Origin of the sequence: Bacillus sp. FSL M7-0003, from assembly GCF_038628485.1 — a bacterium.
GTDB classification, from domain to species: domain Bacteria; phylum Bacillota; class Bacilli; order Bacillales; family Bacillaceae; genus Bacillus; species Bacillus safensis.
This window is the reverse complement of the sequence record NZ_CP152024.1, coordinates 173015-288357: the sequence shown is the minus strand read 5'-3', so window position 1 is coordinate 288357 and position 115343 is coordinate 173015. Positions and strand designations below refer to the sequence as shown.

At 40.8% G+C, this 115343-nt stretch carries 109 protein-coding genes, 5 tRNA genes, 2 pseudogenes and 1 riboswitch (1 of these 117 cut by a window edge); of the genes and pseudogenes, 39 read left to right on the top strand and 77 right to left on the bottom strand.

Annotated elements, in window-relative coordinates; genetic code table 11:
• Together MHI23_RS01570 and MHI23_RS01565 are read right to left on the bottom strand one after the other, a co-directional pair.
• On the bottom strand, window positions 1-292 hold the 5' end (the start) of the coding sequence (locus MHI23_RS01570) for a response regulator (protein WP_025092765.1). The gene continues 647 nt to the left of window position 1, outside the view; 292 of the gene's 939 nt are visible here — the first part of the coding sequence; its start codon is at window positions 290-292; its stop codon lies beyond the left edge, outside the window.
• A 4-nt stretch (window positions 293-296) separates the two neighbouring features.
• A complete protein-coding gene (locus MHI23_RS01565; RefSeq protein ID WP_024427213.1) occupies window positions 297-1583 on the bottom strand; it encodes a sensor histidine kinase in 1287 nt (428 codons plus the stop codon).
• Window positions 1584-2100: 517 nt separating this feature from the next.
• Between MHI23_RS01565 and MHI23_RS01560 the strand changes: the two genes are divergently transcribed.
• The 3 genes from MHI23_RS01560 to MHI23_RS01550 all read left to right on the top strand — a co-directional run bounded on the left by MHI23_RS01560 (window position 2101) and on the right by MHI23_RS01550 (window position 5812).
• Entirely contained in the window at window positions 2101-3081 is a 981-nt protein-coding gene (locus MHI23_RS01560; protein WP_024427212.1) for a glutaminase, read from the top strand.
• Between the two features lie 33 nt (window positions 3082-3114).
• Window positions 3115-4542 carry an alanine/glycine:cation symporter family protein gene (locus tag MHI23_RS01555; RefSeq protein ID WP_024427211.1) on the top strand — a complete coding sequence of 476 codons (1428 nt, stop codon included), beginning with the start codon at window positions 3115-3117 and terminating at the stop codon, window positions 4540-4542.
• Window positions 4543-4661: 119 nt separating this feature from the next.
• Window positions 4662-5812 (top strand): IS3 family transposase gene (locus tag MHI23_RS01550; protein WP_098677243.1). Its coding sequence is split into 2 segments (ribosomal slippage): window positions 4662-4935 and window positions 4935-5812, totalling 1152 coding nucleotides; the frame shifts between segments, so codons are not numbered across the junction.
• 62 nt (window positions 5813-5874) lie between these two features.
• On the opposite strand, the gene MHI23_RS01545 is transcribed toward MHI23_RS01550, so the two are convergent.
• The 4 genes from MHI23_RS01545 to MHI23_RS01530 form a co-directional block, all read right to left on the bottom strand.
• Complete coding sequence (locus MHI23_RS01545) at window positions 5875-6735, bottom strand: alpha/beta hydrolase (protein ID WP_024427419.1); 861 nt, start codon at window positions 6733-6735, stop codon at window positions 5875-5877.
• Between the two features lie 309 nt (window positions 6736-7044).
• On the bottom strand, window positions 7045-7410 hold the full coding sequence (locus MHI23_RS01540) for a VOC family protein (protein WP_024424379.1): 366 nt from the start codon (window positions 7408-7410) through the stop codon (window positions 7045-7047).
• 100 nt (window positions 7411-7510) lie between these two features.
• Window positions 7511-8893 (bottom strand): amino acid permease, encoded by a 1383-nt coding sequence (locus MHI23_RS01535; protein WP_024424380.1) that lies wholly within the window; start codon window positions 8891-8893, stop codon window positions 7511-7513.
• Between the two features lie 66 nt (window positions 8894-8959).
• On the bottom strand, window positions 8960-10468 hold the full coding sequence (locus MHI23_RS01530; protein ID WP_025092524.1) for an AMP-binding protein: 1509 nt from the start codon (window positions 10466-10468) through the stop codon (window positions 8960-8962).
• 261 nt (window positions 10469-10729) lie between these two features.
• Here MHI23_RS01530 and MHI23_RS01525 point away from each other — a divergent pair, with 261 nt between their 5' ends.
• On the top strand, window positions 10730-11167 hold the full coding sequence (locus MHI23_RS01525; protein WP_012008812.1) for a MarR family transcriptional regulator: 438 nt from the start codon (window positions 10730-10732) through the stop codon (window positions 11165-11167).
• 22 nt (window positions 11168-11189) lie between these two features.
• Here the strand turns inward: MHI23_RS01525 and MHI23_RS01520 are convergent, their stop codons facing one another.
• The 4 genes from MHI23_RS01520 to MHI23_RS01505 all read right to left on the bottom strand — a co-directional run bounded on the left by MHI23_RS01520 (window position 11190) and on the right by MHI23_RS01505 (window position 15675).
• Window positions 11190-12323, bottom strand: coding sequence for a zinc-dependent alcohol dehydrogenase (locus MHI23_RS01520; protein WP_024424382.1), 1134 nt, complete (start codon window positions 12321-12323; stop codon window positions 11190-11192).
• 158 nt (window positions 12324-12481) lie between these two features.
• Window positions 12482-13504, bottom strand: coding sequence for a quercetin 2,3-dioxygenase (locus MHI23_RS01515; RefSeq protein WP_342492219.1), 1023 nt, complete (start codon window positions 13502-13504; stop codon window positions 12482-12484).
• 80 nt (window positions 13505-13584) lie between these two features.
• Window positions 13585-14157, bottom strand: a complete 573-nt coding sequence (locus tag MHI23_RS01510; protein WP_024424384.1) for a TetR/AcrR family transcriptional regulator — start codon at window positions 14155-14157, stop codon at window positions 13585-13587.
• Window positions 14158-14193: 36 nt separating this feature from the next.
• The gene (locus MHI23_RS01505) at window positions 14194-15675 is read right to left on the bottom strand and encodes an amidase (protein WP_342492218.1); all 1482 of its coding nucleotides are present in this window, start codon (window positions 15673-15675) and stop codon (window positions 14194-14196) included.
• A 187-nt stretch (window positions 15676-15862) separates the two neighbouring features.
• Between MHI23_RS01505 and MHI23_RS01500 the strand changes: the two genes are divergently transcribed.
• A complete protein-coding gene (locus MHI23_RS01500; protein WP_342492217.1) occupies window positions 15863-17476 on the top strand; it encodes a S8 family serine peptidase in 1614 nt (537 codons plus the stop codon).
• Between the two features lie 38 nt (window positions 17477-17514).
• Here the strand turns inward: MHI23_RS01500 and MHI23_RS01495 are convergent, their stop codons facing one another.
• Window positions 17515-18054: a DUF402 domain-containing protein gene (locus tag MHI23_RS01495; protein WP_169510864.1), complete on the bottom strand. Its 540-nt coding sequence runs from the start codon at window positions 18052-18054 to the stop codon at window positions 17515-17517.
• 111 nt (window positions 18055-18165) lie between these two features.
• Between MHI23_RS01495 and MHI23_RS01490 the strand changes: the two genes are divergently transcribed.
• Window positions 18166-18369 (top strand): hypothetical protein, encoded by a 204-nt coding sequence (locus MHI23_RS01490; protein WP_125587555.1) that lies wholly within the window; start codon window positions 18166-18168, stop codon window positions 18367-18369.
• Between the two features lie 58 nt (window positions 18370-18427).
• Here the strand turns inward: MHI23_RS01490 and MHI23_RS01485 are convergent, their stop codons facing one another.
• The gene (locus MHI23_RS01485) at window positions 18428-18964 is read right to left on the bottom strand and encodes a GNAT family N-acetyltransferase (RefSeq protein ID WP_342492216.1); all 537 of its coding nucleotides are present in this window, start codon (window positions 18962-18964) and stop codon (window positions 18428-18430) included.
• A gap of 213 nt (window positions 18965-19177) precedes the next feature.
• On the opposite strand from MHI23_RS01485, the gene MHI23_RS01480 reads away from it, so the two are divergent.
• Window positions 19178-20395: a multidrug effflux MFS transporter gene (locus MHI23_RS01480; protein WP_076840654.1), complete on the top strand. Its 1218-nt coding sequence runs from the start codon at window positions 19178-19180 to the stop codon at window positions 20393-20395.
• A gap of 17 nt (window positions 20396-20412) precedes the next feature.
• On the opposite strand, the gene MHI23_RS01475 is transcribed toward MHI23_RS01480, so the two are convergent.
• The 4 genes from MHI23_RS01475 to MHI23_RS01460 form a co-directional block, all read right to left on the bottom strand.
• Window positions 20413-20583 carry a hypothetical protein gene (locus MHI23_RS01475; protein ID WP_164512186.1) on the bottom strand — a complete coding sequence of 57 codons (171 nt, stop codon included), beginning with the start codon at window positions 20581-20583 and terminating at the stop codon, window positions 20413-20415.
• The gene (locus MHI23_RS01470; protein ID WP_041106184.1) at window positions 20580-21167 is read right to left on the bottom strand and encodes a DUF1700 domain-containing protein; all 588 of its coding nucleotides are present in this window, start codon (window positions 21165-21167) and stop codon (window positions 20580-20582) included. The genes MHI23_RS01475 and MHI23_RS01470 overlap by 4 nt, the downstream gene beginning before the upstream one ends.
• A complete protein-coding gene (locus MHI23_RS01465) occupies window positions 21160-21477 on the bottom strand; it encodes a PadR family transcriptional regulator (RefSeq protein WP_024424392.1) in 318 nt (105 codons plus the stop codon). Before MHI23_RS01465 ends, MHI23_RS01470 begins: the two co-directional genes overlap by 8 nt.
• Window positions 21478-21593: 116 nt before the next feature.
• Window positions 21594-22424 (bottom strand): YitT family protein, encoded by an 831-nt coding sequence (locus MHI23_RS01460; protein WP_024424393.1) that lies wholly within the window; start codon window positions 22422-22424, stop codon window positions 21594-21596.
• A gap of 336 nt (window positions 22425-22760) precedes the next feature.
• On the opposite strand from MHI23_RS01460, the gene mmuM reads away from it, so the two are divergent.
• The 3 genes from mmuM (at window position 22761) to MHI23_RS01445 (ending at window position 25881) form a co-directional block, all read left to right on the top strand.
• Window positions 22761-23699, top strand: a complete 939-nt coding sequence (mmuM, locus tag MHI23_RS01455) for a homocysteine S-methyltransferase (protein WP_342492215.1) — start codon at window positions 22761-22763, stop codon at window positions 23697-23699.
• Window positions 23700-23745: 46 nt separating this feature from the next.
• The gene (gene mmuP / locus MHI23_RS01450) at window positions 23746-25149 is read left to right on the top strand and encodes an S-methylmethionine permease (protein ID WP_024427433.1); all 1404 of its coding nucleotides are present in this window, start codon (window positions 23746-23748) and stop codon (window positions 25147-25149) included.
• A gap of 111 nt (window positions 25150-25260) precedes the next feature.
• Window positions 25261-25881, top strand: a complete 621-nt coding sequence (locus MHI23_RS01445) for a hypothetical protein (RefSeq protein ID WP_056764940.1) — start codon at window positions 25261-25263, stop codon at window positions 25879-25881.
• Window positions 25882-26349: 468 nt separating this feature from the next.
• On the opposite strand, the gene MHI23_RS01440 is transcribed toward MHI23_RS01445, so the two are convergent.
• Together MHI23_RS01440 and MHI23_RS01435 are read right to left on the bottom strand one after the other, a co-directional pair.
• A complete protein-coding gene (locus MHI23_RS01440; RefSeq protein ID WP_041106180.1) occupies window positions 26350-26832 on the bottom strand; it encodes an Ig-like domain-containing protein in 483 nt (160 codons plus the stop codon).
• 108 nt (window positions 26833-26940) lie between these two features.
• Window positions 26941-29607 carry a S8 family serine peptidase gene (locus MHI23_RS01435; protein ID WP_342492214.1) on the bottom strand — a complete coding sequence of 889 codons (2667 nt, stop codon included), beginning with the start codon at window positions 29605-29607 and terminating at the stop codon, window positions 26941-26943.
• A gap of 242 nt (window positions 29608-29849) precedes the next feature.
• Between MHI23_RS01435 and MHI23_RS01430 the strand changes: the two genes are divergently transcribed.
• The 6 genes from MHI23_RS01430 to MHI23_RS01405 are packed head-to-tail and all read left to right on the top strand — an operon-like array spanning window position 29850 to window position 37337.
• The gene (locus tag MHI23_RS01430) at window positions 29850-30308 is read left to right on the top strand and encodes a PTS sugar transporter subunit IIA (RefSeq protein ID WP_039176166.1); all 459 of its coding nucleotides are present in this window, start codon (window positions 29850-29852) and stop codon (window positions 30306-30308) included.
• Window positions 30305-30634 carry a fructose PTS transporter subunit IIB gene (locus MHI23_RS01425; protein WP_024424400.1) on the top strand — a complete coding sequence of 110 codons (330 nt, stop codon included), beginning with the start codon at window positions 30305-30307 and terminating at the stop codon, window positions 30632-30634. The genes MHI23_RS01430 and MHI23_RS01425 overlap by 4 nt, the downstream gene beginning before the upstream one ends.
• Window positions 30635-30669: 35 nt before the next feature.
• Window positions 30670-31788 (top strand): PTS fructose transporter subunit IIC, encoded by a 1119-nt coding sequence (locus MHI23_RS01420; RefSeq protein WP_024424401.1) that lies wholly within the window; start codon window positions 30670-30672, stop codon window positions 31786-31788.
• A 28-nt stretch (window positions 31789-31816) separates the two neighbouring features.
• Window positions 31817-34480 carry a mannosylglycerate hydrolase gene (gene mngB / locus MHI23_RS01415; protein ID WP_342492213.1) on the top strand — a complete coding sequence of 888 codons (2664 nt, stop codon included), beginning with the start codon at window positions 31817-31819 and terminating at the stop codon, window positions 34478-34480.
• A 56-nt stretch (window positions 34481-34536) separates the two neighbouring features.
• The gene (locus MHI23_RS01410) at window positions 34537-35421 is read left to right on the top strand and encodes an ROK family protein (RefSeq protein ID WP_075612298.1); all 885 of its coding nucleotides are present in this window, start codon (window positions 34537-34539) and stop codon (window positions 35419-35421) included.
• Window positions 35418-37337, top strand: a complete 1920-nt coding sequence (locus MHI23_RS01405; protein ID WP_342492212.1) for a BglG family transcription antiterminator — start codon at window positions 35418-35420, stop codon at window positions 37335-37337. The genes MHI23_RS01410 and MHI23_RS01405 overlap by 4 nt, the downstream gene beginning before the upstream one ends.
• 57 nt (window positions 37338-37394) lie before the next feature.
• Here MHI23_RS01405 and arr read toward each other — a convergent pair whose 3' ends face one another.
• The 5 genes from arr to MHI23_RS01380 all read right to left on the bottom strand — a co-directional run bounded on the left by arr (window position 37395) and on the right by MHI23_RS01380 (window position 42661).
• Entirely contained in the window at window positions 37395-37811 is a 417-nt protein-coding gene (gene arr, locus MHI23_RS01400; protein ID WP_024424404.1) for an NAD(+)--rifampin ADP-ribosyltransferase, read from the bottom strand.
• Window positions 37812-37922: 111 nt separating this feature from the next.
• Window positions 37923-38135 (bottom strand): hypothetical protein, encoded by a 213-nt coding sequence (locus MHI23_RS01395; RefSeq protein ID WP_342492211.1) that lies wholly within the window; start codon window positions 38133-38135, stop codon window positions 37923-37925.
• 153 nt (window positions 38136-38288) lie between these two features.
• Window positions 38289-39710 (bottom strand): glycoside hydrolase family 1 protein, encoded by a 1422-nt coding sequence (locus MHI23_RS01390; RefSeq protein ID WP_342492210.1) that lies wholly within the window; start codon window positions 39708-39710, stop codon window positions 38289-38291.
• 19 nt (window positions 39711-39729) lie between these two features.
• Entirely contained in the window at window positions 39730-41589 is a 1860-nt protein-coding gene (locus MHI23_RS01385) for a beta-glucoside-specific PTS transporter subunit IIABC (protein ID WP_135033012.1), read from the bottom strand.
• Window positions 41590-41824: 235 nt separating this feature from the next.
• Entirely contained in the window at window positions 41825-42661 is an 837-nt protein-coding gene (locus MHI23_RS01380) for a PRD domain-containing protein (protein ID WP_024424409.1), read from the bottom strand.
• Window positions 42662-42846: 185 nt separating this feature from the next.
• Between MHI23_RS01380 and MHI23_RS01375 the strand changes: the two genes are divergently transcribed.
• On the top strand, window positions 42847-43047 hold the full coding sequence (locus tag MHI23_RS01375) for a hypothetical protein (protein WP_342492209.1): 201 nt from the start codon (window positions 42847-42849) through the stop codon (window positions 43045-43047).
• 35 nt (window positions 43048-43082) lie between these two features.
• Here the strand turns inward: MHI23_RS01375 and MHI23_RS01370 are convergent, their stop codons facing one another.
• The 7 genes from MHI23_RS01370 to MHI23_RS01340 form a co-directional block, all read right to left on the bottom strand.
• Window positions 43083-44702, bottom strand: a complete 1620-nt coding sequence (locus MHI23_RS01370; protein ID WP_342492208.1) for an APC family permease — start codon at window positions 44700-44702, stop codon at window positions 43083-43085.
• A 342-nt stretch (window positions 44703-45044) separates the two neighbouring features.
• Window positions 45045-46013, bottom strand: a complete 969-nt coding sequence (locus tag MHI23_RS01365; protein WP_024424412.1) for a rhodanese-related sulfurtransferase — start codon at window positions 46011-46013, stop codon at window positions 45045-45047.
• Between the two features lie 248 nt (window positions 46014-46261).
• Window positions 46262-47089, bottom strand: coding sequence for an aldo/keto reductase (locus MHI23_RS01360; protein WP_034283114.1), 828 nt, complete (start codon window positions 47087-47089; stop codon window positions 46262-46264).
• Between the two features lie 81 nt (window positions 47090-47170).
• Window positions 47171-47587, bottom strand: a complete 417-nt coding sequence (locus MHI23_RS01355; RefSeq protein ID WP_342492207.1) for a DUF5301 domain-containing protein — start codon at window positions 47585-47587, stop codon at window positions 47171-47173.
• A 29-nt stretch (window positions 47588-47616) separates the two neighbouring features.
• On the bottom strand, window positions 47617-48078 hold the full coding sequence (locus tag MHI23_RS01350; RefSeq protein ID WP_317222255.1) for a DUF523 domain-containing protein: 462 nt from the start codon (window positions 48076-48078) through the stop codon (window positions 47617-47619).
• Window positions 48075-48305, bottom strand: a complete 231-nt coding sequence (locus MHI23_RS01345; protein WP_029706600.1) for a hypothetical protein — start codon at window positions 48303-48305, stop codon at window positions 48075-48077. The genes MHI23_RS01350 and MHI23_RS01345 overlap by 4 nt, the downstream gene beginning before the upstream one ends.
• Window positions 48306-48417: 112 nt before the next feature.
• Window positions 48418-48876, bottom strand: coding sequence for a MarR family transcriptional regulator (locus MHI23_RS01340; RefSeq protein ID WP_024424416.1), 459 nt, complete (start codon window positions 48874-48876; stop codon window positions 48418-48420).
• A 201-nt stretch (window positions 48877-49077) separates the two neighbouring features.
• Between MHI23_RS01340 and MHI23_RS01335 the strand changes: the two genes are divergently transcribed.
• Window positions 49078-49845: a GNAT family N-acetyltransferase gene (locus MHI23_RS01335; RefSeq protein ID WP_125587566.1), complete on the top strand. Its 768-nt coding sequence runs from the start codon at window positions 49078-49080 to the stop codon at window positions 49843-49845.
• Between the two features lie 96 nt (window positions 49846-49941).
• Here the strand turns inward: MHI23_RS01335 and MHI23_RS01330 are convergent, their stop codons facing one another.
• Entirely contained in the window at window positions 49942-51129 is a 1188-nt protein-coding gene (locus MHI23_RS01330; RefSeq protein ID WP_335374704.1) for an MFS transporter, read from the bottom strand.
• 77 nt (window positions 51130-51206) lie between these two features.
• A riboswitch (purine riboswitch) is annotated at window positions 51207-51306 on the bottom strand.
• A 387-nt stretch (window positions 51307-51693) separates the two neighbouring features.
• Here MHI23_RS01330 and proS point away from each other — a divergent pair.
• A complete protein-coding gene (gene proS / locus MHI23_RS01325; protein WP_268437399.1) occupies window positions 51694-53127 on the top strand; it encodes a proline--tRNA ligase in 1434 nt (477 codons plus the stop codon).
• 144 nt (window positions 53128-53271) lie between these two features.
• A complete protein-coding gene (locus MHI23_RS01320; protein WP_162860209.1) occupies window positions 53272-53448 on the top strand; it encodes a hypothetical protein in 177 nt (58 codons plus the stop codon).
• 35 nt (window positions 53449-53483) lie between these two features.
• Here the strand turns inward: MHI23_RS01320 and MHI23_RS01315 are convergent, their stop codons facing one another.
• The 7 genes from MHI23_RS01315 to MHI23_RS01285 all read right to left on the bottom strand — a co-directional run bounded on the left by MHI23_RS01315 (window position 53484) and on the right by MHI23_RS01285 (window position 57558).
• Window positions 53484-54260, bottom strand: coding sequence for a sulfite exporter TauE/SafE family protein (locus MHI23_RS01315; protein ID WP_046313651.1), 777 nt, complete (start codon window positions 54258-54260; stop codon window positions 53484-53486).
• A gap of 58 nt (window positions 54261-54318) precedes the next feature.
• Entirely contained in the window at window positions 54319-54549 is a 231-nt protein-coding gene (locus MHI23_RS01310; RefSeq protein ID WP_342492206.1) for a sulfurtransferase TusA family protein, read from the bottom strand.
• 33 nt (window positions 54550-54582) lie between these two features.
• On the bottom strand, window positions 54583-55710 hold the full coding sequence (locus MHI23_RS01305) for an MBL fold metallo-hydrolase (protein WP_342492205.1): 1128 nt from the start codon (window positions 55708-55710) through the stop codon (window positions 54583-54585).
• Window positions 55711-55724: 14 nt separating this feature from the next.
• Complete coding sequence (locus tag MHI23_RS01300; protein WP_208946068.1) at window positions 55725-56279, bottom strand: sulfurtransferase TusA family protein; 555 nt, start codon at window positions 56277-56279, stop codon at window positions 55725-55727.
• Between the two features lie 47 nt (window positions 56280-56326).
• Window positions 56327-56680: a rhodanese-like domain-containing protein gene (locus MHI23_RS01295; protein WP_025092501.1), complete on the bottom strand. Its 354-nt coding sequence runs from the start codon at window positions 56678-56680 to the stop codon at window positions 56327-56329.
• Window positions 56681-56692: 12 nt separating this feature from the next.
• Window positions 56693-57175: a DsrE/DsrF/DrsH-like family protein gene (locus tag MHI23_RS01290; RefSeq protein ID WP_339240713.1), complete on the bottom strand. Its 483-nt coding sequence runs from the start codon at window positions 57173-57175 to the stop codon at window positions 56693-56695.
• A gap of 122 nt (window positions 57176-57297) precedes the next feature.
• Entirely contained in the window at window positions 57298-57558 is a 261-nt protein-coding gene (locus MHI23_RS01285; RefSeq protein ID WP_003217059.1) for a metal-sensitive transcriptional regulator, read from the bottom strand.
• A 183-nt stretch (window positions 57559-57741) separates the two neighbouring features.
• On the opposite strand from MHI23_RS01285, the gene MHI23_RS01280 reads away from it, so the two are divergent.
• Window positions 57742-58248, top strand: coding sequence for a hypothetical protein (locus MHI23_RS01280; protein ID WP_024427457.1), 507 nt, complete (start codon window positions 57742-57744; stop codon window positions 58246-58248).
• A 154-nt stretch (window positions 58249-58402) separates the two neighbouring features.
• Here the strand turns inward: MHI23_RS01280 and MHI23_RS01275 are convergent, their stop codons facing one another.
• From MHI23_RS01275 to MHI23_RS01230, 10 genes are all read right to left on the bottom strand, one after another.
• Window positions 58403-59623 carry an MFS transporter gene (locus MHI23_RS01275; RefSeq protein ID WP_164512184.1) on the bottom strand — a complete coding sequence of 407 codons (1221 nt, stop codon included), beginning with the start codon at window positions 59621-59623 and terminating at the stop codon, window positions 58403-58405.
• A 16-nt stretch (window positions 59624-59639) separates the two neighbouring features.
• Window positions 59640-60944, bottom strand: a complete 1305-nt coding sequence (locus MHI23_RS01270) for an AMP-binding protein (protein WP_087978238.1) — start codon at window positions 60942-60944, stop codon at window positions 59640-59642.
• A 16-nt stretch (window positions 60945-60960) separates the two neighbouring features.
• Window positions 60961-62022, bottom strand: a complete 1062-nt coding sequence (locus tag MHI23_RS01265; protein ID WP_125587489.1) for an Ldh family oxidoreductase — start codon at window positions 62020-62022, stop codon at window positions 60961-60963.
• A 248-nt stretch (window positions 62023-62270) separates the two neighbouring features.
• Entirely contained in the window at window positions 62271-63086 is an 816-nt protein-coding gene (locus MHI23_RS01260; protein ID WP_087978240.1) for a sulfotransferase, read from the bottom strand.
• Complete coding sequence (locus MHI23_RS01255; RefSeq protein WP_024427462.1) at window positions 63067-63906, bottom strand: sugar phosphate isomerase/epimerase family protein; 840 nt, start codon at window positions 63904-63906, stop codon at window positions 63067-63069. Before MHI23_RS01255 ends, MHI23_RS01260 begins: the two co-directional genes overlap by 20 nt.
• 17 nt (window positions 63907-63923) lie before the next feature.
• Window positions 63924-64652, bottom strand: a complete 729-nt coding sequence (locus MHI23_RS01250) for a hypothetical protein (RefSeq protein WP_087978241.1) — start codon at window positions 64650-64652, stop codon at window positions 63924-63926.
• Window positions 64649-65581 (bottom strand): Gfo/Idh/MocA family oxidoreductase, encoded by a 933-nt coding sequence (locus MHI23_RS01245; RefSeq protein ID WP_087978242.1) that lies wholly within the window; start codon window positions 65579-65581, stop codon window positions 64649-64651. Before MHI23_RS01245 ends, MHI23_RS01250 begins: the two co-directional genes overlap by 4 nt.
• A gap of 14 nt (window positions 65582-65595) precedes the next feature.
• Window positions 65596-66402, bottom strand: a complete 807-nt coding sequence (locus tag MHI23_RS01240) for a glycosyltransferase (RefSeq protein ID WP_080652956.1) — start codon at window positions 66400-66402, stop codon at window positions 65596-65598.
• Entirely contained in the window at window positions 66378-67109 is a 732-nt protein-coding gene (locus tag MHI23_RS01235; protein WP_024427466.1) for a polysaccharide deacetylase family protein, read from the bottom strand. Before MHI23_RS01235 ends, MHI23_RS01240 begins: the two co-directional genes overlap by 25 nt.
• Window positions 67110-67131: 22 nt before the next feature.
• Window positions 67132-67617 carry an ATP-binding cassette domain-containing protein gene (locus MHI23_RS01230; protein WP_024427467.1) on the bottom strand — a complete coding sequence of 162 codons (486 nt, stop codon included), beginning with the start codon at window positions 67615-67617 and terminating at the stop codon, window positions 67132-67134.
• Window positions 67618-67757: 140 nt separating this feature from the next.
• Between MHI23_RS01230 and MHI23_RS01225 the strand changes: the two genes are divergently transcribed.
• Window positions 67758-68117, top strand: coding sequence for a VOC family protein (locus MHI23_RS01225; RefSeq protein ID WP_024427468.1), 360 nt, complete (start codon window positions 67758-67760; stop codon window positions 68115-68117).
• 28 nt (window positions 68118-68145) lie between these two features.
• Here MHI23_RS01225 and MHI23_RS01220 read toward each other — a convergent pair whose 3' ends face one another.
• Entirely contained in the window at window positions 68146-69492 is a 1347-nt protein-coding gene (locus MHI23_RS01220; RefSeq protein ID WP_342492204.1) for a nucleotide sugar dehydrogenase, read from the bottom strand.
• 1367 nt (window positions 69493-70859) lie between these two features.
• On the opposite strand from MHI23_RS01220, the pseudogene MHI23_RS01215 reads away from it, so the two are divergent.
• A pseudogene (locus MHI23_RS01215) lies at window positions 70860-71463 on the top strand (transglutaminase family protein).
• A gap of 138 nt (window positions 71464-71601) precedes the next feature.
• Here the strand turns inward: MHI23_RS01215 and MHI23_RS01210 are convergent.
• A complete protein-coding gene (locus tag MHI23_RS01210) occupies window positions 71602-72438 on the bottom strand; it encodes a helix-turn-helix transcriptional regulator (RefSeq protein ID WP_111927596.1) in 837 nt (278 codons plus the stop codon).
• A 103-nt stretch (window positions 72439-72541) separates the two neighbouring features.
• On the opposite strand from MHI23_RS01210, the gene fabF reads away from it, so the two are divergent.
• A complete protein-coding gene (fabF, locus tag MHI23_RS01205; RefSeq protein ID WP_342492203.1) occupies window positions 72542-73774 on the top strand; it encodes a beta-ketoacyl-ACP synthase II in 1233 nt (410 codons plus the stop codon).
• Window positions 73775-73913: 139 nt separating this feature from the next.
• Window positions 73914-74135, top strand: coding sequence for a DUF255 domain-containing protein (locus tag MHI23_RS01200; protein ID WP_342492202.1), 222 nt, complete (start codon window positions 73914-73916; stop codon window positions 74133-74135).
• On the opposite strand, the gene MHI23_RS01195 is transcribed toward MHI23_RS01200, so the two are convergent.
• The gene (locus MHI23_RS01195) at window positions 74106-75554 is read right to left on the bottom strand and encodes a PLP-dependent aminotransferase family protein (RefSeq protein WP_342492201.1); all 1449 of its coding nucleotides are present in this window, start codon (window positions 75552-75554) and stop codon (window positions 74106-74108) included. The genes MHI23_RS01200 and MHI23_RS01195 overlap by 30 nt on opposite strands.
• A 135-nt stretch (window positions 75555-75689) precedes the next feature.
• Here MHI23_RS01195 and MHI23_RS01190 point away from each other — a divergent pair, with 135 nt between their 5' ends.
• From MHI23_RS01190 to MHI23_RS01165, 6 genes are all read left to right on the top strand, one after another.
• Window positions 75690-76601, top strand: coding sequence for an EamA family transporter (locus tag MHI23_RS01190; RefSeq protein ID WP_342492200.1), 912 nt, complete (start codon window positions 75690-75692; stop codon window positions 76599-76601).
• A gap of 145 nt (window positions 76602-76746) precedes the next feature.
• Window positions 76747-76908 carry a DUF255 domain-containing protein gene (locus MHI23_RS01185; RefSeq protein ID WP_111927599.1) on the top strand — a complete coding sequence of 54 codons (162 nt, stop codon included), beginning with the start codon at window positions 76747-76749 and terminating at the stop codon, window positions 76906-76908.
• Window positions 76909-76937: 29 nt separating this feature from the next.
• A complete protein-coding gene (locus MHI23_RS01180) occupies window positions 76938-78821 on the top strand; it encodes a thioredoxin domain-containing protein (protein ID WP_342492199.1) in 1884 nt (627 codons plus the stop codon).
• A gap of 152 nt (window positions 78822-78973) precedes the next feature.
• Window positions 78974-79744 carry a SurA N-terminal domain-containing protein gene (locus MHI23_RS01175; RefSeq protein ID WP_056768484.1) on the top strand — a complete coding sequence of 257 codons (771 nt, stop codon included), beginning with the start codon at window positions 78974-78976 and terminating at the stop codon, window positions 79742-79744.
• 238 nt (window positions 79745-79982) lie between these two features.
• Window positions 79983-81317 carry a glycerol-3-phosphate transporter gene (gene glpT, locus MHI23_RS01170; RefSeq protein ID WP_061110460.1) on the top strand — a complete coding sequence of 445 codons (1335 nt, stop codon included), beginning with the start codon at window positions 79983-79985 and terminating at the stop codon, window positions 81315-81317.
• A gap of 92 nt (window positions 81318-81409) precedes the next feature.
• Complete coding sequence (locus tag MHI23_RS01165) at window positions 81410-82291, top strand: glycerophosphodiester phosphodiesterase (protein ID WP_342492198.1); 882 nt, start codon at window positions 81410-81412, stop codon at window positions 82289-82291.
• A gap of 39 nt (window positions 82292-82330) precedes the next feature.
• Here the strand turns inward: MHI23_RS01165 and MHI23_RS01160 are convergent, their stop codons facing one another.
• The 4 genes from MHI23_RS01160 to MHI23_RS01145 form a co-directional block, all read right to left on the bottom strand.
• Window positions 82331-83719, bottom strand: coding sequence for an amino acid permease (locus MHI23_RS01160; RefSeq protein ID WP_034621697.1), 1389 nt, complete (start codon window positions 83717-83719; stop codon window positions 82331-82333).
• Window positions 83720-84005: 286 nt separating this feature from the next.
• Window positions 84006-84611 carry an ABC-2 transporter permease gene (locus MHI23_RS01155; RefSeq protein WP_098677709.1) on the bottom strand — a complete coding sequence of 202 codons (606 nt, stop codon included), beginning with the start codon at window positions 84609-84611 and terminating at the stop codon, window positions 84006-84008.
• Window positions 84595-85470, bottom strand: coding sequence for an ABC transporter ATP-binding protein (locus MHI23_RS01150; RefSeq protein WP_342492197.1), 876 nt, complete (start codon window positions 85468-85470; stop codon window positions 84595-84597). Before MHI23_RS01150 ends, MHI23_RS01155 begins: the two co-directional genes overlap by 17 nt.
• Before the next feature lie 5 nt (window positions 85471-85475).
• Window positions 85476-85847 carry a GntR family transcriptional regulator gene (locus MHI23_RS01145; protein ID WP_056768488.1) on the bottom strand — a complete coding sequence of 124 codons (372 nt, stop codon included), beginning with the start codon at window positions 85845-85847 and terminating at the stop codon, window positions 85476-85478.
• A 510-nt stretch (window positions 85848-86357) separates the two neighbouring features.
• Between MHI23_RS01145 and MHI23_RS01140 the strand changes: the two are divergent.
• A pseudogene (locus tag MHI23_RS01140) lies at window positions 86358-86517 on the top strand (recombinase family protein); the annotation flags it as partial.
• Window positions 86518-86785: 268 nt separating this feature from the next.
• A complete protein-coding gene (locus tag MHI23_RS01135; RefSeq protein WP_024427478.1) occupies window positions 86786-87835 on the top strand; it encodes a TauD/TfdA family dioxygenase in 1050 nt (349 codons plus the stop codon).
• 56 nt (window positions 87836-87891) lie between these two features.
• On the opposite strand, the gene MHI23_RS01130 is transcribed toward MHI23_RS01135, so the two are convergent.
• From MHI23_RS01130 to MHI23_RS01035, 20 genes are all read right to left on the bottom strand, one after another.
• Window positions 87892-89142 (bottom strand): MFS transporter, encoded by a 1251-nt coding sequence (locus tag MHI23_RS01130; RefSeq protein ID WP_122631569.1) that lies wholly within the window; start codon window positions 89140-89142, stop codon window positions 87892-87894.
• Between the two features lie 364 nt (window positions 89143-89506).
• Complete coding sequence (locus MHI23_RS01125) at window positions 89507-90634, bottom strand: DUF418 domain-containing protein (RefSeq protein ID WP_342492196.1); 1128 nt, start codon at window positions 90632-90634, stop codon at window positions 89507-89509.
• A gap of 140 nt (window positions 90635-90774) precedes the next feature.
• Complete coding sequence (locus MHI23_RS01120; RefSeq protein ID WP_024427480.1) at window positions 90775-90975, bottom strand: hypothetical protein; 201 nt, start codon at window positions 90973-90975, stop codon at window positions 90775-90777.
• A gap of 18 nt (window positions 90976-90993) precedes the next feature.
• Window positions 90994-91419, bottom strand: coding sequence for a TlpA disulfide reductase family protein (locus MHI23_RS01115; protein ID WP_327823426.1), 426 nt, complete (start codon window positions 91417-91419; stop codon window positions 90994-90996).
• The gene (locus MHI23_RS01110; protein ID WP_342492195.1) at window positions 91419-91934 is read right to left on the bottom strand and encodes a HEAT repeat domain-containing protein; all 516 of its coding nucleotides are present in this window, start codon (window positions 91932-91934) and stop codon (window positions 91419-91421) included. Before MHI23_RS01110 ends, MHI23_RS01115 begins: the two co-directional genes overlap by 1 nt.
• A 19-nt stretch (window positions 91935-91953) precedes the next feature.
• Window positions 91954-93372, bottom strand: a complete 1419-nt coding sequence (gene skfF / locus MHI23_RS01105) for a sporulation killing factor system integral membrane protein (RefSeq protein ID WP_125587500.1) — start codon at window positions 93370-93372, stop codon at window positions 91954-91956.
• A complete protein-coding gene (locus tag MHI23_RS01100; protein ID WP_125587501.1) occupies window positions 93365-94087 on the bottom strand; it encodes an ABC transporter ATP-binding protein in 723 nt (240 codons plus the stop codon). Before MHI23_RS01100 ends, skfF begins: the two co-directional genes overlap by 8 nt.
• A gap of 627 nt (window positions 94088-94714) precedes the next feature.
• A complete protein-coding gene (locus MHI23_RS01095; RefSeq protein ID WP_024427484.1) occupies window positions 94715-95254 on the bottom strand; it encodes an HNH endonuclease in 540 nt (179 codons plus the stop codon).
• 447 nt (window positions 95255-95701) lie between these two features.
• Window positions 95702-97504, bottom strand: a complete 1803-nt coding sequence (gene glmS / locus MHI23_RS01090; RefSeq protein ID WP_144472626.1) for a glutamine--fructose-6-phosphate transaminase (isomerizing) — start codon at window positions 97502-97504, stop codon at window positions 95702-95704.
• 574 nt (window positions 97505-98078) lie between these two features.
• Entirely contained in the window at window positions 98079-99425 is a 1347-nt protein-coding gene (gene glmM, locus MHI23_RS01085) for a phosphoglucosamine mutase (protein ID WP_135033039.1), read from the bottom strand.
• A gap of 25 nt (window positions 99426-99450) precedes the next feature.
• Window positions 99451-100878 carry a YbbR-like domain-containing protein gene (locus MHI23_RS01080; RefSeq protein ID WP_135033040.1) on the bottom strand — a complete coding sequence of 476 codons (1428 nt, stop codon included), beginning with the start codon at window positions 100876-100878 and terminating at the stop codon, window positions 99451-99453.
• Complete coding sequence (gene cdaA / locus MHI23_RS01075; protein ID WP_008344027.1) at window positions 100871-101692, bottom strand: diadenylate cyclase CdaA; 822 nt, start codon at window positions 101690-101692, stop codon at window positions 100871-100873. The genes MHI23_RS01080 and cdaA overlap by 8 nt, the downstream gene beginning before the upstream one ends.
• Before the next feature lie 218 nt (window positions 101693-101910).
• A complete protein-coding gene (gene rsiW / locus MHI23_RS01070; protein ID WP_024424448.1) occupies window positions 101911-102537 on the bottom strand; it encodes an anti-sigma-W factor RsiW in 627 nt (208 codons plus the stop codon).
• 14 nt (window positions 102538-102551) lie between these two features.
• Entirely contained in the window at window positions 102552-103115 is a 564-nt protein-coding gene (sigW, locus tag MHI23_RS01065) for an RNA polymerase sigma factor SigW (protein ID WP_024424449.1), read from the bottom strand.
• Window positions 103116-103299: 184 nt separating this feature from the next.
• A complete protein-coding gene (rocF, locus tag MHI23_RS01060; protein ID WP_024424450.1) occupies window positions 103300-104211 on the bottom strand; it encodes an arginase in 912 nt (303 codons plus the stop codon).
• 137 nt (window positions 104212-104348) lie between these two features.
• Window positions 104349-104420: transfer RNA gene (locus tag MHI23_RS01055), tRNA-Gln, on the bottom strand.
• Between the two features lie 4 nt (window positions 104421-104424).
• Window positions 104425-104509: transfer RNA gene (locus tag MHI23_RS01050), tRNA-Tyr, on the bottom strand.
• A 28-nt stretch (window positions 104510-104537) separates the two neighbouring features.
• Window positions 104538-104610 (bottom strand) — tRNA-Thr (locus tag MHI23_RS01045).
• Window positions 104611-104613: 3 nt separating this feature from the next.
• Window positions 104614-104689 (bottom strand) — tRNA-Val (locus tag MHI23_RS01040).
• Between the two features lie 6 nt (window positions 104690-104695).
• A tRNA-Glu gene (locus MHI23_RS01035) sits at window positions 104696-104770 on the bottom strand.
• A gap of 220 nt (window positions 104771-104990) precedes the next feature.
• Between MHI23_RS01035 and murQ the strand changes: the two genes are divergently transcribed.
• The 6 genes from murQ to MHI23_RS01005 are packed head-to-tail and all read left to right on the top strand — an operon-like array spanning window position 104991 to window position 112720.
• Complete coding sequence (gene murQ / locus MHI23_RS01030; RefSeq protein ID WP_024424451.1) at window positions 104991-105902, top strand: N-acetylmuramic acid 6-phosphate etherase; 912 nt, start codon at window positions 104991-104993, stop codon at window positions 105900-105902.
• Window positions 105903-105916: 14 nt separating this feature from the next.
• Window positions 105917-106786: a MurR/RpiR family transcriptional regulator gene (locus tag MHI23_RS01025; protein WP_024427487.1), complete on the top strand. Its 870-nt coding sequence runs from the start codon at window positions 105917-105919 to the stop codon at window positions 106784-106786.
• Window positions 106783-108162 carry a PTS transporter subunit EIIC gene (locus tag MHI23_RS01020; protein ID WP_025093531.1) on the top strand — a complete coding sequence of 460 codons (1380 nt, stop codon included), beginning with the start codon at window positions 106783-106785 and terminating at the stop codon, window positions 108160-108162. The genes MHI23_RS01025 and MHI23_RS01020 overlap by 4 nt, the downstream gene beginning before the upstream one ends.
• A 13-nt stretch (window positions 108163-108175) precedes the next feature.
• Entirely contained in the window at window positions 108176-109531 is a 1356-nt protein-coding gene (gene pbp4b, locus MHI23_RS01015; RefSeq protein ID WP_339240675.1) for a penicillin binding protein PBP4B, read from the top strand.
• A 13-nt stretch (window positions 109532-109544) separates the two neighbouring features.
• Window positions 109545-111464: a glycoside hydrolase family 3 protein gene (locus tag MHI23_RS01010; RefSeq protein ID WP_339240673.1), complete on the top strand. Its 1920-nt coding sequence runs from the start codon at window positions 109545-109547 to the stop codon at window positions 111462-111464.
• An 11-nt stretch (window positions 111465-111475) separates the two neighbouring features.
• Window positions 111476-112720: a DUF1343 domain-containing protein gene (locus tag MHI23_RS01005; protein WP_172881180.1), complete on the top strand. Its 1245-nt coding sequence runs from the start codon at window positions 111476-111478 to the stop codon at window positions 112718-112720.
• Between the two features lie 43 nt (window positions 112721-112763).
• On the opposite strand, the gene MHI23_RS01000 is transcribed toward MHI23_RS01005, so the two are convergent.
• Both MHI23_RS01000 and MHI23_RS00995 read right to left on the bottom strand, forming a co-directional pair.
• Window positions 112764-113729: a bile acid:sodium symporter family protein gene (locus tag MHI23_RS01000; RefSeq protein WP_024424456.1), complete on the bottom strand. Its 966-nt coding sequence runs from the start codon at window positions 113727-113729 to the stop codon at window positions 112764-112766.
• Between the two features lie 62 nt (window positions 113730-113791).
• The gene (locus tag MHI23_RS00995; RefSeq protein ID WP_342492194.1) at window positions 113792-115231 is read right to left on the bottom strand and encodes a SulP family inorganic anion transporter; all 1440 of its coding nucleotides are present in this window, start codon (window positions 115229-115231) and stop codon (window positions 113792-113794) included.
• Window positions 115232-115343 lie beyond the last annotated feature (112 nt).

The following is a 115343-nucleotide window of genomic DNA, read 5'->3' as shown; positions in this document are numbered from 1 at the left end:
CAATCCCTAGTTCATAGGCTTCTGCCATCATCTCTTTCGCCTCTACTTGGGAAATCATAATGACCTTGCCTTTAAATTCAGGGTGGATATGGCGGATGGTTTGAATGCCATCTCTAGCAGGCATTAAAAGATCAATCAAAAGGATGTCTACTTTCTTGAGGTTCAGGGAATGTGCCTCTAATCCAACTCCGTCACCCGCTTCATCTACGACCTCTCCCAAATCCTCATCCTCTATGATTTGACCTAAAATCGAGCGTATTGCACGATCATCATCTGCAATGAAGAATCGCATACACTCACCCTCTCTGTATTAAATTTTGTATAGGAAGGACAAGCAGAAAAGCTGTACCTTTTGTTTCTTTTGGTTCGATTTGAATCTGACCGCCAAGCTCTTGAACCAGCTCTCTCACATAGGATAAGCCAATTCCTGTAGACGGTGTTCCAAATGCATCAAATTTGGAGGTATACCCTGGATCAAACACAATCTCTCTCATTTTTATAGGAATCCCTGGTCCGTCATCTTCAATCCGAATCTCTATTTTATCATGACTTCCTTTCAATTCGAGTGAGATCATCCCGGTATCTTTTATTGCTTCGACTGCATTGGCCATTAAATTATTAATCAGCGATAAGAAAATAAACACATGATAATCATGCAGATGAATGCCCCTTATATCAGATGTAAAGGAGATGTTTTTCCCAAGAGATAAAGCATACTTCTCTTGAATGCGGATCACAATTTGAACAAGCTCCTCCGCCTTCATATAGTCTTGCATATTTTCCTTCGAAATCAGCTTTGAAAGCCCAGCATAAATACGCTGATTGTCCTTTTTCACTTCATGAATTTCTCCTGCGAGCTTTAACAGCTCCTGACTCACTTTTTTCCCTGCTTCGTGTTCATGCAGCAGACGATAAAGCCGGTATGATTCCTGTGTAATATGCTCTGTATGTTTTAACGTTTTCTTTAAATGCACCGTTTCTTCATATAAATTCGAAATGACCATCATCATATGCTCATTTTGTTTCATGATCTGCTTTTCTCTTGATTGAGCCTCATACAGCTTCATCATATTAAAAAAACTGATCACCACAAAGCTATGAGCAAACGCAATGAGGAACATATCGCTCAGCTTTGATAAGGTCATCGTTGTATCAAACACTAGAAATTGTACAAACAGCTCGACAAAATCAGCAACTAATTCGATCATCAGACCGATGATCCCAATGAAAATAGAGCGCTGTTTAAAGCGTCCCGTACGGACGGCAAAAAACAGGAAAGCATAAGTGAAATAGAAAAAGAAGCTTGGGAATTGCTGATAAAATGATGAAGCCAGATCAGCATTCTGCTGAATCAAATCTAAACCTACCCGAAAAAGCACAATGGCTGCGCCTGTTAAAAATCCCGGCAATAGCGGTCTAGATTTTCTTAAGAGTAATAAGCAAAAGAAAAACGCAGGTGCGCCAAAGCTGATGCGAAACGTCTCATTCACAGGATAAAACTTCAGCTCTCCTGCAAGCGGCACAATGACTATCATAAAAATTAAAATGAATGCGTCCTTTTTGACAAGCTGATTTAAACTCAAATGACTGACATCCCTTCCCCTGTTTGCATAGCCACAGTATACAAGGAGACTCTTTTCTCCACAATGTACAAAAAAATAATTTTCACTGCTCCTTTTATCCTCAAAATCCGTTTTTATGACTATTCTCCGGGACAGCAAGGTGACCTTTCAGCTATTCACTGTTTTGATCATTGACGACAATAATAGGAATTGTTTAGACAATCATCGACAGACTGATTTTTATTTGTAAGTTTTTCTGTAGATTTACGTCAGATTGTGTAGTTTCCAAGATAAATTGAATGAATAATTTTAGTGAAACTATATGTAAGCGTTTTCTTAATTTTCACTAAAAACCCTTTTTGTTTTTCCGCCGACAATGCCTTCATTTGTACATATATTTAGGTGTAAAGGAGTGGTGCAAGCAGCGCATGACAAGTTCTTTGAAGATGTGTAACATGTTTTCGTGCCTATTTGATCGCATTTTTTGTCATCCGCCAATTCAATAGGGTACTTTTTGATTTTTGATTGGAGGAATCGTATGAAAACAGCAATTTCTAAAAATACACAACACGCATGCCAGTCTTCTGTTGATCAATGGGCAGAAGAAATACGTCCGTATTACACAAACGGGCAGAATGCTGGCTACATTCCAGCACTTGGAAAAGTGAATTCCTCTCAACTTGGTATCAGCGTGATAGGCCCAGATGGATCATCTGTACGATATGGTGATTGGGACGTTCCCTTTACCCTGCAAAGTATCTCAAAAGTCATCAGCTTTATAGCTGCCTGTTTAGGAAGAGGCGTACCTTACGTCTTGGATCGGGTAGATGTAGAGCCAACTGGTGATGCTTTTAATTCCATCTACCGTCTTGAGATGCATAAACCAGGGAAGCCCTTTAATCCAATGATTAATGCTGGAGCTATTACCGTATCCTCCATCCTTCCCGGAAAGACTTCTACAGAAAAGCTAGCATATATTTTCGATTTAATCGAAAACTTAATAGGTAAGCGTCCTTCTGTTAATGAAGAGGTTTATCAATCAGAATGGGCAACTGCGCACCGAAATCGGGCACTTGCTTATTATTTAAAGGAAACCAATTATTTAGAATCGGATGTCGAGGACACGTTAGAAGTGTATTTAAAGCAATGTTCCATTGAGGTCACAACAGAGGACATCGCCTTGATTGGACTGATTATATCAAGTGATGGCTACCATCCCTTTAAACAAGTCCAAGTCATCCCAAAGGATATCGCCAGACTAACAAAAGCATTGATGCTGACATGCGGCATGTATAATGCGTCTGGGAATTTTGCTGCTTTTGTAGGCGTTCCAGCCAAAAGTGGTGTTTCTGGAGGAATTATGGCTTGCGTTCCGCCAAGCGCAAGAAGAGAGTTCCCGTTTCAGACAGGCTGTGGAATTGGCATTTACGGTCCTGCCATTGACGATTGCGGAAATAGTATTACCGGTGTCATGATGCTGAAAAAGCTCGCCAAAGAGTGGGATCTCAGTATTTTTTAAAAAGAACAGTGATGAATTCGAAGAGGTGATGTTATGAACGAAAAAGCTTTGCTATCTTATTTAACACATACAAATGATTTTATTTGGACTTATATTGTGATTGCTCTGTTACTTGGTGTTGGGGTGTACTTCACATATAGAACACGCTTCCTGCAAGTGAGAATGATCAAAGAAATGCTGCGTGTCCTGAAGGAAGGAAGAAAAGAAAAAGAGGGAATATCACCGTTCCAAGCATTTGCCATCAGTATGGCAGCACGTGTAGGGACAGGGAATATCACAGGGATTGCTATCGCTATTGCCATTGGCGGCCCTGGTGCCATCTTTTGGATGTGGATCGTAGCCATTATCGGATCTGCTTCAAGTTTCGTTGAAAGTACACTAGCTCAAGTATATAAAGTAAAAGACAAAACAGGTTTCCGCGGTGGACCTGCTTATTACATGGAAAAAGGGTTAAACAAGCGCTGGATGGGGATTTTATTTGCGATCCTGATTACGATTTCTTTTGGAATCGTCTTTAATGCGGTTCAATCAAATACGATCACTGTCGCTTTTAAAAACTCCTTCGGTTTAGACCGTTTAACCGTCGGTATTGTGATGGCTGTCATTTTTGCAGCGATCATTTTCAAAGGAATCCAAGCGATCGCAAAGGCTTCTGAATACATTGTCGTTGTGCTTGCGGTTGCTTACATCGGAATTGCGTTCTTTGTTATTGTCACAAATATCACGGAACTTCCTGGTGTCATCAGCACGATTGTGAAACACGCCTTCGGGTTTGAACAGTTTGCTGGCGGTACGCTAGGCGGTGCCTTATTACAAGGGATTAAACGCGGTCTCTTCTCAAATGAAGCCGGTATGGGTAGTGCACCTAACGCAGCAGCAACGGCTGTCACAAGCCACCCTGTTAAACAAGGATTAATCCAAGCATTCGGCGTGTTAACAGATACGTTAATTATTTGTACAAGCACAGCCTTCCTTGTTCTGTTTTCTGATGCGTATAAAACAACAAACCTGCAAGGGATTGAATTAACACAGGCTTCTCTTAGTCAGCATATTGGACCATGGGCCTCTGGCTTCCTTGCCATCATGATTTTCCTATTCGCGTTTAGTACATTGATCGGTAACTATTACTATGGGGAAACGAACATTGAATTCCTTGGAGCGAACAAAATTTGGCTTAACATCTATCGAATTGCCGTTATTGGAATGGTTCTGTTCGGTGCGGTTGCCACTGTTCCTCTCGTTTGGGGTCTAGCCGATCTCTTCATGGGACTCATGGTCATCGTCAACCTCATCGCCATTACCATGCTGTCTAAGGTCGCCTTCGCAGCACTGAAGGACTACACGAGACAGAAAAAAGAAGGCAAAGATCCTGTTTTCTATAAAAATGCCGTTCCAAACAATGAGAAAATTGAATGCTGGGACGACGAACCTGCTGCATTGAAAAAGAATCAAATCGGATAAATCAAAAAAGCTCTGGTCAACGGGGGGACTGACCCCATAAGATGAGACAAATAAAAAACACCTTCAAGTTTGAAAACGGATCGTTGTAATCCGAAATAAAACATGGAGGTGTTTTTTCTATGGGGACAAGAGTGAGTTATCCGGTTGAAGTCAAACAGAAGGCTGTAGAAATGAGATTGGCAGGCGTATCAATGAAAGAGATTTTGCGGGAATTGAATATCAAAAATAAAACGCAGGTTCAGACATGGGTGAGGTGGCATAAGGCTGGGGATACACACCGGTTCGAACAGCCTGTTGGAAAACAATATACCCATAGAAAGGGTCCCGAGTACTCTTCCGAATTAGAGAGACTGCAGGCAGAAAATCGCTATCTGAGTCAACAGAATGAAGTTTTAAAAAAGTACAACGAATTGGAAAGGAAGTTGATAAGGAAACGTCAATCAAACTGGTAGAAGAATTGTGCAAAACAATGACAGTACAGGACATCTGTGTCCATTTAGGCGTCTCACGCGCTTCGTACTATAGATGGAAAAAAGATCTGACTCAGAATCATTCTAAAAAACAACTAGAGGAACAAATCGGCACGTTGTGCCGAGAGCACAAGTATCGATATGGATATCGAAAAATCACAGCCATACTAAAAATGAGGATGCATATTAACCATAAAACTGTTCAACGTATCATGCAGAAAAACCAGTGGCAGTGCCGGGTTAAAATGAAAAAGCGTAAGAAGAATGGGCAGCCCTATGCCGTGGCCGGTAATATACTGGATCGGAACTTTCAATCTGATCGCCCTCTTGAAAAACTAGTAACGGACATCACGTATTTGCCTTATGGACAGAAACAATTGTACCTTTCCAGTATATTGGATTTATATAATGGAGAAGTAATTGCGTTTACGATTGGTGATAAGCAGGACACAGACTTTATTTTAAACACACTTGATCAGCTCCCAGCACTGCCTGAAAACTGTGTGTTACATAGCGACCAAGGTTCTGTGTATACATCTTACGAGTATCAGAAAGCTGTTCATATAAAAGGCATTACCATGAGCATGTCCCGTAAAGGGACGCCCGCTGATAATGCCTCCATCGAATCGTTTCATTCCTCGCTAAAGTCTGAAACGTTCTATCTTAACAGCATTGATCGAACTACAACCAACATTGTAGAACGCACTGTCAAAGAATACATTTATTATTATAACAACATTCGTATTCAAACAAAACTAAACAACCAATCACCGATCAACTATCGGCAATTGGCTGTATAAAGGTGTTTTGATCCCTGTCTCAAAAACGGGGGTCAGTCCCCAACTGATCAGAGCTTTTTTCTTTATGTCAAAAATTCAAGTATGAGTTTGTTGACAACCTCTGGTTTCTCATGATTGATCCAATGAGAGGCATCATCGACAAAGATCAGCTGGCCATTTGGACAGATCTTTATCGTTTCCTTCGCCAGCTTTCTGCTTAAAAATTTGTCCTCCATCCCCCAGATCATGCGAACAGGAACGAGAATTCGTTTGGAAATTGGCTTTTCAAAGCCGCCTTTTTTGATGGCTCGATACCAATTCAGCATTGAGGTCAAGGCGCCTGGCTGCGTCCAAGCGAGCTTGTAGCTTGAGACATCTTCCTTCGTGAACAAATGCGGTCTTGCCGTCAGCCCAATGGCTTCATCCAGCTTTTGAAAATGATTTTCTTGAAGTGCTGCCTCTGGAGCATTCGGAAGCTGAAAAAAAGCGATATAGGAGCTTTTCTTCCACTGCGGCGGATAAAAAGGAAGAACCTTCATCATCACCCGCGGATGCGGCATATTGACAATGATTAATTTCTCGACATATTGAGAACGGGTTGAAGCCAAATGCCAAGCAACAGCTCCGCCCCAGTCATGTCCGCCGACAATCGCCTTTTGGTTCGGGCTCAGCGTCTTGATCAAACCCACAATATCATCTCTCAGTTTATCTAATACGTAGGATTCGACTCCTTCTGGCTTGTCACTTAGATGGTAGCCTCTTTGATCAGGAACAACAACACGATAGCCTGCCTCAGCCAAGGGGATGATTTGATTTTTCCAGCCGTACCAAAACTCAGGAAACCCGTGGAGCAGCACAAGCAGCGGGCCATTTTCTGGTCCAGCCATTGCTGTATGAAGTGTTACACCATTTGTTTGGATTGATTGAAACTCAATTTGTTCCATTCCTTTGCCACCCTTCTCCTTGTCCTTTTATTCTTCCAACATAGCATATTTTCCATTTTTCAGAAAATAAAAACACTCACAAAAAAACCTTCACACTCGTGAAGGTACAGATTGTTGACAAAGGGCTAAAATGATCTTGATTTTAGCCTTTTGTCTTCTTTTCAGCGTGATAGAAAACCTTTGAAGTCTAGGAAGGACGAGCATCGGAGCGGAGCGAATTTGACATTCGTGAGCACCGGAGCGCAGACCTGACACCGAATGCGAGGGTTTGTCTACACGCTGAAACTTCACACTCGTGAAGGTCTTCGTCTATTTCATATAATTCAGAACCCAGATCAACCCATTTTTCCGGTCCTGTACTTGTCCGTGAAGTGCGCCAAAGAAGGTATCCTGTAATTCGACCAGTACATCTCCATCAGCTTCCAGCGCTTCATAGACAGCCTTTAGTTCTTCTTCATTGTCAAACTGCATGATCAATCTGAGATTCTCTGGCTTTGGCGTGCGTCCAAATGTATCTGAAAAATGAAGCAGTGATTCCCCAAGATGCAATTCAGCATGCAGGACACGGTCTTGATGTTCATTTAAGATATGAATATCCCCACCAAAAATCCCTTGATAATATTGAAGAGATTCTTTCACATCTTCTACAACAATATAAGGACTAACACTAATCATATCCCTCATCCTCCTCTTGTTCCGTTCATCATCTCTTTTATAGCTTATCCCAAATCGTATGAAAAAAGGCACAAATCGTCAACGGATTTGCACCTTTTTCTCATGAAGATTTCGCTAATTCACTATGTTTGTTTGAATACGCTGCATACATGACGACACCGATTAACAGCCAAACCCCAAAGTAAAGCCATGTCCGGCCTGGTAAGTTGAGCATAAGGAACAAGCAGCAGCCCATTGATATAATCGGCAAAACCGGCACAAAAGGAACCCTGAAGCCCCTCTCAAGCTGCTGATGTGTTTTTCTCAAAATAAGCACAGATAAACTGACCATGGCAAACGTTAATAACGCACCGATATTCGCTAAGTTGGACAGATCCTTCAAATCAATAAAGCCTGAAATAACAGCTGTCATTCCGCCAATCATCCATATGCTAGCAACAGGCGTATCGCTTTTGTTTGTTTTTGAAAACACTTTAGGCAAAAGTCCGTCTCGGCCCATCGCATAGGCAATTCGAGTTGCTGCATAATTATTGGCGAAAATCACAGCCATCAATCCAATGACCGCACCAACAGAAATAATACCAGCCACACTATTTTGATGTACACTTTGCAGGACATAGGACATAGCCTCTGTGACATTCAGCTGTGTATAGTGCACCATGCCTGTCATGACCAAACAAACGACAATGTAAATGATCGTACAAATAAGTAATGAACCTATGATCCCAATTGGCAGGTTCCGCTGCGGATTTTTCACCTCTTCTGCTGAAGCAGAAATTGCATCAAACCCTAAAAAGGCAAAAAATACAGCAGCAGCACCGGCAATGACACCTTCTGCGCCAAACGGCATAAACGGCTGCCAATTGGATGGCTGTACATAAAAGCCGCCTACTACAATGAAAAGAACAATAATACCGAGTTTCACAAACACCATGATATTATTAAATTTTTTACTTTCCTTCGTTCCTCTAGATAAGATCCACGCAATCAGTAAAGCAATGATAATCGCCGGCAGATTCATATATCCGCCTTGCTCCGGCCCCGCTAAAAATTGATGCGGAATCGAAATTCCAAATCCCTCAAGCAGGCTGTTGAAATAACTCGACCAGCCGCTGGCGACAGCTGAAGCAGTCAGCATATAAACAGACAATAAGGTCCAGCCCATCAAATGGCCTACAAGCTCGCCCATGGTCGTATATGAATAAATGTACGCACTGCCGAATACAGGAAGCGCTGAAGCCATTTCTGCATAACAAAGTGCTGCCAAACTGCACACAATAGCTGCAATCGCAAAGGAGAAAATAACAGCCGGTCCTGCATCCTTAGCCGCTGTTATACCAGTTAACACCATAACCCCTGTGCCAATCACTGCCCCTATACCAAGAAGCGTGAGATCGAGCCCGCCCAGTGTTTTCTTTACCTTTTGCTGTCTGCTCTGTTCCAACAAATCGTGAACGTGTTTCTTACGAAGAATATGTCGCAAACCCTTTCCCTCCAAAACGTTAGAAAAACAAAAAATCATTCAAATTTCATTATAGCAGAATAGGTACTAAGCATTCACAACCAATTCACGTAAATCTTTCTTCATAATTTTACCAAGTTTGTTTTTTGGCAGATCACTGATGAAATGAATGGATGGCACTTTGTAATCTGCCAAACGTTCCTGACAATAGTTCACCACATCTTCTTCGCAGAAATCGGCGGATTCGTCTTTTACGATATACGCACTTGGCACTTCACCATATAATTCGTCCGGCACCCCGATGACAGCTGATTCAATCACACCTGGAATTTGTTCAATGACTTCTTCTACTTGATCAGGATAGATATTATCTCCACCGTATAAAATCACATCTTTGTATCTGCCTGTGATAAATAGAAACCCGTCTTCATCTAGATAGCCTGCATCTCCCATATGGAACCAGCCGTCTTTGAGCACCTTCGCCGTAGCGTCAGGCTGGTGATAATAGCCTAAGAAATAAAATGGGCTTCTCATGACGACTTCGCCAATTTCTCCAGCTGGCAGTGTTTCCTCAGTCTCAGGATGAACGATTTTCACTTCTACATCTGGATCCACTTTACCAGCAGAGCCCATTTTATCCTCGCCCATCGCAGGATGCCAAGCACTGACAACCCATGCTTCCGTGCTTCCGTAGCCATGCATCATCTGAATGCCTGCTTCTTTGTAGTCCTTAATCAAACGGACCGGCACCTTCGTACCGCCAGAAATCGCAATTTCAAAAGATGAAAGATCATACGAACCGCGTTTCATTTCTTCCAGCATGTACGTATAAGCTGATGGGAAAGCCATCATGAACGTAATTCTTTCTTTTTCAATTGTTTCTAAAATGCGCTTCGGTGTTGCATCATGTAAGAAAACAAGCGTATACCCTTCAATCGCAGCGGCGATCAGGTGATTAATTGAACTCATATGATACAGAGGGTGACTCGCCAAGTACCGTTTCCCTTTCAAATCAAATCCTCGATTCCCGCGTCTTGTTAAAAATTGATAGATTCGTCCATGTCCGACCATACAGCCTTTTGGATTCCCCGTTGTCCCAGAGGTAAATAAGATCATCGCTAGATCCTCTTCTGATACCTCTTCCGCAAGATCACTGCCATCGTTTGAAGCCAATATGTCTTCAAACAGCTGCGTTGTTTTCGCATTCACACCAGATTCCACCATGAGGCAGTTGTCTAAAGACACATTCACCGCAGCAATCACATCACGGAATTCTCGGTCAAAAAATAAAGCCTTTGGCTCTGCTTTTTTCAAAATACCTTCCAGCTCAAAAGAAGTAAGCTGCCAGCTAAGCGGAACTGCGACTGCACCTGCTTTAATGGCTGCCAGCATAATCGTTGAAAAGTGATGATGGTTTTGACAAATAAAGCAAACGCGGTCACCTTTTCGAATTCCTTTTTGATTTAAGTAATGAGCAAGCTGGTCGATGCGTTTTGCATATTCTTCAAATGTATAAGACACCCCTCCGCCAGTTACCGCCTCAATTTGTGAAGAGCGTTCCATTCTGTCGTTTAGTAATGCCTGTAAAGTATTCAATATCTTCATCTCCAAACGTTTGATTTCCAATAGCCAATTTCCAGCGAATTGGGTTGGCAGATTTTATCTCATTCACATTCTAAAATAAAAACAGCTGAAAGTAAAATCATTTCATTTTGGAATTGTTCTTTATATTAATTGATAATATAGGTAATTTTATAGCCGTCTTCCATTTTGGTTTAAATCATGTTGATTATTATGATAAGATAGACCTAGTAATTGATCGGAAATGCGAATGCAATAGGAAAAGAGGTATGGAGAATGCAACATTTCGAGCTAGAGGCAAGTTTGTTAGACCATGCACTGACAAAGTATTTAAAGGCGACGAAACAAATAGATGAAGAAAATATTCCGAAAAACGTCACGAATGTTAAAGGGTTTATTTTACGTATCATCTACCGCCATCAATCATGTACTGTGAAAAATATTCTGCAGGAAGTTTCATTATCTCCCTCTGCAACAACAACCGCTCTCAATCACTTAGAAGACGAAGGGCTGATCATCCGCTCTCGAAATAATAATGACCGCCGTACTGTGTGGATCGAACTCTCTGAATCGGGTGAACAAATTGCTAAACAAATGATCGACAATCGCCAGCTGCTTGTGAATCAATTGTTCAACCACCTTTCAGAGGAAGATAAAAAAACATTTTTTGAATTAATCGAAAAAATGATGGACGAGCACACATTAAAGGCTTAGGAATACTCCTAAGCCTTCTTTTTTATGGCTTTAAAACGACCTTTATACAATCATCCTGTTTGTCATTGAAGATGTGGTACGCATGAGCTGCTTCATCTAATGGTAATTTGTGAGTGATAATGGCTCTGGGATCAATTTCACCGCTTGTCACTTTTTGATAGAGCTTTGACATGTATCCTCTCGCCGGGGCTTGGCCCATTTTCAGGGTGACGTTTCTTGCGAAAAAAGCGCCTAATGGAAACATGTTGTACAGGCCGCCGTACACACCCGTCATCTGCACTGTTCCACATTTGCGAACGGCTTTTGTGGCAATTTGAATGGGTCCAATCGTTCCGCCTTGGAGTTTGAGCTTTTGCTCAATTTTTTCAAGCGGCGACTTCTTCCCGTCCATTCCCACACAATCAATCACAACATCGGCCCCGCCCTTGGTAAGCTCCTTTAACGTTTCTCCCATGTCGGGATCTTCTGTAAAGTCAAAGACCTCAACGCCGCTCATTCGTTTTGCATGCCGCAGGCGGTAATCAATGTAATCGACGGCAATCACACGTTCTGCTCCTTTTTGCCAAGCAAATTGCTGCGCCATTAACCCAACAGGTCCGCAGCCTAGCACAATGACCGTATCGCCTTTTTTCACACCTGCGTGCTCTACACTCCAATAGGCGGTTGGCAGGACATCTGATAAGAACAGCAATTGTTCATCCTCCAGCTCACAATCCTCTGGAATCTTAAACGGTGTATAGTTGCCAAAAGGTACGCGTAAATACTCTGCCTGTCCTCCGGGGTAATTCCCATATTTCTCACTATAGCCAAAAAGTCCACCCGAATCGTAGTGCGGGTTTGAGTTGTCACATTGGCTTTCTAAGTGATGATCGCAATATTGGCATTTACCACATGCAACTGTAAATGGAATGACGACACGGTCTCCCTTTTTTACGGCTGTGACATCCGGGCCAACTTCCTCCACAATCCCCATTGGTTCATGCCCAATCACATAGCCGATTGGAAGGGGGAAATTCCCCTGATACAAATGTAAATCTGATCCACAAATTGCTGTTGATGTAATACGTATGATCACATCTTCCCGATCTTGAATCGACGGTGCATCTACTTTCTTCACTGCAATGCTATTTTTCCCTTGATAAGTAACAGCTCTCACATGGATTTCCTCCTTTAGCTCAAGTCATCTTTACATAGCTTCACCTTGAATGAATGGTTCATTCATCAAATGAGAAATTTATGTGGAGGAGGCAAAAAACAAAAAAAGCCTGTCGATTGTTTCGACAGACTCATGATGTCGTGTAACGCGTTACACACTTATTCCTTTTCGACAAAAAACAAATCATATTGAGTTGAAGTCTCCCGATTGAACATGAAATTCCCTTCTTGAATAAAATAGGGGCATATACTTGGGCTTGGAGATTCTTCAAACTGCTCATACACCTGCTCAATTTCTCCTGGAAGCAGCAAAACCAACATTTTATTTGAATGAGACACAAATTCATAAGAGTGGATCGTATCCGGCGGGATATAGGCAAAGTCACCAGGCATCAAGCAAATATCCTCTCCATTCAATTGAAGGTTCATCTTCCCTTCAACACAATAGATTGCTTCTGTATGAACTTGATGATAATGCGGCGGGAAATATTTCTCCTTCGCTCCTTCAACCACAAAATGACTGAATCCGCCTCCTGTTGTTTCTACTGTGGCAATCAGCTCATGAATCTGACCATCAATGATGTATTGCTTCCCTTCACCAGCCTCTAATACATAAGGCTGTACCTCGTGAGGGAGCTGACTATGAAATAAAACGGAGGGCCTCGTTGTATTAGACAGTTCTCTGATTCCATGCATCAGGATGATATCGCTTTCTTTTTCAGCCTGCTGAAAACTGGCTGCATCGAAAGCATGATGAATCATAGACCATTCATTCTGAAAAAGCCTTTTCCCAATTTGCTGATAGACATCTGTCATTTTTCCGCCCAGCGTATATGAAATAAATCTTGTTTTATGACTATGCATTCTGTAGCCATGAATCGTTTTGGGCGGGATATGAATATAATCAAAGGCTGTGACCATGTATTTTTTACCGTCCAGCATCACTTCAAGCTTTCCTTCCAGCACAAAAATGGTTTCAAATAAGTGCTCATGACAGTGCAGCGGGAAATATGCTCCTTTCCCACCTGTGATTAAGGCAAGCTCAAACAGCTGATTCGTTTGATTTGCTTCTGCCAGCATATGAACAAGCTGATTCTCCAGCCCATACAGCTTTCCGGAACCAGACACGGTATAAAAAGAGGTACCTTCGGATTGCTTCATCGATTGCGGTTGCTCCGACATCCCATCACTCCTCATGACAAATTGACTATCTATATTATATAGACCAATTGATATAATAGATAGACAATATGCGAGAGATTTTACTCTTCTCGCATAAATAAGTGTCTAAGGTAACTTTTTACGTGTTCTAAAGGGGTCGTTTGTTTGAGTGCAGTGGTCATCGATAACCCCCCGATGACCATTGAGTGAAGGAGAGAAGCCAGCTCATCCGCTTTGTTTTCTTCATACCCGCTGTTCATTAGCTTTTCTTTTACAAGCTCCTGCCAGCGGATCATTTCTTGTTTGCATGCAGCATGAAGCTGCGCGTTTTCAGGCTTGGACTCTGCCGCAAGCAAGACAATTGGAATTCCTCTTTCACTTTCTTTCTCCATAAATCCTCGAATGATCTTTGTCATAAAACGATCGATGGCGATATATGGGTCATCCGAATAGGCAAAGCCTTCTTCAATTTGATTGATGACCTTTTGACTAATGTATTCAACAGATGCAATGGCCAGCTCTTCTTTTCCATTTGGAAAGTAATAATAAAGAGAGCCTTTAGGTGTGCCGCTCTCTCTGATAATTTGATTCAATCCTGTCGCATGGTATCCCTGTTTACGTAAAAGAAGTGCTGCCGTTTGAATGATTTTGTCCTTCGTACTCACGTGTGACACTCTTTTCCCCCCATAGACCAAAGTCGCTTTTCATGGTTATCGATTTAATTGACTAGTTCCTTTCCAAATCGAGGATGTCTCCATTTCCGCCGCAAGCCTGAGCAGCCAGTCCTCTTTTCCTTTAGGCGCTGTTACCTGTACCCCTAAAGGCATGCCCGCGCTAGTGAGATGAACAGGAACACTCATTGATGGCTGACCTGTTAAGTTGGCAAGCTGTGTAAATGGGGTGTAGGTCAAGCTCTTGAGGAACATGTCATAAATGAGATCCTGCTGTGCTTGCATGGAAAGAGATGACACACGTAAAAGTGCGGCTGTTTCCTGATCTGAATGCATAAGCTCACCAACCTTTGGAGCTGAATAGGCAGTAGCTGGTGTCACATAGAGATCGTAGGTTTGATGAAATGATGCCATTTGTGCAGCAGCCCGATCCCACGCATCAAGACTTTCTGTATAAGCAGCAGCGGTCACATTCTTGCCAGCCTCCGCCAGCACCCATGCCACGATGTCCGTTTCCTCCGGCTTTACTGGACGCCCTAACGAACGAGCCAAGGAGGTGAATAACGCAGACATTTCTCCGCTGTTCATCACGTAATATTGCTGCATGAGATGAATCCCATCAATTTCCGGCTTGGCTTCCTCTACTTGATGACCTTGCTCACTCAGCCATTTCACTGTTTGCTGAACCGCCTGCTTCGCCTCCTCACTGACCTTCGTGCCAACTGGAGATTCTACGCTGTAAGCAATTCGCATAGAAGATGTACGTTTCACCAGATCCTCTTGGTAACTGCCATCGTATAATGGGGTTTGGAAAGCAGCTTCAGGCTGAATGACTTGAAGAAGATCAAGAAGGGCTGCACTGTCCCGCACTGTTTTTGTGAGTGTAAAGTCAATGGAAGCCCCTTGCCACTGCCTTCCTGCGCCTGGGCCTACTGGCGTTCTTCCCCGCGTAGGCTTAAGGCCGAACAAACCGGTAAAGGATGCTGGAATCCGGATGGAACCACCGCCATCACTTGCTCCGCCAGCAGGTACAATGCCGCTTGCAACAGCTGCTGCTGTCCCGCCGCTTGAGCCGCCTGGAGAATAGTCCGTATTCCAAGAATTTCTCGTTGGCCCATGTAACGCAGGCTCCGTCACATTTCTTAAACCGAATTCCGGTGTATTTGTATGTCCGATCATGAGAAAACCAGCCTGCTTCAACCGATCAACAAAGTGCGAATCCGAATTTGCTTTTACATCCTTTAACAGCAAAGCTCCTGCTGTCAGCGGTTCATTTTGAATCCCTTGCGATATATTTTTCAGCACAAACGGAACGCCCGCAAATGGCTGATACTCATGTAACACCTTGATGTCTTTTAAAACTTGTTCTTGTCTTGTCCGTATCACAGCGTTTAGTTCTGGATTGACCTCATTCAATCTATCAAATGCCGCCTGCATAAGCTCCTCGGGCGTTACCTGCTTATTCCGCACAAGTGCTGCCAAGCCAGTCGCATCATACGTCATATACTCTTTTACGTTCATCAGCATGTCCTTCTTTCTCTTATCATGATGTCTCTATTGTCTACTAGAATTCTATGAATTTCAATTTCAGGTTACTTGTAAAAATAACTTTCTGAACAAGACGACAATTCTACTATCCCATCCCTCTGCTTTCTCCGATATAATAGAGAAAAAAAGACCGAGGTCATCGGATGAGAGGAGCCACGCATTGAAAAAGAAATTACTTATCGTCATTGCGTTTCTTCTTGCGTTGACAACTGCTTTGCCCTTCCATTCGCAGGCAGCTGCACCGCCAAAAGAAACAGATGTCATCATCGTCTATAAAAATCAAAAAGGAAAACAAACAGCTATTAAGGAAAGTGAGAAAGTGAACGCACAGTACATACATCTTCCCGCTGTCGCTGTGACAGCAGATGAACAAGCGGTCACCTCACTCAAAAAAGACCCAAACATCGCTTACGTCTCAAAAAACGTAAAGGTTAAACTCGCGGCTTCTACTATGAAGAAAACAGCCGCTGCTACTAATCAAGATGCATTGGTACAAAAATCTTACAATCTGCAAAAACTAAATATAAAGCAAGCAATAAAAGAAGGCGTCACTGGTAAAAATGTAAAAGTAGCCGTTTTAGATACTGGTATTTTCCCACACGAGGATTTAAAGGTATCCGGCGGTAAATCATTCGTGAGCTACACATCCTCTTATAAAGATGATGAAGGACATGGCACACATGTCGCCGGCACGATTGGTGCGCTTAATAACGATTATGGAACAGTCGGCGTGGCTTCCGGTGTGAAGCTGTATGCTGTGAAAGTGTTAGATAAAAAGGGAGAAGGCGACCTGTATAGTCTGCTTCGAGGCATCGATTGGGCGATTACCAACAAGATGGACATTATTAATTTAAGTTTAGGCTTTGAAGACAATATCCCCATCTTGCGTTCAGCAGTAGATGAAGCCTATAAAAAAGGGCTGCTTGTAGTCGCTGCAAGCGGAAATGATGGGAAAAAGAATTATATTAGCTACCCTGCCGCTTACAATAGTGTCATTGCCGTTTCTGCAACAACTTCCAAAGACAAACTCGCGTCTATCTCGAATACAGGAAAAGGGATTGAATTTTCTGCCCCTGGCGAGAACGTCATCAGCACTTATTTAAAAAATGAATATTGGTATGCAACGGGGACATCACAAGCCACGCCGCATGTCACAGGAATGCTGGCACTGTTAAAGCAGCTTCATCCGAAGAAAACAAATGCACAGCTTCGCACTTTATTGCGCAGCTATACAGTGGATCTTGGTGCAAAAGGGAAGGATCCGCAATTCGGCTATGGCCGCGTGCAATATGTGCCGCAATCCACCTTTTTAAAGGCTGCGGCCAGTGCTGTCAAAACAGCCGAAACATCTAAAAAGCAGGCAGATGTCAATCAAGCCAAAACAAGAATTGGCCGGCTCACTGCAAGCAAGCAAAAAACAGCACTCACAGAACGGGTGAAGAAAGTCCAAGCAGCCATTGATATCCGCTCGGCACGTGCAAAGGTCAAAACAGCCGAAAAGAACAAAACACAGGGCGCTATTAAAAGTGCTCAAACGGCCATCAAAAAACTAAATAAAGGCAAAGAAAAAACAAGCCTGCAAAACCGGCTTGACAAAGTCAAAAAACAAGTCGCTTATCAAAAGAAAGTGACGGACGCTAAACAAAAGGTCAAAAAAGCGGAAGCCAAACGAACAAAGAAAACAAAAGCAGCGGCTCAAAGCGCTGTCAAACAGCTAAAAGCCTCCAAAACAAAAACCAATTTACAAAAACGATTAAACCGTATTAAGGTCTAACAGAAAAAACGATTCCTTTCAGCGAGGAATCGTTTTTTCTATCTCAACATCGGCTCAAACAAGCTGTGATGATATTTCCCTTCGGCATCTGCCCTCACTTGATCGAGAATTTTTTCTATCGAAGACGTCACGCCTTCTAATGCCCGGCGTACTGCGCCGTTCTCAAAATCCGCTAAACTCTCCGGCAATTCATCTTCATCCAGTACATAGACTTCACCAGTCGGAAGAACGAGAAGATCAATAATGAGGTCTTCAAACATGACCAGCTGGGCGTTGAACTGTGTATCTCCCACAATATTAAAATAAGATCCTAGTTCCTTCCCTTGATCATCTCTCCAGAAATATATGTTATATGGACGATCCTTCCAATAATAAGCGGTCGTATAGCTCCCTTTTGGAATGGTTAGAAAACCAGCACCTGCCCTCATCGTAAACGGGTCTTCAATCTTATGAAACAGCACAGCCTGCTGTCCCTGTGCATCTAACAGCTGACAGGTATGTTCCACAACTTTCTGATCGTATTTGATTTTTCTCTCGATGACTTCATCCCAACGATCCACATGCAGCGAAAACAACATGTCACAACTCCCTCTAAACATCTCTTTTCTTTCCAGTATACACCGATTTTTTCTGAAGAAATAAAGGATTGCCTCATTTACTTATGGAAGCCCTATGATGAGGTGAAAGAAATGAACGGAATCACGATTCTTGAAAACTTTACACAGCTTGGACAAATCATCCTCATGATTTGCGGCTATGTCCTTTATTGGCGGCTGGTGAAAACGAAGAAAGAACGAAAGCTGTCTCCTTATGAACGCATGTTAAAACTCTTTGTCATGTTCGGTTTCATCTCGTGGGTGGTATCCTATTGGGCGCTGGCACTGTGGGCGTAAATTGAAAAAAGGAAGAGCTTGTCATGGAGGTAAGCTCTTCCTTTTGCTGCACGTTATACTATGAACCTGCCGGCTGTTCTTTCTTGATCACATATTGATAGCTCTTGACATGTGTCCCATTTTGGTTCACAAATTCTTTATCAAGCGCACGCTCAAAGCCCATTCTTTCATATAGGCGAATGGCGGCCTGCATTTTATCAGATGTATGAAGATACAGGACATTTTCGCCCCATGATTGCGTCAGTTCAATACTTTTACGCAGCAATGATTCTGCAATGCCTTTTCCCCTCACATCGGGATCTACTCCTAAAAACCGGACGATGGCTGATGTAATGCCCATTTCGGGTTTGTCATACGCTTGCTCTGATGAACGGAACATTTGCAGCGTCCCCACGACCTTGCCTTCATGTTCCGCCACAAGCATCAGCTCCATGTTCGGATTATCTACAGCTGCTGCAAGCGCGGCAGAATAATTTTGCCAGCCTTCCTCTGTAAATTGCGGCTCATACTGTGCATAGGATTTGATCAGCACGCGTGTGATGGCCTCATGATCTTCTTTGACTGCTTGACGAATAATCAGCTCTTGCTGCTTCATGTCAGCACCTCCTGCTCTCTATTAGTGGGTATACGTATCATGCAATCACTGCATGCGATCACCTTACTCTTTTCTCTACTCATTCAATGTAAAGAGTCTCATTCGAAAGATCAATCATTTTGCACGGAATCATCTCTGAAAATTTTTCATTGAAAAGGAACGCTTGATTCATTATGCTGTGTTGAGGAAGTATACGAGGAGTGTTGTCATCATATGAGTTCTTTATCCTATCCCCAAGAATCGAAAAAAAATCGATTTCTCCTTGCCGCATTGCTCGGATCTTTAACAGCCCTTGCTCCGCTGGCAATGGATATGTATTTACCTGCTTTACCTAATATCGCCCGTGACTTTGAAGCAAGCACGGCGCTGTCTCAGTTAAGTCTCATGGCTTGTTTGATTGGACTTGCTCTTGGACAGCTGATTGCAGGTCCAATCAGTGATACAGTCGGCAGAAGAAAGCCGCTCATGATTGGGTTGATCATCTTTATTGCGGCATCCCTTCTTTGTACAGTGGTCACATCGATTTGGACGTTCATTCTTCTTAGATTGATTCAAGGACTTGCTGGTTCAGCTGGCATTGTCATTGCACGAGCCATTGTCCGAGATCATTATGAAGGATCAGAAATGACGAAATTCTTTGCACTGCTGATGTTAGTCAACGGGGTTGCTCCGGCAGCCGCGCCTATCGTGGGCGGACAAATGTTACGGTTCACGACGTGGCAGGGTGTGTTTGTTCTTCTAGGAATCCTCGGAGCGCTAATGCTCCTAAGATCAATGTTTTCATTGAAAGAAAGCTTACCTGCAGAACGCAGACAGACTGGGGGCTTCAAACAGATCCTAGGTGCGATGAAAATTCTAGCGAGCGATCGTCTCTTTGTTGGATATGCCCTATCACAAGGTCTTGTCTTCGCAGCAATGTTTGCCTATATTTCTGGTTCACCGTTTGTGCTTCAGGAGATTTTTAACCTTTCTCCACAAGGATTTAGTGCGGCCTTTGCGGTAAATAGTCTTGGGATTATCACGGCTGGACAAGTATTTGCCCGAGTCGCTGCGAAAATCGGTGAAGAGAAAGTTCTTCGTATTGGATTGCTGACAGCTGCATTAGGGGGAGTCACTTTATTTTTCATGATCTCAATTGATGCAGGATTGTACGGTATTCTGATTCCGCTGTTCTTTGTTGTCTCAAGCGTTGGAATTGTCGGCACATCTGCGCCGTCTCTTGCGATGCAGCATCACGGAGCGCATGCAGGAAGTGCAGCTGCACTGATCGGTGTGGCACAAATGCTGCTAGGCGCTTGCATGACCCCTCTTGTCGGACTAGCCGGAAGCCAAACAGCCTTTCCAATGGGTCTAATCATTATGCTTTGTGATCTAGGCGCACTTTGCTGTTATTTCTTCTTTGTGGCCCGAGCGAAAAAAAGACCCGCATAAGCGGGTTTTTTCATTTATTATGGCTTGCTCCAATTGATGGTGCGGAACACGTTACTCTCGTCATTGTTGTGATATGCATCTAAATCAAAGCCTGATATTCCAAAACCAATTGCCATGACAATTCCTCCGGCAACGGTGAAGATGATCCCCCATTTGATGCATTGCTTTTTTAAATCATTCACGTTCATACTCTCACGACCTTCTTTTTAAACATTCCCATGAATGCCTTAGTGGTTTGAATAGTCATTTGCACAAATAGCTTTGTCAAATACGCTGTGGCTATGCCACTTAATAATCCGACACCTAATAGAAGAATACCAACGCCAACCTGCGTCACCACCACATGCAAACCGTCCTGAAAAATAAATGGAGAACCAATGATGCTCCAAAAACCGCCGAGCAGACCAGTAAGCGTCAATGCACCTGTCACGAGTGGAATGCACCAAATCACCATATACACAGAAAGAATCAGCAGGAAGACTGTTGCTAGAATACTGCCCCATAACGGAAAGCCTAAAATGAGAATGGAGAGTCTCGTCGCCTTTTCTCCAAACGTCGGCACCTGAACGGTTTTAATTCCTTGTTCCTTCATAATCCCTTCAGCGATCATAGCAGGCTGTCCTACTTGATGAACCGCTTCCTCTTCACTGTAGCCATCTTCCTGATAATCCTCAATCATTTCATCGTAGTATTCGATAAACCGATCACTATCTTTGTCACCTAGAAGATGCAGATGCTTCTTTAGGCTGCTCAAAAATTCTTTTTTATTCATTGCCCTGTCCTCCAGAAATAAAGTCGTAAATCGCCATCACCTGATCCCATTCCTCTAAAAACTGCGCCATATGCTCCCGCCCGCTTTCTGTCATGCGGTAGTATTTTCTTAATCGACTGTTATGTTCCTGGGAATAGGTCTCCACATAATTGTTTTGCTCTAAACGCTTTAAAATCGGATATAATGTCGATTCTGAAATCTCAATACAATGGGACATATCTTTAATGATTTGATAACCATAGGAATCGCCTTTCTTTAATACCGCCAGTACACAAAATTCCAGTAATCCTTTTTTTAATTGTGCATTCATGTTTACAACTCCTAACTCTTTATACTATACATTACATAGTATTGTGTGACAAGAGGTATAGAGAATAAAAAAAGACCCGTTTTAGGGTCTTTTAGCTCTTTGTCTACTTTTCATTTTTATATATTCACAAATCCTTCTCCGAACACATCGCGTACGTCATGGACAACAACGAATGCGTCTCGATCTATTTTCTTAATAATTTTCTTAAGGCGCATGAGCTCCTGCTTTTGAATGACCGCGTAAAGAATTTCCTTCGATTCCTTTGAATAATGACCGCGTCCGTTTAAAATCGTTACGCCTCGGTCCAGGGTGTGATTGATTTCTTCCGCAATATCATCTTTGCATGAAGAAATAATCGTCACTGCCTTTTTCGTGTTAAGTCCTTCTATCACGAAGTCCATCACCTTTGTCGCCACGTACAGCATCACAATGGTAAACATTAATTTTTCTGCACCAATAATAAAGTATGAAGCAAATACAACGATCAGATCAAAGAACAAGATGGCATAGCTCACGTTCCAGTCTAAATACTTGTTGGCAATTCTTCCGAGAATGGCAGAACCCGCCGTTGTTCCACCGGCTCTGAGCACAAGACCAATCCCAATTCCGATGATAATACCTGCAAAAATCGCTCCAATAATCAATTCATGAACATTCACGACCCATGTTGTGGTCAGGTGCAAAAATAGAGAGTTACTTGCAACGGCAACCACCGTATAAATCGTGGTCTTTTTGTCCAAGTATTTATATCCCACAAGTAATAAGATGGCATTCAATACAAGGTTCGTCAGCCACGGTGCTATTTCAAACAAATAATAAAAAATAATGGACAGCCCCGTGACGCCGCCTTCACCAAATTCAAGCGGAATGACAAACATGTTCACTGCTGCGGCAAATAAAAAAGAACCAACTAGAATCATCGCTATATCTTTTACACATTTTTTCAATTTCTTCTTTCCTCCTTTTTTGAGCATATAAAAAACCCTCTTTCTGCACGAAAGAAGACAGTCGTTGGACAACATAAAAATCAAAAGACGGCGCCTTTTGATGAAGCTTTCTGAAATCAATCTTTCCATAATATATATCTCTTTTTAGAGGCTGTCAATGACTTGGTTTTCTATTATTTTGACTGCATTTTTATGCATCAAAACCCGCATGTTTTCAGGGTTTTTCCGCCCTACGATGCTTTTTCCTCTCCTTGACAAAAACACTTTAGTCATTTAAACTACTGCCTCATATCATATCCATCATTTCCGATCTAAAAAGGAGGCTGTTTGAATCCAATGAATCCTATTCAAAGCCGTTTACAGGCTCACGCACCTTTGATTTTAGACGGTGCATTAGCAACAGAGCTTGAACGAAAGGGCTGTAACTTAAACGATCGTTTATGGTCAGCCAAAATACTTATTGAACAGCCACAATTGATTCAGCAAGTACACTTGGACTACTTCCAAGCAGGTGCTGACTGCGCAACAACCGCCAGCTACCAAACAACGATTGAAGGCTTTGCTGAAAAAGGCTATACAAAAGAAGAAGCGATTAAACTCATGAAACGCTCTGTCACTCTAGCGAAAGAGGCACGCGATCTTTTTTGGCAGGATGAAGCGCGTCGTGAAGGACGGACAAAACCATTTGTCGCTGGATCTGTGGGGCCATTCGGCGCTTATTTGTCTGATGGTTCAGAATATAAAGGAAATTACGGACTCTCAGAGCAGGCTCTCATTGATTTTCACAGACCAAGAATTCAGGCATTAGTAGAAGCGGGTGCAGATATTCTTGCATGCGAAACGATTCCTTGTCTGATTGAAGCAACTGCCATTGCAAAGCTGCTGCAAGATGAATTCAGCGGGACATCAGCTTGGATCACATTCAGCGCAAAGGATGGCCTGCACATTAGTGAAGGTGATTCCATACGAGAATGTGTACAGGCGCTTGAGCCTTATGAACAAATCGCTGCTGTCGGCGTGAACTGTACGCCGCCGCAATTTATTACTTCTCTCATTCAAGAAATGAAAAAGGGAACGAGCAAACCGATTGTGGTTTATCCAAACTCAGGTGAAATATATGATCCTGAAGAAAAGGTATGGAGCGGAGATACGTCACATCTTACTTTTGGGGAATGTGCACATCAATGGTACAAAGACGGCGCGCATATCATCGGCGGCTGCTGCCGCACGACCCCAGAAGATATCAATGACATCTTAAAAAGAACCACATCATAGCATCATGAATCATCACACATACTTTTAAGCAAAAGGGCGGGAAGACATGGAACAAGCAAAAGATCAGTCACAACAATATCAACGAAAAATGACGAGCCGGCACCTGTTCATGCTTTCTCTAGGCGGTGTCATTGGAACAGGGCTCTTTTTAAGCTCGGGGTATACCATCAATCAGGCCGGACCTGCGGGGACCATTCTTGCCTATCTTGTCGGGGCTTTAATTGTCTACCTCGTGATGCTTTGTTTAGGCGAGCTGTCTGTTGCAATGCCGGTCACAGGGGCTTTTCATACGTATGCAACAAAATACATTGGACCTGGTACAGGCTATACGGTCGCTTGGCTATACTGGCTGACATGGACAGTGGCACTCGGTTCGGAATTTACAGCGGCAGGACTATTAATGCAGCGCTGGTTTCCAGACACTTCGGTTTGGATGTGGAGTGGCGTTTTTGCTCTTCTCATCTTTTTACTGAATGCATTTACAGTCAAGTTTTTTGCAGAATCAGAGTTTTGGTTTTCCAGTATTAAAGTGATGGCTATTATTCTCTTTATTATTCTTGGCGGAGCTGCAATGTTTGGTTTGATCCCATTAAAGGGCGGTGAGGCCGCTCCGTTCTTTTCTAATTTCACTGGGGAAGGCGGACTTTTTCCAAACGGCTTTTTACCGATCTTAATGACGATGCTTGCTGTCAATTTTGCTTTTTCAGGTACAGAATTGATTGGGATTGCTGCGGGTGAGAGCGTCAATCCTGACGAGACCATTCCAAGAGCAATTCGCACAACCGTCCTGCGTCTCGTCCTGTTTTTCGTTGGAACGATCGTTGTGTTGGCTGGCTTGATTCCAGTAGAAGAAGCCGGGGTGATCAAAAGCCCATTTGTCGTGGTATTTGATCGTATCGGGATTCCTTATGCCGCAGATTTCATGAATTTTGTCATCCTGACCGCGATCTTATCTGCCGCAAACTCAGGATTATACGCATCATCTCGTATGCTTTGGTCGCTTTCTGAAGAACGGACACTTCCTAAAAAACTGGCGAAGCTGACGTCAAAAGGCATTCCTTTGAATGCACTCATTTTAAGTATGATCGGTGGTATTCTTTCTTTGCTATCGAGCGTGATCGCACCAGAAACGGTATATCTTGTCCTAGTGTCAATCTCTGGACTGGCCGTTGTAGTTGTATGGATGGGGATTGCTGCCTCACAGTTTATGTTTCGGAAAAGATTTTTACAGGAAGGCGGACAGCTTCATGATTTATCCTTTCGAACACCGCTCTATCCAGTAGTTCCGATTGCAGCCTTCCTCCTATGTCTTGCATCTGTCATTGGCATTGCCTTTGATCCAAATCAGCGGATTGCCCTCATCTGCGGCATTCCTTTCATTGCGCTCTGCTATGCTGCCTATTACGTGACAGCTTGGATTCAGAAAAAACGAGAAAAACCTGGTGTATAAGCATCAGGTTTTTTCATTGACAAAAAAGGATATCGCTAGTAAAAGAAGCACACTTTGGTATATGATAGGAATCTATGATTTTCAGGATGAACCAAGGGAGTTGTCGTGAATATGGAAATGACCATTACAAGAGCATTAAGTGAACTGAAAATGTTAGATAAAAGAATCAACCGAACCGTTGATGAAGCCGTACTTGGTGGATTAATGATCGGCAAACATATACAGCATGGATTTCAGAATCAAGAAGAGATTGAAAAAAAGGCAAAGGCTGATGATCAATCGATTCGAGCTTTAATCAAACGCCGGAATGCCATCAAATCAGCCATCGTTGTATCGAATGCGACCACAATGATTGATGTGGCGGGTGTCCGTATGACGGTGGCAGAGGCGATTGAACGAAAGACGTCGATAGACTACGATATTCGTTATTTACGGAAAATGAAACAGGTGTACAAAGAGCTGGTCGACAAAGCTGAACAAACGAATGAAGATGTGAAAATAAGACTTGATCAGCATTTAGAGACCTTGTTTGGGAAAGATGGAAAGACACAAGCGGCCGCCAACCAAGAGATCGTGAAGTCTTTTCTAGCTGAAAATGAGGCGGTGATCATCGATCCGCTTCGTCTTCGAGTGAAAATTGAACAGCTTTCGAAAGAAATTGAAGATTTTCAAATGGAAGTTGATTTTTCCTTGTCTGAAAGCAATACACTAACGAAAATACAGATCGATTAATTGATTTTGTTAGTGAGCCGAAAATCGATAGGACTAAACACCTCCGAGGGAAAGGTCATTCCCTCCTCATCTGATGATCATCTTAGGATGATCCTTGATAAAAGCTCAAAGCTGAACGTTCAAGGATCAAAGTTCAAGTGTGAAAGTTCTTATCTATCAAAGCTCAAGATTAAAAGTTAAACGCTCGATCGAATCTGGGAAGAACGGCTAATGAGTGTTTGTTTATCGACTCTTTCGGTTGCCGCCCAGCAGGTTTGCTAACAAAAAACAAAGGGCTAAAATGATTTTCATTTTAGCCCTTTGTTTTTTTCAGCGTGATAGAAAACCTTTGCAGTCTAGGAAGGACGAGCACTGGAACGGAGCGAATTTGACATTCGTGAGTACCAGAGCGCAGACCTGACACAGAATGCGAGGGTTTGTCTACACGCTGAAGGATGTCACCTGATGACATCCTTTTTTTCTATGAGATTAGTAACGTGATGTATATGCCAAATGGTACACACTTGTGACATTTGAAGATAGTTTGATGTCGTTTGACGTGAACGTCACTGGAACGATATCGTAGTAATGTGTTGACCAGCCTGCATTATTGTATGATTGGTAGCCTGCACCTGCAGGAACTTGAAACGTCAGTGAAAACTGTCCATTCTCGTCTGTTGTGCCTGTCGCTGTTTGAGCATATGATTTGATGGCTGCTTCAAAATAAAGCTTGATCGGCTGATTAGGCATGAGGTTTCCGCTTGCATCTTTAAGTGTCCCTTTAAACGTAGCTGGATAATAAGAACCCACGCGATATTTACTGCCATAGCCGTAATTCACTATTCCACTATCGGCTGCTGTGACACTTGTTACTTCTACTGATGCTGGTACTGCCCCTGTTTCTTCAGCATGTGCAAAGCTTGGGAATACGAGAAGCAATGATAGAAAGAAAGCAAACATGATTTTTTTCATCGATAAATCCTCCTTTTTTTTCCTACTATATTACTATCGACATTAATTGGTATATTTCCAGTTAAAAACAAAAAAACCTCCCTTTTCTTAGAAAGGGAAGTTCTTCTTTTATTTTTTCACAACCACTTTTACCGCTTTGCTTTCTCTTTTTCTCACATCTGATGCGGTCACATATAAAACCGTTTTGGCTTTCTGTGGTTTGATTTGGGCAGAAAATGCACCCTTGCTATTGGTTTTGACTGTTTTGATGACTTTCTTCGATTTGTTTTTCACTTTAATGGTCAAGCCTGCACCCGCAGTCCCTTTGACCGCTTTACTTTTGACGGTTACTTTGCTGACTTTCGGCTTAGCTGGTGCTTTGCCTTTTTTCACGACGGTTTTGAGCGTCGTAGCGGCCTTTCCTTTTGACATTTTAATGTGAAGGACCTTGTTTTTGTTCTGATGCTTAATCTTCACACTAAAGGTGCCTTTTTTGCCTGCTGTGCCTTTTCCAAGCAGCGTTTTGCCTCTATACACAGAAATAGCAGCGCCGGCTTTTGCTTTACCTGTCACCTTTTGATGCTGATCTTCCACTTTGTTCACTGATGCATTCAATTCGACAGCACTTAATGCAGCAAATGCATTCAGTCTGCCATGTCCTGTCATCCAATCAATTCCTGGGATTTTCGGATCGACAATTGGCTCCTCGTTTTCATCATAGAAAACGTCGTCTTTTCCATCAATAGATTTAAATGAGATGTCATCTGCTGTACTTTGCAAAAGATTTCTCACTTGATTTGGCTTTAAGGATGGATTTTTAGAAAGCAGTAACCCTGCTGCTGCTGCCACATATGGTGTCGCCATTGATGTCCCGCTCAGGTATGAGACATTCCCATCAGGCATGAGGCTCGGAATATCCGACCCTGGTGCTGACATGCTCAGTCCTTTGCCATAGCTTGAAAACTCAGCGGCAATATCCATACGGTTGCTTGCGCCAACCGCCATTGCGTATTTTGACGTGGCAGGGTAGCCCATTTCTGGTACGCCATCATTTCCACTTGCCACGACCACTAGTACATTTCTTTGTGCAGCATAATTCATTGCATATTCAATCACTCTGCTGTAGTAGCCGCCAAGGCTCATGTTGATCACCTTTGCGCCTTTGTCCACTGCATGCTTGATTCCAAGTGCAATATGCTCTGTATCGCCAAAGCCATAGGCATCCAGCACCTTCACCGGAATGATGCCCGTATGTTGATTGAGACCTGCCATTGAGTAATGATTATCGGATTTTGCGGCAATGATGCCTGCCACATGCGTACCGTGTCCATTGTCATCAATCGCATCTTTGTTTCGTCCAATGAGATTCGCACCTAAGTCTGTACGAACAGTCCCGTTTAAATCTGTCAAACGGCTGTCTACACCTGTATCCACAACAGCAATTAATGTTTGCTTCATTTTGCTTGTGCCAATCAGTGTATTCATTTGTTCAAATTTGACGTCAGCGCCTTTTTTCCCGCTGTTTTGCGCACTGTTTTTCAGCGGCCACTGATAACCATACTGCGCGTCGCTGCTTAGCGCACGATAGGTTTGAACAGGCTCTGCAAATTCAACATTCGGCATGCTGGAAAGCTTTCTTGCCGTGCTCTTGATCGCCGCTTTGCCTGCTTTTAGTGTCTTTCCAGCGGATTCTTGCCCTGCTGGCACATCATAGACATACATTCCTTTGAATAAAGGACTGACTGACTGTGATGTCACACGGTTTTCTTGGATGCCGTAGCTTTTCATTTTCTTTTTCGCAGATTGAAGTGTTTGGTCATCCTTTAATTTAAAAATGATCTTATTCGTTTTAACCTTCTCTTCTTTTACAAGTTTTTGTTTCTCTAATACATAACCAACTGACTTTCCTTCAAGCTGATCGATGCCCATTTTTTGACTGACGGCTATTAATTCCTTTTTTAAATATGCCGGACTTGCTTCTTTGAGCATATCAAAAAGGGAGCCGATCGCCTGCTGTTCTTTTTCTGTTACGATATGACCGCTAAATGCACCATTTTTCTCTATGTCACTTAGCAGTGTTTTTAATGTGAGCAGATGGTTGTAAACCTTTTGCTGCTCTTTTTGATGTTTGATGAGCTTTGATTTGAGAAACGGCTTTGTCTTTTGGAGCAGACGTGAAAGCTTTTGACCTTCTGCTGTTTCATTGAATCGTTTATCTTCGATTGTACGAATCGATTGAAGAATTTCACGCCCGTACTTTTTCTCAATAATAATGATTTCAGGCTCATCTTCTTCAGGAAAAACAGGTTCAGAAGGCGGAAGATTAGCTCCTTTATATCCGATTGTATATGCCGCATCCTCTTCCTCATCACGGCTGTCTTCCTCTGACCCTAAATAGAGCACTTTGACATAATAGGGACCTGACCATGCATGCGGGAAGTTGATCTCTGTCTCTCCGCTTGCTGTGTCCACGCGATATCTTGAATAGGTGTCATCCTTCATCGCTCTGTCCTTACTTGGATAGACCGATACGGACAGCACTTGTTTACTTTTCACAGAAATTTGCATATGAGTATGTTTTGCCACTTCTTGTGCAGATGGCGTGATTTGATACCATGACTCTTCCTTTTCATTCTGTAATGTACCTGAGATGACTTCACCATTTTTTAACCCAATGGCTTCATTGACACTTGTTCCATGACTGGCAGCTGCTGCCTCGTATCCAGGTAATGCTGCCATACATAGAATAACGGCCATGAGTACGACCACACAGGATTTGACCTGCTTTTTGAACATGAAAAGACCCCCTTATCTTTTATGATACCTTGGAAGAATATCACAGAAATACATTTAGTAGAATCTGTTTTTTATATAATTAAACTCGTTTTAAGCTAGGATTTGAGATATTCAGTCAGCAAGACGGATAGCTTCATAAACTTTTTGCCGTTTCAAACGGAAAATGATGCTATTTAACCATGCTGAAAAGTACATTACAATCAACTTGTAAGCGCTTAACAAACAAGAGAGAAGGGATCAGCTTGTTCCAAAAAGATCATGTTTTCACACAAGTAAACGGACGATCAAAGAATGAGATTTTACAATACATTTCCGAGAAAGCTGAAGACCTTCAGATTACAAACAATCAAGCAGGGCTATTAACGGATTTATTGAAACGGGAAGACGAAGTCTCAACAGGACTTCAACAAGGCTTCGCCATTCCACATACAAAAAGCTCCGCTGTAAAAACGGCTTCACTTCTTTTTTTAGAACTTGAACAACCCATTGAATGGGGAAGCTTCGATGATTTGCCCACAAGCTATTTATTTACACTGCTTGTTCCACTAGAAGAAGCAAATGTCACACATCTGAAATTACTGTCAGGTATTGCGACAAGCCTAATGGAACCTGCTTTTATCGAAAAGATTCAACCAGGTCAAACAGCTGATTACTATTACGAAGTCATTGAACAACAATTGAAAGAGGGGATTACACAATGAAAATTGTCGGTGTCACTTCATGTCCAGCAGGGTTAGCTCATACTCCAATGGCAGCCAAAGCGTTAGAAAATGCGGGTAAACAACTCGGACACGAGATCAAAATCGAACAGCAGGGGATTATGGGACAGGTGAACGGCATTACAGCAGAGGAAGCACAGCAGGCAGACCTCTGTATCATTGCCTCAAATCAGCATATCAACGATGCAGAACGCTTCTCAGGCATTCCCACTGTACGTGTCGAAATCGGACGTGCCTTAAAAAATGCTGAACAAATTATCACCAAAGCCGTAGCACTTGTAGAAAAGAAAAAATCTGAATCTCAATAAACATGAGCAATGCCATATAGAAAGGAGCAAAGAAAATGAAAGCAAAATTAAAAGTCATTGAAGGCCATCTCATGACCGGTATTTCTTATATTCTTCCGGTAATCATCGGTGCTTCACTTATCGTTGGTTTAGCAAAATTGGTCGGGTTAGGGTTTGGTGTTTCAGATTTAAACACCTATAAGGATGCTGGCGGCATACTGCACGGTGCCTATTTAATGGAGCAGGTTGGCTGGACAGGCATTGGCTTAATGAACGTCCTGCTCGCTGGATTTATCGCCTATTCCATTGCAGATAAATCAGGTCTTGCGGCTGGTTTTATCGGCGGTGCCCTTGCCAGCTCAACAAATGCCGGATTTATAGGTGCCGTCATTGCAGGCTTCTTCGCAGGATATGTTGCTCTTTTTGTGAAAAGAAAAATTCAAATTCAAGGCTCTGCAGCTGGGCTCGTCCCTCTGCTCATCCTGCCGCTGATTACCGTTGGCTTAACCGGACTTCTAATGTCAGTTCTTCTAGGCGGACCATTAGGCGCTTTGAACACGGCATTAATTGAATGGATTAAAGGCATGGTCGCTGATGGAACAAGCACACTCGCGCTCGCTCTCATTTTAGGTGCAATGATTGGCTTCGATCTTGGCGGACCGGTGAATAAATCCGCATGGATGGCTGGTAACGCGCTCTTCCTATCAGGCGTCTATCTCCCTGCCATTCTTGTCAATATTGCGATTGTCATTCCACCGCTGGGATACGGGCTTGCGACATTGATTCGAAAACGCAACTTCTCTCCAACCTTTAGAGAAGCCGGGCGAGGCGGCCTTGTTATGGGCATTATCGGTATTACGGAAGGGGCGATCCCTTTTACCCTCGTCAATCCTTTGAAATTGATTCCGCTCAATGTTGTCGCATGTGCTGTTGGAAGCGGGGTCGCTGCATTATTAGGAGTTCATGACATCATGCCGCCAATTGGCGGGCTATACGGCTTCTTCTCAGTCGGAAACTGGTGGGCTTATTTAATCGGAGCCCTTACTGGCGCACTCGTCATCGGTATTGGCGCCAACCTGCTTGTGAATTTCTCTGAGAAAAAAGAGCCAAAAACGCCGGAACATGATCAGAAGCAGAAAGAAGAAGACGATTTTGACCTTGTGCTAGAAGGATAATTTGAACGAAGAAAGGTGTCGTTGATCAATGACTGTCAATGTACATGTGATTCCACATACTCACTGGGACCGGGAATGGTATTTCACCACCTCCCGCTCCCGTATCTACTTAATGAAAAGCGTAATGGACATTTTAGATACCCTTGAAACAGATGAAAGGTTCCATTACTTCATGCTCGATGCCCAGGCTTCCTTATTAGATGATTATTTGAAATGGCGTCCAGAGGATGAGAATCGAATCAAGAAGCTCGTCACAGCGAAACGTCTCATCATCGGCCCATGGTATACCCAAACCGACCAGCTCGTCATTTCAGGTGAATCGATTGTGCGGAACCTGCAATATGGAATTGAACGCTGTCAGCAGTTCGGCCACGTGATGAAAGTCGGCTATGTCCCTGATTCCTTCGGTCAATCCGCACAAATGCCCCAAATTTATCGCGGCTTCGGCATTGTCAATACAGCATTTTGGCGTGGCGTTTCTGACCATATGACGAATCATACTGAATTCAATTGGCGCGGCGCTGACGGCAGTGAAGTCTTTGCTGTGAACCTGCCATTTGGCTACTACTACGGCGGAAATATTCCTGAGAAGGATGAGGACTTACAAGCCTTTTTATCTGAAAAAATTGGTGCGCTGCAAGCAAAGGCCACCACAAAGAATGTCTATTTCCCAAATGGCTTTGACCAGGCACCGATCCGTAAAAACCTGCCTGACTTATTAGAAAAAGCCAATGAGCTTGACGAGAATCACTATGAAATCAGTAGTTTAGAAGATTATATTGCAGCCGTAAAAAAAGAGCGGACATCTTTTGAGACGTTACAGGGAGAGCTTATTCACGCGAAGCATATGCGGATTCACAAATCGATCTTTTCAACACGAGCTGATTTAAAAATCTTAAACAATCAAATTGAAAACTATCTCGTCAATGTGATGGAGCCAATCTTAACGATCAGCTATTCACTCGGACATGACTATCCTCATGACACGGTTCGTGATATTTGGTACCTCATGTTTGAAAATGCAGCGCATGACAGCATTGGCGGCTGTAATAGTGACACGACAAACCAAGATGTCTTCTTCCGCTACAAACAGGCAAAGGAAATCGCCGAGAATCTTGTAGACTTACACATGCGTCTCATCGCTATTCGACTGCAAACAGAGCAGGAAATCACGTTCACTTTATTCAATACACTGCCTTCAACGCGCTCTGAAGTCATTGAAGTCGAAACGTTTATCACAGAACGTCCATTTATACTAAAGGATGCAAATGGACGAACGCTTCAGTACACAGTGAAAAGCAAAATCGATGTCACAGATTATGTGCTGGCACAGCAAATTTCTCTTAACCCAAGTAAAGAAGTGTACATGCCAAAGCAAGTATGGAAAGCCGTGCTGCTGATTGAAGCCATCGACTTACCGTCAGTAGGCTATACACAAGTCAGCATGGTCTTCGATGAATCAAGCGAATCTCTATGGGAAGAAACTGAAGGACGCGTGATTGAAAATACGTATTACCGCATTGCGGCAAATGACAACGGATCACTGGACATCACAGACAAACAAACGGGCCAGACCTTCTCTGAGCAAATGATCTTTGAAGACAACGGAGACGATGGGGATTCTTACAACTATTCACCACCGCGTGAGGATCTGTATGTCTCATCAAAAGATCTTTCATCAGCGGACATCTCAGTGTCTAAAAGCGGTCTGCAAGACGAGCTGACCATCAAGCTTCAGCTCACTGTCCCTTATGACCTAGAGGCGCGCTCTAAGCAATCGGCTGCGACATCACTTCCGATCACAGCGAAGGTGGCATTAAACAAAGACGATGCTATCATCCGTTTTCATGTAGATGTCGATAACCATGCATTAGATCATCGCCTTCGTGTTCTTTTTGATACAGGCATCGCATCAAACGTATCACTAAGCGATCAACAGTTTGGTACAATCGAACGTCCAACAGAGCTCACGCAAGAGCTTGAATGGTGGAATAATGAACATTGGGAAGAAAAACCGATCACCATTGAACCGATGCAATCCTTTGTTGCACTTCGTGATCAAGCATATGGTGCCGCTCTGTTGACCGACTGCGTGAGAGAATACCAAATCACAGGAGAAGGTTACACAACGATTGCGTATACGCTCTTCCGCTGTTTCGGAAAAATGGGGAAAGAAAATCTCCTTTATCGTCCAGGACGCGCATCTGGGGAAAAAATTGTGGAGACACCTGACGCTCAGCTGCAAGGTGCACTGTCATTCTCATTTGGAATGCACTATAGCAAGGATGCAGTCAGCGAGGGACACTTAGCGCAGCTTGCCAAACGGTATACCACCTCTGTTCAATGCTACGAGCGCGCAGATTTTTTAAACGGTCGTTTAATTTTCTCTTTCCGAGATGAAAAAGAAGACTTACAATCTACTTATAGCCTGCTTGACATCGAGACAGATGGAGCCATTCTAAGCGCTCTGAAAAAAGAAGAGCATGGAACAGGCATTGTCATTCGTCTCTTCAATCCATATTTAACGCGTCAAACAGCCGCTTCAATCAATAGTTCATCTCTACAACACGGAGAAACAGCGAATTTAGGAGAAACACCTGAAGGACAGATACTCAAAGCACAACATGGATCATTACACATTGAACCGCTTACACCTTGTCAGGTACAAACCTACATTGTAAAGAAAAAATGAACATGTAGGGGCGGGATCCATTGGATTCCGCCCCTCTTTAATGGAGGGCATTGATCATGCGAATTGGAGGCATTGAAGCAGGCGGAACGAAATTTGTCTGCGGCTACGGAACAACAGACGGAACGATTGAACACATGACTTCCTTTGCGACGGGGAATCCAGATGAAACATGCCGGCAAGTGATCGATTACTTTACAAAGAATCGTGTTGATGCAATTGGAATTGGGGCATTCGGTCCTGTCGATGTGAAAGAGCAAAGCCCAAGCTATGGGACGATTTTAGACACACCAAAAACGGCCTGGCGCCAATTCCCTTTCCTCTCTACCTTAAAACAAGCCCTCGGGATCCCGATGAAGCTTGATACCGATGTAAACTGTGCAGCACTCGGAGAAGCCCGTTTTTCAACTGAAGCAGAAAAACCTGCCTCCTTGGTCTATATTACTGTTGGGACTGGAATAGGCGGCGGGGCCTATATTGAACATCGCCTTATTCACGGATTGCTGCATCCAGAAATGGGTCATATCACTGTTCAGCGGCATCCTCATGACACATACGGAGGCTGCTGCCCTATACATCATGATTGTTTAGAGGGACTGGCATCTGGACCTGCCATAGAAGGGCGCTATCATACACTGGCACCCATGCTGCCAGAGGATCATCCTGCCTGGTCACTTCATGCTTACTATCTCGGGCAGATGACTGCTAACCTGCTGCTCACCCTTTCACCAGAACGCATCATTTTAGGTGGAGGCGTGATGAAACAGCCAGCTATGCTGCCACTTATTCTTGATGAAACAGACAAGCGGCTTCGCGGCTATTTGCAGCTGCCAAAGCCTTTACATGAAATTATCACAAAACCATCCTTTGATGGATTATCTGGTTTAATGGGCGCCATCGCTCTTGGAACGGATGCCTTACAGGCGCAAGGAGCCGCGCAATGATGATGACGGCAGATCCTCGAACCTATCAGCTGATTCAGCGGCTATTTGAAACGAAGGGGTTCGTGAAGCTGGAGGAGCTCACTGCCTCTTTTCGCTTATCTGACCGCTCTATCCGCAATTTAATCAAGGAAGCAAATGAGTATTTAAAGGAAGCTGGAGCCATAATTAAAACGATTCGCGGAAAGGGATATACTCTTTTAACGAGTGACCAAGACGCTTTCTTACTTTGGCTTCATCAACAAAAACTTCCTGCCCGCTCTCTTGTCCCCGTCATGCCAGAAGAGCGTGTACGATTTATGATGAGAAAGCTGCTGCTTCAATCAGATTACTTAAAAATTGACCAGCTGGCTGAAGAACTGTTTATCAGCCGCATGACGGTCAGCAGTGATTTGAAAAAAGGACGAGAGATGTTAGCCCGTTACGGCATGACCCTTGTATCAAAGCCTGGATTTGGCTTAAAGATTGAAGGAGACGAGCTGCAAAAAAGAACGTGCTATGCAGACTTACTTCTTGAAGAAGAGCCTGCTCTCTCTCATATCACCGAGCGGGAGCAGCTCCATTTTCCTGATATTTCTCTTGAAACCATTCGATCTATTGTGTTGACGAACCTGCATCAAGAGTCATTGCTCATTAAAGACATTGCCTTAAAAAATTTAGTCATTCACTTAGCCATTGCGATTCAGCAAACACGAAAAAACCAGCGGGTATCCGCTAGTACTGTCCGCACACAAAGATCACCAGTTTTAATGAGAATTGCACAAAAAATCATACAGCAGGTGAGTTACACTTTTTATGTGACCTTATCAGAGGATGAAACAGATTACTTAGTCATGCATCTATTGGCAAATCAAACGTGGAAAGAAGCCGCCCAGCATCAAACGACAGTGGAAGTCCAACAGGCGGTTACAGTCTTTCTACAGCACATTGAAAAAACAAGCGGCCATCGTTTTGCTGATGACAGCATTCTGCAGCAAGACTTAATGCTTCATATGAAGCCGCTATTAAATCGAATCCAATATGGCGTATCCTTACAAAATCCGCTTTTACATGAGATCAAAGCGTCCTATCCTTACCCGTTTGATTTGGCTGTCAGCGGACTCAATGCCTTACAGCTGGTGCGTACACCAAATGAAGACGAGGCCGCATATGTTGCCTTGCATATCGCTGCTTCGTTTGAAAGAAGTCAGCTCGACACCTCGCAAAAAAAGAAAGCCATTATCGTGTGCGGGTCTGGACTAGGGACGGCAAGGCTCCTTGAAATTAAATTGAAGTCAGCCTTTCAGCACGAGCTTGACATCGTTGAGCTCTATTCCTATCAGGATTATCTCATGAGCTCCTCTTTGCCGTGTGACGTCATCATCACAACCGTTCCACTCACATCAAAGGGGAAACCAGTCATTCAGGTCAGTGCCTTTTTTGAACAGCATGATATACAGCGTGTGAATGAAGTCATTCATTTATTAAATGGACACGGGGCACCCTCAAAAGAGCTGATGGCGTTTTTTCAAGAGCGATTGACTTTAATGAATGCTGACCTAAGCAGCAAGGATGAGGTATTAGATATATTATGCAGCCGTTTGGAGGCGCATCAGCTAGTATCGTCTTCATTTCGGCCCTCGGTGCTTGAGCGTGAGCAAATGTCGTCTACCTATCTTGGCAGCGGTATTGCAATGCCGCACCCGCTCATCACAAATGAAGGCACCTCCTCTGTAGCCATTGCACACTTAAAACAACCGATTGACTGGCAGGGAGACCAAGTATCAATTGTCTTTTTATTAGCGATTCATAAGGATGACGCTGCCTGCATGAACCAATTCTTTGAACAGGCCGTCGATTTACTAGACAATCCAGACCGCATTCGCGCCCTCAAGCAAGCCAACACATTTGATGAGCTGATGGATGCGTTGTTCCAATAAGATCAAACAAAAGGCCGCCCAGTGCATGAGGCGGCCTTTTTATTTAGATATATATCATTAATCGTAGATGACATTTTTTCCTTCTTCACTTAATTTTTTTAAGGAGCTCAGCATATGATTGATTTCTTCATCGGAATGTCTTTCCCAAGAACCTAATTCTGCGACTATTTTCAACGGAGATTTCGATCGATAAGAACGTGTTGGGTTGCCGGGAAATCTTTTATCAGTCACATTTGGATCATTTTCAAACTCGCCTAACGGTTCTACAATATAAATTCTTTCTTTCGCATCAGATCTAGCTAATTCAGCACCCCATTTGGCCGCGTTTAGTGTTCCGGTGAAATAAATATGGTTCGATTTTTTATCCTGATAATTGGATAAATGCAGCGGTTCAAGCAGATCTCCAATCTTCAATTCCGCTTTGGTCCCATGAAAAAATGGCCCGGGATCTAACACCTTTTGCTTGTCATTCATACAGCCACACCCCTCATCGTTTTTGACTTGCGTATAACAGTATACGGCTAGATATGGGCGAGAAACAGTCTATAAATTTCATTAAATTCGGGGTATAATAATAGTAGAGAGTTAGATGTGAACAGACATAAGTACTGTAAATAAAAACGGAAATTTCGCATTCACACCAACAATGACGAAAACAAGAATACCTTCCACAGCTGACAGAGTCACAATCACTCCATGGTTCATTGGATATTCCTTCGCAATTAATTTCTGTCCTATATAATTCAAACCATAAAAAATGAAAAACAATAGGAAGAACATATAAAGAATTGTCATCATATAAACAGCCCCTTTCTTATAATGGATATTTAACCAATTTTTACAATATACCATCAGACTATCATGTGAGAACAACTCGAACAATATGATCTTGCCAATAAAGTGAACAAAAAAAAGCCAAACACCCGCATAAGGTGATTGGCTTTTTTATCGTTATTTCCCGATGTTGTCTCCATTTTGCTGAATCAAGGTTTCATACCAATAAGAGCTCTTTTTGCGAATTCTTTTGAGGTCTTTTAAGTCAAATTCGTCGCGATTGACGTAGATGAACCCGTAGCGCTTGGAGCACCCTTGGTGTGTGCTGATTAAGTCGATAGCTGACCACGGGCAGTATCCGAATACTTCGACGCCATCTGTGATCGCCCATTTGATTTGTTCGATATGTTTTTCTAAATAATCAATTCGATAATCATCTTGGATTGAACCATCTTCTTCTAACTTGTCGAAAGCACCCAATCCGTTTTCCGTGATAATAAGCGGCAGCTGATAGCGATCATAAATCTCGCGCATCGTTGAACGGAAGCCGACAGGGTCAATCTCCCAGCCAAAGGCATTTTTACTTAAGAACGGGTTGTTGCCGCCTTTGTAGACGCCATCTTCCCCTGATTTCAAATGCTGATCTCCACCGCGTGCAAATTCGTCGTTGCCATCTCCTTTACTCGCTTCAACCGTTTGTGAGGTGTAGTAGTTAAAGGCAATGAAGTCTGGCTTTGCGCTTTTCAAAATATCCATATCTCCCTCTTCGATAACAGGAAGAATGTCTTTTTCTTTCATGTACGCCCAAGCAAGGTTGTTATAACGGCCAAAGACCGCCATATCAAGATAAAGCCAGTTGCGGATCGCATTGTAATTCGCCGCAGCAAGCACATCTTCTGGCTTTGGAGAAGCCGGATAAATGAGCGCAATGTTTGGCGCCGGTCCAATTTTCGCTTCAGGCAGCATTTGATGACAAAGCGTCATCGCTTTTGCCTGTGCAACGAGCATATGGTGATTCTGCTGATACAGTTCTTTTTTTGGATTTTCTAAATTTGGATCAAGTGTACCGAGCGCTGATCCATGTAAGATCATCATGTTTTGTTCATTAATGGTCAGCCAATATTTCACCTTCTGACCATACTCCTTGAATAGCACCTCGGCATAGCGTTCAAATGCATCCACTGTCGCACGATTTGACCATCCACCCTTTACTTGAAGCGCATGAGGCAGATCAAAATGATACATTGTCACGATTGGCTCAATGTCATAGCTGCGCAATTCATCGATGAGAGAATGATAAAATTCAATCCCCTTTTGATTGATCTCCCCATCTCCATCTGGAATGATCCGTGTCCACGCAATGGAAAAGCGATAAGCCTTCAAGCCCATTTCCGCAAACATCTTCACATCCTCTTTATAACGGTGATAGTGATCGCTTGCGACTTTAAAATCCGTTGTCCCTTCAGGATAACTTGCTCTCATGTCAATGACAGAAGGCCCCTTGCCATCCTCGTTCCACGCACCCTCTACCTGATAGGCGGAAGTAGATCCGCCCCAGAAAAAGTCTTTTGGAAATGATGCTAGTGTTGAATATCTCATGATTTCTTCCTCCTTTTGATTAAACTAGATGTAAAAATGATTGGCCTGGTGTGATTTGTTTCTCTTCCGTTTCAATGATATCGCTAAACTCACCTGAATTGGTAATAATAACGGGTGTTGTGACTGACAGGCCTGAAGCTTGGATGGCTTCTATGTCAAACTCAGCAAGCAGTTCGCCTTCTGTGATGGTTTGCCCCTGAACAACCTTCGGGGTAAAATGCTTTCCGCCTAATTGTACGGTATCCAGTCCGATGTGAATGAGTACTTCTGCTCCGCTTTCAGAGGTTAGACCATACGCATGTCCAGTTGGGAACACCGTTGTCACAACTCCTGATACTGGTGCAAACAGCTTTCCTTCTGATGGAATGATGGCTGCGCCCTTTCCTAGTGCACCAGATGAGAATGCCTTATCCTGCACTTCCTCCAGCTTGATGACCTCGCCCTTTAAAGGACTTTTCACATGAGCTGCTTTGACCCCATGTTCGTTTTCAATTGCCGGTGCAGGAGCGGCTGCCGGCGTTTCATCTTCATCTACTGGATCTTTAAATCCAATCAAATAAGTTAAGATGATCGATAGGACGAACGAGACCGAGATACCGATGATGAACCCTGTAAATCCTTGACCGTAGAAAATCGGCAGTGTCAGTAAACTTGGAAGGCCTGACGCAATTGCAATACTTTGTGAATAACCGATAATCGCACCGCCGACCCCAGCAGAGATAACGGCTGCAATAAATGGTTTTTTCAAACGAAGTGTGACCCCGTATACAGCTGGCTCTGTGATCCCAAACACAGCAGAAACTGCTGTTGATCCAGCCAGTGATTTCAGTTTTTTATTCTTTGTTTTCAGCATAACACCGATGGAAGCACCTGCTTGTGAAAATACAGCTGGCGCAGTGGCCGGCTTGATATGATCTTTCCCATGGACTGCGATATTATTTAAAATCACTGGCACAAGTCCCCAATGGATACCGAAGATGACAAGAATCTGCCAAGCCATCGCAATTAAAGCACCTGCAAGTGTAGGACTAAAGGAGAAGACTTTCAGCAAAACAGCTGCAATGCCATTCCCTGCATACACACCAAATGGTCCGAATACGATGAGTGTCAGCGGAACAACCGTGACAAGTAAAATGAGTGGAGTAATAAAGTTTTTGACACTTTCATGAATAACTTTGTTAAAGAAACGTTCGATATATCCCATGACAAACACTGCCAAAATGATTGGGATGACCGTAGATGTATAAGACATTAAGACGACTGGTATCCCGAAGAATGTCACATCTCCGCCGCCTTTTGACAATTCTTGAATGGTTGGGTAAATCAGTGCACCTGCTATCGTCACAGCGACAAACGGATTCGCTTTAAACTTCCTAGCAGAAGTGAATGCGAGCAATAACGGCAGGAAGTAGAACAAGCTGTCAGATGCAGCAAATAAAATTTGATACGATGTATCTTCAGGAGATAACCATTTCGCGTTGATACAGATGCCTAATAGACCTTTTAAAATACCTGCACCCGCCATGACACCGAGAAGTGGTGTGAAAATCCCCGATACAATGTCGACGAATTTCCCGAAAAGGCTTGTGCTCTCTTCACCTGATTTTGCAGATGAAGCAGTGGAATCCTCTAATAGATTCGTAAACTCTCCAATTTCTCGATAAACCTCTGGTACGGTATTGCCAATGACCACTTGAAATTGGCCGCCGCTTTCCATAACGGTAACGACGCCATTTAATTTTTCAATGGCCGCTTTATCTGCTTTTGATCTGTCATTTAAGGTGAAACGAAGCCTTGTGGCGCAATGCACCAATGAATGGACGTTTTTCTCTGTACCAATGTGTTTAATAATGTCTTCTGCTAATTGACGATAACTCATGCAAAAACCCCCTTTTTTTCAAAAAAATACGTTTTTGGGCAAAATAAAAACCTAAACGGGCACCAAAAATAGTCGCAGCTTGCTGTTGCGCTTTTTCAGTGAACGTTTAGGTTTTGCCTGCCGAACAGTCACAATCCTCTAAGACGATCATTGTGAAACCGTATTCTTTTATGTTTATGAGCAAATAGTACCACTCACCTTTTCTCATGTCAACGCTTTCTTTTAAAATCTATCTTTATTTTTCTCGTTTGATCAGTCGATTCAAATGAATGGATAGATACAGCATCTCCTCTGATGTGAGATCCCGGTGATAGGTTTGATAGACATATTCTGCGATTTTCTTTGCGCAATCGTATGCTTTCGGATATTTCACTTTGATCAGCTGATATAAGTCCTGATCTTCGCTGACAAGCAGTGTTTCGTTAATCAGACGCTGAACGAAAAAGCGCAAATGCGTGAGAAAACGGTAAAAGTTAAGCGAGTCTTCATCAAATTCCATGTTGAGATGATATTTCACAATGGTGAGAATGGCATTGACTTCCTTTGTGATATTGACCGTCGTATTCATATCCTCATTGAGCTCTGCGTTAATGATATGCATGGCAATAAAGCCCGCTTCATCCTCAGGCAGTTCAATATGAAGACGCTCTTCAATCATCTCAAGACAGTCCTTTGCCACCAGAAATTCATCTTTGTATAAGCGTTTAATCTCCCAAATAAGCGAATTCTCAATCAGATGATTTTTCTTCAGCCGTTCGATGGCGTAATGAATATGGTCTGCCAGCGATACATGCAGACTTTCATTTAATCTTCGGTTCAGCTTTGTATGTGCATATTGGATCATTTCCTCCGTCACCTTGACCACATCATACGGAACCTCTTGAAGCAGCATTTTCATCCGCTCGTGAACGGAATGATCCTCCAGGCGGAAGACTTTATCAATCAACGATTCGTCCACCGGGTCCCCGGGACGTCGCTGGAAAGCGATGCCTCTGCCCATGACAACGATTTCTTTTCCATGTTCATCTATGACACTAATGACATTATTGTTTAGAACCTTTTGAATCTGCATTTCCAAACACCTCCGTCTATGACCAACAACTTTACTCAAAATATGCTCTCATCTTAACACAATTGTCAAATCACTTGATATTTTTATCTGACTTTAGCAATAGTTCTCATCAATAGTCAACCTCTTCATTGCTGGTCTGATCGTGCATCAGCCTGCATACAATACTCCTGAGGAGGTGACCTTCTGTGAAAGCTTTTTTCTGGTCTGCATCATTTTTATTCTTGCTCATGTTCACCCTCATCATTTTAGGCATCGTGTTCTGGCTGAGTGGACAAGGCTTAGGCCAGCTTTGGAGATATGTGCTCATTTCACTTGTCACAGCAGCCGTTTTGCGCGGCATCACCACTTGGCTGAAACGGCATGTGATGCACCTTTCATCCAAATAAAAACGGCTGCCCCGAGTGTTCAGGCAGCCGTTTCTTTATTCTTTGGTTGCTGCAGCTTCTTTCTGAGAAGCACGCAGCTCATCATTGATTTTTTTCGCATCCTCTAAAAACTCTGTTTCATATCCACTTTTGAGTGCCCACATATAAAATAGCAGAGCTACCACTGTAATCAGTGCCATGTCCCAGCCATAATGAATGATGTTATAACCGCCGAATTTGTCACTGCCAAGGCAGGAAATCGTCATCATGACAAGCAGGTACACCACCATCCAAGTACCCGCCTTAAAGTTGCGGCCGAAGCCTTTCCACTTCGCTTTTGCTTGATAATAAAAATAGATAGGTAGACCGATGAGAATAATGAACAGCACCTGACCTGTTAACGGCCATCTTGCCCAATACAGTGTCAATGAGGCAAAGACAAAACCGAGAGGAGCAATGATGCTGAGTCCTTTTATTCGAAGCGGACGATATAAATCTGTCCCTGTCTTTCTCAGCGTCATGACGGTCACTGGTCCAGTCAAATAAGAAATGAGTGTAGCGACAGAGATAATTTCAGCAAGTACACCCCAGCCTCTAAATAAAAACAGAAAGATAAACGATACGGCTAAGTTAAAAAACATTGCTGGACGAGGCACGCCGTAAATAGGGTGCAGACGGCCAAGCACACTTGGCATGTATTTGTTTTTTTCCATTCCATAAATCATCCGAGACGTCGTTGCGGTATACGTAATTCCTGTACCAGAAGGTGACACAAACGCATCCGCATATAAAATCAGAACAAGCCAGTTAATCCCAAGCGCAATGGCAAGGTCCGCAAATGGCGAGTTGAAATTCAAATGACCCCATCCGTTCACAATCATAGATGGATCAACAGCACCGATAAAGGCGACTTGTAAAAGGACATAAATCACAGTTGCAATGAAAATCGATCCGACAATGGCAATTGGAATCGACCGGCCTGGATTTTTTGCCTCACCGGCCATATTAATCGGGCTTTGGAAGCCATTGAAGGCAAACACAATCCCAGATGTCGCAACAGCTGTCAGCACACTCGCCCAGCCGTTAGGGGCAATACTTGTTCCAGAAGTAAAATTCTCACTATGAAAACCTACGAATAAGAGCGCACCAATTGTTAATCCTGGAATGACAATTTTAAACACGGTAATGAATGTATTTGCTTTTGAAAATAACCCAACTGTCCAATAATTAAGCAGAAAGTAAATCACAAGAAGCACACTGGCAACCATAAGACCTTCTGTCGTCAATACCCCTTTTGTGACCAAATGAGATGTCCACTTTGCCCACTTCCAAGGCCAAGAGCTCATGTACTGGACGGAAGCAACCGCCTCAACTGGTATCACGGAGACAATGGCGATCCAGTTCGCCCAAGCTGCAATAAACCCAATAAAAGATCCGTGTGAATATTGCGTATATTTCACCATTCCGCCTGCCTCAGGAAACATCGATCCGAGTTCACTATAAGACAAAGCGATAAATAAAATCACAACCATCCCAATCAACCAAGATAAAATAGCAGCAGGACCGGCGATTTGAGCTGCACGCCAAGCACCGAAGAGCCATCCTGAACCAATGATTGAGCCAAGACCTACCATCATTAAAGCGAAAGTTCCCATCCTACGATGCAAATGATTCATGTTCATAACACCTTTCGATTAAAATACAGAGCATGTGTCAAGTAAGCGTCTTTCTTTCAAAGCAGCTCACTTTTCATTTCACTGGCAAATATTTCTTCTATTGAACCTTTACCTTTGTTCATTTTTTCGCCTGTTATATTATCTCTCAATTCTTCATTTTCTGAAATAGTCGAACATGCTTATTTCAAAAGAAAGCGCTTTTTCACCTGTTCAATCTATTAGACTGAATAACTACCTTTACCCTTATTTTGAAAAAAACAAAACAAAAAAGATAGAGGAAATGACTTCCTCTATCTTCTAATCCCCGTCATGTATAGAAAAAAAGGATAGAGGGGATTCCCTCTATCCTTGTGAAATCGCTTGTTCTTTTTCAATGACAGCTAGTCTTTCTTGTACTTCTTCTTCAGATAAATTGTGTTGTTTCACATACAGGTTCCGTTCGCTTGTGCGGCATTCATGACTGCAGCTGCGCATATACTTATGCTCACTCTCTTCAGTGGCAATCATCTTACGGTTACATGCAGGGTTCGCACAGTTCACATAACGCTCGCAAGGCTCACCAGTGAAGAAATCTTTTCCGACAACCACATGCTCTGTTTGATTCACTGGTACTGTTAAGCGATTATCAAACACATAGCATTGACCGTCCCATAGCTTCCCTTGCACTTCTGGGTCTTTTCCGTAAGTAACAATTCCGCCGTCAAGCTGAGAGACATCTTCAAAGCCTTCACGCTTTAACCAGCCTGAGAATTTCTCACAGCGTACACCGCCTGTGCAATACGTCAGGATTTTTTTCCCTTCAAGAATCTCTTTATTGTCACGAATCCACTCAGGTAATTCACGGAATGTCTCAATATCAGGACGGACTGCCCCTCTAAAGTGACCAACATCAAACTCGTAATCATTACGTGCATCAATCACAACCGTATCAGGTGATTGCATTTGCTCGTAAAATTCGACCGGGCTAAGATGTTTCCCCGTTAATTCTAACGGATTCACGTCATCCTCAAGGCTGAGGTTCACGAGTTCCTTCCGGTGGCGGACGTGCATTTTCTTAAACGCATGTCCATCTGCTTCGTCAATTTTGATCGGCATAGACGCAAAGCGCGGATCTTCTTTTAACGCTTGCATGTACTTGTCCGTTTGCTCAATGGTTCCAGAAACCGTTCCGTTCAAGCCTTCTGCTGATACAAGGATACGGCCTAACAAACCAAGCTCCTTACAGAATGCTAAATGCTCTGCTGTAAACGTCTCTGGGTCCTCAATGGGGACATATTGATAGTAAAGTAAAACGCGATATTGTTTTTCCATCTATATAAACACCTCTTAAATTTAATCAAAACATACCATTCTTTATCATACAGGAAATACATACCTAAAGGCAATGTCGGCGGCTCAATTCCATAAAACGGAAGGGCCTTTCTTCTCATATATTCGATGGTTTGATTGGAGACTATGTAAAGAAAAGATTATCGACGCCATTCAAATCATTGAGGCCTTTCAACATCAAAAAACTGCACATAAAAAGCACAGGCATCGCACCTGTGCTTTTCTTTCGATTAAAAATCAAAGTTATCTGGATCTGGACCTGTGCGCTCATCTTCATTGAGCTGATCAATGACACCCATCTCACGTGCGGACAGCTCGAAATCGAAGACTTGTGTGTTTTCGATGATTCGGCTCTTTGTTACAGATTTTGGAATGGTGATAATGCCATGCTGCAAGTCCCAGCGAAGGATCACTTGCGCTACTGACTTGTCATGTTTTTTCGCGATATCCTGAAGAACAGGATGGTTTAGAAGCTTCCCGCTTCCTAATGGCGACCACGCCTCTACATGAATTCCTTTCGATTTGCAGTAGTCTCGTAAAGGCTCCTGCGTCAGCTTCGGATGCAGCTCGATTTGATTCACCATTGGCACAACTTCTGCCTCTTCCAATAAATCCTCTAAATGATGCTGATGGAAATTACACACTCCGATCGCTCGGACGCGTCCATCCTTATATAGTTTTTCTAGCGCTTTCCATGTTTCTTTATATTTGCCTTCAACAGGCCAATGAATTAAATAAAGATCTAATACATCTAATCCCAGCTTGTTCATACTTGTTTCAAAGGCTTCGAGTGTTGATTCATAGCCTTGATCATTATTCCAGACCTTTGTCGTAATGAATAGATCATCGCGAGAGATGCCTGATTGCTGAATGGCTTTGCCTACCCCTTCTTCATTTTGATAGGCGGCTGCTGTATCAATGCTGCGGTAGCCCGCTTCAAGAGCGTCTTTGACGGCATTTACAGCCTCATCCCCATCTTTTACCTGCCATACACCAAAGCCTAGCTTCGGCATTTTTACTCCGTTTGCTAATGTGACTGTATCTGTTAATCCACTCATCAAACAAACCTCCGCTTCCTTTTTAATTACCAAGCACTATACCCTAATTTTCAATTGATCATGCATGAAATTCTGGCTGAGCTATTTGATATATTTTCCTATATCAACTTGATTGGTGTCAACGATTTGATATTCGCTGGTTTGATCTTTTGTTTTAGAAAAATCATATGTTTCTAAAATTGTTTGATCGTAAAAAGTCAGACCATATGTTTCCTTCTCATTCTCATACACTCTGATCCAATAAGACTCTTTTGAAGTTTTTTTAGTTTCATTCGTTTTCTTTAATTTCATACCCGAAAATTCCTTCAGCAGCTTTTGAATATCCTCTTTCTTTTCCACTTTAACACGCTCATTATCATGCTCAATTTGAATCGAAGTCACCTTGTTCTGATCAATTGAGGCCACATCATCAAAAGAGTATGTATTTGCATTGATTAGAAAATAAATACCAATTCCTAATAAAATAATGACGACTAAACCAATCATCCACTTTTTCAACCTAACTCCTCCTTCTATTCACACCACACCTATAAAAACAGTGAAGTCCAATCATCCTCCTCAGAAAATACTTGAATTCCGTGCTGTTTAAGCAAGGCGGATGTCACTCCATCTCCAGCTTTTGTTCCCCCGTTAAAATCTCCGCGATAAATCATCCGGCTGCCGCAGGAAGGGCTGTACTGTTTTAACACAACTGCCGTCGCTTTCAGAGACTGAACCTGTTCCAGCGCGGCCTTCGCGCCTTTTACATACATCTCCGTGACATCATTTCCATGTACATCAATCACGGAGGCGAGGCCCTGTAATACATCATGTCCGTCTCCGCCAATGATTTCTGCGGGAGGCCTTGGCGTGGAGAAGCCGCCAAGCAGCTCAGGACAAACTGTGACTGCCTTTCCCTCCTGAACAAGCTCCTCAATTCGCTGATCTAATCGATGGCTGCCATTATAACGAACCTTCAACCCAGCAAGACAAGCACTGACGACAATCATGTATGTTCCTCACTTTTTTTGCTGACTTTAAAATAAATACATACAGGCAAGAAACATATCGTATTCACCAAAAAGGGCAGAGCACAATACAAAGCAGCAGCCCAAATTGGTTCTCCAGGTCCTGCAATACCAAAAAAATAAACAAATAATAGCACGCTGACAAACAATCCCACAAATGGCATGATGAATGCGTATTTTTTATAATTTTCTATCATTTCTTTCTCCAATGAGCTCCCTCCCTTTCATCACGGCTAAGAACAACGTCAATATATGTTAATTTTACCATAAAAAAACCGAAACCATCATCTCCTTTTGTACGATGGTTTCGGTTTTTTTTATCTATATCTTTTCTTTCCAAGCCTTTAAGAAACGCTCAATCACTTGTAATTCATCCTCATGAAACTGGTGGAGAAATTCTAAATAGGACGTGACTGCTTTATCATGTAGTTCATCATGCAGCGCCGCCAATTGCTTGCCTTCCTCTGTCAAAGAATAATAGACAGATTTCTTATCACCTTGCCGGTGGCAATAGTCCACCATGCCTTTTTCAATTAGTTTTTTCACAGCCTTTGTAATAGCTGGCTTTGATAGTTTTAACTGTTGAGATAGAAATGTATTGTTTGATTCGTTTGGATTGGCTTGAATCATCGATAAAATGTGAAGCTGTGTGAGTGTCCATTCTTGTTTGAGTGTATCAGTCGTGGTAATCAGTGGATCTGTTGGATCATTCCGTCTCTTTTCCCTATGCATAATCAGATCTTGAATCGCTTTTAATACAATCTGCTCTTTTGTTTCCATCTGAACCTCCACTCTTAACTGGTTAATAAAATGGTACTAATAATGAAGAAAGGAGTCAAAAGAAATGTCGATGTGAGTAAAACAATAGGACATAAGACCTGAAAATTGCATATGCACTTTTTTACTAGATTCTCCTCATCCTGTCACATGCTATAATCATGGGGATGTCATCCAATTTATCATAATGAAAAGGTGATCTAAATGAATCCTGAACAACAAATGGCCATTCACCAGTTAGAAGAAAAGATACATCTGTTTTCCTCTGCTGTGAACGGAGCCTTCCTTGCATCGGACGATTTCGTTCTATCAAATACTCATATATCGACTGACACGTTCAATTTGCTCTTACCAACATCAGCTCAAATCCAAGATCCGAATAAAGTGAAAGCAGCCATTGAACACATGCGGTCACAGAAACTCATATTCAGCACATGGGTCGATCACCGTTTACTCCATCCTGATTGGGCTGATTTATTAAAGGAATATCAGCTTCAAGAGGTCGAACGCAATACCATCATGATGCTTGAGCATACAGGTGACATTGATCCAGTCACATCCTCATCACTTACAATCAAGGAAGTACTTGATGAGCAGACACTCTTTGATTACAAACATATCTTTATAGAACTATTCAAAGGATCGACTGAGGCCGCCGCCTTAGAAGACTATTTCCAGCGTTTTTCGATTGAAGCATTGCACTCAAAAGCTCGCATGTTCGTGGGATATGAACACCACAAGCCGGTCACAACAGGCTTATTATTCGAGACAAACGCCAGCTACGGTATTTATGATGTCATGACAAGGGAAGAACACCGCGGCAAAGGACTTGGCAGTGACATGTTCCATTACCTTCTGACCCAGACAGAGAATAAACAAAAATGTGTCATCCTACAAGCTTCAGCTGACGGCAAAAACATTTATCAACGTGCCGGCTTCCAACCAATCGGCGAAATGGCCGTCTTTGAATAGAAAGTACTTTTCGTGTGAATTTGAAATGAACATAAAAAAGCTGCCTAATGTTAGGCAGCTACAGATTGTTGACAAAGGGCTAAAATGATCTTTATTTTAGCTCTTTGTCTTCATTTCAGCATGATGCTGACGATCCATATAAAGCGGCGGTCTCTTAAGCGAAATCACCGCACAGCTAAAGGCAATCAGTACAAACACAGCACCGAATTTAGCGAGATCAACAGATGAACCGGTCATCGTAAACATGACTCCGCCAACCGCAGATCCAATCGAAATACCGATTTGCAAGGCCGATGTATTTAAGCTCTGCTGAATATCAGACGTGACAGGATCTGTTTGAATCAAATAACTCTGCAAAGCAGGCGTCAGTGCCCAGCTGAGTGCACCCCAAAGGACAACCATCACCATAAAGAGCGCGAACACCCCCGCTGTATAAGGAATGGTAAACATGACAACCGCAAACGCGATTGTCACAAGCAAAATGGCTTTCCCTGAACCCAGTTTGTCACTCAGCCAGCCGCCAAATCCATTCCCGCCTATCGACGCAAGTCCGAAGATTAAATAACAAATACTAATCCAAAACGGGGTCATATGCAGAACTTCCATCAGAAATGGAGTGAAATAAGAATAAAGCATATAATGGCCTGCAAGCATAAACAAACTGATCAAGTGTGCACTAAAAATTTTCGGATGTCCTAAAGAACGAATCTGCTTTCTAAGAGGCGTCACTTTTTCAACAGGCATTTTCTCCAATAGAAAATAGATCAGAACCATCGATATGGCAGAAAGAATACTGATTCCTAAAAACATCACTCTCCAGCCAAAGCTCTCTGTAATAAAAATACCGATCGGTACACCGAGAACAAGTGAAGAACTAATTCCTATAAAAATCAGCCCTAAAGCCTTTGCACGATGCTCTGGTTCCACCAATTTGGCAGTGATCGTCAAAGATAATACCACCACAAGCGCTGTGCTCATGGCAATCAACACCCTTGATATCATGACAAGGGCAAAGGTCGAACTAAAATAAGTGAACACATTCCCTAATGTAAACACCAATAACGCGATTAAATAAAGGCGCTTTCGTTCGATTTTGGCTGTAGCGGTCAGCAGCACGGGTGCTGAAATGGCATACACAATCGCAAATACCGTAATGAGCTGTCCGGCTGTTGCAAGAGACACATTCAAATCCTCTGCAAGACTTGGCAGAATGCCCCCTACCACAAGCTCAACTAATCCAACCGCAAAAGTAGAAACGGCTAATAAATATACTCTCCAGTTCATGTCTAACATCCCTTCTGTATATCATCGCTTTCACTTTTGATACAGGGTGCAGACAAACAAAAAAACCCTGATTACAAAAAAGGAAAGCGCGCTTTTGTAATCAGGATTTATCGGATCCTGGTAGAAACCCTCAAACCATATTATTGAGGTTATACAAGTCTATTTTTTTCTTCAAATATATTAGCATAGCCTTACATAACTCGCAAGCTGTAAAAATAGAAAAATACTGCCATTCTGTTACCTAAACAAAAGGCGCCGTAAAAGGAATCAGAACAACTTGCTTTCTCCTCCGTTTACAGGTAAACTGATGAAAAATCAACGAACGAGGATCAACGTAGATCTGGAATAGTAGCTTGAATCGATCTTTAACAGAGAGGGAACGGTGCTGAGAAGTTCCTACTGACATCTTCAAGTGAACCTGCCGATTTAGTTCTGTTTCATACAGCGGTTCATACCGTTATCATGATTGAGTGTAAAGCTGTGCTTTAAATTAGGGTGGTACCACCAGGAATGGTCCCTAACTTAAAGTACAGCTTTTTTGTTTTAAAAAAGGAGGAACCTGCAATGTCAAAGAAACAATTTGTTGAGAAAATTACAAGCATGGAAGACGACTTTACCCAGTGGTATACAGATGTTGTCACAAAGGCGCGGCTCGTCGATTATTCAAGCGTAAGAGGCAGTATGATCATACAGCCGTACGGCTTTAAAATCTGGGAGAATATTCGCGACGAACTTGACCGCCAGATTAAAGAAACGGGTCATGAGAATGTCTATATGCCGCTCTTTATCCCAGAGAGCCTGCTTCAGCAGGAAAAAGATCATATTGAAGGCTTTGCTCCTGAAGTGGCGTGGGTGACACATGGCGGTGAATCCGAATTACAAGAAAGGCTCTGCGTCAGACCGACCTCTGAAGTGCTGTTCGCTGAGCATTACAAAAACATTATTCATTCCTACCGCGATTTACCGAAGCTATATAACCAATGGGCCAATGTCGTCCGCTGGGAAAAGACAACACGTCCCTTCCTCAGAACCCTTGAATTCCTATGGCAGGAAGGGCACACGTGCCATGAGACTGAGCAAGAAGCGATTGAAGAAACAGAAAGAATGCTTCACATTTACGCTTCTCTTTGCGAAGATCTCCTTGCCATTCCTGTCATTAAAGGGAGAAAAACAGAGAAGGAAAAATTCGCCGGCGCTCGCTTCACCTATACGGTTGAAAGCTTGATGCATGATGGAAAAGCGCTGCAAACTGCCACTTCTCATTTCTTCGGGAACGGATTTGCCAAAGCATTTGGCATCGAATTCTTAAACCGTGAAGGAAAACTAGAGCACGTCCAGCAAACCTCTTGGGGTTTCACAACAAGAATCATTGGCGCTATGATCATGGTTCATGGCGATGACAGAGGGCTCGTCCTCCCGCCAAATATTGCGCCAACCCAAGTGCGTATCGTCCCAATCGCTTCTCATAAAGAAGGTGTGCTGGATCATGCCTACGAATTGAAGAATCGACTCGCCCGCATCGCACGTGCTGACATCGACGCAAGCGATAAACAGCCAGGCTGGAAATTTAACGAGTGTGAAATGCAGGGTATTCCGCTACGTGTAGAAGTAGGACCAAAGGACATCGAAAAAGGACAGGTGATGCTTGCAAGACGAGACACTGGTGAAAAGCAAGCTGTCACGTTAGATGCCCTTGAACAAACCATCACAGCAACGCTTGAAGACATCCAGCGGACGATGTACGAAAAAGCGAAAGAACGATTACATGAAAAGACATCACACGCCCACACAATCGAAGACATCGAGCAAATTCTTGCGGAAGAAAACCGATTGATTAAAGCCATGTGGTGCGGTGATGAGGCCTGTGAAAACGACATTAAAGAAAGAACAGGCGCGACCTCACGCTGTATTCCATTCGAACAGGAAACCATTTCTGGCACATGTGTCTGCTGCGGAAAGCCTGCATCTGATATGGTGTTCTGGGCGAAAGCCTATTAAGAATATGAACGATAAAGAAGCATCTCTCATGATGCTTCTTTTTTTGTTAAAAAGACCCAAACACCCATTGACCTCACCTGCATGATCCCCTATAATTCATATTAATATAATCGGTTTTTAAGACTTTAACTGGAGTGGTGATACATGAAACGCTGGCCCTCATTCTTTGCCGAACGCTGTCCTAAATGTAAATCAGCATTAGAAGTCTCAAAGTCCAATGCCCTGCAAGGCAAAGTCGTGAAAACATGTCCCAACCTTCATTATCAAAAAGAGTACCACCCAGCACTAGAAACGTATATCGAGCACGATGACGTCCAATAAAAAAGACCAACATGCTTGCTTTGTTGGTCTTTTCTTTATAAAATATCCAGCCAAATTTTGACCGCTGTCGCCGTAATCATCACAGCAAGTGCCCATTGCAAGTAGACGGCGTTGATTTTCTGACCGACCTTCGCACCAATCGGAGCTGCCATCAAACTTGCCGCCATCAGCACAACAGCAGGAAGAAGCATGACCTGACCCGTCAATACCTTTCCAGTCGATGCGCCTATCGCAGAAAGAAACGTAATTGCAAGTGACGACGCAATCGTCATCCGTACAGGAATTTTTAAAATAGACAGCATCACAGGCACTAAAATAAATGCTCCGCCTGCACCTAATACCCCGGAAACACTGCCAATCACAAAGGCAATAGCTGATGCCAGCCCTTTATGAAAAGTGACTTCTCCCTCTGCGTCTGCACGCTGCCCTTTTTTCGGAATCAGCATGAGAATTACCGCCACAATGGCGAGTAATCCATAGACGAGATTCATCCCTTTCTCCGGCATAAAATGTGATACATAACTGCCTAATAAGCTGCCCGCTAATATACTGCTTCCCATATATAAAATCAGCGAGCGATGTAAAAATCCACTTTTCCGATAAGCAAGTACACCACCCAGTGTCGAAAAAAGCACTTGAATGGCGCCAATCCCTGATACCTCGTGTGCTGATAGTGCCATCACACCGAAAAGAGGCGGGATATAAAGAAGCATGGGATAGTTGATCACAGATCCGCCGATCCCCACCATTCCTGATAAGAAGGAACCAATACATCCGATGATAAAAAGAGTAATCAAAAATGCAAAATCCACGCTGGTCTCCTCCTTTGCAAAAGGAAAAGGGGATCTTCAGCAGATACCCCTACATCCTTTAGGACCCTTTTCTCAACCAGAACTTCAGCACGTGACCTTCTTCTGTCTGCGTGATCAATTCATGTCCGCTTGACTTCGCCCATGCGGCCAAGTCAGCTTTAGCCCCTTTATCTGTTGCATGTATTTCTAAAACTTGACCTTCCGCCAAGTCGTCCATTTTTTTCTTCGTTCGAATAATCGGCATTGGGCATGCGAGCCCTGTTACGTCTAAAATTTGATCTGATGTCATTTGATTGTTCCTCTTTTCTTATTTTATTGGACATTATCGAATCGCACAACGGTTTGGACCCATTTCCATTTCACGTTGCTCTTCCACATCTGGGTTCAGCTTCCCCATATTGGCTTGACGAATCTCTTGGAAGGCATGCGGCTGTGCAGGCAGACCTTCCGTCACCATCTTTCTAAACACATGTTGATCTTCAATATGGAGCCCATGATTTTCTTTTAAAAGTGAGCCGAGCTCCTTCCAAACACTGCCGTCTTCATTCATTTCTTCGATGGTCATGAAGTGCGCAGGCAGAACGATGTATTCCTTTGAAAACGCCATATACCGATCATAAAGCGTCTCTCTCAAATCATCTACCCAGTCCTCCGCCATTCCAGCAAGATCAGGTCTTCCAATTGAATCAATAAACAAAATATCACCTGAAAGAAGATATTGATTGTCTACGATAAAAGATGTTGAGCCGATCGTATGTCCCGGGGAATAAATGGGTTGAATATCAATAGAAGCTGCTCCAATCGTTATCAGCTGTCCTTCTTCAAGACGTTCATATTCAAAGGTTACCTCTTCTGCATCTTTTGGCGGCAGCCAGTAGGTGGCACCCGTTTGTTCAGCCAACTTTTTCCCACCAGAAATATGATCCGCATGAAGGTGAGTATCCAGCACATGCGTCACAGAGACATCATGCTTTTTCGCAAAATCGATATAGATCTCCGTCATTCGAGCTGCATCTACAACCACGGCTTCTCCATTGGACACGATCATATAGGACAGACACCCTTTGCCCATTCGTACAAATTGATACAGCTCTCCTCCGCCGCTTAAATCACCTATTTTCACTGGCTCTAGATGCTCACTCCATGCCTTCATGCCGCCCTGCAGATAATGAACAGGCACGCCAGCCTCTGACAGCATCTCCGCCACCAGGATAGAGGAACCTTCCTTGGCACAAACCACCAATACTTCACGGTCACTAGGAATGTGCTGTAAAAGGTCCTCTACTCCGTCAAGCAGATCAAAATAAGGCACATTCAAATCAACGATTGCTTCCCCTTCAATCTTCCAGTCCTGCACATCTGCTTGATTTCGCACATCTAGCAAAAAGAGCGGCTCTTTGCCCACGATCTTTTTTGTTAACTGCTCTGCAGTTATGGCTTTAACCGTCATGTTTTATTCAGCTCCTATTTTTCAATGGCTCCTGTCCAGCTATTCATGCCTGGCACCACATTGATTAATTGTTGAAATCCTTTCTCTTTTAGCTTTTGCGCAGCTAATTCACTTCTTCTGCCTGAATGACAGATGAGATAAATGTCCGATTCTCTTGTTAACTCCTCTGCACGATGTTCCACCTCACCAAGCGGGATATGAACAGCTCCTGGGATATGCCCCGCTTCGTATTCATCCAGCTCTCGTACATCCAAAATAAACAGAGATTGATCTTCTTTTACCTTCTGTTGAAAGGCATTCAAAGATATTTCCGAAATCATAGGCTCTTCCTCTTGCGCTCCGCCCTTACGAATCAAATGATGAAGCACCTGTCCTTCTACTTTTGTTCCTAAAAACTCATGGCCGGCACTTTTTGACCAAGCTGCTAAATCCGCTGCTGATCCTTTATCGGTAGCTTGCACTTCAAGTACATCTCCTGGCAAAAGCTCATTCATTTGTTTTTTTGTTTTCACAATCGGCATCGGGCATGCCAATCCTTTTGCATCTAAAATAATTGTTGGTTGCTGCATGTGATATCCTCCTTTATATAGGGGAGGGGGTATATTTTTATGCGTGCTTAATGCCAAGCATTCATACCACCCTTGATGTTAGTAATATGAGTAAATCCTTGCTTCTTCAATATTTTCGCTGCCTGCATACTTCTCATTCCGCTTTGGCATATCACGTAGATCTCTTCATTTTTCTCAAGCTGAGAAGCTCGTTCTTTTAACTGAGGTAAAGGAATGTTTCGAAACCCTTTAATATGGTTTGTTTGAAATTCTACTGGAGATCGTACGTCAATGAGCTGTTGACCTTGGTTTTTCAGTTTTTTCTTCATATCAGCTGCATCCATTTGGTTCACACCTCGAACCGGCAGAAAGCGGCTCACAAGTAAGCCAATCACCAGGATGAACAAAATCGTTTGAATCATTTCATCACCTCACTAAATAAATAAATTCACGTTCCCAATTTCAGCCTCTGCTAAATAAGCGGCGACACCAGCATATTGAATCTCATCTAATAATTCTTTCTCCTGCAGCCCTAAAAGGTCCATCGTCATTGTACATGCTACGAGATTGATCTCCTGTTCCTTTGCCATATCAATGAGCTGCGGCAAGGTCATGGCATTGTGCTTTTTGATGACGTGCTTAATCATCTTTGGGCCCATTCCAGCAAAATTCATCTTTGAAATGCCCATTTGATCAGCCCCGCGCGGCATCATCTTGCCAAACATTTTTTCTAAAAAACCCTTTTTCATTGGCACCATTTCATCCTTGCGCAAGGCATTCAGCCCCCAAAAGGTATGAAAAATCGTCACTTCATGATCATAGGCTGCTGCACCATTGGCAATAATGTAAGCCGCCATCGCTTTATCATAATCTCCACTAAATAGCACAATCGTCGTGCGTTTTTTCTGTTCTGCCATCTTGCTCCTCCTTTATTATTACCCATGGGGGTATATAGAAAACAAAAATATATACACATACCGGTAAGGGTATATTATAACAAGTAAAAAAATCCGTCAACCTTCAAAGGCTGAAGAATTTCTTACCGGCTTTTCACCAATAGCTCAACTGCTTCTTTCACAAGCCCCTCCGTATCCTTGCCTTGTTCAAGGCTTTCACGGACACATTGTTCAAGATTTGTACTCACAATCACGCCCATTGCACGATCAATGGCATTGCGTGATGCAGACAGCTGCGTCACCACCTCGCGGCAATCCTTTCCCTGCTCCATCATCGCAAGAACCCCTTTAATCTGCCCCTCAATCCGGCGAAGACGGTTCTTCATCTGCTGATTATATTCCATGCACAAGTACCCCTTTCTATTCTTTCTATGAACAGATAGTATACCCTAAGAGGTATTTAGTCAAACGACTTGCCCTTCTCTTTTGTAGAGAACGTATGTGAAAAGAATTGCACATTCCACCATTTATTGATAAAAAGAAAATAATCAACGAACGAGAAATCATTGAAGAAAAGAGGACAGCCCATGACTTTACATCATTATATTGGATCAAACAAAGAACTGCCGCTTGGTACCATTGGTCAAAATCCTACCTATAAACCATTCTCTGAACTCAATATCAACATGTTTGATAAAAAACAAAAAAAGCCAAAAACCTATCAAAAAGAAGAACTTTTGATAGAAGTATTTGAAACAGAAGAGGATTTCGAAGGCATTCACATTGATTATCTAGATCCCGTCTATGAAGCGGTAAGAAACAAATTCACGCATCCTTTTGTTTATGAATTAGACATCATTCATTCTCTTCGTGCACTTTTTAAATTCATTGAAAAAGAGCTGTCAAAAGGAGAAACCATCGAAATCTATTCTTGTGTAGATGGACTCGAAACGAAAGAAAAGAATAATCAATTGGACGTAGAAATTGACCTAAGCAAAAAACGGTTTGGAAAACATATCGATTTTAAAGAGATCGATGAACTGATTGATATGTTTGAATTAGAAAACTTACAATATGTGTTGGTGAAGAAATAGACCTCCTGCCATTATTCTTTCATATAAATTTTAAATAACCGTCTGAATAAAATGAATTTTTTTCTTATATGTAACACATCCTTTGCAAAAAATAGTGTCAGATTAACTGTAATATTAATAAAAAGTTTTGTTTTTTATATTTATTAATATCTCTTTATCTAGAAATAACTGATGAGATTAATTGATGAGTACTTTTTTGTTTGAGAAAAACTATGGTATATATCAAAGCAATAATGGTTGGTATTAGTAAAACCATGTAAGCGAAATTAGCTCCATAAGTTTCACTTATTAGTCCTAGTATTGGGCTTCCTATAACTACAGATCCTTGGTTAATAAACATTCTGTAGCTGGCCATTCTACCATGATATAATGAATCAGTAATCATTTGTTGTATGGATTGTGTAACTACTCTTAACAAAGCAGTACCAAAGCCTAAAAAGAAAATACCAAAAAAAGACAAAATAATAGTTCTACTAAAAGAAAGGAGAGAAAGTCCTAAAATAACAACACCTATAGATATAGTTGGGACAAAGGATTTTGTTTTTAAAAATAACCATGAAATAATTAAACCAGCAAGTATCGCCCCAGTAGACAAGGCTGCTTCCAGTAAACCAAATATAAAGCTTGGTTTACCAAGATATGTCTTAGTATAAACAGAAAGTAGACCGGTGTTTGAATGCAATACTAGCTGACCAACACATCCAATTCCAAAAAGTCCTAATATGATCTTATTTTTTAATAAATAGTTAAAACCATCTTTAAGATCGAATAATATCGAATTTTTCTCCCGTTCTAATTGAATTGAATTAACATTAATAGATTTTATAAAAGATAAAGATAATAAAGATAGGAGGCTAATTATTAATATTATCAAAAAAATATATACTGCATCTAAAAATATTAATAAAAATCCTGTGGAACTAACCCCAAGAATCCATCCTATTTCACCGATACTTGTTGAAATTCCTATGATCTTTGTATACTCTTTTTTCGAAAAAGTTTGTACAATAAGGGCCTGCATAGCAGGTCTAATAATTGAACTCAACAATTGGACTATTACGTGAGATGTAATTATTGTCCAAACAACTAATGAGTTGGTAGCAATAAAGATTGTCAGAAATAAAATCATTAAACTCTGAATTGATAAAGAAATAATGATAATTTTTTTTTTATTTAAGCGATCAATAATAACTCCTGAAAAGAGATTTACTAACAATCCTGGGATAAAACCAATTCCAACTATTAAGCCAGAATAGAATGCATTACCTGATGTTTCATATAGAATCCAAGTTAAAGCAATTATATACATTGAAGAAGATGTTGAGGAAAAAAGAACGGTTAATACGTATAACCATGAACTATATTTATTTAACATAGTAATTCCTCCAGATTTAACTCGTTTCAACATTACATAAAAAAGACTTTATTTTCCCATTACTCCCTATTAAATCTTCGATATTACAAAAATTTAACCTGATGTCTAATTTACATCCTAATTCTAAATTTAACTTTTCTCTGTATTTAAATATATCTACTTTGTTTTTTTCTTCATTAATTACAATATTAATATCAATTTCCCCTGGAATTGACTGCTTTAATTGGAAGCAAACAACATTTATATCTTCCAAATCTCTCTTTAAAACATACGTATTTAATAAATCACCATCCTTTAAAACAACCGGATTCATTTTTCGACCTTCAAGTAATTTAATTGTTTCACCTTTATATCCGCAAGGACATTTACTTGATATTAAACCCGTATCCCCAGTTTTATATCTCATAAATGGCATATATTTGTTTATTAATCCAGTAACCACGAATTCTCCTGATTGATTATTCTTTTCATTTATTAAGTTTCCATCTTCATCAATTAATTCAATAATTACACTTTCCTCATAAATATGATAATGATCCTCTTTGGACGAACACTGGACTGCTATATCTCCTATTTCCTGCATCCCATAAGTATCAACTACTTTCGACTTATAGGCATTTTTTATGTAATTTCGGGTTTGACTTGTTAAAGATTCTCCACCGCATATTAGTAATTTAATGCCCTTTAGTTTATGAAGTAATTGATTTTTTTCGAAAATTTTGTATAATAAGAGGATTTCAGAACCATGACCACTTATAATATTTGGCTTAAAGTCTATAATTTGATTCAGTATACTTGTTTCAAACTTACCTAAAGAACCATTTATACCTATTAAACCTAAACTGAAAAATGGTAAAGTTTCTTCTGTTTTATCTGAAAATCCATTAATTCTTCCAGCAATTCTTAAAATCCTTGGATGCTCCGTTATGTTATATTCATCTAAAATGAACATAAGGTTAGCTAGTCCCTCATAATAGGATTCAATATTATGTATAGAAGAAAAGGGGGTTCCTGTAGAGCCTGAGGTATTTGTAACATAACAATCATTTTCATTTATATTATTTATATCATCCGATACATAATCTTCGTAACTATCTATAATTTGTTCTTTATCTACTGGAGATATTTCATTCAATAGAATTCTTGGATTTACCGAATTTTCTTTTTCTAAATTTAAAAATTTCGGAACTTTTTGTGTTGCATAACTCAAAAGCTCCTGCAACCTCTCTTCTTGAACTTTCATTCTAAAAGAAAAATCACTCCTGGATTTATTTTTAATTTTGATTTTCTTATTTAATCGCTCTTCTACTAAAGGAATCATATTACCCACTCCTATCTTATTTTTGCAAGATCCGAGTATCTATGTTATATTGTTTCCCTAAATTATTTAATGTCTCTATTTGCTTCTGATCTAAACTTATCCCTTCTTTTATTTTTTTTTGATAAAATCTTTTCTCACGTTCACCAGGTATTAAAATTTCCTCAGTTCCTTCTGCTTTTTTTGAAGATTTAATTAAGGAAATCCAATCCTCCATTCTATAAAAAAATTGTTCTAATTCCATAAAAATATTTATACGTATTCCAATAAAAGTATGTGAAGATTCTGCAACTGAGGAATAATCTGCCCTTTGTCTTTTTACTTGAGAAGCGTATAGCCCACCACTTAATACGCCAGTAAACAAATCGATTAACATGCCAATGCCGTATCCTTTGTGTTTACCGAATGGCAAAACTACCCCCTCATTTAAAAAATCTAACGGGTTATCGGTATTTTTACCATTTTTGTCAACAATCCAGCCCAAAGGTATTTTTTCATCTCCTTTTTCTACAGCTGCTCTTACTTTACCGCAAGCAACTTCCCCAGAAGCAATATCTAGTAAAAAAGAATTCTCTTGCCTTCCAGGAAAACAAACTGCCATTGCATTATTACCCAATACAGCCTCGGCCCCTCCCCAAGCTGCTACGTTTGGTCCTGAATTCGTCAATACTATACCTATCATTTCATTTTCAGCAATCATATTAGCATAATATCCAAGCATACCAATATGATTACTGTTTTTAACCATAACGATCCCAACCCCCTCTTCTTTAGCTTTTTTTACAGCATTTTCTGTAGCTAGAGATGCTGTTGCCGGACCTATTCCTCCATCAGCATCTATCATTTCTAACATGTCATTAAGTTTTTCAATATTCCTTTTAGGATTAATCCTAATTCCACCTTCTTTAATTCGCTTAATATAAGTCTCAGTTAATGAAATTCCATGAGAATCAATACCACAAAGATTAGCACTAACCAAAACATCTGATGTAATTTCGGCATCTCTCATAGGTAAACCTACTCTTTGCAAAACTTGAGAAATGAATTTTTTTAAGTTTGTTGAATTGACCATTTGAACCATAGTAGACAGCCCCTTATATATTGATCCAAACAACAAATAAGGCAAATGTTAAATAATTTGCCTTATTTGTTTCTTTAAAACTACTTATTTGCTAATTACAGATACACTTCCTTTAATATTTAAAAGTTTTTCGATTTTTTTCTTTTTCATATTATCTCACCTCCTTTATAGTTAAAATAATACTTCCGTGGTTTATTTTAACATTATATAAAAAGATTGTAAATATAATTGGGGTTATATTCTGAAAACTATCTATTTTTGATCAATTCAAGCCAAATGTCTCTTATTGTAGGCGGTAATAAATCAACTGAAAAATCGGAATTTTTTTTATTTATTTTTAAATTATTGAGCGTATTATGAAATGACATGTTCAAAAAGTTTGTTAAACGTTCTGTCTCTTTTCCTTCACACAGATCATTGTATTCAATTATAAGATACTTATCTTTTTCCCACTTGCGCATAATTGAAATAATTGGTTCATGCCAACTCTTCCATTTTATTAAATTATTGGTAGAGTTAAATGGACGCCATGGCTTATTTTTATTCCAGTTTAAGATGGAATTTGAAACGTCAAATGGATTGCGAATTAGCAGTATATATTTGGCATCCGGAAACAATTTATCAATATACGGTATTTGATGCATATACTCGTTATACTTATCGCCCCATAATATATAGTCTTCATAAGCTTTCATAATGATTTGACGTGACAAACTAACAGCATCCAAATCAGTCCCGTTAGCTACCAAAGCTGCTGCTTCATGAAGAGCGAGATCAACTTTCTTTAACCAATTTTCCACTCCAATTCCGCTGGGCATAATTCTTCTTAATGCGAAAGAAATTTCATCAGATCTAAAATGTCCAAAAGCGATATCGTCATCAGTAAGCCATCTTTGTAAAAAGTAAATTAATTTCCCATTAATGGTAAATAGACCGCCATGTTTGTTAAACTCATGGTTCAAGGAATACGATAATGCTGTTGTACCTGACCGTTGCACTCCCAATAAAAATACAGGATTATTTTTTTGTAAGACATTCATATTTTTATTTAAAATATGAAGCAAACTCTTTCATACTTTTTAAACTTGCTTCATACCCTCCTCTTGAAAATTCATCATACCAAGGATTATCTCTTATCTGTTGAGGAATTATACGATCTGGTCTCCAGTGAGTTTCAAGTGAAAACCAACCATCATAACCGTCATTAGTTAAAAATTTCACGATATCTTTCCATGGGACATCTCCATCGCCAATATTGACGTATTCTTTTTGACCTTTGGAATCTTTTACATGAATATGCTTTATAACATCTCTCCCTAATTTATAATCATTAGGAAATGGATTTTTATTAAATCCAGAATAAACTGTATTTCCAGGATCCCAAAGTACACCTACTCTATTATTATTTAATACTTCTAACAAATCGATCATTTGTACTATTGAAGGTGTATTCGTTCTCATTCCAGTTTCCACAAGTATCATAATATCCTTTGGTATAATATCTTCAATAATACCTTTCATTATTCTTCCCGCCTCTTTTGGCTCAGGTTGTTCTTTTCTATAAAATGAGAAGACTCTAATGAATTGGGCTTTTAAAATTCTCGCTTGATGAACTGCATGTAAAAAACTATCTCTCGCTTCTTCTATCTGCTTTATTGTCTTGGGAATTGCCGTTTTAAAAACAGGGGAATCAAAACCAACAATACTCAAACCCTTTTTTTCAATACTATATCTAATAGAGTCCAATTGTTCATCGTTAAGTTGATCTGGTCTTATATTCCATACAGACCTAACCTCAATTCCTTTGTAATCGCATTCCTGAACTGTGGAAATAACATTATCTAAATCTTGATCGATTTCATCTCCGATTATGGCCAAATTCACCGTCAATACCTCCAATCTTAAGTATTTATTTGATTAAGTAGTTGTTTAGTAATTAAGTAATCTTCTTCGTAGGAGTTAGAGCGCGTTTCAATTGTAATAAACATAGATGGATTATCTAACAGCTCAAGAATTTTTTTTAATGGATTTAAATTTATTTTCTCTAAAGGTAAATGCCGAGAATTTATTGGATTACACCAATCAAATCCTTTTATTTGCATTGCTTTTACAGCTTTTTTCAAGCGTAATAAACTAATATTTTCAATATCATTGCAAATTTTAAAGAGGCCCATAATATCCAAAAGAATATCAACGCCAGTTTCTTGGTGTAATGTTAGCAAAGTATCTATATCAGCGTAACCATAATGAGTTTCCACTAAAATATTCTTATTCAATATATTTTTTTTAATTTCAGAAATTTGCTGTATTGTAATCATCTTGTTGTGTTCACTCATACAAGACTTATGAGCTAATATTTTTAATTTTACATTTAAATTTTTATAGGGAGTTAACAGTTCCTTTATTAGCTCTTTAGTAAAAAATTGTTTTCCCAGAACTAAATCTAATCCTATAAATGCAATTTTTATTCCATTTTCAATAAAAAAATCACATCCCTTTTCCTCCCATTTTTGTCCTTTACCTACTCTTAAATCTAGGGTATTACATTTAAGTTTTTTTAAATAAGCAAGTATTTCATCTGCAGTTTTCTCAGGAAAACAATTAGTTGAAAACCCCACATATCCACTCATTTTAGTGCCCTTATATTAGAATTCATTTTCTCAATAATTTTTATCGTTCCTCTAAAATTTTCAATATTACATATTTCTGGGCGTTTCCCTATTTTTACTGAGTAAGAGAAATCCTCATACACTAACTTTCTTAAATCATCTGTTGTTTTCTTAGGATAAATCTGCTTCTGATTTATACCGCTTTCTAAATATACAGTTCCGTTTATATAAGTAAATACATTATCTCGATCATATATTATTATTCGTTCGTTTCTTTTTTTTGCCTCAGCTGTTACTGCTAAGGTAAGTACAGATCCATTACTAAATTTTATTATTCCTGCTGTTCTTATATCTAAGCCATATTGATAGTTACGTATACCTTCAAATAAAAAGGAGACCGGTTTCCCTAATAAAATTGATGCAATATCAATGTAATGAATACCTATATGAGTCGTAATTCCACCCCCAGCTGAATTTGGATTTTCTCGCCAAGACCTAAAATACCTTTTCATCTCTCGTGGTCTTGATACTTCTAATGTAGCTATTGTTTCAGGTCCCCACTCAATATCAAACACTTCTTTTGGTAACTGGTAACGATGTTGTAACATTACTCCAATAACCTTATTATAAATATTTGAGTATTCAATTAATTCATCTAATTCTTTTTCACTAAGACACGGGGGCTTTTCTAATAAAATTGATTTACCTTTTTTCATAGCTTCAATAGCCATTTTTGTTTTAAATTGAGGTTGAACACAAAAAGCTATTGCGTCAACTTTTGGATCATCTAAAACATCTTGCCAACTAGAATATGATTTATAATTGTCTATTCGTTTAGTTTTATCTTGTTCAAAAACACCTATAAGATTTACTTCTTCGGTACTGTTGATAGCTTCAACATGCTGCTTTCCTGCCGCCCCATAACCAATTAATGCTAAATTTATTGACATTTAATCTATTCTCCTTATATTTTTTTCTTAGCGGATAGTCGAGCAGTTAAATGGATAATGTTCAAACATCCATTAAATAATGAAACGATTAAAGATCCTTGATATAAGTTTCGGAATTTTACTATTTCTTTAATAAAGGTTTTCCAGCAAATAGCATCTGATTTTTCTCTTCCAGATTTAAAAGCCTCCTTAACAGCCTGCTTTACACCTTTGCTATTCCTATGTAAAATCACTAATTCGGGAATAAAGCAAATTTCATAACCAATAGCATCTAAATCTCCTACTATTTCGTTATCTCCACCGCTAGATAAGCGACTGAACCCATTAACCCTTTTAAAAATATCAGTCCAAATCGCACTGTTACCGCCCGAAAAAAAATCAACTTTATCTCCTCTTCTTAGATTTTTGTACCTCATGTTATATCTCTCCTGTCTTGCTTTTGATACAATACCACGGTCAAAGCGGAGTACTCTTCCTGTAATCCCACATTTTCTTTTTTCGAGAAAAGAAATTGCAGTAGCTATCCAATCGGGAGTTGGTATAGCATCATCATCAAGAAAAGCAATTATTTTAGACTTAACCAAATCTACAGCTTTATTCCTACATGCAGCTGCACCAATTGATTTGCTGTTTCTAATTATTTTTAAAGGTAAATCAAATTCTTTTATCGTAAGAGGCTTTTTAGAATTATCATCGATAATGATTATTTCCTCAATCAATGCAACATTATTTTTTAATAATCCTTGTAAACACCTTTTAAGATCATGTTCCCTATCTTTAGTAGGGATGATCACTGTTACCCGTACCATTGCATTCTCCATTTATATACCAACCTTTTCCATTCATGATTTTGCCTAGCAGGAAGATAGGTCCTGCGAATATTAGTATCTATTTTTTCCCACGATTGTGCTGGTGCTTTAACTGTCCCAAATGCTAAAGTATCCTCAGGGAAGATTATTTCCGATCGGGGTAATAAGCCGTAAGGATAAGAAAAATGAATAGAATCACTATTAAACTTACTTTTTAAGGTATCTATTGAAATTATAATTTCATTATTAGCCTCTTTCATTGATAATTTATTTAAAGCTGAATGTGACAAGGTATGTGCACCTATAGTATGTCCCATACTATGCAATTCAATTATTTCAGTCCATGACAAATAATTTTTCCAGGGATTTAAACATAAAGATTTTATGCCTATATTATTTGTTGTCAAAAAGAAGATAGCCTTTACCTCATACTTATTAAGTAAAGGTAATGCAAAATCATATGTGTCTCTAAACCCGTCATCGAACGTAATTAATACTGATGGTTCTTTAGGATTCCAATCGAAAGACCTTTTACTTATAACGGAAGGGTCTATTACTTTAAAATTGTTCAATAACAAGTTTAAACCCTCCTCAAAGTCTTTAGGTGTAATACTGGTATAGTGTTTTAAAGTTGGATGTACATGGTGGAAATACAGTACTAAAGGCCATCCGGGGGCGGATCCACAAAATGCATTTATTAACTCTGACTGTTTAGACATTACAACCTCCATAATGTATAAGCTAGACATTGATTTTACCGTTTTCTAGATAAACGATATTTGATGTGTGTTTTTTAAGAATCATAAAGTTATTGGATAAAAGAATTGTTGTGAAACAATTTGCTCTTCTGTTATACAAGAGTTCCGATAACTTATTAAAATCAAAATCTTCAATATCATCGATAATCAATATTTGAGGAGGATTACTTTTAATTCTTTCAATGGCACTAAAACACTTACCCCTTCTTTTAAAAGTAATTAAACTTAACCTTCTTTTTCGTCTTTTGCTTAATAAACCTATTGATTTACCTTTTTTAGTATTCACTATTTCACCAGTCAATGGGGCAATTTCTCCAATCATAATTCTTGCTAAAGTCGATTTCCCGCTCGAACTAGACCCTATTATCCCCTGCACAATCCCTTCATTCACAGTATAGTTTAAAGCTGCCAATACAATATTTTCTTCACCCGTCGGACCAAAGGATACAGTTATGTCCTTTAGAATCATATTGCCCACCGCCAAATTTTCAGATTATTCCCGAAAATTCTAACCTGCATTTATTTTTTTGTCAATTTTTTGTTTAAATTAAAAAAATATGGTAAGTTTATATTGCAAGAATATCAAATAACGTTGTGGAGGAGAAACTTATGTTTGTTGGAATTGATCATGTTCAAATTGCAGCTCCTAAAGGTAGTGAAGATGAGTGCAGAGAATTTTTTTCAAAAATACTCGGAATGGATGAAATACCCAAACCGGAAAATCTCAAAAAGCGCGGAGGAGTTTGGTTTCAATGCGGCACCCATGAGCTTCATATTGGTATTCAGGAAAACTTTATCCCCGCAATTAAAGCACATCCAGCTTTCAAGCTAAAAGATATAGATAAATTAAAACAAAGATTAATTGAAAACAATATTAAAATAACAGAAGATGAACCTTTAGAGGGAGCTACACGTTTTTATGTAAATGATCCATTCGGTAATCGATTGGAGTTTTTACAACGTCACTAATTACTAGAACAAAGTAATGAGAGTATCTTCATTGCTTTGTTTTTTCTTTTATTTCTTGGAATACAGATCCAAACTTGAATATTTTCTCACTTCTATAATTTTCAAAGAAGTTTCTAGTATCTACTATGAGTTTAGTGTTTTGTAAGATCAATTCACGATTATATTCGCTATGATCAGTTATTAATACAACACAATCATAATGATTAAACAGGTCATAGTTAAGAGGTTTAGATATTAATAGCCTTCCTTCCTTATCCTCAAACTCCATTACATGAGGATCATTAAAATCTATCAATCCTCCACTTTTCTTTAATAATTCATACAATTCTATTCCTGGTGACTCTCTTAAATCATTTATATCAGCCTTATATGCGATCCCTAAAATCAAAATTTTTGATCCCTTTATTATTTTCCCATATTTAAAAAGGGCTTTACTGATATTGTCATGAATATATTTAGGCATATTTTTATTTGTTTCATAAGCCAAATCTATAAATTTAGAAGTGAAATTTGATTCTTTGGCTTTCCATGATAGATACATAGGATCAAGAGGAATACAATGCCCTCCTATCCCTGGACCAGGAAAAAATTTCATAAACCCAAAGGGTTTCGTTCCTGCTGCTTCAATTGTCTCCCATATGTCAATTTTTAAATTTTCTGCTAAAATAGCCATTTCATTAATAAAAGCTATATTAACATTTCTAAATGTATTTTCTATCAACTTGCTCATTTCAGCAATTTTTGGTGACGATACTGGAATAACTTCATCTACAAATGATTCATACAACAATATACCCAAAGTTTCACATTTTCTTGTAGTCCCACCTAAAATTTTTGGCGTATTCTTAGTATTATATTTTAAATTGCCTGGATCTACTCGTTCAGGAGAGTAACACAAAAAACAATTCTCTCCTACCACATAACCCAACTCTTCAATTCCTTTTTGAATAATATCTTCAGTAGTTCCTGGATATGTAGTACTTTCTAGTATTATTAATAAATTTTCTTGCATAAATTTTTTTATATAATAAAGAGCAGACGTTATGTAAGTAATATCTGGTTCATTATTTTCAGTTAAAGGAGTAGGTACGCAAATAATAATTGCATTTAGTTTCTTTATAATACTTTTATCGTTAGTCGGGAAAAATTTTTTTTGAACAATACTCTCCTTAATTTTGCAGGAAGGAATATCTTGAATATAAGATTCTCCTTGATATAGTTTATTTATCTTTCTTACATCTTCATCTATTCCATGCACAGAAAATCCAGAATCAGCGATTTCCAAAGCTAATGGCAAACCAACATACCCTAAGCCTATTACACCAATATTAGCTGCCTTATCAATAAATTTAGTTTTTATCTCTTCGAAACTCACTCTTTGTACCCTCCCAAAAGAAACTGTTTAAAAAATAAAAGTCTCACTTGAATTTAAGTCTAAATATCCAAACTATTAAATGGGTATTTTTCTTAGTTTTTACAATTTTACAACAAATATAGTCACAAGTCTAATATTTATTTAAGTTGTTGCTTTATTGTTACTAATTCATTATTTTCAAAGTAGAAACTCCCCATAATTTAAAAGCTATAGATTGTAGGCAAATTATCATGATTATCAAAGCTGAGGATCAACGATCTACACACAACGATAATCAGTAATATAAAGGGGATTTCTCTTTATTTACTAAGGTTCTTGAAGCCCTTTAATGATTCAAACTTTTCATAAAATCCAAATTCCAGCCTATAAATAATATCTCACTGCTAAATGTTTTACTCACTTCCACAAAAAACAACATACCCATGTTACATCTAGATGGAGGTATTTTATTAAATACTTATGTTACATTAAAGAAGAATAAAGACGTAACGAGGGCAGATGATCCTATGCAAAAAAATAACTAACCGACTTAAAGTTTTTTATCTATCAGTAACAGGCAGTAGAGTGCGAGAAAGAATAGGCGATGACAGTACGAGAGATATATTTAATTAAAATGGGGGCGCATTGGAGCCGAATATAGCTATGGTACTAGTAAGTGCGGAACTTATGGGCAATTAATTTGATTTTTGTCCTCTTAGCAGGTCTCATACGTACGGATTCCAGCCTAAAAGGGATATCATTATAAACCATACGTAAATCTTAAATCATACTATTCTAATATCTATTAATAATCACAATGCATATTGTCATGATTATTATGCAAACGTTTTTGATATTTATGTTTCTTATGCAAGTTATAGAAAATTAACAAGCGATAAAACAGCTATCGAAGAATTTAAAACGCTGAGACTACCACAATGGGTTCGTGTGTTTACAGGTATCTAAGAATTAGTTACTGCAGTAGCTTTAATTATCGGTTATTGTTAGGTTCACTTTTGATTGTAATTTTTACTATAGTCGGAACCTTGTCAATGGTGCTCGTTAAGAAACCATTTAAAAACATGATAATGATTATAGTGATAGCTTTGCCATTATCTTATTTTTAAACAGTGTCTCAGACCTTTCAAATTCTCCTGGGTTTAACTAATGAATTTTTACGAAGGAACTTTAGTGAGGTTAAGACCTGAAATTGATGTCACTACATATTTTTAAGGCAGAGAACTAATCATAATTTGTGTTACATCTTTTCATAGCACTCTATAAATATTCAAACTTTACTGAGTAGTAATCTCTTTTATTCTTTCTTAATATATTTCTGATCATGTTCTATAATGTAGTAACATTTATTAGAATATGGGAGTGAAGAAATGAATTTGAAATGTGAATCGAAAAACTTTAATGATTATTTACTTGAATTAAATGAAGTTGATTATTCTAATCCTATTATTTGTACACTTGCAAATGAACTTTTCAACCCTTTGCAGACAGAAAAAGCAAAAGCAGCCTATGAGTTTGTTCGAGATGAAATTCCCCATACATGGGATATCCAATCCAAACGAGTGACTTGTCATGCATCAGAGGTATTAACTTATAAAGAGGGAATTTGCTACGCAAAATCGAACCTATTAGCTGCTCTATTGCGCTCACAAGGAATACCCACAGGTTTCTGTTACCAGCGATTAATGTTGTTCGATACGCCAGATAAAGGATATTGTATTCACGCATTAAATGCAGTATTTCTGCAATCACTTAATAAATGGATTCGATTAGACTCTCGTGGCAACAAAACAGGAATTGATGCTCAATTCTCACTGGATCATGAAAGATTAGCTTTTCATACCCAACAAGAATTAGATGAAGTCTTACTATCCTTTGATATATGTAAGACCCCATCCAAAAACAATGAGTATTTTAAAAGAACATACAGACGCTATTGAGATGTATCAACACCATTTACCAGAAAAGATATAGGCTTGGGGCCAAGAACCTTCGACAAAGCCAAACGTGAAAATAAACCGGTGCTTGTTAGCATCGGTTATGCCCCTTGTCACTGACGGCTTGGGATCTATTTTATATTAAATGCACTCAATAACTTCATCCAAACGATAGCTAGCCTTCAATCAAACGTTTTAACTTAAGCTCCGTATCAGTATCCTCAACTGGAGTATAGACGCTGCATCTTAGATCAGTATCCCCATACACTTGTAATGAAGTGAGATTAAACAACATTTTACCTCCCTTAGCATGACGAAATTCAATTAATACTTCAGGTGCATAGCTGATCTCATTTTCATTCCAAATTTTACGAAACTCAGGATATGCCTGCTCCATTTCTTCTATAAATTGCTCATACCAGTCATCTGCCACATACTGTCCGTAATACGTTCTAAATATGGCGATATATCCTCTAACAAAATGCTCCCAATTCACCGCTAAACTTTTAAATTCCTTTCTTGCGAATAGTAAGCGTATGATATTCCTTTCTGCCGGGATGATTTGTTCAAAGTCCAAAAATACGTTCGCAGCTGCTTGATTCCAGCCAACAATCTGGCTTCTTCTATCCGATACAATCGTCGGGCAATAACGAAGTTCCTGCAAAATTTTCACTAAAGCCGGACTGATTTCCTTCTCATTCTCAATGATAAAGGATTGTTTCACTCCTTCCTCTAACGCTAAAGCGTACAAATATCTCCTTTCATCGTTATTTAATTGTAATGCTCGAGAAATCGCATCTAATACCGAAGTCGATACTTTTATATCTCTGCCTTGCTCTAACCATGTATACCAAGTAAGACTCACACCGGCTAGTTGAGCCACTTCTTCTCTTCTCAGTCCTGGTGTTCTTCTGCGGGTTCCTACAGGTAAACCAACCATTTGGGGCGTAATTTTCGAACGTTGGTTTTTTAGAAATTCTGATAATGCTTGAAGTCTTGTTTCAGGTTTCATGAAGATCTCCCTTTAAAATATTATTAATTATACTAGGATAAACAACAACTTGTAATAGGATAACACAATGGCTAAAGTTAATAAAAACAAGGAGGGAATGATCATGAAAAGAGTTGTCATTACTGGAATGGGAATTATTTCTCCACTTGGAAATGATGTAAATAGCTTTTGGAATCAACTAATCAAAGGACAATCGGGAATATCTCTCATTGATTCTTTTGATACAACTGATTATAAAACAAAAATAGCTGGAATCGTTCGTGATTTCGATGCAGATGAAATATTGGGAAGAAAAGAAGCAAAACGATTAGACCGTTTTAGTCAGTTTGCCTTAGCAGCAGCCGAACAAGCATTAGAAAATTCGCAATTACAGTTAGATCAAGTTGATCTTGAACGTTTAGGCGTATATGTTGGTTCAGGAATCGGGGGAATCCAATCGCTTGTTGATCATGTCAATGTATTAGATAAACGAGGTCCCTCAAGAGTAAGCCCCAGCCTTGTCCCCATGATGATTTCAAATGCAGCTGCGGCCCAAATCAGCATTAGATTAGGGGCACAAGGGCCATCATTGTCACCAGTCACAGCTTGTTCTATTGGGAACACCGCTATTGGTGAAGCTTTCAATGCGATCCGAAATGATGATGCAGATATTATATTTGCCGGAGGAGCAGAAGCTGCTGTTTCACAGATATCTTTGGCCAGTTTTGGAAACGCACACGCACTATCTACTAGAAACCAAGACCCAAGCCGGGCCAGCCGTCCATTCGATACAGATAGAGATGGCTTTGTGATGAGTGAAGGCGCAGGTATCTTAGTATTAGAATCATTAGAAAACGCGATTCTTAGAGATGCGCCGATATTATGTGAAGTAGTTGGGTACGGAGCTAGTTCAGACGCTCATCATATGGTAGCATCCCACCCAGAAGGTAAAGGTGCCTACTTAGCCATGAAAAAGGCGTTGAGAAGTGCAAATATATCAACAGATGATATTGATGTTATTAGTGCACATGCAACAAGTACACAAGTAGGTGATCGTTCAGAAGTTCTAGCTATTAAGAAATTATTTGGTGAACGTTCAGGTGAAATTCCAACAACGGCAAACAAATCAATGACAGGGCATATGTTTGGTGCTGCCGGCGGAGTCGAAGCCATTGCTTTAGCGGAAAGTTTGAGACGAGGAATGATTCCGCCAACTATTAATGTAGAGAATCAAGATCCAGACTGCAACTTAGATGTTGTATTAGAAGCGAGACAGCTTCCATTGAAATATGGGCTATCCAATTCTTTTGGTTTTGGAGGACATAATTCAGCCATCTTGTTAAAGCATTACGATTGATGTAGCTATCAAGGGTTTATAGCCCTTGATTTTTTTCATTTTGGGAACACCTCACAGACAAATGATGACGAGCCTCAGCAATCTGATATATTAAATGGAGAAAAGGGAATACTAAAAACATTTAGAAAGCAGGTGACCCATGTCAAACAACGAAACATCCAACCCACTCATCAATGAAAGATCACCATATCTCCTTCAGCATGCCCACAACCCAGTTCACTGGTTCCCGTGGGGACAAGAAGCATTCGATAAAGCCAAACGTGAAAATAAACCAGTGCTTGTTAGCATCGGTTACGCCACTTGTCACTGTCTTTTAGTATTCATTATATATTTATCTGCTTGCCAATTCCTTAATCATTAAACCCAATTCATAAATTCCCTTTTGTAGGTCTTCAAGAGATGCATAAGCATATGATAAGCGAATATAGTTCCCCTTTTCTTGAGCATAGATACTGCCGAGATTGAGAAGTATCCCTTTTGTCAAAGCTTTTGTATAAAGTGATTTCATAGATAGTGAAGGCAATATTTTTACCCAGACAAAGAATCCTCCCTTCGGAATATTCCATGTAGCAACATTCTTCAAATTGGTTTCTAAAAGACTCATGACCAATTGCCTTCTCACCTTTAATTGACTTCTCACCTGTTCTAGATGTTGTTGGTATTCACCGGATGTAAACCACTCTGCCGCTACTCTTTGGGATAACGAACTGGAGCCGTAATCTGTTTGCATTTTTATGTCGGATAAACGTTCAATCACTGATTCTGGACCGACGATCCATCCAATTCTTAAGCCGGGGCTTAATGTCTTAGATAAACTTCCTATGTAAAGAACATGTCCATTTTTATCTATTGTTTTAATAGGATTTGGAGGAATCTCATCGATCCATAACTCACGATATATGTCATCTTCAATAATGGGAAGCTGTGCATTCTCACTTGCCGCAAGTATTTCTTCCCGTCGCCGTTCTGACATTGAGATACCGGTTGGATTATGAAAACAGGGATTTGTATATAATATAGCCCTCCCCCGCTCCCCCCTTGCCACGTGGATATGTTCCGGCAAAAGTCCATCATTATCCATAGGAACTCCAGTCAGCTTCATACCGGCTGATTGAAATACGTGTAATGAATAAAGATAGGACGGCTGGTCAAGATAAACGGTCGATCCCCTTTGTAAAAGCCCCATTGATATTAGCTGTAAGGCTTGCAGCGCACCCGAAACAATAAGAATGGAAGAAGATGAGCCTTGAATTCCCAATGTTCTTAAATAGCCACTTAATGCCTCTCGCAAAGGTAAATATCCTTTTGGTTCCTCATATCCGAATGCCTCTATGTTTTGAGATACCTTTCCCATCATCTCTTTCATAGCAGTTAAAGGAAAAATCTCCTTTGAAAGTTCTCCTTTACTGAGCTGTATAAGATCAGAGTTTGATTCTGATTTATTGATCTCTTGAACGATTTTTTGGCTTGGCCGCTGGATTCCAGAGGTTACATACTGATCCCAATCGGGGGCGGAATTCTTAGCCAAAAGTGTCCATGTATTGTTCGTAACAACTGTCCCTTTTCCCATTCTGCCTTCGATTAATCCGTCCGCCATCAATTCCTCTAAAGCTGTAATTACTGTGCTCCTATTCACCTCAAAGTGTTTGGCAAGCGTGCGCTGGCTTGGAATCTTACTTCCAATCGGCCATTCTCCATTTCCTATTTTATCTTTTATAAATTGAATGATTTGTATGTACTTAGGAAGCTTTCTCATCCTTCTTTCTTCTGAAGCGCTCATAAAAAGTATCCTCCTTAAAAACTAAAGTGGTTGGGTCAAAATCTATTTAACTGGTTGAAGTCATATCATCAAATCTTTATTAGTATAGAAACACATTAAATAACTGGTTGGTTTTTGTAAAGAGGAGTGAGAAAAATGCGAAAGAAAACAATTCGAATCGGCATATCTTACAGTCTGATGATTGGGTTGTGGGCATCAGCTTTCCCGGGAATTCGCGCGGGTTTGGAGAGTTATACGCCGGAACACCTCGCTTTGTTTCGCTTGTTGATTGGGTCAATGGCATTGTTGGTTTTTGCTGTTTTGACTCATATGCATTTACCCGACATGAAGGATATCCCTGCTATTTTATCTTTAGGATTTTTAGGTTTTACACTATATCACATTTTGCTGAATATCGGAGAAAAAACAGTCAGCGCAGGGGTAGCAAGCTTACTCGTGACCATGACACCTATTTTTTCTGCAATGTTATCTCGTCTGTTTTTTGGTGAACATTTTGGTTCTTATAAATGGATCGGCTCTATTATAAGTTTATTGGGTGTGTCGATCATTTCACTTGGGGCGGGAAACTATACAAATTCAGTGAACGGCATTTTGTTAATCCTGCTGGCAGCATTTTCGGAGAGTATTTATTTCGTTTTTCAAGCCCGCTATATAAAAAAATATGGATTTATTCCATTCGTTACATTCACTATTTGGGGCGGGACAATACCTATGCTTCTATTTCTGCCTGGCTTAGGGGAAGAGTTTTTGAACGCTTCAATGAACTCAACTTTGTCTATCGTTTATTTAGGTTTATTACCAACGGTTGTGCCTTACTTTGCACTTGCGTATGTAACTTCACTTGTCGGTGCTTCAGAAGCAACAATTTCACTTTATTTAACACCAGCCGTAGCCTTGGCCATTTCTTGGGTGTGGTTAGGTGAAGTACCTACGTTTATTGCACTGACAGGCGGGATGGTTACAGTCGTCGGGGTGTGTTTCTCCTATCTAACAGTAAATAAAAAGATAAAGATTTTAATTCCTTATTTCTTATCTAAAAAGCAATAAGGTGATGAAGTTAACCCTGAAAATAGAGTCATAAGCAGTTCTCCTTTTTAATAACTTGGGTTTGGTTCACAAAATGGAGTGTATGAATTTTTTTAGGGAATTATGGTATGTTAAACGTACAAATTAATAGAAAGCAGGTGATCCCATGCCAAACAAAAGTAAACCCAATAGATTAATCGCTGAGAAGTCTCCTTATTTACTTCAACATGCTCATAACCCTGTGGACTGGTTCCCTTGGGGAGAAGAAGCATTTGAAAAAGCGAAACGCGAAAACAAGCCTGTTCTCGTATCTATTGGGTATGGATAACCAAAGGAACATGTCACTGGTGCCACGTCATGGCACACGAAAGCTTTGAAGATCAACAAGTCGCTGACATCTTAAATGAGCATTTCATTTCAATCAAAGTCGATCGTGAGGAGCGTCCAGACATCGACTCGATGTATATGTCTGTTTGTCAGATGATGACGGGGCAAGGCGGCTGGCCGCTCAACGTGTTTGTCACGCCGGATCAAAAGCCTTTTTATGCGGGGACATATTTCCCAAAGAGAAGTGCATACGGGCGTCCTGGCTTTATCGAGGCACTGACACAACTGCTGGATGCGTACCATAACGACCGGGATCATATTGAATCATTGGCTGAGAAAGCGACAAATAACTTGCGGATTAAAGCAGCTGGGCAGACAGAAAACACACTGTCTCAAGAGGCAGTTCACAAAGCCTATTATCAGCTCATGAGCAGCTTTGATACGCTGTATGGCGGATTCGGCTCCGCACCAAAATTTCCTGCACCTCATATGCTCTCATTTCTGATGCGCTATTACGAATGGACTGAACAGGAGAATGCGCTGTATGCAGTCACGAAAACGTTAGATGGAATGGCAAATGGCGGTATATACGACCATATTGGGTCGGGTTTTTCTCGTTATTCGACGGATGAAAAATGGCTTGTGCCGCATTTTGAAAAAATGCTGTATGATAACGCGCTGCTGATGGAAGCTTACACAGAAGCGTATCAGCTCACCTCAAAACCTGAGTATAAAAAGCTTGTCCAACACCTGATCCAATTTATCAAACAAGATATGATGAATCCGGGCGGCTCATTTTATTCAGCGATAGATGCAGATTCTGAAGGGAAAGAAGGGCAATATTACGTCTGGTCAAAAGATGAGATCATCACCCATTTAGGGGAGGTGCTTGGCGCTTTATTTTGCGAAGTCTATCACATCACAGAAGAGGGGAACTTTGAAGGGGAGAACATCCCTCATACCATTTCTACCTCTTTTGAGGACATCAAAGCCTCTTTTTCGATCGATGATAAAACCCTTCAGTCTAAGCTGCAAGAAGCCCGGCATATTTTACAATCAGTCAGACAGCAGCGACCCGCGCCGCTTGTCGATGACAAGTTGCTTACATCTTGGAATGCGCTGATGATCGCAGCTCTCGCCAAAGCAGGAAGGGTCTTTGATGAAGAGGAAGCGATCCATATGGCGAAGCAGGCGATGTCTTTTCTAGAAACACATCTTGTTCAACATGAGCGGCTCATGGTCCGCTACAGAGAAGGTGACGTGAAGCATCTCGGCTTTATCGAGGATTATGCGCATATGTTAAAAGCCTATATGTCTTTATACGAAGCGACCTTTGAATTAGATTGGCTGGAAAAAGCCACAGCCATTGCAGAGAACATGTTTGAGCTGTTTTGGGACAAGGAAAAAGGGGGCTTTTTCTTCTCAGGATCAGACGCGGAATCGCTCCTCGTTCGAGAAAAAGAAGTGTACGACGGCGCCATGCCTTCTGGTAACAGCACTGCACTCAAGCACCTTCTCATGCTAAGCAGACTGACCGGACGTCAGGATTGGCTAGACACATTACAGCAGATGTTCCAAGCCTTTTATGTCGATGTCTCTTCCTACCCAAGCGGACACACAGCGTTTCTGCAAGGGCTCCTAAGTCAATATGCAACCAAAAGAGAAATCATCATTCTTGGAAAAAACGGCGACCCTCAAAAAGAACAGCTTTTACAGGCGCTTCAAAAACGCTTCGTGCCATTTGATATCATATTGACTGCCCAAACAGGGGAAGAATTAGCGAAGCTCGCGCCCTTTACAAAAGATTACAAAACAATCGATGGCAAAACCACCGTGTATATTTGTGAAAACTACAGCTGCCGCCAGCCAATCACCGATATCGACGAAGTGATGGAACAATTATTCCACAATTGAGTTTGTCATGAGATGACTATGAGAAGACAAAATGAGGACAAACAGATAAAAAACATGTCAATCCGCTAACAAATTGTCTGTACGGTTTTATTTTTCCTAAAAAACGGTTAGAATGCGCACTAGACGTTCTCATACCGAAGGGAGAGAAAATGATGAAAAAGGTATCATATACACTCATCGCTTGTTTGTTATCTGTTGGGCTTGCAGCCTGCTCGTCAAACGATGCCAAACAAGATAAGCAAAACGATTCAGCCAAAAACAAGGAAACAACACAGGCTGATCAAAAAGAGCAGCAAAAGCAAATGGAAGAAATGCAAAAGAAATTAGACGCACAAAAAATCGATGATCAAAAGGTCGTTGCGACCGTCAACAAAGACAAAATCACAGGCAGTGAATACAATAGCGCCTTATCTACCATTCAAGGCCAGCTTCAGCAGTCCGGGCAAGACCCCACTTCTAAAGAAGGCGAAAAAGCAGTCAAGAAACAAACCATTGATGCGCTCGTAGGACAAGAGCTCATCTTGCAAGATGCTGAGAAGAAGGGCTTCAAAGCCTCTGACAAAGAGGTAGATAAGCAGCTAAAGGAAGAAAAGAAACAGTTTAAAGACAACGCTCAATTCGAAGAAGCACTGAAAAAGAGCGGACTCACATTGGATCAGCTGAAAAGTGACATTGCCGACAGCATCAAATACAGCCAATATGTCGACAAAGAAATCAAATCAGCCTCCGTCTCTGAGAAAGACGTCAAAGCGTACTATGATCAATACGCAGATCAAATGAAAAAACAAAAGCAAAAAGCACCAGAATACAAAGAGGTTAAATCACAAATAAAAAAACAGCTAGAATCTCAAGAAAAGCAAAAAGAAGTACAAAAAGAAATTGAAAAACTAAAGAAATCTGCGAAAATTAATGTGACTCTGTAACCGCTAAGAAAAAATCCGCCATTGTGCGGATTTTTTTGTTACTTCACGAACCATTTTTCCAAATTTATGACAAAAGCCTCATCATAAACGTCTCTTCCATCCGATATGATGGGAGTACAAAAGAAAGCGCTAACAATTCTTTTGTCTCTGAAAAGGTACAGGATCAAAAGCCATTCTCGTACTTTTGCTCTCGTACTTTTGCTTCAGTCAATCGGACATCTACAAAAGGAGGATCTTTATGTTCAAATGGTTTAAACCTGCTCCACATATCGACAGGCTTGATGATGCCAAAACAGACGAGACGTATAAGCGGCTGCGGCTGCAAGTCTTTCTAGGCATCTTTATCGGGTATGCGGGCTACTATTTGCTGCGCAAAAATTTCGCTTTTGCCATTCCATATCTACAGGAAGAGGGGTTCACGAAAAGTGAATTAGGCTTTGTACTCGCAGCCGTATCTATCGCTTATGGCTTTAGTAAATTCATCATGGGAATGATCTCAGACCGCTGTAACCCTAGATACTTTTTAGCTGCCGGACTCTTTTTATCAGCTCTTATCAATATCCTATTTGTCTCATTTCCATGGGTCACATCCAGTGTATGGATCATGTTTTTATTCATGTTCTTAAACGGCTGGTTTCAAGGCATGGGGTGGCCGCCATGCGGGCGTACGATGGCGCACTGGTTTTCGGTTAGTGAACGTGGTACGAAAATGTCCATTTGGAATGTCGCTCACAATATCGGCGGGGGGATTCTTGCACCTCTTATCACATTAGGGATTGTACTGTTTGCGACGTGGAAAAGTATCTTTTTCTTCCCTGCCATCATTGCCATTATCGTCTCCTTCGTGATCATTCTTCTCGTACGGGATACCCCGCAATCCACTGGTCTTCCGCCAATCGAGGAATATCGAAATGACTATCCGGCACAAAAGTATGAGGATCAAGAAAAAGAATTAACAGTGAAAGAGATTTTATTTAAATATGTACTCAACAATAAATTCCTATGGTATATCGCCATTGCCAACGTGTTTGTGTACTTTGTCCGTTACGGTGTCGTTGACTGGGCGCCGACCTACTTAACAGAAGCAAAGGGCTTTTCGCCAGAGCATTCACGCTGGTCTTATTTCCTTTATGAATATGCAGGTATTCCTGGTACATTATTGTGCGGCTGGATCAGTGACCGCTTCTTTAGAAGCCGCCGCGCACCAGCTGGCGTCATCTTTATGGCTGGGGTGTTAATTGCGGTTCTTGTTTACTGGCTAAACCCTGCTGGCAATCCAATGGTCGATAACATTGCCCTTATCAGCATCGGCTTTTTGATTTACGGACCTGTTATGCTTATTGGACTTCAAGCCATTGATCTCGCTCCGAAAAAAGCAGCTGGCACTGCTGCCGGACTGACAGGCTTCTTCGGCTACATTGGCGGCTCTGCCTTTGCCAATGCCATGATGGGTGTCGTCGTCGATCACTATGACTGGACAGGAGGCTTCATTTTACTGGTTGGTTCTTGTGTGCTTGCGATTGTTTTCCTCGCCATGACATGGAATACAGGAAAGCGCGTAGAGCAAGCTTAATGAAAATCACATAAAAGATTCATATCCGCCCAACATGCTCTTTACATCTATTTCTTATGATGGAGGCAGTTACCGTAAAAGGAGGATAAAATATGAAGAAAAGTAGATTACTTGCTTTCGTGTTGCTCTCTTTTGCTTTACTGTCTTTTGCGTGGGTGCCGGCCACCGTATCGGCACATGAACATCTTTTATCTCCAGATCGCATCTTAACCGTTGCACACCGTGGAGCATCAGGGTATGCACCAGAGCATACCCTGGCTTCCTACAAGCTCGCCAAAAAGATGAATGCAGATTACCTCGAACTCGACCTTCAAATGACAAAGGATGGACATCTCATCGTGATGCATGATGAAACCGTTGATCGGACCACTAACGGAACAGGCTGGGTCAAAGACCTCACACTTGCTGAAATCAAACAGCTTGATGCTGGTACATGGTTTAACGAAGCCAATCCTGACAGACAAAATGCCAACTATATCGGACAGAGAGTCCTTACATTAGATGAGGTGCTGCGCTATTTCGGCAAACGAGAGAATTATTATATTGAAACAAAAAAACCAGACCTTTATCCGCAAATGGAAGAAAAACTATTGGCCGCCTTAAAGAAACATCACCTTCTTGGGAAACACACAAGAAAAGGGCAGGTTATCATACAATCCTTTAGTGAAGACAGCCTGCTAAAGCTTCAGAAATTAGCTCCACGCCTGCCAAAAGTACAGCTATTAGACAGAAACCAAATGACATCCATCACAGACGATCAGCTCGACTTTATCAAAACGTACGCTGTAGGGGTTGGACCGAATTTTAGAGCATTAACACCTGAAAACGTCCAGCATGTCAGAAGCCACGGACTCCTCCTTCATCCATATACGGTCAACAGCGAAGCAGATATGACCCGTCTACTGCAATACGGCGTCACCGGTCTTTTCACCAACTTTCCAGATGTCTTTAACCGTGTAAAAGCTTCACTCTAAATAAAAAAAGCCTTGCGGTCCATCCCGCAAGGCCTTTGATTATTTTACCGTTTGATCAGAAGAAGCTGTTTCAATCGGTTTTCGTTTTCCAATTCCAAATACAAAAAAGCTAAGTGCTACTAAAATCAAGAACCCAATTGCTACAATAAGAGAAATACGCGTATCCTGATTAATGAGCATAAACACAAGAACCATCAATAAAAATCCAATTGTAAGATAGTTAGAAAACGGTGCTAGCGGCATCTTGAACGGGTGCTGATCAAGCGCTGCCCCCTTCGCCTTTCTGAAGCCAATATGACTAATCAAAATGACAAACCAAGGCACCATCCCAGGAAGTACACTCGCACTATACACATAGACGAAAATATTTGGCGGAGAAACATAATTCAGGACCACTCCTATCGCTAAACCAATCAGCACAGCGAATGTCCCAAAATACGGTACACCGTTCTTCGAAATTTTTGTAAAGAAAGCAGGCGCCTGACCATTCACACCTAATGTATAAAGCATACGGCCCGCACTGAAAATACCACTATTACAGCCGGACATCGCTGCTGTAATGACAACAAAGTTAATAATACCAGCTGCTGCTGTAATCCCGATCTTCGCAAACGTCGCCACAAATGGACTGCCAAGGGTATTCAACTGATCCCAAGGATACACAGTCACAATGACAAAGATCGCACCGATATAGAAAATCAAAATACGCCAGATGATACTTTTGATGGCATTTGTCAGCGTCTTTTGCGGATTTTGCGCCTCACCCGCTGTAATCCCAATGAGCTCGACACCTTGATAAGCAGCAATAACTAGAGACAATGCAAACAGGAATCCGCTAAACCCACCTGTAAAGAACCCGCCATGCGCCCAAAGGTTAGACAGCCCAATAGGCGTTCCGCCATTTCCAAAACCGAAGAAAATAATGCCTAAACCTGCAACAATCATCAAGATAATCGTCACAATTTTGATCATCGCAAACCAAAATTCAAATTCACCAAATGACTTAACTGAAATCAAGTTGGCCGCTCCTAAAATGATCATCGCAATTAACCCTGGAATCCACGCAGGCAGCTCTGGGAACCAATATTTCATATAAGCCCCAACCGCAATAATTTCAGACATTCCGACAATGACCCACTGGAACCAGTTACTCCAAGCCGTCATATACCCTGCAAGCGGATGAATATATTGATGCCCGAATGTAGCAAATGACCCTGTACTCGGCTCAAGATATAACATTTCTCCCATCGCACGCATAATAAAAAAGATAAAAATACCACACACTGCGTAAGCTAGAAGAACGGATGGACCTGTCCATTGAATGGCCTTCGCTGACCCCATAAATAAGCCAACACCGATTGTGCCGCCAAGAGCGATCATTTGAATATGGCGGGCACTTAACCCTCTCTTTAATTCCTTTTGAGCCACTTTTCTTCCCCCTCATCAACAAACAACATAAAAAATAAAAATCAGAATTTTCATTCTGATTGAGAAACATCAATCTTTCGATGTATATTATCATAATAAATCTACCCTTAAAAAACAATTGTTTTTTTGAGGAAAACACTATTAACAAAATATTCTGACATAAAAGTAAGTTCAAATTATTTTATATTGATATAATCAATAACCAGAAAAATCTTCAAAAAAAGACCGCTCACACGGTCTTCTAAGCTCAAACTGTAAATTTATAGGAACTTCGGCAATTGCTTTCCTAAAACACTTTCCTCTGGTAAATCACAGTAGAAAGTCCCCAAGACAACAAGTAGAGGAGCATAATCAGCACAGCTGACCCCGTATATAAAACAGGGATCGATAAATTCATAATAAAATTAGTGAACCCACTAAATTGCTCTGCTAAATAGAGAACAACAGGCGGTCCCATAGCAGATAATACGATAAAGCCAATGATCACTGCCGTTGTGATATAACCAGGCTTTAAGATATAAAACAATGGAAACGTACACGCCGCGAACAATAAAAACAACCCGCTGCCAATCGCAATATCTGACAGCGAAAATAGTTTCCCAAACACAAGTAATGCAGCACTTGTCAGCCCGATCGAAATGACCATATAAAAAACGGCACCAAGATAACGGGAGGCAATAATTTCATTCCGGGTATAAGGCAAAGAATTTAATAGGATATTCGTTTCTGCCTTTTCATCATACGCATATGTGTTAAATGGAATGAAGACACTAGCGACTATAAACGTCAATACTGGATGGACATCCATGAAAATAAAAAATAAGATAAACGGAATAAAAATAAGTAACTGCTTCTTTTGCAAAATCACATCACGCTTAATTAAATGAAACATGCGCAACCCCGCCTTTCAAATAAAACATGATATCCTCAAGCGACGCCGGTTCAATCACAACAGCATCCCCAAAAATAAGTTTCACCTCATCAATCCGATCTGATAATGCTTCAAAGCCTGCTGATGTACGCTGAATATGGATAAACGCCTTTTCTGTGTCTCGATCCAATAACTCCAGGCTTCCTTTCACAAGCGCATAACTTTCTGCCACTTCATGAATCGACTGTTGAAAGACCAATCTTCCATTTTGTATAAACGCAATATAATCCGCAATCCGGTCTAAATCAGTCGTCACATGCGTCGAGAAAAAGATCGTCCGATTTCCATCAATCATCAATTCTTGTAACGTGCTGAGCAGCTCTCTTCTAAAAACCGGATCTAAACCAGCAGTTGGTTCATCCATGATGATCAGCTCTGCATGATGCGACAGCGCAATCGCTAGTGAAGCCTTCATCTGCATCCCTTTTGAAAATGTTTTGATCGCTTTATTCAGCGGCAGACCAAACTGTTCAATATATTGATTAAAAAGCTGGTCATCCCAGCGTTTATAGGCAGGAGCCACAATTCGTTTGATGTCCTTTAAATTCAACCCTGCGAAAAAAACATTGGCATCGTAAACAAATCCGATTCGTTCCTTAATCTCTTTTTCATGAGTATGATAATCCAATCCAAAAACCTTGATGTCACCTGAATCGGGCTTTAACAAATTCATGATCATTTTAATGGTGGTCGACTTACCCGCTCCATTCTCTCCAATAAACCCTGTGACAAAGCCTTTCTTAACCTGTAAATCAAGATCCTGAACGGAAAAGTCCTTGAATCGTTTCGTTACTCCTTTGAATTCAATCACATGCTCCACTCATCTCACTCCTCATATAAGAACTTTAATAACTGCTGCAATTCATCAAAAGATAAGCCTAATTCTTTCCCGTTTGTAACAACCGCTCCAAGCTGTTCCTCGATCACCTTCAATTTCTTCTCTCTCATCACTTCTAAGTTTTGTTCCGCAACAAATGAACCCTTGCCGACAATCGAATAAATAAATCCCGCCTTCTCTAACTCTTCATACGCTCGCTTTGTTGTAATCACGCTAATTTGTAGATCCTTCGCCAGTTTTCGAATAGACGGCAGCGCTGCACCTTCTTCAAGCTCACCCGTTAAAATCATCGATTTGATTTGATTCGTAATTTGCTCATAGATAGGCTCCTTAGAATGGTTTGAAATCGTAATTTGCATATAAAAACCTCTTTTTTCAGAAAAATATTGTATATACACTATATATACATTATATACACACTAAAAGAATATTCAACCATTTTAAAAATGTTCTCCTCATTTTTTTAAAATAAAAAACCGCACAGCCCTTAAGCCATGCGGTTCTTTTATCTTTTGCATTTGAATTCATTCGCCAAGCAATGAGTGTACATAATGAGCATATTGTTATAAGTAATGTGGAATTCTCTACTTATTTTGATTTGATAATAGGGCTTATCGCTGAACAATTATTCTTTTTTAACTTTGTTTTGCCTTGGCATCACTTTATAAAATTAGTCTCTAAATTTTTCACTGTCTATGGTTTTTGTTGCTCTGTATTTGAACTTGCTCCCCTTAGTGCTTACGATTACAACAATTCACTCTAGTGTTTGTATTAAGGAATTTTATACAAATAAAGGGGAAAGAGTCATTGGAAAACTGAAAAATGGTGACTCCTCTTATTATAACGTTGGATCTCCATCAGCATTTAATGAAGAAATATTAACTTGTACACACCTACCATTTGTCTAAGTTCCAAAGACTTGTTTGAACTTATTGCAATCATTAAAGAAAAGAAAGCTCGCTCGATTTATCGATAAAACCTTATAGTCATTTTTTACTCACTGTCATGGCTGGTGTAAATCGATTGGAGTGAGATTACTCACATATCACGTTCAGCGCTTTATAAATCTATTGCTCTTCATTTTGTGGAATTTCTATGAAAGGGTAATTATTAACTATCGTTTACTTTTAAACTATCAAGATATGCGTAATAAAACTTCTCCTATAAATATTTTTATATTTTTTACACTGAAATTGTCTATAAACATTGAAAATACCAATAATTTAGAATAAAATATATTTGGGATTTATAGAAATAAATCCCTTTATACAAAATAACGGAAAGGTGCTTGGTAATTATGAACTCTTCTGTAATTAGTAAAGAAAATGCTGTTAACAAATCATTTATCTTCACTCTAAGTGATGAGGAACGAGAGTTTTTATTTAACGAATTAAATCAGATTCAGTACGATCCAACAGGAAATACAGATTACATAACAGAAGTTCGAATGGCAGCAATGCGTGCTCTTCCGAAAGAAATTGTGAAATTTCTCAATCAACAAAAAACCTCATTGAAACCAGCTCCATATATTATTTTCGAAAATCTTCCAACAGATAAAGAAGTTAGATTCACACCAGATTCTCAAGATATCCCCCTAGAGGCTAAGTCAGGATTTATAAGTGAAAACCTCATAATTGCGATTGGATCACTAATTGGAGAACCTTATTCCATGTTTCATGAAGGCCAAAATATTGTTAATAACTTAATACCCAGCCTAAAAGCAAAAAAAGAATATACAGGACTTGGTTCTGAGTTTGAGTTGGATTTTCATATTGAAAATGCTGCATTAAAGTTTATGGGAACTAATAATTTTTCACCATCTGGATTACTTCTTACAGGTGTAAATAACGATCCAAAAAAGCCTCTTACACGTTTGTCTGACGCACGGAAAGCATTAAGACTTTTGTCCGAGCAAGATATTGAACAATTAAGTCAGCCTCTTTATCGAATTAAAGTTCCGTATCGCTGGAGGGTTTCAACGCCGGTCGAATTACAAGAGACAAGTCCTTCACCAATTATAAAAGGAACAATTGATTTACCAGAGGTTACAGCTGCATTTTATCCAGATATGGTAGCACCTATTAATAACTTAGCAGCTACATCATTAGAGAAATTTAGAAATGCGATTCGTAAAGTTTCATTTGGTATTGATGTTACTCCAGGTCGTCTAGTGTATATTAATAATCGATTTACATTTCATTCAAGAGATGCCTTCAAACCTACTTTGGATAAATCAGGCAACCCAATTCGGTGGTTACAGCGGATTTTTATAGCACCTGATTTATGGAATCACCGTACTCTAGAACCTGTTAAAGATCGAGTTTTTAAACTTGCTTTAAATCACTAACGAGTGTGAAAACGCCATAGAATGAAAATTAGCATTCTATGGCGTTTTTTTCTATTTTAAAGGTTGTTTTCAGTTTCTTTTTGTGTTTGATATTTATTGTTTCTTTCCGATAAGTAAAGCCATATACCCCCTATTGATATAAACAATATTAATAGGGAGAACGGTAGTTTATATCCATTAAAATAGTCCACTGATAAGCCAAATAGGGAGGGTGCCATCACAATAAAAATTTGATTTAAAGTTAAACCAAAGCTTACAGTTAATCCAATAAACTCTTTATCTGCTTTTTCAGACATTAGCACAATAAATAAACTGTACCATCCCACTCCTAAAAAACCTAAAATGAAACAAATTAAATAAAGTCCCCATAGTGGAAGATAATTCAAAAAGTAGACTAGAACAATTAAAATAACGACAGTTAATAATATTGTAAGTTGTAATGGCTTACTTCTATCTCCATTAAACAAATTGTCACTCATCCATGCTAACAATATCCGTCCAATTGCACCACCAATTAAAACCACACTTAACAACGTTCCAGAAATACTTAATGATATATGTAAGGTATTGCTTAGATAACTCATCAGGTGAGCTAATATGATTAATTGTAAAGAAATCATACTCATTCCAATAAAAAATACTGGATAAAGACTCGATTTTGCTTTAATCTTATTAATTTTCTCAAAAAAACGATCATTCTGTTGTCTTTGCGCAGTCATTCCATGATCTTTGTAGAAAATTGAAAAGATTATACCACCTGCAATTGCTACAATAGCTTGTGTTAATTTAACTGAAGATAAACCATAATGATAAAAGAAAAAAGGTAGGGATGTTGAAGCTAAAGCACCACCAAGTGGTATTCCAGTTTGACGAATTCCCATTGCAAGTCCTCTGTTTTTGTTTTTAGGGAACCAATTGATGATTGCACTGCTCCCCCCTGGTTGAGCCGTTCCATACCAAACCCCGACAAAAGCAAGAACAATCAAAAGGTATATATATTCATTAACAGGAATTGTTATTAACATGGTAAGTCCTAGTAAGATTGAGCCTATTCCTACAACCCACCGCTCACCGTATTTATCCATTATGTTACCGAATATTAGCATAGAGAATATAGGGCCAATATTTACAGCTGATACTATTAAACCTGTTTGAAATTGTGATAAGTTATATATTTCTTGACAAAATGTTGCTAAAGGACCTACTCCGTAATTTACAAATGTTGCACACGTTTGTGAAAAGGTAGCTATTATGAGTATAACCCATCTATAGCTCCCCTTTTCATGATTAGCTTTAATTTGTGACATGTAACCCACCTCTCTTTTTATTCTAAATATGTAAACTTTATGTCATTATCTCAAAAATAAAAAGAAGTTTGAATGGGGTTTTTAAATTTTCTATCCGATTTAAAATATACTGGATAAATGTTATATAACGGTGACCTGTATAAGTTTCAGAGAAAATTATAAAATTCAATCATCACCCTAGTAGGAATAGTTCTTAAATTCAATTAAGATGGAACCCGTATTTATACATATTTATTTTTTCCAATACTCATGATTAGTAAAAATTAATTTTGAGGATTCCTAAAAGAGTCATAGGAGATTACAGTCTTAAAGTGCTCTATTCTCAATAGTAAACTCCTTACCTGTTCACGTTTTAATAAAACACTTATTTCCAATATACCCATTTTCCCATAAGCCACTCCACAGGACCTCTTCTCCATTTTTTCAAATAGAGATAGCTGATGAACAGCTGTGCTGTGTACAGTCCGGCAGCAAGCAGCAGCCCAAACATTGACCCCAATTGTCCAAATAGACCAAGTCCATAAGAATAGAAAATCGTTGTACAAATAATCGACTGCGCCAAATAGTTTGAGAGAGACAAACGGCCAAGCCCTGCAAGCAGACGTTTGAGGCCTTGAGCTGCCTTCGAATAGTAGAAAACAATAAAAGCTTGAATATACCCAATCGTCAGAACATAAGCACCGAATGTAATCACGAATTCACTCCAAGGAGCATCAATGAACGTCGCACATTTTAAAACGAGCCCGATGATAATCATCCAAACCCAGCCTTTACGATAAGCCATGCCTCGATCTTCTTCTGTCAAATGACCCTTTTTCCCGATCGCCATGCCAAGCAGTGCAAACGGGCCAACCATGATTGTACCAAAAAGAAAACCTAATATTGGCATAAGCGCAATGGTCACGATCGCCAGAATCATGGTCACAATCATCATATCGTCTTCAACCGTAATCCGGCTGAGCAAAATATCCCCATAATCACCTTTCGCATACACATCGGTTAATAAATCATCAGTTCCATAAACAAATTTCATCATGTATGGCAAAACGACTAATGACAACGCACCTAACACACCCGACCAAATAAGCATTGTTTTAATCCGGCTGCTCAAAAACATCATCAAGAAAAACGTACAAGCTCCATAATAAAGAAGAATGTCACCGTTCCAAATAAAGATGTAATGCAGCATCCCAAGCACAATCAAACCAAAACCACGGCGAACGACAATGGCATTCGTATTCAGCCCCTTGGCCTTCGTCGATTCAATCAGCTTGATAAAAGAATACCCAAACAAAAAAGAAAAAATCGGATAAAAAGACCCTTGGAACAAAATTTCCGTTAGATATACACCAAATTCCTGTCCCCAAAAACTCGAATCAAACATTTTCTCAAAATCATAATCATATTGGAAATTAAGCATATTCACAATCAAAATACCTAATAAACTAAAACCACGTAAACTATCAATTAACTCAACCCTAGATCCCTTCAAGACGACAGCTCCTTCGGACAATATAAAGATAAAGCATATTTATCCTACCACACTTTTAAAAAAATGGTTTCCATCCCCATGTGAAAAAGTGTGTTTTAAGGTAAATTTAATAAAAAAACCTAGAATCTATATTCTAGGTATCATACTAAATACTTATGACTTTCTTCTTCCCGCAGCACACGCTTCAAATAAAACAAAATTCCCAAACCGAATAAAATCAACGCCATTTCCAAGTCTGCAGAAATCGGCAACCATTTCAGCATCATTAAAATCAGCAAAACTGCTCCAACACCTGCGAAAAAAATGACGTTTCTTTTTAATTCTTTGTTTGATTGAAACAACACTCTCTCCTGCACTATTTAACCAATTGAATGTTTTTCTAACTTTTTCAATATTCTTTCCCAGCCGGTATCTCCCATTTTTCGATCTATTAACTGCCCCTCTTGATCAAAGAGGCAAAAGCTAGGTAATCCTTGAATCTTATACTTTGCAACAATCTCATAATCTTGATCCAATACAATAGGAGCGTTCATATTCTTTTCCTCTGCATACTCTGAAACAACATCTGCCGATTTTTCCTCTTCTGTATATGGAACATGGACACAGGTTAAATGAATACCCAGCTCATTCATACGTTGTAGGATATGATTGGTTAATTCTTCACAATGAGGACAATTGACTGACCAAAAATAAAGAAGCTGATGCTGTCCCTTAGGTACACTCCTTTGATCTGAAGGATAAATCCAAGGAAGATTCTCAGGCCAGTTGAGTTTCTGCGTTTCCACTATTCATCCCCCTTTTCCTTTAGCTGAAAAGCAATAATCTTCCCTAATGCTTCCTCTGCAGCAAAAGGCGCTACGTTGCCTGATGGATTTTCTTGTTCTTGTTTTAAGCACTCATACATGTTTTTTTCGATTTTTGATGGATCAATCCAAGAAATACACCATGATGCCCAAAAACAAGTAGGCCCCTCATAACGTTTCGCTAATGGCAGAAGGAATGGCAGACTAGGCTGCCCAATCCTCATGAGTGAGATGGCAGCAGCCATTCTTGTCTCCTCTTCGTCACTCTCTAAGAGGTTGGCTAAGGACTCAGCTGCGTCCTCTGCATCCGCTCCAAATTCACCCAGTACAGCTGCTGCAATATTTCGCAGAGACCCCTTTTCTTTTAAAGCTTCAACAAGCACGGGCACTGCATCTTTTCCTGATTTTCTCAATTCCCCCATTGCTTGAACGATCGTTACTTCATTTGTATTGGCCAATTGTTGAATGGATTGAGACAGCTTATTTTCTGGTTTCATTTACAATCAACTCCTCTTTTTAATGAACCGCACGGTATCGATAACAAAGCACATAAAATCCAGCCCCAGCAGCTAGGGATACAATTGTAGTCAACAAGCCATCAGTGATGAGATGAATGCTAATCATGACCATCGCACTGATCACAAACGCAAATAGCAATGATCGATAATAGGCAGCTAAAGCAAAACTCATTTCTCGTCTCAGAGGCTGCATAAAGGCAAAGAGCCGTATGGCCAAAAACCATATATAAACTTCTCCACCAAAGGTCCAATACAAAACATCCTGAATCTCAACCAAATAAAGAGAAATCAAGTAGAAAGCATACAGCCAAAAGGTTTGAAACACCTCTAACAGAATGATTTTTTGATATAAAGCACCTGGAAAAAGGTAGAGCACTCCCGTTTGTGCGTGTCTTACAATCCCTGCATAATATGAACTAAAAAGAACGGATGCCGCGATGACGATCAAGAATAGATTCAGCCAATCTGAAAAATAAGTAAAGACGACATAGTAAGTACCAATTAACAGCATAGTAGATAGTACATGGAAAATCATATACTTTTTTATCAGCAATAATTCAATCCAAAGAAAAGCCCAAATGCCCGTTAATGCCGGAAGTCCCCACCATGTCCTGCTCTTTTTTTGAACGATTGGACTTGATTGAATATGTTTTCCCTCAAATTCCTCCCAAAATACTGCTTCCTTGACTAAAGACTCCTTCATCTCTAAACGATGACTAGCCTTGTACATCATCATGAAAGATAGAAACATCACTCCAATAAAAATGAAGACAGAAAGAATGGAGAACTCTTCGATCATACGTCCAGATTGAAACATCAAAGAATCAGCAAAGTTCATCAATGGAGGCTGTTTCATCACCAATTGATTCAAAACAAGTAGTGCAAAGCTGAAAAACATCAAGACAAAACTGAGTAAGAGCAAACGCTTGTATACTCGAATGGTTCTAGCACAAGAAACCGCAATCATCCAAGTTTCGACCAAACATAACAGCCCTGTCAGAATGAGTGATTTGCCAAGCAGAAACGGGTACTGCTGCGTCATAAAAAACAGGAGTAGATCGGCAGTTACAGCAGAGAAAATGAGAAGAGCCCCTCTCCAGAAAATGTGATACATCCACACACTGATAACAACCGTCCATAAAGAAACGCCATTTCCATATAACCAAATGATATCGTTCATTTGGCTAGGCAGCCGGTTCGTAAACAAACCAACCCCCGTATAAAGAACAAACAAACAGATAATGATCCATCCAGCTGTACCCGTATTCCAATCACCCATACTTGAAACTGCACTTAGCTGAAAACCAATTGCCGCTATGAAAAGAAGTAAGATCAGAAAAGGCATTTTCTTTTCTTGATTTTTACTGATCAAGCGCCTTTGAGATTTCATCCATAAAAGGGAGAGTGTGTTATTCACTTGACCACTCCCCCAAAAGTTGAATAACTTCTGCCCTCCACTCAACCTGTTCTTCCTTTAATTGAGGAACATCCATACTCTTCATGATGGCACCGTCTCGAATCAATACAACCCTGCTAGCCGTATCAAGGACAAACTCCAGACTATGAGTCGACACAAAGACCGCCCCACCTTGACTGCTTTTTTGTCTCAGCCAATCCGACAGCCACTGTTTTGACGGTATATCTAACCCGACAGTCGGTTCATCTAATATAAAAAGGGAGGCATCTTGAACAATGGCTCCTGCTAAGACGACACGCTGCTTTTGGCCTCTTGACAGCCTTCCACACAGTTCATTCATCTTCTTTTCCATATGTACTTCTTTCAACGCTTCATATACCTTTTCCTTGATCTGTTTTAAGCCCTTATGATATCCACGAGCACGGAATTGAACATGTTCAGCAGCCGTTAAATCTGGATACAAATACGGCTGATCAGGAATAAGAGCTACTTGTTTTTGGACATGGGCATGACCAGGCGGGAAACCCTCTATGAGAATTTCCCCTCCATCTGGTTTATATAGACCCGTTAAACATCGAATCGTTGTCGTCTTCCCAGCACCATTAGGCCCAAGCAGCGCCACAACCTCTCCTGCTTCGATGGAAAATGACAGACCTTCTATCCCATCACCATTGCTATATCGTTTGCTTACATTCTGAACCTCCATGAATGGCATCAAATCTCTCCTTTTGATTAGAGTGATGTATGCTTATCTATGGTGTGTTATAAAATCAAAAAACGAATGTCAATAGACCCACTAATCTCTTAACCTAATATTACCATATAAGGGATATATAAATAAGAGAGGATTAACAGAATATATTTTATAAATATACTAAAAAAGGGATGAGCATCCTATCGCATCCCTTTTACTATTAAACAATTTATTAATTTGAATTATGAGCTAAAATAATTAACCTAACTGATCTCCATATAACTCTATCTTGAAAGCAGGATTGTAAGGATCATCACATAATGGCAAGTGTTCTCCTATCTTTTTAGCTGTTTTGTTTCAAATTCTCTAGGGCTAATTTCTGATTGGATACATCTACGATGGAATTAACTAATCACTTCTCATATAGTTTCGAATTCCTTTTCATATATAAAGAACTATCTCCGTTCTCTTAAACTTGAACAAGAGATTCTGTTCTCAACTTCGTCAATTCCACCCAATCTTTCATGAGCGTAACTTCTTTATCTCTTTTTCCTGATGATTTAAGCCTATCTTCTAAACACGATTCCATTTAACATGAAAATTACTTTTAACAGAGATAAATGATTAGGTCAAGGTTATGTGAGTCGTTCAATTGATCTTTGAACTGTTACCATACTTCTGATCGTATTGTTTTAAAGCCATTCGAAATATCCCAGCCACTGTAGCCTTATTATAATAATATTGACCAAAATGGTAAGAAGCTCTTTCATATTGTTTTATTAGTATCTTTTGAAATACTTCACCTTTTTCATTACTTTCAATATTTCTCCTCCTCATCTCATCTTCAAATGATTTTCCATAAATAAAATTATATTCTTTACTGCTTTCGATTATCCAAAAAGTATCATAAAATGAAGTTTTATAAGCCTTTATCCATTTCCACATGACTTCTGCATCAGACACATTAGGATTTTCATGATGGCAGCGTTTACAAAGAAGAACGAGATTTTCTACTTCATCGCTTCCCCCTAACGATCTAGGAACGATATGACATCTTTCTAACGGAGTCTTATATCCACACCTCCAACAGCGTTCATGTGCTTCACTATGGTCAACGCTTAAATCACATTCATCAACGATACTAAACCAGTAGTCTACAATATCCTCTTTTTTTGTTTTGATATTCAACAACTCCTTTACTAATTAACCTGCTAAAATCGAAAAACATTTACATATTATAGTATACTCTTGTCTACTATGAAGTTGTTATCAGAATGATGAGATTAATCATATCGGACAACAATATATTATTAGTGACGAACAAAATCTTTTCGAGAAATTAGGAATAACTGATTTTGATTTTTGCGGACTTATCTTCGGTTCCCCAAAATACATTTAAAGGTGACTTAATAAATTGGAACGTACATAATTAGCAAATGCCAGTTTACATAATAGAGAACATCTGTTTATTAAAAAAGATTAGAGTTTATAGTCAATCATTAACATCCATAAAAAAGATTGAATAACTCCTTAAACGCTTTGAAAATGGGGATTATTCGCAAATAAAGATAACCTAAACAAAAAACACCCCTTTGACAAATTCTCAAAGGGGTGTTTCATTATAAAAATTAATCCCTACTCCACCGTCACACTCTTCGCAAGGTTACGTGGTTTATCCACATCACATCCGCGGTGAAGTGCTGCGTAGTATGCGATCAGCTGTAATGGGACAACAGATGCAAGTGGTGCAAGTGCTGGGTGTACAGCTGGAAGGACGAAACGGTCGCCTTCGTCTTCTAGGCCTTTTAGTGAGATGACACATGGGTTTGCTCCGCGTGCAACGACTTCTTTGACGTTACCGCGAATGCTGAGGTTCACGTGCTCTTGCGTTGCAAGGGCAATGACCGGTGTGCCTTCTTCAATTAAAGCAATTGTGCCGTGTTTGAGTTCTCCGCCAGCAAAGCCTTCTGCTTGGATGTAAGAGATCTCTTTTAGTTTTAGTGAACCTTCAAGGCACACATAGTAGTCAAGTCCTCTTCCGATAAAGAATGCGTTACGTGTCACTGTGAAGAAGTCACGAGCGATTTGTTCCATTTCATCCTTTTGATCGACAAGGGCTTCCATTGCGTTTGCTACAATACCAAGCTCTTTGACAAGATCAAAGTCAAGAGATTGACCATTTAATTCAGCTGCAACAGATGCAAGGATTGCAAGGACAGCGATTTGAGCTGTGTAGGCTTTTGTTGAAGCCACTGCGATTTCTGGTCCTGCATGAAGAAGCAATGTGAAGTCCGCTTCACGAGAAAGCGTAGATCCTGGTACGTTTGTGATCGTTAATGCTTTATGACCAAGCTCTTTGACTTGAACAAGTACAGCACGGCTGTCCGCAGTCTCTCCAGATTGAGAAAGGAAGATGAACAGCGGCTTTTTCGATAGAAGCGGCATGTTGTAAGAGAATTCACTTGCTACATGGACTTCTACAGGTACTTTCGCCCAGTCTTCAATGTATTGTTTACCGACAAGTCCAGCATGGTAGCTCGTTCCGCAAGCCACAATGTAAATGCGGTCTGCTTCTGCTACCGCGCTGGCGATATCGCCAGCGACTGACAGTTTGCCGTTTTCGTCTTGATATTCTTGGATGATTTTGCGCATAACAAGCGGCTGTTCATCCGTTTCTTTTAACATGTAGTGAGGATATGTGCCTTTCTCAATGTCGCTTGCATCAAGCTCAGCGATATAAGAAGGACGTGTCATGATATCACCGTCAAGGTTTTTGATGATGACCTCGTCTTTTGTGACAATGACCATTTCTTTATCCATTAATTCCGCATATTCGTTTGTTACTTGAAGCATCGCCATTGCGTCAGAAGCCACAACGTTGAATCCTTCGCCGAAACCAACCAATAATGGGCTTTTGTTTTTCGCCACATAGATTGTTTCTTTGTTTTCGTTATCGAAAAGGGCAATTGCGTAAGAGCCTTTTAGTTGAAGAAGCGTTTGACGGAAAGCTTCTTCTGTATCAAGACCTCTGTTTACAAATTGTTCGATGACTTGAACAACAACCTCTGTATCTGTGTCGCTTTTTAGTGTGACGTCTTGTAAATATTCGCGTGTCAATTGTACATAGTTCTCAATGACACCGTTATGAACAAGCGTAAAACGGCCAGAAGCACTTTGATGCGGATGCGCATTTAGATGGCTTGGTACACCGTGTGTTGCCCAGCGTGTATGTCCGATTCCTGCTGAAGATGCTACGTTTGCATCCACGACTTCTCGAAGCTCAGCGATACGTCCTTTTTCTTTGAACACATGCACGCCTTCTTCGTTTGCCACAGCGATACCTGCTGAATCATACCCGCGGTACTCAAGCTTCTCTAAACCTTTTAGTAAGATTTCCTTCGCATCATTCTGACCAATATAACCTACGATTCCACACATAAATATTCTTCCTCCCGATCATGTGAAAGGGACAAAGAAAGCCTACTAAAATAGAAGGGACATTTCTTCGTCCCTCTCTACATGTTTATTTTGGGAGATCATGTGTATTCCCTTTGGACAAAGAGTCACCTCTTTGGTTTAAAGAAACACTTACGGCTGTGATCTCTTTTTTTGATCAGCCGGGAGGCATCCGCCGAAAATTCGATAACCTCCATCCTCGTCAACTAAGCATCTTTCGTCCGATCGCTTAGTTCGGGCGCTATAATTATAAGAGAGTTTCTGAACATCTACCCTGCCTTTCCTGATAGAATAAAAATCCAGTAACACAAGGATGATTGTACTATAAGGTCTGACCTCCGTCAATCACAATGTAGCGGGTGATCCCCTTCATTTGAGAAAGTGAGACCTCCATACACTATATGCGATGAGGCTTGTCACGTTCTACCTTTGATGTGCTCCCTATGTATGAAGGCAGTTTCAAGTTGCCCTCACTTATATCATTCGTATAGATCCATCCAATTATGTCGTTTATTCGAAAAAAAGCAAACCGCAGCCAGCGGTTTGCCTTCACCTATTACTCAATACCCATTTCTTCTTTCACAACAGCTGTAATTCGAGCCACATATTCATTACACAGCTCTTTTGTTTTCGCCTCTGCCATGACACGTACAAGCGGCTCTGTTCCAGATGGACGAACAAGGATACGGCCGTCACCATTCATCTCTTTTTCAACCTCTTGAATCACTGCTTTTACTTTTTCATTTTCTTCTACTTTATATTTATCAGACACTTTCACATTCACTAAAAGCTGCGGGAACTTTTCCATTTCCGCTGCAAGCTCTGATAATGTTTTTCCTGTCGCTTTGAGCGTATTCACAAGCATGATCGCAGAAAGCATGCCATCACCTGTCGTATTATAATCAAGGAAAATCAAATGGCCTGACTGCTCGCCGCCGACATTATAGCCATCCTTTTTCATCGCTTCGACCACATAGCGGTCCCCAACAGCAGTTTGAATGCTCTTAATGCCTTGTTTCTCAAGCGCTTTATAGAAACCAAGGTTACTCATAACCGTTGACACGACGGTGTCATCCTTTAATCGGCCTTCACCCTTCAAATAACGTGCACATATGTACATAATTTGATCGCCGTCTACGATATCACCTTTTTCATCGACTGCAATTAAACGGTCACCGTCACCATCAAACGCAAGACCAATATCGGCACCCTTCTCCTTCACAAAAGCAGAAAGTGCTTCTGGATGAGTGGAGCCTACACCATCATTGATATTCAATCCGTTTGGAGATGTTCCCATTGTAGACACATCAGCATCTAAATCTGCAAATAAATGTGTCGCTAGAGAAGAGGTTGCACCGTGTGCACAGTCAAGCGCCACGTGAATACCTGTAAAATCCTCGTCCGCTGTCTGCTTTAAGAATTGCAAGTATTTCTGACCGCCTTCAAAGTAGTCGTTCACCGTTCCAAGATCGGCTCCAACTGGGCGTGGTAATTGATCGACTGGCTGATCCATCAGCTGCTCAATTTCGTTTTCCTGTTCATCTGACAGCTTAAAGCCGTCACCGCCGAAGAATTTAATGCCGTTGTCTTGAACTGGATTGTGTGAAGCAGAAATCATGACACCCGCTTCAGCATCCATTGCCTTCGTTAAATAAGACACACCAGGTGTTGAGATCACACCTAGACGCATCACTTCAGCTCCAATTGAAAGTAAGCCTGCAACAAGCGCTCCTTCTAACATATGACCAGATACACGTGTGTCTCGACCAACGAGTACCTTTGGACGTTCTTTATCCTTCGTGAGCACATAGCCGCCAAATCTCCCAACTTTAAATGCGAGCTCTGGCGTTAATTCGCTATTCGCTACACCCCTTACACCATCAGTTCCAAAGTACTTGCCCATGTTTCAATCGCTCCTTTTTTACCATTCAAGAGGACGCTTCGTCCTCTTTTTTATCTTCTTTGACCCGCTGTCTTTGACTCGATTCTTTCTTTGCTTTATCTTGCGTGGATTCTTCTTTACTCTTCTCACCCTGATCATCGTCATTAGTTGATGGATCTTGTTGATCTTTTTGATCCTTCCGATCATTCGTCGAAGCCGGCTGATCCTCTGTATCAGTAGAAGTGAGTTTCACTTTGACCTTTGATCTCGATAATGTCCAAGTCACATTTTGAGGACCATTTACTTGAACTTTGACCTCATGGGTTCCTTCGTTCAAGTCCCCTGCATTGATATAGGCTTCAACATCTGAAGCCTTTAGTTTATCAATCGCACTCTTTGATCCCTTTGCTGTTAACGTGAGCCGTCCAGAAGAGGGGCTCACAAAATCAGAAGTGAGATCCTTGCTCAAACCCACGACAGAAATCGGTACATTATCGATCTTTTTTTCTTCAGCTGTTGCAACCTTCACTTTGATCTTAACGGTTTCAGGTGATACCTTTTTCACACCATCTGGCAGGGGAATATCGGCATCAATCTCCGTATCATCTTTGATCTTGCTTAGGTCCAGCTTGACGCCATCAATAAAATCAAGGGCATCCAGCACCTTTTGAGAGCCGTACACTGTGACCTCACTCGGGCTTGTCTCAATGCTTGAGATGCTGATTCCTTCTGGCAAGCTGCCCGTCCGCTCAATTTTAAAAGGGACCTTTTTGCTTGGACTAGAGATTGGGACTGTAATATCCACCACGGACGGACTTACTTCAACTGGCAGCTCATTCCCGCTGCTATCATACACAGTGAGCTTCGCCTCTTTTTCAATTTGCTGATCGACATCTTCTAAGTTCACAAAAGCTTTAATGACAGAAATTTTGTCGATGACGTCCTTTGATCCAGTAACTGTGACCTTTTTCGGATTCACAATGGGCTGTTCAGGTGAATAGCCGTCTTTGATTTTATTTTGATTATAAAACTCGGTTTCAACAGGAAATTCAGCTGTCGTTTTTTCTTGTATCGTTACAGTCGTCACAGATGGATTAATCGATAGTGTGAGTCCCTTTGATACATCTCTTGCCTTCAGCTCCACTTTATGTGTACCTGTCGATAAGTTCTGCATGTCTGCGTAAATTTCAAAATTCTTTGTTTGTCTTGCTGTTTTCACAGCACTAGTTGATCCTTTAATCGTGACATTGACTGTCTGCGGCACACCAGTGACGACGTACTTCTCGTCATCATAATACGCTTTAACAGGAATGTCGGTTAAAGTTGCTTCATCTGTCGTCGATGTTGGGAAAAAGGATTCACCGATTTTTTTCGGCGTGGGCGCTTGCGCTGAATTGACTGCACCATACAGCAATAAAGCGAAGACCAATGCAAGAAGCTTAACGGCCCAGCGATTATTCAAAATCTTATCCATTTTTCTTGCCCCTCCAATACCATTTGGTCGAGGAAGCATCTTTGCTGTTCTTACTAAATTCAGCAATCAGCATTTCTTCAAGCGCTTCTTCTGTCAATTCTCGGTGGAGATCACCATTCCTTGCGACAGAAATACCGCCAGTTTCCTCAGAAACGATGACAGTTAAGCTGTCTGTCACTTCACTAATTCCGACTGCCGCCCTATGACGCGTCCCCAGCTCCTTAGAGATAAAAGGGCTTTCTGACAGCGGTAAATAGCAAGCTGCAGCTGCAATCTCATCCCGCTTCATAATGACAGCACCGTCATGAAGCGGTGTATTCGGAATGAAAATATTAATGAGCAGCTCTGAACTCACCTTTGCATTCAAAGGAATTCCTGTCTCTATGTAATCATTCATTCCGGTATCGCGCTCAATTGTCAGCAGTGCGCCGATTCTGCGTTTCGCCATATAGTTAATTGCTTTTGTAATTGCCTCGATCGTTTTCTGCTGCTGCTCCTCTACAGGTGTCCCGCTTCTTGAGAAGAAACGGCCGCGCCCAAGCTGCTCAAGCGCTCTCCTTAGCTCTGGCTGAAAAATAATAATGATCGCAAGGAATCCCCACGTAATCGCTTGATCCATCAGCCATTGAAGTGTGTTAAGACCGAGATACGCACTTCCCATCCTGACGAGAACAATGACCACAATTCCCTTTAAAAGCTGAACCGCTTTTGTTCCGCGGATGACCATCATTAATTTATATATCACATACCAAACAACGAGAATATCAACAGCATTACCGAGGTACTGCAAAAAAGGAATATCCCCTAAAGCCATTTCCTCGTCCTCCAGAATTTTCAGTTATTCTTCGTTTGATGCATTTTTTAATATAAAAATAGCCTATGTATCAATACATAGCGTGGCTATTATACCACATTTTGTTTCAGCAAGGAAAATAGTTGCCATATCTGGCTGAGTTGCTAGTATGCGTGAATCCCGCCAATGTATAGAAAAAGAGCAGCCCCCCTTAGAGACTGCTCTTTAAGCCGATTGAGTTACTTTTGCTCCTCTGGCCCAATGACCCGCATTACATTTTGTGCTGTTGATTTCATTTTGTACCAGATCCAATCAAATACTTCATTAATTTCATTAATTTGACCAGTGACTTGTCCGGCAGAAGCAGTCAGCTGTTCCCCATTGACGACGGTGACATTTCCATCAACCTTGCCTTCTACAATCAGCTTGCCATTTTTGACAGTGACATCACCCTTTACGGTTTCCCCTTTAGGTACGGTCACTGTATCATTTTCAACGACGAGATTCGGCTGCTTTGACACACTGAAATTATGATCGGTATTCCAGCTCGTAAACAGACTGCCTCCCATTAAAATGAGAAAGAGGGCAGCGGCTACCATCAGCGGGTGAGCTTTGATCCATCTTTGAACCGACACACGCTTTTTCTCCTTTGGAAGACCTGCCATCACCTTTGCAGTGAAATCAGATGGTGCTTCTATATGAGATGTACTCTGCACTAGCGCGATGGATTTCTCAATTTGTTGAAAATGAGTACGGCACTCCTCACACGATTGCAGATGGCTTTTTAATTCTTTTTCGTCTTGGGGCTCAATGTCCCCGTCTAAATACTGATGCATAAGCTGGACGATTCTATCCTGACAGCTCATCAAAATCACCTCACTCAAAGGTCTCTCAACTGTTTCCGGAGAGCCTCTCTACCCCTGTGTATTCTCGTTTTCACCGTACCAACTGGTATATTCAGAATCTCACTAATTTCTTTTAACGAGAGTTCATCAATATACTTTAATACGATGACCGAACGATATTTGTCGGGTAATCTTAAAATTTTTTGCTGAATGGTACTCGATAATTCAAGAGACACCACCTCATCCTCTGGCAAAATGCCATCAGCAGCAATTTGAGAATACATATTTAATCCTTCTGTTCCTGCCACCTCTGCATCTAAATAATAATCCGGCTTTTTTTTGCGAATACGGTCGATGGTCAGGTTGGTTGCAATGCGGTACAGCCACGTGGAAAACTTGCGATTCACATCAAAGCTTTCGATATTCACATAAGCACGAATAAACGCCTCCTGCGCAATATCCTCCGCTTCATGTGCATTCCCAAGCATACGGTAGCACAGCTGATAAATTTTGTCTTTATACAGGTCTACGATGTCTGCAAATGCGTTCTGGTCGCCTTTTTTCACTTGCTTAATTCTCTTTTTAATCATTGTGTCCATAGTATATTCAACCTCTGCCTTCACCGGTCTTTATGTATACGAACCTCTTTCCAAAAGGTTTCATTCTCCTCTAAAAAATAGTGTAACAAATTTTTGACAGTGTGTTACGCTTATCAACCGGTAAAAACCTTAACATATCCTTAAATTTTCCCAAAACAAAAAAAGAACGGGAACAAGTCCCGCTCTACAATAGCTTTTCACCCATTAATGAACCAATTAACGCAACTGCCGCTTCTGCGGTTTTGTTTTTCTCATCTAAAACCGGATTTACTTCAACAAATTCAGCTGACGTTAAAATACCCGCCTCCTCTAAAAGCTCCATTGCGAGATGACTCTCCCGGTAACTAATGCCGCCTGCTACCGGAGTACCTACACCAGGGCATTCCGCTGGATCTAATCCATCTAAATCAAGCGACAGATGGACACCATCTGTTCTCTCCTTTAGATACGCAATCGCTTCCTCCATCACCCTTGTCATCCCTAAACGATCAATTTCATGCATCGTATACACTTTAATGCCTTTCTCTCGAATCAATGCCCGCTCTCCTTCATCTAAAGATCGAGCACCAATTATAACGACATTTTCAGGCTTCAATTTAGGCGAATAACCGCCAATGTTCGTTAAATCAGCATGCCCAAAACCGAGACTGACAGCAAGCGGCATGCCATGAATATTTCCAGAAGGAGAGGTTTCCTCCGTATTCAAATCCCCGTGTGCATCATACCAAATGACCCCTAAGTTTTCATAATGCTTGGCTACCCCAGCAAGTGTGCCAATCGCAATGCTGTGATCACCGCCTAAAATGAGCGGAAACGAACCAGATTGCACAATACTGTCCACCTTCTCAGCAAGCAGCTGATTTGCCCCAGCATTCTCCGTCAAATTTTTCAGCTTTTCACTTGTATATAAACCTTTCTCATCATCTCTTTGTTCAACTGGAATATCTCCAAGATCCTCTACATCAAATGAGAGCGTTTCCAATTTTTCTTTTACGCCTGCACAACGAATCGCACTCGGGCCCATATCGACGCCCCTTCTCGTTTGACCTAAGTCCATTGGAACTCCAATAATCGTGACCTTCTTTTGCTCTCCCATATGTACATCCCCTTTCCGTTCATGCTTATATTTTACTTTCTTGATGCCTTCTGACTCAACTCGACAACATTTTGAATAGTTATACAGTCCCTCTGCCAACATAAAAAAAAGACACCTTTTTGAAAAAGGTGTCTTAACTGGGCTAGCTGGATTCGAACCAACGCATGACGGAGTCAAAGTCCGTTGCCTTACCGCTTGGCTATAGCCCAAAAATGGTGGAGGGGGACGGATTCGAACCGCCGAACCCGGAGGGAGCGGATTTACAGTCCGCCGCGTTTAGCCACTTCGCTACCCCTCCACATATGGAATTGATAAAGAAAAAACAGTGCCGGCAAGAGGACTTGAACCCCCAACCTACTGATTACAAGTCAGTTGCTCTACCAGTTGAGCTACACCGGCATATGGTGGAGGATGACGGGCTCGAACCGCCGACCCTCTGCTTGTAAGGCAGATGCTCTCCCAGCTGAGCTAATCCTCCACATCATGGTGACCCGTACGGGATTCGAACCCGTGTTACCGCCGTGAAAGGGCGGTGTCTTAACCGCTTGACCAACGGGCCAGTTTGTCAAGTTTGTTGTTTCCGTGAAGCTGACAAAAGTTATTATATACAGGTTGTCCCCCTTTTGTAAAGGGGATTTTTATTTTTTTTATTTTCTAACTATTTACTCCCTATTCGTTCAACAATTTGACTGAAATATAATTTCAATATTCAAATATAATATTGAAATTTCATATCATACTCAATATACTGAAAATGAAGAAATAAGGAGGTATGTCACATGCAGCCATCTCAACTGCGTTCTTTGACAACAGAATCAAGAAACCCAAACACAATGGGAATTTCTCAAGCAGATCCGCTTGAAATACTCCAGATGATCAATGAAGAAGATATGAAGGTCGCTCAAGCAGTCAACCTTGTACTTCCACATGTCAAAACAGCAAGTGACTTTGCTTATGAATCCATCTCAAATGGAGGCCGACTCGTTTATTTAGGCGCCGGAACAAGCGGCAGAATTGGCGTAATGGATGCTGTCGAATGTCCGCCAACCTATAGCGTCTCACCTGATGTCATTGTTGGCATCATGGCAGGCGGAGACTCCGCTTTTTCTCAAGCTGCCGAAGATGTGGAAGACAGTGAAGATGCCGGCAAACAGGATTTAGTACACATCCACCTGACATCAAAAGATACAGTCGTCGGTATTGCCGCAAGCGGCAGGACACCTTATATCATCGGCGCTTTAAACTACGCAAAGTCAATTGGAGCTAAAACAGTAGCACTCAGCTGCAATGAACAAGCAGAAATTAGCGAGCTTGCAGATTGCGCCATTGAGGTTATTGTAGGACCAGAAGCCATCACTGGGTCAACAAGAATGAAAGCAGCATCCGCTCATAAAATGATTTTAAATATGCTTTCCACCTCAGTCATGATCAGACAAGGCAAAGTATATGAAAACCTGATGGTTGATGTAAAAGTCAGCAATCATAAATTAAAAGAACGCGCCATCACCATCATTCAACATGTGACAAATGCTTCCTACGAACAAGCCGTGAAGACTCTTGAAGCAGCAGACTTAGAAGTCAAAACGGCCATCGTCATGCTCCAAACAAATACAGATAAGAAAACAGCCAAAGATTTACTCAACAAAACGAATGGCCATATTGACAAAGCGATCTCACGTTATCAATCCTAAAGGAGGCAGAGCTCATGTCAGCAGGTGGACTTACCCTACTACACACAATCAAATCAAAGCTTCCCCAATCTGAAAAAATCATTGCAGACTATATCCTTGCCCATCCTGACAAAGTCATTAAAAGCACAGTACATGAAATTAGTCAGGCAGCCGGCGCAAGCAGCTCTGCAGTCATCCGCCTTTGTAAATCTCTCGGGCTGGATGGCTATCAAGATTTAAAAATGCGGATCGCTGGAGACTTGATACATGACGATAAACAAGGCTACAGAGATATCGAACAAGATGAACCGCTTCAATCCATTATTCAAAAAACAGCAGGAAACTCGATTCAATCGATTAAGGACACCGCTTCTATTTTAAATGCAGATGCTTTAGAAAAGGCTGTTCAATTACTGCTGCATGCAAACCAAATTCATTTTATCGGTGTTGGTGCATCTGGCATCGTCGCAGCTGATGCCCAGCAGAAATTTCTCAGAATTAACTATGCAGCCACAGCCTTCACTGACATGCACATTGCATCTACGGTCATTGCAAATGCGGGTGAGAATGACATTGTGTTTGGGATCTCCTTTTCAGGAGAAACGTTAGACATCATTCAAGCCCTTCAGCTCGCAAAAGACAATCAAGTGAAAACCATTGCTTTAACACATCCAGGTCATACAAGCGTTTCTGCTTTATGTGATGTTCACCTATCGACGTCCGGTTCCAATGAAGCACCTTTTCGCAGTGCTGCCACTTCCTCTAGAATGGCACAGCTCTACTTAATTGATGTCTTGTTCCTCAGTTTAGCTTCTCGTCAATATGAAGAGACAGCCCAATATATTGACAAAACAAGGCATGCCATCCGCTCCATGAAACGAAAATCAAAGGGGGATTCAACATGAGTCATCAAAAGAAATATCAGCAGTTGGCGAAAGACATTCTTTCACTCTGTGGTGGTTCTGAAAATATCTCTTCCCATACACATTGTATGACAAGGCTCCGAATTACACCGATGGACAATGAAAAAGTTCACGTCACAGCAATCAAAGAACTCGATGGCGTCATTGGCGTCGTCGAAGCAGAAACGCTTCAAATCATTTTAGGCACTGGCGTTGTCAACCAAGTATCAAGTGCGTTTGAAGAGCTGCTAAATGCCTCTGGCTCTTATGATTTAAACAACGAAGCACAAAAAAACAAGCAAGCCATTTCACAAAAGAATCGCACACCATTCAAGCTGTTCTTACGGCGGATTGCCAGCATTTTCATTCCAATTATTCCGGCACTAGTTGCCTCAGGTCTGATTACCGGGATAACAAAAGCAATCGTGCAAGCAGGCTGGCTTGACGAAAAATCTCAAGCGGCGATTATTTTAACGGTTATCGGTTCTGGACTTTTCGCTTATCTCGGGATATTAGTCGGAACAAATGCCGCAAAGGAATTTGGAGGCTCTCCTGCATTAGGCGCATTAGCTGGTATCCTCATTATTAACCCAGCCTCCGCAGACATTATGTTATTTGGCACAAATATTCTACCAGGCAGAGGCGGACTCATCGGTGTTCTTCTAGCCGCCATCTTTATGGCACTTGTGGAAACCCGAATTAGACGCTTCATCCCGCAATCACTTGATATCATCGTCACACCAACCATCACACTACTCATTACAGGCATTTTCACGTACGTTGTCTTCATGCCAGTCGGCGGATTTATATCTGATGCCATCACCTCAGGACTGACTTATCTATTGAATATGGGCGGAATTTTCGCAGGATTTGTTCTTGGTGCTACCTTCCTCCCACTTGTTGTAACAGGACTTCACCAAGGGCTGACACCGATTCATATGGAACTCATCAATTCAATTGGAGATGACCCGCTTCTGCCAATTCTCGCTATGGGCGGTGCAGGACAGGTAGGCGCTGCATTCGCCATTTATATGAAAACAAAAAAGAAAAAGCTCAAAAGAGCCATTGCTGGTGGACTTCCTTCAGGGATGCTGGGCATTGGCGAACCACTCATTTTTGGTGTCACACTCCCGCTGGGACGACCATTTCTCACCGCTTGTCTTGGTGCAGGAATCGGCGGCGCATTTCAAGCCTACTTCCAAATTGCGACGAAAGCCATCGGGGTATCCGGTCTTCCATTAACCTTTATTGTTCACACACATCAAATGCTTCTTTACTTAATTGGACTATTCATCGCATATGTTGCTGGATTTTTCTTCACATACTTATTTGGGTTTCATGATGATATGGCTGTTGAATTCGAGGATCACAATCAATAAGGAGGTCTAGACCTTGAAGAAATGTTTTCTTTTGATCACATGTCTGCTCATGCTCCTTGGGTTACCAGTACAAACATTTGCAACTAGCTCCCATCCTGTATCGTCTTTGTCTAAAACAGCTCATGAAGAATATCCCGTCTTAAAAAAAGCAAAACGACCGGAACAAGTAGGTGTTTCTTCCAGGCAGCTGAGGAAGGTTGATCAAATGATTCAAAATGACATCAAAGCAGGATTTCCAGGAGCCGCTCTCATCATTATCAAGGACGGAAAGATCGTCCATCAAAAAGCCTATGGCTACCGGCAAAAATATGATGGCACAACAGAACTCAAATCGTATAAAAAAATGAAAAAAGATACACTATTCGATTTGGCATCCAATACAAAAATGTATGCGACCAACTATGCCCTGCAAAAGCTTGTCTACGAGAAAAAACTTGATGTCAGCGAAAAAGTACAGACCATCCTTCCAGATTTTCAGGATGAACCTGATGCAAAGGTAACCGGTAAAGACCAGCTTCGGGTAAAAGATCTTCTCACCCATTCTGCGGGTCTCCCTTCCAGTGTCTTATTTTATAGCAAAGAATCAGCTGGCTCTTTTTATTCTCAAGACAGAAAAACAACGATGAAATGGCTGCCAAAGGTACCGCTGCAATACAAGCCAGGTACCCAGCACATTTATAGTGACATTGATTACATGCTGCTAGGCATGATCATCGAGAAGAAAACAGGCATGTCTCTTGATCAATATGTCGAGTCAACAATTTATCGGCCGCTAGGTCTCAAACATACAATGTTCAATCCGCTGCAAAAAGGGTTCAAGCCGAAGCATTTTGCAGCAACTGAACGTTTAGGCAATTCACGAGACGGTGTCATCGATTTTGAAAACATCCGACGGTACACCCTGCTAGGTGAAGTACACGACGAGAAAGCATATTACTCAATGGCAGGTATCTCCGGCCACGCTGGACTTTTCTCGAACACCTCAGATATGGCCGTGCTGCTTCAGCTGATGCTTAATAAAGGAGGCTATGGAAAAACAACCATTTTTGATCAGGCTTCTATCGATCTCTTTACAGCCTCATCTGATACGAACCCAACTTACGGGCTAGGCTGGCGAAAAAACGGTCATACTGACATGGAATGGATGTTTGGAAAATATGCAAGTAACGAAGCCTATGGGCATACTGGCTGGACCGGCACAATGACGTTGATTGATCCTAAACACAATTTAGGTGTCGTGTTGCTGACGAATAAGAAACATTCACCCGTTGTTTCACCAGAAACAAATCCTAATCAATTTGAAGGCGACCTGTTCCCAACTGGTACTTATGGAAGCATCATGACCGCAATCTACGAATCTTTTCAGTAAAAGGAGGAATTCGATGTTGAAAGCTCTCTTCCCCGCTGCACTGGTTTTAGCCCTGCTAACCTCTTCCATTCCAACGGAAAAGGTTAGCTCTGCCTCTCTGCCAACCGCTAAACAAATGGTTCAAGACATGTCACTGGATGAAAAGATAGGTCAAATGCTCATGCCGGACTTTCGCAATTGGCAAACAAAAGATGAATCCACACCTATAGGCTTCACAAAGATGAATAACGAAGTATCTCATCTTGTAGAAAAATATCATCTAGGCGGTGTCATCTTATTTGCCGAAAATGTCGTTGATACGGAACAAACCGTGAAACTCACCCATGAATTTCAAAAAGCATCACCAAACATTCCTTTACTCATTTCCATTGATCAAGAAGGCGGAATCGTCACAAGGTTACAAAAGGGAACACATTTCCCAGGAAATATGTCGATTGGTGCCTCTAGAAGCAAAAAAAATGCATATGACACAGGAAAAATCATCGGAAAAGAATTAAACGCCTTAGGCATCAATACAAACTTCTCTCCTGTGCTTGATGTGAATAATAACCCAAACAACCCCGTCATTGGTGTCCGTTCCTTTAGCTCTGATCCTGCTCTTGTCTCTAGACTTGGCCTTCAAACCATGAAAGGACTTCAAAAGGAAAAGACCATTTCCACACTAAAACATTTCCCGGGACATGGTGATACAGCCGTCGATAGTCACTACGGCTTGCCGCTCGTAGAGCATGACCTAGATCGTTTAAAAAGGGTTGAGCTGTATCCGTTCCAACAAGCAATCAATGCTGGTGCAGATATGGTCATGACCGCTCATGTGCAATTTCCTGCCATTGATGACACAACGTATCGAAGCAAAAAAGATGGCGAGGACATCATGGTTCCAGCAACCTTATCAAAAAAAGTCATCACAAACTTATTAAAAGAAGAGATGGGCTTTCACGGTGTTGTTGTGACAGACGCTCTAAACATGAAAGCGATTGCAGATAATTTCGGACAGGAAGAAGCCGTAGTGATGGCCATTAAAGCAGGTGTCGACATCGCTCTCATGCCAGCACCAGTCACCTCATTAAAAACAGAGAAAAACCTTGAGAATGTATTCAATGCTGTCAAACAAGCGATTTTAAAGAAAGAGATTCCGATATCTCAGATTAACGAATCTGTCGAAAAAATTCTTCAATTGAAAATCAAACGCGGCATTATTTCCTCCAAAAAACCAATCAGTCTTGAGAAAAAAATCAAAAAAGCCACTCAAGTCGTCGGGAAAAAGTCGCACCTTAAAGCAGAACAAAAAATGGCACGTGAAGGAATCACCCTGCTTAAAAACAACAAAAAGACCTTACCTTTCAAGCCTAAAAAGAATGACAAAATCGTGGTCATGGCACCTTACGAAGATCAGACAAAAGCAATGTCTGTCACAGTCGAATCTCTCGTGAAACAAAAAAAGATCAAGCCTGTACGCATCCAGTCATATGCTTTTGCGGATAAAACGTTCACCAAAGATACAGCCAAACTGATTCAAGAAGCTGACTATGTCATCACTGGCTCTTACGTTGTCCAAAATGATCCAGCTGTGAATGATGGCGTAATTGATGACAATGTCCAGGATCCGAAAAAATGGGCTACTGCCTTCCCTCGTGCTGTCATGAAAGAAGCAGCAGCACAAAACAAAAAAATGGTCATCATGAGTCTTAGAAATCCTTATGATGCGGCAAATTTTGAAGAAGCCGATGCCTTACTAGCTGTGTACGGTTTTAAAGGCTACTCAAACGGACAATTCAATCAGCCAAATATTCCTGCTGGACTAGAAGTGATATTTGGAGCTGCATCACCTAAAGGGAAACTGCCAGTTGATATCCCATCTGTCACTCATCCAAATCAAACCCTTTACCCATTCGGCTATGGCCTCAACTTGAAAGGGAAACAGATCAAATAGGAGGGATTCTCTTGAAGAAAACAGTCAGTTTCATACTCGCAAGCTTTCTCATGATGAGCACATTGACCGCCGCCTCTCCCGCAGAAGAACGAACAGATACAAGAGGAAAAAAAACAGCAGTCAAAACAGGGATCGAAACACTTCTCTCAAGCAATCTTTCATGGCTAAAAGGGAAAAGAGTTGGTCTCATTACCAACCCGACTGGCATTGATGAAAATATGAAAAGCAGTGTCGATCTCCTATTTGAACATCCAAATATCAAGCTCACTGCTTTATATGGACCTGAACACGGCGTGCGCGGCGATGCACAAGCAGGAGAAGGCGTCGAATCCTATACCGATGAAAAAACAGGTCTTCCTGTTTACTCTCTTTATGGAAAAACAAGAAAACCAACTCCTGAAATGCTGAAAAATGTAGATGTCCTGCTGTTTGATATTCAAGACGTTGGTGCTCGTTATTACACCTATATTTACACAATGGCCTATGCGATGGAAGCCGCTAAAGAAAACAACATTCCCTTTGTTGTCCTAGACCGCCCAAATCCCATTGGCGGACTAAAAGTAGAAGGACCTGTTTTAGAGCCTGAACACGCCTCATTTGTAGGGCTCTATCCAATCCCATTAAGACATGGAATGACCACTGGTGAGCTTGCAAAACTGTTTAACAAAGAGTTTCATATCAATGCTGATGTAACAGTCATCAAAATGAAAAATTGGAAGCGGTCCATGACATTCGATGATACAAAGCTGCCGTTCGTCCTTCCTTCTCCTAACATGCCAACAGTGGATAGTACCTTTGTATATCCTGCCACAGGATTAATTGAAGGCACAAATGTCTCTGAAGGCAGAGGAACGACAAAACCATTCGAGCTCATTGGTGCACCATATATCAATAGCAGCGAGCTGGCAGATCACTTAAATCAGCTAAAACTAAAAGGCGTTCAATTTAGACCTGTGTCATTCACCCCCACATTTTCTAAACATGCCGGTACACTATCTCATGGTGTGCAGTTATACGTCACAGACCGCTCATCCTTCGAAGCGGTGAAAACGGGGTTATCCATTATCAAAGCAATACATGATTTATACCCTAATGACTTTCAGTTCCTTCAAACAGGCAGCTTTGACAAACTCATCGGGAATGGCTGGATGAAAGAAGAGATCAATAAAGGAACTTCCGTCAAACACATTATGAAACGCTATCATCACGACCTCAAAACATTCGAAAAAAAGCGAAAAAAATATCTCATCTATTAAATCACAGAAAAAACCTCCATCTATCAAAGGATGGAGGTTTTTTTCATGAGAAAGATTTGGTCACAGCAGGTGCTTTCAGCTCAAAACGATTGAGTAAGAAACCAAACAAGGCAGCAAGCACTTGCTGAAACAGCATGCCAATCACCACAGGAACAGCGACAGCAGGCGGGAAAAAGCTAATGGCAAGCACAGCCCCCGCACTAATGTTTCTCATACCGCCCGTATACACGATGGCCACAATCTCTCCTTGAGTACATTTCATCGTCTTTCCAATCAACCATGCAAACGCATATCCGCTCATCGCAATGAGAAACACAGTCGCTGCCTTGCTAAAAAATGCGGCATCCAGTTCACGCAAGTATGGCGCAACAACAGAACTGTTAATCGACACCACTACAAACAAGCCTATTTTTGAAAAAGGTGACAGTGTCTGACTGATCATTTTCGTCACAGCAGGCTTTGCATAGTGACGAACGAGCATCCCTAAAATAGATGGAAGCACCACCATCCCAAACAGCCCTTTCATGATCGCGACCATGTCCATATGAACCTGTGTACCAGCTAAAAGTGACAAACTGGCTGGCACAATCAATGGCGAAAGCAATGTATCAATTAAAATAATGGATAACGTTAACCCAACATTCCCTTTATACATTGCCGCCCATATTAAACTAGAAACTCCTGTGGGAATCACCATTGCAAGTGTCAAACCGGTGATCGTCATAGCATCACCCGCAAATATGAGATGTCCCGCTGACCAAGCATAAAGAGGCATCAATACGTGTAAAATCATAAACGATAAAATCAAAGGCAATGGGTGCATTACCGTATGCTTTAAAGCCGAAAAAGTAGAAGACAAACTCCCTGCAAAGGTCATCACAGCAAATACCCATGGCACCAAAAACGTAAAATCCTTTAAATAGGCCGCCAACAAAACACCGAGTAACACACTAAAAGGTGTAATGAGCGGCATCATCCGGCCGAGCACTTGATTCAAACGCACAAGCATGCCGGCCACCTCCATCCCTTCACTTTCTTACCTTTTCTATTGTAACAGACAGAAAGGTCTTTTTAAGAACCATTCACTTGTTTCACAAGCTTTTGACTTGATGTATCCATTCCAACTACGTCCACCTGGACGCCATTTGCTTGATACCTTTCCTTTATACGTTCTATCGCTGCTACGCCTGATTCATCCCATATACGTGCTTCAGACAAATCAATCACAACAGATTGAAGTTCTTTCCCCTGATGGAAAGCTTGGATCAAATCAGTGACATAAGCAAAGAAAATTTGTCCTTTAACTCGATATTCCCAAGTACCTGCCTGGCTTTCTTTAGACGTAATATGAAGCTTCGATATCTTTGCGACAAAGAATACCGCACTAAGCAGTACACCTGCAAAAACGCCTTTTGATAAATCATGAGTCAACACCACCGTCACGACCGTGACAACCATCACAATAGAATCTGTTTTCGGATTCTTTTTTAGCTGCTGAAAGGAACTCCAATCAAATGTGCCAATGGAAACCATGAACATCACAGCCACTAGAGCAGCCATCGGAATTTGAACCACGACATCACCTAGTACAAAAATCAGCACCATTAAAAAAGCACCCGCTACAAAGGTAGAAAGCCGGCCTCGTCCTCCTGCCTTCGTATTAATAACAGATTGGCCAATCATCGCACAGCCAGCCATACCACCAAAGAATCCCGCAACCACATTGGCAATCCCTTGACCTCTCGCTTCCTTGTTCTTATTACTAGACGTCTCTGTCATATCATCGACAATCTGTGCGGTTAAAAGAGACTCAAGTAAACCAACCATCGCAAGTGCTAAAGAATAAGGAAAAATGATAGCAAATGTTTCCCAGTTAAACGGAACTTGAGGTATCAGAAAAACAGGCAAAGAACTAGGAAGCTCTCCCATATCTCCAACTGTTCTAACATCAATATGTCCAAATACAGCCAATATCGTCATTACAATAATGGCAATGAGTGGGGAAGGTATCACCTTTATCACCATAGGCAATAAATAAATGATCAGCAAGGCGCCCCCTGTCATCATATACATAGCCATTGATTCCCCAACGAAATGTGGAAGCTGAGCCATGAAGATCATAATAGCCAACGCATTGACAAAGCCAACCATGACGGACCTCGGAATAAATTTCATCAAACGAGACACTCGGCACAATCCAAACACAATTTGAATCAAACCCGTCAAAATCGTAGCTGCAAACAAATATTGCAACCCATAATCAGCGACCAAGTTAACCATGACAAGAGCCATAGCCCCTGTTGCAGCCGAAATCATGCCTGGGCGTCCACCAACAAACGAAATCACAATCGCGATACAAAATGATGCATACAAGCCGACCTTCGGATCAACGCCCGCAATAATCGAAAATGCAATTGCCTCAGGAATTAAAGCCAGTGCAACTAATATACCCGCAAGCACGTCCTGACGTACATGTCCAAACCATTCTTGCTTTACAAATAAATCTTTCAAACCATCTACTCCTTTTTATATACATACCGTACATGGAAAAGAAGATCAATTATACCTGGAGATAAAGAAAGGGAAAACAAACGATACTTCACTTTCGGGGGAAAAGAGGAAC

What these genes read in the sequence shown, in the direction of transcription:
- MHI23_RS01560 (WP_024427212.1), top strand. Translation starts at nt 2,101, where the DNA reads ATGAAAACAGCAATTTCTAAAAATACACAACACGCATGCCAGTCTTCT.
- MHI23_RS01555 (WP_024427211.1), top strand. Translation starts at nt 3,115, where the DNA reads ATGAACGAAAAAGCTTTGCTATCTTATTTAACACATACAAATGATTTT.
- MHI23_RS01545 (WP_024427419.1), bottom strand. Translation starts at nt 6,735, where the DNA reads ATGGAACAAATTGAGTTTCAATCAATCCAAACAAATGGTGTAACACTT.
- MHI23_RS01540 (WP_024424379.1), bottom strand. Translation starts at nt 7,410, where the DNA reads ATGATTAGTGTTAGTCCTTATATTGTTGTAGAAGATGTGAAAGAATCT.
- MHI23_RS01525 (WP_012008812.1), top strand. Translation starts at nt 10,730, where the DNA reads ATGCAACATTTCGAGCTAGAGGCAAGTTTGTTAGACCATGCACTGACA.
- MHI23_RS01515 (WP_342492219.1), bottom strand. Translation starts at nt 13,504, where the DNA reads ATGTCGGAGCAACCGCAATCGATGAAGCAATCCGAAGGTACCTCTTTT.
- MHI23_RS01505 (WP_342492218.1), bottom strand. Translation starts at nt 15,675, where the DNA reads ATGAACGTAAAAGAGTATATGACGTATGATGCGACTGGCTTGGCAGCA.
- MHI23_RS01495 (WP_169510864.1), bottom strand. Translation starts at nt 18,054, where the DNA reads ATGTTGTTTTCGCTGCATGTGGATCGTTGGGATGAAGTCATCGAGAGA.
- MHI23_RS01490 (WP_125587555.1), top strand. Translation starts at nt 18,166, where the DNA reads ATGAACGGAATCACGATTCTTGAAAACTTTACACAGCTTGGACAAATC.
- MHI23_RS01485 (WP_342492216.1), bottom strand. Translation starts at nt 18,964, where the DNA reads ATGAAGCAGCAAGAGCTGATTATTCGTCAAGCAGTCAAAGAAGATCAT.
- MHI23_RS01480 (WP_076840654.1), top strand. Translation starts at nt 19,178, where the DNA reads ATGAGTTCTTTATCCTATCCCCAAGAATCGAAAAAAAATCGATTTCTC.
- MHI23_RS01475 (WP_164512186.1), bottom strand. Translation starts at nt 20,583, where the DNA reads ATGAACGTGAATGATTTAAAAAAGCAATGCATCAAATGGGGGATCATC.
- MHI23_RS01470 (WP_041106184.1), bottom strand. Translation starts at nt 21,167, where the DNA reads ATGAATAAAAAAGAATTTTTGAGCAGCCTAAAGAAGCATCTGCATCTT.
- MHI23_RS01465 (WP_024424392.1), bottom strand. Translation starts at nt 21,477, where the DNA reads ATGAATGCACAATTAAAAAAAGGATTACTGGAATTTTGTGTACTGGCG.
- mmuM (WP_342492215.1), top strand. Translation starts at nt 22,761, where the DNA reads ATGAATCCTATTCAAAGCCGTTTACAGGCTCACGCACCTTTGATTTTA.
- mmuP (WP_024427433.1), top strand. Translation starts at nt 23,746, where the DNA reads ATGGAACAAGCAAAAGATCAGTCACAACAATATCAACGAAAAATGACG.
- MHI23_RS01445 (WP_056764940.1), top strand. Translation starts at nt 25,261, where the DNA reads ATGGAAATGACCATTACAAGAGCATTAAGTGAACTGAAAATGTTAGAT.
- MHI23_RS01440 (WP_041106180.1), bottom strand. Translation starts at nt 26,832, where the DNA reads ATGAAAAAAATCATGTTTGCTTTCTTTCTATCATTGCTTCTCGTATTC.
- MHI23_RS01435 (WP_342492214.1), bottom strand. Translation starts at nt 29,607, where the DNA reads ATGTTCAAAAAGCAGGTCAAATCCTGTGTGGTCGTACTCATGGCCGTT.
- MHI23_RS01425 (WP_024424400.1), top strand. Translation starts at nt 30,305, where the DNA reads ATGAAAATTGTCGGTGTCACTTCATGTCCAGCAGGGTTAGCTCATACT.
- MHI23_RS01420 (WP_024424401.1), top strand. Translation starts at nt 30,670, where the DNA reads ATGAAAGCAAAATTAAAAGTCATTGAAGGCCATCTCATGACCGGTATT.
- mngB (WP_342492213.1), top strand. Translation starts at nt 31,817, where the DNA reads ATGACTGTCAATGTACATGTGATTCCACATACTCACTGGGACCGGGAA.
- MHI23_RS01410 (WP_075612298.1), top strand. Translation starts at nt 34,537, where the DNA reads ATGCGAATTGGAGGCATTGAAGCAGGCGGAACGAAATTTGTCTGCGGC.
- MHI23_RS01405 (WP_342492212.1), top strand. Translation starts at nt 35,418, where the DNA reads ATGATGATGACGGCAGATCCTCGAACCTATCAGCTGATTCAGCGGCTA.
- arr (WP_024424404.1), bottom strand. Translation starts at nt 37,811, where the DNA reads ATGAATGACAAGCAAAAGGTGTTAGATCCCGGGCCATTTTTTCATGGG.
- MHI23_RS01395 (WP_342492211.1), bottom strand. Translation starts at nt 38,135, where the DNA reads ATGATGACAATTCTTTATATGTTCTTCCTATTGTTTTTCATTTTTTAT.
- MHI23_RS01390 (WP_342492210.1), bottom strand. Translation starts at nt 39,710, where the DNA reads ATGAGATATTCAACACTAGCATCATTTCCAAAAGACTTTTTCTGGGGC.
- MHI23_RS01385 (WP_135033012.1), bottom strand. Translation starts at nt 41,589, where the DNA reads ATGAGTTATCGTCAATTAGCAGAAGACATTATTAAACACATTGGTACA.
- MHI23_RS01380 (WP_024424409.1), bottom strand. Translation starts at nt 42,661, where the DNA reads ATGCAGATTCAAAAGGTTCTAAACAATAATGTCATTAGTGTCATAGAT.
- MHI23_RS01370 (WP_342492208.1), bottom strand. Translation starts at nt 44,702, where the DNA reads ATGAATCATTTGCATCGTAGGATGGGAACTTTCGCTTTAATGATGGTA.
- MHI23_RS01365 (WP_024424412.1), bottom strand. Translation starts at nt 46,013, where the DNA reads ATGGAAAAACAATATCGCGTTTTACTTTACTATCAATATGTCCCCATT.
- MHI23_RS01360 (WP_034283114.1), bottom strand. Translation starts at nt 47,089, where the DNA reads ATGAGTGGATTAACAGATACAGTCACATTAGCAAACGGAGTAAAAATG.
- MHI23_RS01350 (WP_317222255.1), bottom strand. Translation starts at nt 48,078, where the DNA reads ATGATTGTCGTCAGTGCTTGTCTTGCTGGGTTGAAGGTTCGTTATAAT.
- MHI23_RS01340 (WP_024424416.1), bottom strand. Translation starts at nt 48,876, where the DNA reads ATGGAAACAAAAGAGCAGATTGTATTAAAAGCGATTCAAGATCTGATT.
- MHI23_RS01335 (WP_125587566.1), top strand. Translation starts at nt 49,078, where the DNA reads ATGAATCCTGAACAACAAATGGCCATTCACCAGTTAGAAGAAAAGATA.
- MHI23_RS01330 (WP_335374704.1), bottom strand. Translation starts at nt 51,129, where the DNA reads ATGAACTGGAGAGTATATTTATTAGCCGTTTCTACTTTTGCGGTTGGA.
- proS (WP_268437399.1), top strand. Translation starts at nt 51,694, where the DNA reads ATGTCAAAGAAACAATTTGTTGAGAAAATTACAAGCATGGAAGACGAC.
- MHI23_RS01320 (WP_162860209.1), top strand. Translation starts at nt 53,272, where the DNA reads ATGAAACGCTGGCCCTCATTCTTTGCCGAACGCTGTCCTAAATGTAAA.
- MHI23_RS01310 (WP_342492206.1), bottom strand. Translation starts at nt 54,549, where the DNA reads ATGACATCAGATCAAATTTTAGACGTAACAGGGCTCGCATGCCCAATG.
- MHI23_RS01305 (WP_342492205.1), bottom strand. Translation starts at nt 55,710, where the DNA reads ATGACGGTTAAAGCCATAACTGCAGAGCAGTTAACAAAAAAGATCGTG.
- MHI23_RS01300 (WP_208946068.1), bottom strand. Translation starts at nt 56,279, where the DNA reads ATGCAGCAACCAACAATTATTTTAGATGCAAAAGGATTGGCATGCCCG.
- MHI23_RS01295 (WP_025092501.1), bottom strand. Translation starts at nt 56,680, where the DNA reads ATGATTCAAACGATTTTGTTCATCCTGGTGATTGGCTTACTTGTGAGC.
- MHI23_RS01290 (WP_339240713.1), bottom strand. Translation starts at nt 57,175, where the DNA reads ATGGCAGAACAGAAAAAACGCACGACGATTGTGCTATTTAGTGGAGAT.
- MHI23_RS01285 (WP_003217059.1), bottom strand. Translation starts at nt 57,558, where the DNA reads ATGGAATATAATCAGCAGATGAAGAACCGTCTTCGCCGGATTGAGGGG.
- MHI23_RS01280 (WP_024427457.1), top strand. Translation starts at nt 57,742, where the DNA reads ATGACTTTACATCATTATATTGGATCAAACAAAGAACTGCCGCTTGGT.
- MHI23_RS01275 (WP_164512184.1), bottom strand. Translation starts at nt 59,623, where the DNA reads ATGTTAAATAAATATAGTTCATGGTTATACGTATTAACCGTTCTTTTT.
- MHI23_RS01270 (WP_087978238.1), bottom strand. Translation starts at nt 60,944, where the DNA reads ATGATTCCTTTAGTAGAAGAGCGATTAAATAAGAAAATCAAAATTAAA.
- MHI23_RS01265 (WP_125587489.1), bottom strand. Translation starts at nt 62,022, where the DNA reads ATGGTTCAAATGGTCAATTCAACAAACTTAAAAAAATTCATTTCTCAA.
- MHI23_RS01250 (WP_087978241.1), bottom strand. Translation starts at nt 64,652, where the DNA reads ATGAGTGGATATGTGGGGTTTTCAACTAATTGTTTTCCTGAGAAAACT.
- MHI23_RS01245 (WP_087978242.1), bottom strand. Translation starts at nt 65,581, where the DNA reads ATGTCAATAAATTTAGCATTAATTGGTTATGGGGCGGCAGGAAAGCAG.
- MHI23_RS01240 (WP_080652956.1), bottom strand. Translation starts at nt 66,402, where the DNA reads ATGGAGAATGCAATGGTACGGGTAACAGTGATCATCCCTACTAAAGAT.
- MHI23_RS01235 (WP_024427466.1), bottom strand. Translation starts at nt 67,109, where the DNA reads ATGTCTAAACAGTCAGAGTTAATAAATGCATTTTGTGGATCCGCCCCC.
- MHI23_RS01230 (WP_024427467.1), bottom strand. Translation starts at nt 67,617, where the DNA reads ATGATTCTAAAGGACATAACTGTATCCTTTGGTCCGACGGGTGAAGAA.
- MHI23_RS01225 (WP_024427468.1), top strand. Translation starts at nt 67,758, where the DNA reads ATGTTTGTTGGAATTGATCATGTTCAAATTGCAGCTCCTAAAGGTAGT.
- MHI23_RS01210 (WP_111927596.1), bottom strand. Translation starts at nt 72,438, where the DNA reads ATGAAACCTGAAACAAGACTTCAAGCATTATCAGAATTTCTAAAAAAC.
- fabF (WP_342492203.1), top strand. Translation starts at nt 72,542, where the DNA reads ATGAAAAGAGTTGTCATTACTGGAATGGGAATTATTTCTCCACTTGGA.
- MHI23_RS01200 (WP_342492202.1), top strand. Translation starts at nt 73,914, where the DNA reads ATGTCAAACAACGAAACATCCAACCCACTCATCAATGAAAGATCACCA.
- MHI23_RS01195 (WP_342492201.1), bottom strand. Translation starts at nt 75,554, where the DNA reads ATGAGCGCTTCAGAAGAAAGAAGGATGAGAAAGCTTCCTAAGTACATA.
- MHI23_RS01190 (WP_342492200.1), top strand. Translation starts at nt 75,690, where the DNA reads ATGCGAAAGAAAACAATTCGAATCGGCATATCTTACAGTCTGATGATT.
- MHI23_RS01185 (WP_111927599.1), top strand. Translation starts at nt 76,747, where the DNA reads ATGCCAAACAAAAGTAAACCCAATAGATTAATCGCTGAGAAGTCTCCT.
- MHI23_RS01180 (WP_342492199.1), top strand. Translation starts at nt 76,938, where the DNA reads ATGGCACACGAAAGCTTTGAAGATCAACAAGTCGCTGACATCTTAAAT.
- MHI23_RS01175 (WP_056768484.1), top strand. Translation starts at nt 78,974, where the DNA reads ATGAAAAAGGTATCATATACACTCATCGCTTGTTTGTTATCTGTTGGG.
- glpT (WP_061110460.1), top strand. Translation starts at nt 79,983, where the DNA reads ATGTTCAAATGGTTTAAACCTGCTCCACATATCGACAGGCTTGATGAT.
- MHI23_RS01165 (WP_342492198.1), top strand. Translation starts at nt 81,410, where the DNA reads ATGAAGAAAAGTAGATTACTTGCTTTCGTGTTGCTCTCTTTTGCTTTA.
- MHI23_RS01155 (WP_098677709.1), bottom strand. Translation starts at nt 84,611, where the DNA reads ATGTTTCATTTAATTAAGCGTGATGTGATTTTGCAAAAGAAGCAGTTA.
- MHI23_RS01145 (WP_056768488.1), bottom strand. Translation starts at nt 85,847, where the DNA reads ATGCAAATTACGATTTCAAACCATTCTAAGGAGCCTATCTATGAGCAA.
- MHI23_RS01135 (WP_024427478.1), top strand. Translation starts at nt 86,786, where the DNA reads ATGAACTCTTCTGTAATTAGTAAAGAAAATGCTGTTAACAAATCATTT.
- MHI23_RS01130 (WP_122631569.1), bottom strand. Translation starts at nt 89,142, where the DNA reads ATGTCACAAATTAAAGCTAATCATGAAAAGGGGAGCTATAGATGGGTT.
- MHI23_RS01110 (WP_342492195.1), bottom strand. Translation starts at nt 91,934, where the DNA reads ATGAAACCAGAAAATAAGCTGTCTCAATCCATTCAACAATTGGCCAAT.
- MHI23_RS01100 (WP_125587501.1), bottom strand. Translation starts at nt 94,087, where the DNA reads ATGCCATTCATGGAGGTTCAGAATGTAAGCAAACGATATAGCAATGGT.
- glmS (WP_144472626.1), bottom strand. Translation starts at nt 97,504, where the DNA reads ATGTGTGGAATCGTAGGTTATATTGGTCAGAATGATGCGAAGGAAATC.
- glmM (WP_135033039.1), bottom strand. Translation starts at nt 99,425, where the DNA reads ATGGGCAAGTACTTTGGAACTGATGGTGTAAGGGGTGTAGCGAATAGC.
- MHI23_RS01080 (WP_135033040.1), bottom strand. Translation starts at nt 100,878, where the DNA reads ATGGATAAGATTTTGAATAATCGCTGGGCCGTTAAGCTTCTTGCATTG.
- cdaA (WP_008344027.1), bottom strand. Translation starts at nt 101,692, where the DNA reads ATGGCTTTAGGGGATATTCCTTTTTTGCAGTACCTCGGTAATGCTGTT.
- rsiW (WP_024424448.1), bottom strand. Translation starts at nt 102,537, where the DNA reads ATGAGCTGTCAGGATAGAATCGTCCAGCTTATGCATCAGTATTTAGAC.
- sigW (WP_024424449.1), bottom strand. Translation starts at nt 103,115, where the DNA reads ATGGACACAATGATTAAAAAGAGAATTAAGCAAGTGAAAAAAGGCGAC.
- rocF (WP_024424450.1), bottom strand. Translation starts at nt 104,211, where the DNA reads ATGGGAGAGCAAAAGAAGGTCACGATTATTGGAGTTCCAATGGACTTA.
- murQ (WP_024424451.1), top strand. Translation starts at nt 104,991, where the DNA reads ATGCAGCCATCTCAACTGCGTTCTTTGACAACAGAATCAAGAAACCCA.
- MHI23_RS01025 (WP_024427487.1), top strand. Translation starts at nt 105,917, where the DNA reads ATGTCAGCAGGTGGACTTACCCTACTACACACAATCAAATCAAAGCTT.
- MHI23_RS01020 (WP_025093531.1), top strand. Translation starts at nt 106,783, where the DNA reads ATGAGTCATCAAAAGAAATATCAGCAGTTGGCGAAAGACATTCTTTCA.
- MHI23_RS01010 (WP_339240673.1), top strand. Translation starts at nt 109,545, where the DNA reads ATGTTGAAAGCTCTCTTCCCCGCTGCACTGGTTTTAGCCCTGCTAACC.
- MHI23_RS01000 (WP_024424456.1), bottom strand. Translation starts at nt 113,729, where the DNA reads ATGCTTGTGCGTTTGAATCAAGTGCTCGGCCGGATGATGCCGCTCATT.